General features: G+C 69.6%; 110 protein-coding genes and 1 pseudogene (1 of these 111 cut by a window edge). 45 read left to right on the forward strand and 66 right to left on the reverse strand.

Annotated elements, in window-relative coordinates; genetic code table 11:
* From hemL to hemE, 8 genes are all read right to left on the reverse strand, one after another.
* Window positions 1–566, reverse strand: partial view of a glutamate-1-semialdehyde 2,1-aminomutase gene (gene hemL, locus MWM45_RS11970; RefSeq protein WP_247826638.1) — the beginning only. Its footprint begins 781 nt before the window's first position; the window shows 566 of its 1,347 coding nt (coding positions 1–566); the start codon lies at window positions 564–566; its stop codon lies off the left edge, out of view.
* A gap of 26 nt (window positions 567–592) precedes the next feature.
* Complete coding sequence (hemB, locus tag MWM45_RS11975; RefSeq protein ID WP_247826639.1) at window positions 593–1,579, reverse strand: porphobilinogen synthase; 987 nt, start codon at window positions 1,577–1,579, stop codon at window positions 593–595.
* Window positions 1,576–2,445: a uroporphyrinogen-III synthase gene (locus tag MWM45_RS11980; RefSeq protein WP_247826640.1), complete on the reverse strand. Its 870-nt coding sequence runs from the start codon at window positions 2,443–2,445 to the stop codon at window positions 1,576–1,578. Before MWM45_RS11980 ends, hemB begins: the two co-directional genes overlap by 4 nt.
* A 6-nt stretch (window positions 2,446–2,451) precedes the next feature.
* Window positions 2,452–3,399, reverse strand: a complete 948-nt coding sequence (gene hemC, locus MWM45_RS11985; RefSeq protein WP_043441050.1) for a hydroxymethylbilane synthase — start codon at window positions 3,397–3,399, stop codon at window positions 2,452–2,454.
* Window positions 3,396–4,553: a ferrochelatase gene (locus MWM45_RS11990; RefSeq protein ID WP_247829220.1), complete on the reverse strand. Its 1,158-nt coding sequence runs from the start codon at window positions 4,551–4,553 to the stop codon at window positions 3,396–3,398. Before MWM45_RS11990 ends, hemC begins: the two co-directional genes overlap by 4 nt.
* 47 nt (window positions 4,554–4,600) lie before the next feature.
* Window positions 4,601–5,320 (reverse strand): hydrogen peroxide-dependent heme synthase, encoded by a 720-nt coding sequence (gene hemQ, locus MWM45_RS11995; protein ID WP_247826641.1) that lies wholly within the window; start codon window positions 5,318–5,320, stop codon window positions 4,601–4,603.
* Between the two features lie 71 nt (window positions 5,321–5,391).
* The gene (gene hemG, locus MWM45_RS12000; RefSeq protein ID WP_269076548.1) at window positions 5,392–6,918 is read right to left on the reverse strand and encodes a protoporphyrinogen oxidase; all 1,527 of its coding nucleotides are present in this window, start codon (window positions 6,916–6,918) and stop codon (window positions 5,392–5,394) included.
* A gap of 2 nt (window positions 6,919–6,920) precedes the next feature.
* Entirely contained in the window at window positions 6,921–7,982 is a 1,062-nt protein-coding gene (gene hemE, locus MWM45_RS12005; protein WP_247826642.1) for a uroporphyrinogen decarboxylase, read from the reverse strand.
* Window positions 7,983–8,164: 182 nt separating this feature from the next.
* Here hemE and MWM45_RS12010 point away from each other — a divergent pair, with 182 nt between their 5' ends.
* Entirely contained in the window at window positions 8,165–9,535 is a 1,371-nt protein-coding gene (locus tag MWM45_RS12010; RefSeq protein ID WP_247826643.1) for a glutamyl-tRNA reductase, read from the forward strand.
* 49 nt (window positions 9,536–9,584) lie between these two features.
* Here the strand turns inward: MWM45_RS12010 and moeB are convergent, their stop codons facing one another.
* Window positions 9,585–10,814, reverse strand: a complete 1,230-nt coding sequence (gene moeB, locus MWM45_RS12015; protein WP_247826644.1) for a molybdopterin-synthase adenylyltransferase MoeB — start codon at window positions 10,812–10,814, stop codon at window positions 9,585–9,587.
* A gap of 97 nt (window positions 10,815–10,911) precedes the next feature.
* Between moeB and MWM45_RS12020 the strand changes: the two genes are divergently transcribed.
* Both MWM45_RS12020 and MWM45_RS12025 read left to right on the forward strand, forming a co-directional pair.
* Window positions 10,912–11,532, forward strand: a complete 621-nt coding sequence (locus tag MWM45_RS12020; protein WP_247826645.1) for a TetR/AcrR family transcriptional regulator — start codon at window positions 10,912–10,914, stop codon at window positions 11,530–11,532.
* Window positions 11,533–11,580: 48 nt separating this feature from the next.
* A complete protein-coding gene (locus MWM45_RS12025) occupies window positions 11,581–11,802 on the forward strand; it encodes a DUF3107 domain-containing protein (RefSeq protein ID WP_043441038.1) in 222 nt (73 codons plus the stop codon).
* A 99-nt stretch (window positions 11,803–11,901) separates the two neighbouring features.
* On the opposite strand, the gene MWM45_RS12030 is transcribed toward MWM45_RS12025, so the two are convergent.
* Window positions 11,902–12,768: a ferritin-like fold-containing protein gene (locus MWM45_RS12030; protein ID WP_247826646.1), complete on the reverse strand. Its 867-nt coding sequence runs from the start codon at window positions 12,766–12,768 to the stop codon at window positions 11,902–11,904.
* Between the two features lie 240 nt (window positions 12,769–13,008).
* Between MWM45_RS12030 and MWM45_RS12035 the strand changes: the two genes are divergently transcribed.
* The 4 genes from MWM45_RS12035 to MWM45_RS12050 all read left to right on the forward strand — a co-directional run bounded on the left by MWM45_RS12035 (window position 13,009) and on the right by MWM45_RS12050 (window position 18,341).
* Window positions 13,009–14,508: an RNB domain-containing ribonuclease gene (locus MWM45_RS12035; protein WP_336296664.1), complete on the forward strand. Its 1,500-nt coding sequence runs from the start codon at window positions 13,009–13,011 to the stop codon at window positions 14,506–14,508.
* A 258-nt stretch (window positions 14,509–14,766) separates the two neighbouring features.
* Window positions 14,767–16,539, forward strand: a complete 1,773-nt coding sequence (locus tag MWM45_RS12040) for a DEAD/DEAH box helicase (RefSeq protein WP_247826647.1) — start codon at window positions 14,767–14,769, stop codon at window positions 16,537–16,539.
* A gap of 6 nt (window positions 16,540–16,545) precedes the next feature.
* On the forward strand, window positions 16,546–17,415 hold the full coding sequence (locus MWM45_RS12045; protein ID WP_247826648.1) for a DNA-methyltransferase: 870 nt from the start codon (window positions 16,546–16,548) through the stop codon (window positions 17,413–17,415).
* 182 nt (window positions 17,416–17,597) lie between these two features.
* A complete protein-coding gene (locus MWM45_RS12050; protein ID WP_247826649.1) occupies window positions 17,598–18,341 on the forward strand; it encodes a polysaccharide deacetylase family protein in 744 nt (247 codons plus the stop codon).
* Between the two features lie 40 nt (window positions 18,342–18,381).
* Here MWM45_RS12050 and MWM45_RS12055 read toward each other — a convergent pair whose 3' ends face one another.
* The 4 genes from MWM45_RS12055 to MWM45_RS12070 form a co-directional block, all read right to left on the reverse strand.
* On the reverse strand, window positions 18,382–19,224 hold the full coding sequence (locus tag MWM45_RS12055; protein WP_247826650.1) for a PHP domain-containing protein: 843 nt from the start codon (window positions 19,222–19,224) through the stop codon (window positions 18,382–18,384).
* A 71-nt stretch (window positions 19,225–19,295) separates the two neighbouring features.
* On the reverse strand, window positions 19,296–20,249 hold the full coding sequence (locus MWM45_RS12060; protein WP_247826651.1) for an NAD(P)-dependent alcohol dehydrogenase: 954 nt from the start codon (window positions 20,247–20,249) through the stop codon (window positions 19,296–19,298).
* Window positions 20,246–20,701, reverse strand: a complete 456-nt coding sequence (locus tag MWM45_RS12065) for a MarR family winged helix-turn-helix transcriptional regulator (protein ID WP_247826652.1) — start codon at window positions 20,699–20,701, stop codon at window positions 20,246–20,248. Before MWM45_RS12065 ends, MWM45_RS12060 begins: the two co-directional genes overlap by 4 nt.
* Window positions 20,701–21,336 carry an NAD(P)-dependent oxidoreductase gene (locus MWM45_RS12070; RefSeq protein WP_247826653.1) on the reverse strand — a complete coding sequence of 212 codons (636 nt, stop codon included), beginning with the start codon at window positions 21,334–21,336 and terminating at the stop codon, window positions 20,701–20,703. Before MWM45_RS12070 ends, MWM45_RS12065 begins: the two co-directional genes overlap by 1 nt.
* A gap of 130 nt (window positions 21,337–21,466) precedes the next feature.
* Here MWM45_RS12070 and MWM45_RS12075 point away from each other — a divergent pair, with 130 nt between their 5' ends.
* Window positions 21,467–23,017 (forward strand): aminopeptidase P family protein, encoded by a 1,551-nt coding sequence (locus MWM45_RS12075; RefSeq protein ID WP_418909767.1) that lies wholly within the window; start codon window positions 21,467–21,469, stop codon window positions 23,015–23,017.
* A 117-nt stretch (window positions 23,018–23,134) separates the two neighbouring features.
* On the opposite strand, the gene MWM45_RS12080 is transcribed toward MWM45_RS12075, so the two are convergent.
* The gene (locus tag MWM45_RS12080; RefSeq protein ID WP_247826654.1) at window positions 23,135–24,013 is read right to left on the reverse strand and encodes a general stress protein; all 879 of its coding nucleotides are present in this window, start codon (window positions 24,011–24,013) and stop codon (window positions 23,135–23,137) included.
* Between the two features lie 156 nt (window positions 24,014–24,169).
* Between MWM45_RS12080 and MWM45_RS12085 the strand changes: the two genes are divergently transcribed.
* From MWM45_RS12085 to MWM45_RS12095, 3 genes are read left to right on the forward strand one after another with little or no spacing between them, the layout of a single operon-like run.
* Window positions 24,170–25,450, forward strand: a complete 1,281-nt coding sequence (locus tag MWM45_RS12085) for a magnesium transporter MgtE N-terminal domain-containing protein (protein WP_043441023.1) — start codon at window positions 24,170–24,172, stop codon at window positions 25,448–25,450.
* The gene (locus MWM45_RS12090) at window positions 25,443–26,042 is read left to right on the forward strand and encodes a DUF1003 domain-containing protein (protein ID WP_247826655.1); all 600 of its coding nucleotides are present in this window, start codon (window positions 25,443–25,445) and stop codon (window positions 26,040–26,042) included. Before MWM45_RS12085 ends, MWM45_RS12090 begins: the two co-directional genes overlap by 8 nt.
* On the forward strand, window positions 26,039–27,169 hold the full coding sequence (locus MWM45_RS12095) for an Mrp/NBP35 family ATP-binding protein (RefSeq protein WP_247826656.1): 1,131 nt from the start codon (window positions 26,039–26,041) through the stop codon (window positions 27,167–27,169). The genes MWM45_RS12090 and MWM45_RS12095 overlap by 4 nt, the downstream gene beginning before the upstream one ends.
* Window positions 27,170–27,195: 26 nt before the next feature.
* On the opposite strand, the gene MWM45_RS12100 is transcribed toward MWM45_RS12095, so the two are convergent.
* Genes MWM45_RS12100 through sigE form a run of 3 tightly spaced genes read right to left on the reverse strand, consistent with a single transcriptional unit; the run spans window position 27,196 to window position 29,264 of the window.
* On the reverse strand, window positions 27,196–27,597 hold the full coding sequence (locus MWM45_RS12100; protein WP_247826657.1) for a twin-arginine translocase TatA/TatE family subunit: 402 nt from the start codon (window positions 27,595–27,597) through the stop codon (window positions 27,196–27,198).
* Between the two features lie 33 nt (window positions 27,598–27,630).
* The gene (locus tag MWM45_RS12105) at window positions 27,631–28,611 is read right to left on the reverse strand and encodes a zf-HC2 domain-containing protein (RefSeq protein WP_247826658.1); all 981 of its coding nucleotides are present in this window, start codon (window positions 28,609–28,611) and stop codon (window positions 27,631–27,633) included.
* A 5-nt stretch (window positions 28,612–28,616) separates the two neighbouring features.
* Window positions 28,617–29,264: an RNA polymerase sigma factor SigE gene (gene sigE / locus MWM45_RS12110; protein WP_418909768.1), complete on the reverse strand. Its 648-nt coding sequence runs from the start codon at window positions 29,262–29,264 to the stop codon at window positions 28,617–28,619.
* A gap of 275 nt (window positions 29,265–29,539) precedes the next feature.
* On the opposite strand from sigE, the gene MWM45_RS12115 reads away from it, so the two are divergent.
* Entirely contained in the window at window positions 29,540–30,178 is a 639-nt protein-coding gene (locus MWM45_RS12115; protein WP_043441015.1) for an O-methyltransferase, read from the forward strand.
* Window positions 30,179–30,192: 14 nt separating this feature from the next.
* Here the strand turns inward: MWM45_RS12115 and MWM45_RS12120 are convergent, their stop codons facing one another.
* From MWM45_RS12120 to MWM45_RS12140, 5 genes are all read right to left on the reverse strand, one after another.
* Window positions 30,193–30,372, reverse strand: coding sequence for a DUF3117 domain-containing protein (locus MWM45_RS12120; protein WP_043441012.1), 180 nt, complete (start codon window positions 30,370–30,372; stop codon window positions 30,193–30,195).
* A gap of 163 nt (window positions 30,373–30,535) precedes the next feature.
* Window positions 30,536–31,759 (reverse strand): hypothetical protein, encoded by a 1,224-nt coding sequence (locus MWM45_RS12125; protein WP_247826660.1) that lies wholly within the window; start codon window positions 31,757–31,759, stop codon window positions 30,536–30,538.
* A complete protein-coding gene (locus MWM45_RS12130) occupies window positions 31,756–32,418 on the reverse strand; it encodes a DNA-3-methyladenine glycosylase I (RefSeq protein WP_247826661.1) in 663 nt (220 codons plus the stop codon). Before MWM45_RS12130 ends, MWM45_RS12125 begins: the two co-directional genes overlap by 4 nt.
* Window positions 32,415–32,792, reverse strand: a complete 378-nt coding sequence (locus MWM45_RS12135; protein WP_247826662.1) for a DivIVA domain-containing protein — start codon at window positions 32,790–32,792, stop codon at window positions 32,415–32,417. Before MWM45_RS12135 ends, MWM45_RS12130 begins: the two co-directional genes overlap by 4 nt.
* Window positions 32,793–32,817: 25 nt before the next feature.
* A complete protein-coding gene (locus tag MWM45_RS12140) occupies window positions 32,818–33,720 on the reverse strand; it encodes an LOG family protein (protein ID WP_247826663.1) in 903 nt (300 codons plus the stop codon).
* Between the two features lie 139 nt (window positions 33,721–33,859).
* On the opposite strand from MWM45_RS12140, the gene MWM45_RS12145 reads away from it, so the two are divergent.
* The 4 genes from MWM45_RS12145 to MWM45_RS12160 all read left to right on the forward strand — a co-directional run bounded on the left by MWM45_RS12145 (window position 33,860) and on the right by MWM45_RS12160 (window position 37,159).
* On the forward strand, window positions 33,860–34,636 hold the full coding sequence (locus tag MWM45_RS12145; RefSeq protein ID WP_247826664.1) for an amino acid ABC transporter ATP-binding protein: 777 nt from the start codon (window positions 33,860–33,862) through the stop codon (window positions 34,634–34,636).
* Window positions 34,637–34,694: 58 nt separating this feature from the next.
* Complete coding sequence (locus MWM45_RS12150) at window positions 34,695–35,540, forward strand: glutamate ABC transporter substrate-binding protein (protein WP_247826665.1); 846 nt, start codon at window positions 34,695–34,697, stop codon at window positions 35,538–35,540.
* Between the two features lie 75 nt (window positions 35,541–35,615).
* Window positions 35,616–36,293, forward strand: coding sequence for an amino acid ABC transporter permease (locus MWM45_RS12155; RefSeq protein WP_247826666.1), 678 nt, complete (start codon window positions 35,616–35,618; stop codon window positions 36,291–36,293).
* Window positions 36,290–37,159 carry an amino acid ABC transporter permease gene (locus MWM45_RS12160; protein ID WP_247826667.1) on the forward strand — a complete coding sequence of 290 codons (870 nt, stop codon included), beginning with the start codon at window positions 36,290–36,292 and terminating at the stop codon, window positions 37,157–37,159. The genes MWM45_RS12155 and MWM45_RS12160 overlap by 4 nt, the downstream gene beginning before the upstream one ends.
* Window positions 37,160–37,233: 74 nt before the next feature.
* Here the strand turns inward: MWM45_RS12160 and dapE are convergent, their stop codons facing one another.
* On the reverse strand, window positions 37,234–38,325 hold the full coding sequence (gene dapE, locus MWM45_RS12165; protein ID WP_247826668.1) for a succinyl-diaminopimelate desuccinylase: 1,092 nt from the start codon (window positions 38,323–38,325) through the stop codon (window positions 37,234–37,236).
* Window positions 38,326–38,614: 289 nt separating this feature from the next.
* On the opposite strand from dapE, the gene MWM45_RS12170 reads away from it, so the two are divergent.
* The 8 genes from MWM45_RS12170 (at window position 38,615) to MWM45_RS12205 (ending at window position 47,665) form a co-directional block, all read left to right on the forward strand.
* Window positions 38,615–39,868, forward strand: coding sequence for an inositol-3-phosphate synthase (locus MWM45_RS12170; RefSeq protein WP_247826669.1), 1,254 nt, complete (start codon window positions 38,615–38,617; stop codon window positions 39,866–39,868).
* Window positions 39,869–39,871: 3 nt separating this feature from the next.
* Window positions 39,872–40,774, forward strand: coding sequence for an SCO3242 family prenyltransferase (locus MWM45_RS12175; protein ID WP_247826670.1), 903 nt, complete (start codon window positions 39,872–39,874; stop codon window positions 40,772–40,774).
* The gene (locus MWM45_RS12180; RefSeq protein ID WP_247826671.1) at window positions 40,771–42,285 is read left to right on the forward strand and encodes an EboA domain-containing protein; all 1,515 of its coding nucleotides are present in this window, start codon (window positions 40,771–40,773) and stop codon (window positions 42,283–42,285) included. The genes MWM45_RS12175 and MWM45_RS12180 overlap by 4 nt, the downstream gene beginning before the upstream one ends.
* A gap of 3 nt (window positions 42,286–42,288) precedes the next feature.
* Window positions 42,289–43,161: a TatD family hydrolase gene (locus tag MWM45_RS12185; protein ID WP_247826672.1), complete on the forward strand. Its 873-nt coding sequence runs from the start codon at window positions 42,289–42,291 to the stop codon at window positions 43,159–43,161.
* Window positions 43,161–44,297, forward strand: a complete 1,137-nt coding sequence (eboE, locus tag MWM45_RS12190) for a metabolite traffic protein EboE (protein WP_247826673.1) — start codon at window positions 43,161–43,163, stop codon at window positions 44,295–44,297. The genes MWM45_RS12185 and eboE overlap by 1 nt, the downstream gene beginning before the upstream one ends.
* 10 nt (window positions 44,298–44,307) lie before the next feature.
* Window positions 44,308–45,708: an alkaline phosphatase family protein gene (locus MWM45_RS12195; RefSeq protein WP_247826674.1), complete on the forward strand. Its 1,401-nt coding sequence runs from the start codon at window positions 44,308–44,310 to the stop codon at window positions 45,706–45,708.
* A gap of 97 nt (window positions 45,709–45,805) precedes the next feature.
* Entirely contained in the window at window positions 45,806–46,783 is a 978-nt protein-coding gene (dapD, locus tag MWM45_RS12200) for a 2,3,4,5-tetrahydropyridine-2,6-dicarboxylate N-succinyltransferase (RefSeq protein WP_247826675.1), read from the forward strand.
* A 3-nt stretch (window positions 46,784–46,786) separates the two neighbouring features.
* Complete coding sequence (locus MWM45_RS12205; RefSeq protein ID WP_247826676.1) at window positions 46,787–47,665, forward strand: hypothetical protein; 879 nt, start codon at window positions 46,787–46,789, stop codon at window positions 47,663–47,665.
* A gap of 24 nt (window positions 47,666–47,689) precedes the next feature.
* On the opposite strand, the gene MWM45_RS12210 is transcribed toward MWM45_RS12205, so the two are convergent.
* Window positions 47,690–48,304: a hypothetical protein gene (locus tag MWM45_RS12210; protein WP_247826677.1), complete on the reverse strand. Its 615-nt coding sequence runs from the start codon at window positions 48,302–48,304 to the stop codon at window positions 47,690–47,692.
* A gap of 150 nt (window positions 48,305–48,454) precedes the next feature.
* Here MWM45_RS12210 and galE point away from each other — a divergent pair, with 150 nt between their 5' ends.
* Window positions 48,455–49,480, forward strand: a complete 1,026-nt coding sequence (galE, locus tag MWM45_RS12215) for a UDP-glucose 4-epimerase GalE (protein ID WP_247826678.1) — start codon at window positions 48,455–48,457, stop codon at window positions 49,478–49,480.
* Window positions 49,481–49,562: 82 nt separating this feature from the next.
* Here galE and MWM45_RS12220 read toward each other — a convergent pair whose 3' ends face one another.
* The 3 genes from MWM45_RS12220 to fdxA all read right to left on the reverse strand — a co-directional run bounded on the left by MWM45_RS12220 (window position 49,563) and on the right by fdxA (window position 52,496).
* Window positions 49,563–50,843, reverse strand: coding sequence for a citrate synthase (locus MWM45_RS12220; RefSeq protein WP_043440977.1), 1,281 nt, complete (start codon window positions 50,841–50,843; stop codon window positions 49,563–49,565).
* 171 nt (window positions 50,844–51,014) lie between these two features.
* On the reverse strand, window positions 51,015–52,166 hold the full coding sequence (gene dapC / locus MWM45_RS12225) for a succinyldiaminopimelate transaminase (protein WP_418909769.1): 1,152 nt from the start codon (window positions 52,164–52,166) through the stop codon (window positions 51,015–51,017).
* Between the two features lie 3 nt (window positions 52,167–52,169).
* Complete coding sequence (gene fdxA, locus MWM45_RS12230; RefSeq protein WP_043440973.1) at window positions 52,170–52,496, reverse strand: ferredoxin; 327 nt, start codon at window positions 52,494–52,496, stop codon at window positions 52,170–52,172.
* A gap of 145 nt (window positions 52,497–52,641) precedes the next feature.
* Between fdxA and MWM45_RS12235 the strand changes: the two genes are divergently transcribed.
* Window positions 52,642–52,878 carry a putative acetyltransferase gene (locus MWM45_RS12235; protein ID WP_247826680.1) on the forward strand — a complete coding sequence of 79 codons (237 nt, stop codon included), beginning with the start codon at window positions 52,642–52,644 and terminating at the stop codon, window positions 52,876–52,878.
* A 104-nt stretch (window positions 52,879–52,982) separates the two neighbouring features.
* Window positions 52,983–53,477, forward strand: coding sequence for an ArsR/SmtB family transcription factor (locus MWM45_RS12240; protein WP_247826681.1), 495 nt, complete (start codon window positions 52,983–52,985; stop codon window positions 53,475–53,477).
* A gap of 23 nt (window positions 53,478–53,500) precedes the next feature.
* Here MWM45_RS12240 and MWM45_RS12245 read toward each other — a convergent pair whose 3' ends face one another.
* From MWM45_RS12245 to MWM45_RS12280, 8 genes are all read right to left on the reverse strand, one after another.
* Window positions 53,501–53,959 (reverse strand): hypothetical protein, encoded by a 459-nt coding sequence (locus MWM45_RS12245; RefSeq protein WP_247826682.1) that lies wholly within the window; start codon window positions 53,957–53,959, stop codon window positions 53,501–53,503.
* Window positions 53,960–53,980: 21 nt separating this feature from the next.
* Window positions 53,981–55,897 (reverse strand): translational GTPase TypA, encoded by a 1,917-nt coding sequence (gene typA / locus MWM45_RS12250; protein WP_043440968.1) that lies wholly within the window; start codon window positions 55,895–55,897, stop codon window positions 53,981–53,983.
* Window positions 55,898–56,090: 193 nt separating this feature from the next.
* The gene (locus MWM45_RS12255) at window positions 56,091–57,881 is read right to left on the reverse strand and encodes a BCCT family transporter (protein WP_247826683.1); all 1,791 of its coding nucleotides are present in this window, start codon (window positions 57,879–57,881) and stop codon (window positions 56,091–56,093) included.
* A gap of 352 nt (window positions 57,882–58,233) precedes the next feature.
* Window positions 58,234–59,958: an ABC transporter ATP-binding protein gene (locus MWM45_RS12260; RefSeq protein WP_247826684.1), complete on the reverse strand. Its 1,725-nt coding sequence runs from the start codon at window positions 59,956–59,958 to the stop codon at window positions 58,234–58,236.
* Complete coding sequence (locus MWM45_RS12265; protein WP_247826685.1) at window positions 59,955–60,977, reverse strand: ABC transporter permease; 1,023 nt, start codon at window positions 60,975–60,977, stop codon at window positions 59,955–59,957. The genes MWM45_RS12260 and MWM45_RS12265 overlap by 4 nt, the downstream gene beginning before the upstream one ends.
* A complete protein-coding gene (locus MWM45_RS12270) occupies window positions 60,970–61,896 on the reverse strand; it encodes an ABC transporter permease (RefSeq protein ID WP_247826686.1) in 927 nt (308 codons plus the stop codon). The genes MWM45_RS12265 and MWM45_RS12270 overlap by 8 nt, the downstream gene beginning before the upstream one ends.
* A 135-nt stretch (window positions 61,897–62,031) precedes the next feature.
* Window positions 62,032–63,669: a peptide ABC transporter substrate-binding protein gene (locus MWM45_RS12275; RefSeq protein WP_247826687.1), complete on the reverse strand. Its 1,638-nt coding sequence runs from the start codon at window positions 63,667–63,669 to the stop codon at window positions 62,032–62,034.
* Between the two features lie 230 nt (window positions 63,670–63,899).
* A complete protein-coding gene (locus tag MWM45_RS12280; RefSeq protein WP_247826688.1) occupies window positions 63,900–65,741 on the reverse strand; it encodes an ABC transporter ATP-binding protein in 1,842 nt (613 codons plus the stop codon).
* Window positions 65,742–65,830: 89 nt separating this feature from the next.
* Between MWM45_RS12280 and MWM45_RS12285 the strand changes: the two genes are divergently transcribed.
* A complete protein-coding gene (locus tag MWM45_RS12285) occupies window positions 65,831–66,454 on the forward strand; it encodes a PH domain-containing protein (RefSeq protein WP_247826689.1) in 624 nt (207 codons plus the stop codon).
* 8 nt (window positions 66,455–66,462) lie between these two features.
* Here the strand turns inward: MWM45_RS12285 and MWM45_RS12290 are convergent, their stop codons facing one another.
* From MWM45_RS12290 to MWM45_RS12300, 3 genes are all read right to left on the reverse strand, one after another.
* A complete protein-coding gene (locus MWM45_RS12290) occupies window positions 66,463–67,497 on the reverse strand; it encodes an ABC transporter permease (protein WP_247826690.1) in 1,035 nt (344 codons plus the stop codon).
* Window positions 67,494–69,035, reverse strand: coding sequence for an ABC transporter permease (locus MWM45_RS12295; protein WP_247826691.1), 1,542 nt, complete (start codon window positions 69,033–69,035; stop codon window positions 67,494–67,496). Before MWM45_RS12295 ends, MWM45_RS12290 begins: the two co-directional genes overlap by 4 nt.
* 143 nt (window positions 69,036–69,178) lie before the next feature.
* Window positions 69,179–70,942, reverse strand: a complete 1,764-nt coding sequence (locus MWM45_RS12300) for an ABC transporter family substrate-binding protein (RefSeq protein ID WP_336296665.1) — start codon at window positions 70,940–70,942, stop codon at window positions 69,179–69,181.
* Between the two features lie 421 nt (window positions 70,943–71,363).
* Between MWM45_RS12300 and MWM45_RS12305 the strand changes: the two genes are divergently transcribed.
* Together MWM45_RS12305 and MWM45_RS12310 are read left to right on the forward strand one after the other, a co-directional pair.
* On the forward strand, window positions 71,364–71,678 hold the full coding sequence (locus MWM45_RS12305; RefSeq protein ID WP_043440949.1) for a hypothetical protein: 315 nt from the start codon (window positions 71,364–71,366) through the stop codon (window positions 71,676–71,678).
* A gap of 139 nt (window positions 71,679–71,817) precedes the next feature.
* Window positions 71,818–72,366 carry an ATPase gene (locus MWM45_RS12310; RefSeq protein WP_247826693.1) on the forward strand — a complete coding sequence of 183 codons (549 nt, stop codon included), beginning with the start codon at window positions 71,818–71,820 and terminating at the stop codon, window positions 72,364–72,366.
* A gap of 187 nt (window positions 72,367–72,553) precedes the next feature.
* Here MWM45_RS12310 and MWM45_RS12315 read toward each other — a convergent pair whose 3' ends face one another.
* Window positions 72,554–73,057 carry a GNAT family N-acetyltransferase gene (locus tag MWM45_RS12315; protein ID WP_247826694.1) on the reverse strand — a complete coding sequence of 168 codons (504 nt, stop codon included), beginning with the start codon at window positions 73,055–73,057 and terminating at the stop codon, window positions 72,554–72,556.
* A 35-nt stretch (window positions 73,058–73,092) separates the two neighbouring features.
* Entirely contained in the window at window positions 73,093–73,629 is a 537-nt protein-coding gene (locus tag MWM45_RS12320; RefSeq protein ID WP_247829224.1) for a GNAT family N-acetyltransferase, read from the reverse strand.
* Between the two features lie 784 nt (window positions 73,630–74,413).
* Between MWM45_RS12320 and MWM45_RS12325 the strand changes: the two genes are divergently transcribed.
* On the forward strand, window positions 74,414–74,827 hold the full coding sequence (locus tag MWM45_RS12325) for a hypothetical protein (RefSeq protein WP_247826695.1): 414 nt from the start codon (window positions 74,414–74,416) through the stop codon (window positions 74,825–74,827).
* 122 nt (window positions 74,828–74,949) lie between these two features.
* Here the strand turns inward: MWM45_RS12325 and MWM45_RS12330 are convergent, their stop codons facing one another.
* On the reverse strand, window positions 74,950–75,669 hold the full coding sequence (locus MWM45_RS12330; RefSeq protein WP_247826696.1) for a hypothetical protein: 720 nt from the start codon (window positions 75,667–75,669) through the stop codon (window positions 74,950–74,952).
* Between the two features lie 501 nt (window positions 75,670–76,170).
* Here MWM45_RS12330 and MWM45_RS12335 point away from each other — a divergent pair.
* Window positions 76,171–76,680 (forward strand): GNAT family N-acetyltransferase, encoded by a 510-nt coding sequence (locus MWM45_RS12335; RefSeq protein ID WP_247826697.1) that lies wholly within the window; start codon window positions 76,171–76,173, stop codon window positions 76,678–76,680.
* Window positions 76,681–76,979: 299 nt separating this feature from the next.
* Here MWM45_RS12335 and MWM45_RS12340 read toward each other — a convergent pair whose 3' ends face one another.
* From MWM45_RS12340 to MWM45_RS12350, 3 genes are all read right to left on the reverse strand, one after another.
* On the reverse strand, window positions 76,980–77,384 hold the full coding sequence (locus MWM45_RS12340) for a DUF2834 domain-containing protein (RefSeq protein WP_247826698.1): 405 nt from the start codon (window positions 77,382–77,384) through the stop codon (window positions 76,980–76,982).
* A complete protein-coding gene (locus MWM45_RS12345; RefSeq protein ID WP_247826699.1) occupies window positions 77,381–78,265 on the reverse strand; it encodes a hypothetical protein in 885 nt (294 codons plus the stop codon). The genes MWM45_RS12340 and MWM45_RS12345 overlap by 4 nt, the downstream gene beginning before the upstream one ends.
* A gap of 107 nt (window positions 78,266–78,372) precedes the next feature.
* Window positions 78,373–79,038: a MerR family transcriptional regulator gene (locus MWM45_RS12350; protein WP_247826700.1), complete on the reverse strand. Its 666-nt coding sequence runs from the start codon at window positions 79,036–79,038 to the stop codon at window positions 78,373–78,375.
* 186 nt (window positions 79,039–79,224) lie between these two features.
* On the opposite strand from MWM45_RS12350, the gene MWM45_RS12355 reads away from it, so the two are divergent.
* From MWM45_RS12355 to MWM45_RS12370, 4 genes are all read left to right on the forward strand, one after another.
* Window positions 79,225–79,689, forward strand: a complete 465-nt coding sequence (locus MWM45_RS12355) for a hypothetical protein (protein WP_247826701.1) — start codon at window positions 79,225–79,227, stop codon at window positions 79,687–79,689.
* Window positions 79,683–79,919 carry a helix-turn-helix transcriptional regulator gene (locus tag MWM45_RS12360; protein ID WP_247826702.1) on the forward strand — a complete coding sequence of 79 codons (237 nt, stop codon included), beginning with the start codon at window positions 79,683–79,685 and terminating at the stop codon, window positions 79,917–79,919. Before MWM45_RS12355 ends, MWM45_RS12360 begins: the two co-directional genes overlap by 7 nt.
* Entirely contained in the window at window positions 79,916–80,887 is a 972-nt protein-coding gene (locus tag MWM45_RS12365; protein WP_247826703.1) for an NAD(P)-dependent alcohol dehydrogenase, read from the forward strand. Before MWM45_RS12360 ends, MWM45_RS12365 begins: the two co-directional genes overlap by 4 nt.
* A gap of 216 nt (window positions 80,888–81,103) precedes the next feature.
* Complete coding sequence (locus MWM45_RS12370; RefSeq protein WP_247826704.1) at window positions 81,104–81,718, forward strand: DapH/DapD/GlmU-related protein; 615 nt, start codon at window positions 81,104–81,106, stop codon at window positions 81,716–81,718.
* A gap of 240 nt (window positions 81,719–81,958) precedes the next feature.
* Here the strand turns inward: MWM45_RS12370 and MWM45_RS12375 are convergent, their stop codons facing one another.
* Window positions 81,959–82,393 (reverse strand): hypothetical protein, encoded by a 435-nt coding sequence (locus MWM45_RS12375; RefSeq protein WP_247826705.1) that lies wholly within the window; start codon window positions 82,391–82,393, stop codon window positions 81,959–81,961.
* 588 nt (window positions 82,394–82,981) lie between these two features.
* Here MWM45_RS12375 and MWM45_RS12380 point away from each other — a divergent pair.
* On the forward strand, window positions 82,982–83,650 hold the full coding sequence (locus MWM45_RS12380; protein ID WP_247826706.1) for a hypothetical protein: 669 nt from the start codon (window positions 82,982–82,984) through the stop codon (window positions 83,648–83,650).
* Window positions 83,651–83,693: 43 nt separating this feature from the next.
* On the opposite strand, the gene MWM45_RS12385 is transcribed toward MWM45_RS12380, so the two are convergent.
* On the reverse strand, window positions 83,694–86,210 hold the full coding sequence (locus MWM45_RS12385; protein ID WP_247826707.1) for a GcvT family protein: 2,517 nt from the start codon (window positions 86,208–86,210) through the stop codon (window positions 83,694–83,696).
* 287 nt (window positions 86,211–86,497) lie between these two features.
* On the opposite strand from MWM45_RS12385, the gene MWM45_RS12390 reads away from it, so the two are divergent.
* Window positions 86,498–87,277, forward strand: coding sequence for an IclR family transcriptional regulator (locus tag MWM45_RS12390; protein WP_247826708.1), 780 nt, complete (start codon window positions 86,498–86,500; stop codon window positions 87,275–87,277).
* On the opposite strand, the gene MWM45_RS12395 is transcribed toward MWM45_RS12390, so the two are convergent.
* Together MWM45_RS12395 and MWM45_RS12400 are read right to left on the reverse strand one after the other, a co-directional pair.
* A complete protein-coding gene (locus tag MWM45_RS12395) occupies window positions 87,270–87,671 on the reverse strand; it encodes a methylenetetrahydrofolate reductase (protein WP_247826709.1) in 402 nt (133 codons plus the stop codon). The two genes, MWM45_RS12390 and MWM45_RS12395, sit on opposite strands and share 8 nt — an antisense overlap.
* A 16-nt stretch (window positions 87,672–87,687) precedes the next feature.
* Window positions 87,688–88,107: a methylenetetrahydrofolate reductase gene (locus tag MWM45_RS12400; protein ID WP_247826710.1), complete on the reverse strand. Its 420-nt coding sequence runs from the start codon at window positions 88,105–88,107 to the stop codon at window positions 87,688–87,690.
* Between the two features lie 203 nt (window positions 88,108–88,310).
* Here MWM45_RS12400 and MWM45_RS12405 point away from each other — a divergent pair, with 203 nt between their 5' ends.
* Window positions 88,311–89,537: a glycine cleavage T C-terminal barrel domain-containing protein gene (locus MWM45_RS12405; RefSeq protein WP_247829225.1), complete on the forward strand. Its 1,227-nt coding sequence runs from the start codon at window positions 88,311–88,313 to the stop codon at window positions 89,535–89,537.
* Between the two features lie 152 nt (window positions 89,538–89,689).
* Here the strand turns inward: MWM45_RS12405 and MWM45_RS12410 are convergent, their stop codons facing one another.
* Window positions 89,690–90,139, reverse strand: coding sequence for a dihydrofolate reductase family protein (locus MWM45_RS12410; protein ID WP_247826711.1), 450 nt, complete (start codon window positions 90,137–90,139; stop codon window positions 89,690–89,692).
* 82 nt (window positions 90,140–90,221) lie between these two features.
* On the opposite strand from MWM45_RS12410, the pseudogene map reads away from it, so the two are divergent.
* Window positions 90,222–91,036: pseudogene (gene map / locus MWM45_RS12415) on the forward strand (type I methionyl aminopeptidase).
* Between the two features lie 343 nt (window positions 91,037–91,379).
* On the opposite strand, the gene MWM45_RS12425 reads toward map, so the two are convergent.
* Both MWM45_RS12425 and ychF read right to left on the reverse strand, forming a co-directional pair.
* Window positions 91,380–91,733, reverse strand: a complete 354-nt coding sequence (locus MWM45_RS12425) for a DUF1801 domain-containing protein (RefSeq protein ID WP_247826712.1) — start codon at window positions 91,731–91,733, stop codon at window positions 91,380–91,382.
* Window positions 91,734–92,185: 452 nt separating this feature from the next.
* Window positions 92,186–93,271 carry a redox-regulated ATPase YchF gene (gene ychF / locus MWM45_RS12430; RefSeq protein ID WP_247826713.1) on the reverse strand — a complete coding sequence of 362 codons (1,086 nt, stop codon included), beginning with the start codon at window positions 93,269–93,271 and terminating at the stop codon, window positions 92,186–92,188.
* A 93-nt stretch (window positions 93,272–93,364) separates the two neighbouring features.
* Between ychF and MWM45_RS12435 the strand changes: the two genes are divergently transcribed.
* Window positions 93,365–94,702 (forward strand): DNA recombination protein RmuC, encoded by a 1,338-nt coding sequence (locus tag MWM45_RS12435; protein WP_247826714.1) that lies wholly within the window; start codon window positions 93,365–93,367, stop codon window positions 94,700–94,702.
* A 57-nt stretch (window positions 94,703–94,759) separates the two neighbouring features.
* Here MWM45_RS12435 and MWM45_RS12440 read toward each other — a convergent pair whose 3' ends face one another.
* On the reverse strand, window positions 94,760–95,851 hold the full coding sequence (locus MWM45_RS12440) for a 4-hydroxy-3-methylbut-2-enyl diphosphate reductase (protein ID WP_043440930.1): 1,092 nt from the start codon (window positions 95,849–95,851) through the stop codon (window positions 94,760–94,762).
* Window positions 95,852–95,912: 61 nt separating this feature from the next.
* Window positions 95,913–96,755 (reverse strand): hypothetical protein, encoded by an 843-nt coding sequence (locus tag MWM45_RS12445; protein WP_247826715.1) that lies wholly within the window; start codon window positions 96,753–96,755, stop codon window positions 95,913–95,915.
* Window positions 96,756–96,946: 191 nt separating this feature from the next.
* Between MWM45_RS12445 and xseA the strand changes: the two genes are divergently transcribed.
* Both xseA and MWM45_RS12455 read left to right on the forward strand, forming a co-directional pair.
* Window positions 96,947–98,248: an exodeoxyribonuclease VII large subunit gene (gene xseA, locus MWM45_RS12450; protein ID WP_247826716.1), complete on the forward strand. Its 1,302-nt coding sequence runs from the start codon at window positions 96,947–96,949 to the stop codon at window positions 98,246–98,248.
* 103 nt (window positions 98,249–98,351) lie between these two features.
* Window positions 98,352–98,588 carry an exodeoxyribonuclease VII small subunit gene (locus MWM45_RS12455; RefSeq protein WP_043440925.1) on the forward strand — a complete coding sequence of 79 codons (237 nt, stop codon included), beginning with the start codon at window positions 98,352–98,354 and terminating at the stop codon, window positions 98,586–98,588.
* A gap of 31 nt (window positions 98,589–98,619) precedes the next feature.
* Here MWM45_RS12455 and MWM45_RS12460 read toward each other — a convergent pair whose 3' ends face one another.
* The 10 genes from MWM45_RS12460 to MWM45_RS12505 form a co-directional block, all read right to left on the reverse strand.
* Window positions 98,620–98,997 carry a VOC family protein gene (locus tag MWM45_RS12460; RefSeq protein WP_247826717.1) on the reverse strand — a complete coding sequence of 126 codons (378 nt, stop codon included), beginning with the start codon at window positions 98,995–98,997 and terminating at the stop codon, window positions 98,620–98,622.
* Between the two features lie 107 nt (window positions 98,998–99,104).
* Window positions 99,105–99,941: a formate/nitrite transporter family protein gene (locus tag MWM45_RS12465; protein WP_247826718.1), complete on the reverse strand. Its 837-nt coding sequence runs from the start codon at window positions 99,939–99,941 to the stop codon at window positions 99,105–99,107.
* Between the two features lie 49 nt (window positions 99,942–99,990).
* On the reverse strand, window positions 99,991–100,845 hold the full coding sequence (locus MWM45_RS12470) for a PPK2 family polyphosphate kinase (RefSeq protein ID WP_247826719.1): 855 nt from the start codon (window positions 100,843–100,845) through the stop codon (window positions 99,991–99,993).
* A gap of 28 nt (window positions 100,846–100,873) precedes the next feature.
* Complete coding sequence (locus MWM45_RS12475; RefSeq protein WP_247826720.1) at window positions 100,874–102,091, reverse strand: pyridoxal phosphate-dependent aminotransferase; 1,218 nt, start codon at window positions 102,089–102,091, stop codon at window positions 100,874–100,876.
* 90 nt (window positions 102,092–102,181) lie between these two features.
* Complete coding sequence (locus MWM45_RS12480) at window positions 102,182–103,150, reverse strand: ABC transporter substrate-binding protein (protein ID WP_247826721.1); 969 nt, start codon at window positions 103,148–103,150, stop codon at window positions 102,182–102,184.
* Entirely contained in the window at window positions 103,147–103,893 is a 747-nt protein-coding gene (locus tag MWM45_RS12485) for an ABC transporter permease (RefSeq protein ID WP_043440913.1), read from the reverse strand. The genes MWM45_RS12480 and MWM45_RS12485 overlap by 4 nt, the downstream gene beginning before the upstream one ends.
* Window positions 103,893–104,588: an ABC transporter permease gene (locus tag MWM45_RS12490; RefSeq protein ID WP_247826722.1), complete on the reverse strand. Its 696-nt coding sequence runs from the start codon at window positions 104,586–104,588 to the stop codon at window positions 103,893–103,895. The genes MWM45_RS12485 and MWM45_RS12490 overlap by 1 nt, the downstream gene beginning before the upstream one ends.
* Before the next feature lie 2 nt (window positions 104,589–104,590).
* Window positions 104,591–105,742 (reverse strand): ABC transporter ATP-binding protein, encoded by a 1,152-nt coding sequence (locus MWM45_RS12495; RefSeq protein ID WP_247826723.1) that lies wholly within the window; start codon window positions 105,740–105,742, stop codon window positions 104,591–104,593.
* A 186-nt stretch (window positions 105,743–105,928) separates the two neighbouring features.
* On the reverse strand, window positions 105,929–106,882 hold the full coding sequence (locus tag MWM45_RS12500) for an N-acetylglucosamine kinase (RefSeq protein WP_247826724.1): 954 nt from the start codon (window positions 106,880–106,882) through the stop codon (window positions 105,929–105,931).
* A 49-nt stretch (window positions 106,883–106,931) separates the two neighbouring features.
* A complete protein-coding gene (locus tag MWM45_RS12505) occupies window positions 106,932–108,173 on the reverse strand; it encodes an MFS transporter (RefSeq protein WP_247826725.1) in 1,242 nt (413 codons plus the stop codon).
* A 164-nt stretch (window positions 108,174–108,337) separates the two neighbouring features.
* Here MWM45_RS12505 and MWM45_RS12510 point away from each other — a divergent pair, with 164 nt between their 5' ends.
* Complete coding sequence (locus MWM45_RS12510; protein WP_197060574.1) at window positions 108,338–108,820, forward strand: Lrp/AsnC family transcriptional regulator; 483 nt, start codon at window positions 108,338–108,340, stop codon at window positions 108,818–108,820.
* A gap of 38 nt (window positions 108,821–108,858) precedes the next feature.
* On the forward strand, window positions 108,859–109,737 hold the full coding sequence (locus MWM45_RS12515; protein ID WP_247826726.1) for an alanyl-tRNA editing protein: 879 nt from the start codon (window positions 108,859–108,861) through the stop codon (window positions 109,735–109,737).
* A gap of 16 nt (window positions 109,738–109,753) precedes the next feature.
* Here the strand turns inward: MWM45_RS12515 and MWM45_RS12520 are convergent, their stop codons facing one another.
* Complete coding sequence (locus MWM45_RS12520; protein WP_247826727.1) at window positions 109,754–111,064, reverse strand: aminoglycoside phosphotransferase family protein; 1,311 nt, start codon at window positions 111,062–111,064, stop codon at window positions 109,754–109,756.
* Between the two features lie 64 nt (window positions 111,065–111,128).
* Complete coding sequence (locus MWM45_RS12525; protein WP_247826728.1) at window positions 111,129–112,142, reverse strand: hypothetical protein; 1,014 nt, start codon at window positions 112,140–112,142, stop codon at window positions 111,129–111,131.
* Window positions 112,143–112,189: the final 47 nt, after the last annotated feature.

Consider the following 112,189-nt stretch of genomic DNA (forward strand, 5'->3'; position numbering starts at 1 on the left):
ACGTCGTTGTACGGCAGCACGAGCGTCTCCGCCGTCGTCGCCTCCGTGACGCCGGCGGAGCCGGGCAGCGCCAGTGTGGCGACGCCGGATCCGGCGGCCGCGAGGAGGCTGTCCACGTGCCCGTGGTAGCAGCCGGCGAACTTGACGATGAGGTTCCGCGACGTGAAGCCCCGGGCGAGCCGGACGGCGGTCATGGTGGCCTCGGTCCCCGTGGACACCATGCGCAGCAGCTCCACGGCGGGGACGCGATCCCTGACGAGCTGCGCGAGGTCGGCCTCGGCGGGCGTCGAGGCGCCGAAGGTGAGCCCGTGGTCGACGGCGCGATGCACGGCCGCGATGACGTCCGGGTGCGAGTGGCCGAGCAGTGCCGGCCCCCACGAGCAGACGAGGTCCACGTACTGCGTGCCGTCGGCGTCGGTGACGTAGGCACCGTGCGCGTCGACGAGGAAGCGCGGGGTCCCGCCCACGGAGCCGAAGGCACGGACGGGCGAGTTGACGCCGCCGGGCATGAGGGCGCGGGCGCGCTCGTAGAGGTCCTCGGACGTGCTTGCTGCTGGGGTCGTCATCGGTGCGGTTCCTTCGCTGTGGGAGTTCAGTGGGCGGGCTCGTCGAGCCAGAGCGCGAGCTCCGAGGCCCAGTAGGTGAGGATCATCTGCGCGCCGGCGCGCTTGATCCCGAGGACGGATTCCTCGATGGCGCGGCGGCGGTCGATCCAGCCGTTCGCGGCCGCGGCCTCGATCATCGCGTACTCCCCCGAGATCTGGTACGCCGCGACGGGCACGGGCGACATGGCGGCGACGTCCGCGAGGATGTCCAGGTAGCTCATGGCGGGCTTGACCATCACCATGTCGGCGCCCTCCTCGAGGTCGAGTTTCACCTCGAGGAGGGCCTCACGGCGGTTCGACGCGTCCATCTGGTAGGTCCGGCGGTCGCCGACGAGCTGGGAGTCGACGGCCTCGCGGAACGGGCCGTAGAACGCGGAGGCGTACTTGGCGGCATAGGCGAGCACCACGGTGTCCTGGTGTCCGGCCTCGTCCAGCGCCTGGCGGATGACGGCGACCTGCCCGTCCATCATCCCGGAGGGGCCGAGCACGTGTGCGCCGGCCCGGGCCTGCTCCACGGCCATCTGCCCGTACAGCTCCAGCGTCGCGTCGTTGTCCACCGTGCCGTCGGCGGCGAGGACACCGCAGTGCCCGTGGTCGGTGAACTCGTCCAGGCAGACGTCGCTCATGACCACGAGGGAGTCGCCCACCTCGGAGCGGACGTCCGCGATCGCGCGGTTGAGGACGCCGTCGGGGTCGATGCCCGCGCTGCCGGTCGCGTCGCGGTGCTCGGGGATGCCGAACAGCATGATGCCGCCGACGCCGCGCTCGACCGCCTCCGCTGCCGCCCGCTTCAGGGAGTCCGTGGTGTGCTGCACGACGCCGGGCATGGAGAGGATGGGCGAGGGCTCAGCGAGCCCTTCGCGGATGAAGGCCGGCAGGATCAGCTCGGACGGGTGGACGCGGTACTCGGCCACCATGCGCCGCAGGGCCGGGGTCGAGCGCAGCCTCCGGGGCCGGTGCTGGGGGAAACTCATGGCTGATCTCCGTTCGATGGTGCGGCGTGCGAGATGGGTGCGTCGTCCTGTGCGAGGGCGTCCGCCGCCGCCCGGGCGATGCCCTGCGGTGTGGGGTCGGCGGCCGTGGCCGCAGGCGCCCACCCCCCGGACCGGAGCGCACCGGCCGTGGTGCGGCCGATGGCGACGGCCCGGAAGGACAGCGGACCGTCGCCCAGCCTGTCATGGAACTGCCGGACCGCGCTCGGGGCGGTGAAGACGACGGCGGGCTGGACGCCGCCCGAGGCGAGGCCCACGAGGTCGCGGAGGGACAGCACGGGCGGTCTGGGCCCGTCCTCCTCGACGCCGGGGACACGCCGCATGGTCGACGCCGGGTAGGGCACGGTGCGGTACGCCTCGACGCGGTGGACGGCCCGGCCCGAGTCCGCGAGTCCCGCACGGAGGTCGTCCGGGGCGAGATCGGCCTGGGGCAGGAGGACGGCGCCCCGACCGGACGGGAACGCCGCCAGGAGGCCGGCCGAGGACGCCTCCCCGGGCACCAGGTCGACGACGACGCCCGCCGCGGCCAGTGTCCGCGCGGTCGCGGTGCCGACCGCGGCGACCCGCGCTCCCCCGCGGCGGACGAGCGTGGCGAGCGTGTCCGCACCCGCGAGGATCCCGAGGACCTGGACGGCATTGGCGCTGGTCAGCACCAGCCACTCGTACCCGCCCTGCCCGAGGGCCGCCAGCGCGCGGGCGACGGCGTCGGTATCGGCGGGGAGCTCCGTGTCCGTGAGCGGCAGGGCGTAGGCCGCCATACCGCCGGCGCGGAGGGCGTCGGCGATCCGGACCGACCGGGCCGGGTGCCGGAGCACGACCACCGGCCGGCCCCCTGACCAGCTGACCACGCGTGCCTAGCTGTTCAGGGGAGCGATGTCGGCTGCACCGGCGGCGAGCAGCTCCTCGGCGAGTTCGAGGCCGAGCTGCGCGGCGGCGACGGCGTCGGTGGCCGGCGCCGAGCGGGTCAGGCGGATCATCGACCGGCCGTCCAGGCTGCACACCACGGCCTCGAGGGCGAGGTCGTCGCCCTGCAGCCGGGCGAGGGCGCCGATGGGCGCCGCGCAGCCCGCTTCGAGCTGCAGGAGGACGGCGCGCTCCGCCGTCACCGCGAGCCGTGTGGGCAGGTGGTCGTAGGCGGCGAGTGCTTCGCGCACCCCGGGGGTCGCCTCGCTCTCGCGGCACTCGATCGCGAGGGCGCCCTGGCCCGCGGCGGGCAGCATGACGTCCGGGTCGATCAGCTCCGTGATCGCCTCCTCGCGCCCGAGCCGCCGCAGTCCCGCCGCGGCGAGGACGACGGCGTCGAGGTCACCGGGCGCTCCGGGGACGAGCCCTGCGACGCGTCCGAGCCGGGTGTCCACGTTGCCGCGGATGTCCACGACCTCGAGCCCGGGACGCGCGGACCGGAGCTGGGCGGCGCGTCGCGGGGACCCCGTGCCCACGCGTGCACCGTCCGGGAGCGTGGCCAGGGTAAGGCCGTCCCGGGCGCAGAGGGCGTCACGGACGTCCTCCCGCTCGGGCACGGACGCGACCGTCAGCCCCGGGGCGGGCAGCGTGGGGAGGTCCTTGAGCGAGTGCACCGCCACGTCGCACCGCTCCTCGAGGAGGGCGTCGCGGAGGGCTGCCACGAAGACGCCGGTGCCGCCGATCTGCGAGAGCGACCCCTTGAGGACATCCCCCTCGGTCCGGACGCGCACGAGCTCGTACGGCAGGCGGGCGAGCCCGGAGACCCGCTCCGCCACCGTCGTCGTCTGCGTCATCGCGAGGGCGCTGCCCCGCGTGCCCACCCTGATGGCTGCGCTCATACCGTACCGGGGTTGGGCAGCGGGGTGCCCACGGTGGAGTCGACGGCGGCGACGGTCGGCTTCTCCCCGCGGCGGTTCGCGCAGCAGTTCGGACGGCACACGTCGAACCAGGGTCCGAGCGCCGTCGCCGACGGGCGGTCGGCGATGTTGTCGTCGATGGTGCGCTCGAGGATGAGGTCCACGAGTCCCTCCACGAACTTCCGGTGGGTGCCCGGCGTGGGCACGCGGTCGGCGACGATCCCGAGTTCGCCGCAGGTCTCCATGGCCTCGGTGTCGAGGTCCCAGGCGACCTCCATGTGGTCGGAGACGAAGCCGAGGGGGACGATCACGACGCCGCGCGTGCCGGCCTCGTAGCGGTCGCGGAGGGCGTCGCTGATGTCCGGCTCGAGCCACGGGATGTGCGGGGCGCCGGAGCGGGACTGGTAGACCAGGGACCACTCGACGCCGGCGGCCCCGGGGATCCTGTCCAGCACCGCCTGCGCGGTCGCCAGGTGCTGCGCCACGTAGGCGCCCTCCTCGTAGGCCGGCCCGCCGTCACCGGTGCGGGGTCCGGCGGCCTCGGCATCGCCCATGGGGATGGAGTGGGTGGAGAACATGATGTGGACGGGTGCGTCGGGGGTGCCCTGCTCGGCGAGCCCGGCACGGACCTTGGCGAGGCCGTCGGTCACGCCCTCGACGAAGGGTTCCACGAAGCCCGGGTGGTCGAAGTACTGGCGGACCTTGTCCACTTCGAGCCGGCCCTCGAGGCCCGTCTTCACGAGCGCCATCCCGAGGTCCTCGCGGTACTGGCGGCAGCTCGAGTAGCAGGAATAGGCGCTCGTGGTCACGGCGAGCACCTTGCGGTGACCGGCGTCGTACGCCTCCTGCAGGGTGTCGGCGATGAAGGGCTCCCAGTTGCGGTTGCCCCAGAAGACGGGCAGGTCGATGCCGCGACGCCGGAGCTCGGCCTCCATCGCGGCCCGCAGGGCCCGGTTCTGGCTGTTGATGGGGCTCACGCCGCCGAACGCGCGGTAGTGGTGCGAGACCTCCTCGAGGCGCTCGTCGGGGATGCCGCGGCCGCGGGTCACGTTCCGCAGGAAGGGGATGACGTCGTCCTGTCCCTCCGGTCCTCCGAAGGAGGCGAGCACCACGGCGTCGTACGCCTTCGGGGCCATCCGCCCGTTCTCGTCGACTCCGTCGAGGGGGTTGAATGCCTGTGTCGTCACTGGAGCACCTCTGCAATCTCGTCGTGGCTGATCCGCCGGCCGGTGTAGAACGGCACTTCTTCGCGGACGTGGCGCCGCGCTTCGGTCTCCCGGAGGTACCGCATGAGGTCCACGAGGTCCACGAGCTCGGGAGCTTCGAGTGCCAGGATCCATTCGTAGTCGTTGAGGGCGAAGGATGACACCGTGTTGGAGATCACCTGCGGGTACTTCCGCCCCTTCAGGCCGTGGTCCATGAGCATCTCGCGGCGCTCGTCCGACGGGAGGATGTACCACTCGTAGGAACGCACGAAGGGGTACACGCAGACCCACTCGGCCGGCGCGACCCCGCGGGAGAACGCCGGGCTGTGGGACTTGGAGAACTCGGCGTCGCGGTGGACGCCCATGGCCGACCACGCCACGGTGGTCGCGGCGAAGGCGTCGGTGCGGCGCAGCTTCCGCACGGCGGCCTGGAGGTCCTCGGGGCGCGGTCCGTGCAGCCAGACCATCACGTCGGCGTCGGCGCGCAGGCCCGAGACGTCGTAGAACCCGCGGAGGACGACGCCGTCCTGCTCCAGGGTGGCGAGGACGTCCGCCAGGGAGTGCGCGCCCGAATCCGTGGTCGCGGCCTCCCGCTTGAAGACGGTCCAGAGGGTGTAGAAGAGCTCTCCGGGGGCTTCGGCGCCCTCCCCGGTCGGCTGTGGAGCATGGGCGGGTGTGCTACCGGTGAGCTCAGTCATGGTACTAGTCTGCCCCTGCCCGGAGACGAACCGAAATCGTTTTGTTCTACGAAACGTAGAAGAGATGAAGGTCACACGGCGGGCGTGCGGCCGCTCTCCGCCAGGGCGTCCGCGAGGGCGTCGGCGCGGGCCCGGGCGTCGTCGATGACGGCGACCAGCCCGGTCCCGGCGAGCCAGCCGCCGGTCACCGCGAGGGACGCCGACTGCTCCGCGACGAGGGCCCGGATCCGCGTGACACGCTCCCGGTGCCCCACCGAGGCGTGCGGGAGTGCACCGGCCCAGCGCACCACGTCCCAGTCGAGGACGTCGGCCTCCCCGATGGGCACGCCGAGCAGCGTCGAGGCGTCGGCGAGGGCGTGGCGGTAGAGGGCGTCGTCGGGCGTCGCGAGCCCGACGGCGGTGGGCTCGTCCCCGACGCGGCCGAAGGACAGCCGGAGGACGTGGGAGCCGGGCCCGGCCTGGTCCCGCAGCCAGGCCCACTTCGCCGTGGCGTGGGTGAGCGCCTTCGCGGCCACACCCTCGACGCCACGGGCCACGAGCACCCCGGTACCCCGGGGACGGGCGTCGAGCTCCGGGACGTCGACGATCAGGGTGACGAGGGCGACGCCGGGTACCGGATCGGGCCGCTCCTCCGCCAGCGCGGGAAGGGACGGGGCGAGGAGATCGACGGCGCCCCTGCCCTCGGTGGCCACGAGCACGGCGCCGGCCGGGAGGCGTCGCGTCAGGGCCGAGTGCTCCGTCGTCACGATCCAGCCGGCACCCGAGCGGGCGATCCCGCTGACGTGCTCGTTCGACCGCAGGTCCGCGCCGTCCTCCCGGAGCTGCTGCACGAGGGCGTCGCGGAGCTGGGCGATGCCGCCGACGAGACCGCCCACGGCGGCACCCGCCGGAGCGGCCCGGCGCAGGGCGCCTGCCGCGGCACCGAGCGAGCCCAGTCGGCCCATGGTGGCGCGCAGTCCCGGCGCCACGGAGTCGACGTCGAGGTCGTCGGGGTCGGCGGAGAAGACCCCGCCCGCCACCGGTGCCACCAGGCGGGTGAGGACGTCCTCCCCCATCCGCGTCCGGACCAGTTCCCCGAGACTCACCCCGGGGCGGGTGGCGAGGGGACCGACCGGGAGGACCTCGTCGAGGGCGGCCCGGACGGAGCCCGCGCGGCCGAGGATCGCACTGATGGCGGGTTCGGAGGGGTCCGCCGGGATGCCGAGGACCCCGGAGTTCGGCAGCGGCTGCGCGGCCGCCCGGAGGTCGCTGCCGGGCAGCTGCACCCACGCACCCGCGGCGTCGGGGACCACCATCCGGTCGCCCAGCCCGAGCTCGACGGCGAGCGCGGGCACGGTGGCGGACCGCGTGGAGAAGGATTCGGCGCCGCTGTCGAGCTGGAACCCGCCGAGCACACGGCTGTCCACCGTGCCGCCGAACCGGTCCGCTTTCTCGAGGAGGGTGACGCGCAACCCCCGCTTCAGGAGCGTCCGTGCCGCGACGAGGCCCGCCATGCCACCGCCGACCACGACCACCGTCGGGGGGCGGTCGCGTTCCGGCGGCGCGGGAGGGCCCTCCTGCTCCGCTGGGACGCCGTCCGGGCCCGCCGCCCTCGTCATGGCTACGGCTCCACGGAGTGGATGAGGTCGACGACGCGCGTCAGGACGTCCGGGTCCGTCTCCGGCGGCACGCCGTGCCCGAGGTTCACCACGTGCCCCGGCGCCGACGCCCCGGCGGCGAGGACGTCGCGGACGTGCTGTTCGAGGACGGGCCACGGTGCGGGCAGCAGGGCGGGGTCGATGTTGCCCTGCAGGGGCACTGTCCCGCCGAGGCGACGGTTCGCCTCGTCGAGGGGCAGCCGGTAGTCGACGCCGATGACGTCCACCCCGACCTCGTGCATCGCGACGAGCAGCTCCGAGGTGCCGGTGCCGAAGTGGATCAGCGGCGCGCCGAGGCCCCGGACATGGTCGAGGGCCCTGCGGGAGGCCGGCGCCACGTGCCGGCGGTAGTCCGCGAGGCCGAGGGAGCCTGCCCAGGAGTCGAACAGCTGGGCGGCACTGGCGCCGGCCTCCAGCTGGGCTCGCAGGAACATGCCGGAGGCGTCCGCCGCCCACTCGGTCAGGGCGCGCCACGTGTCCGGGTCGGCGTGCATCATGGTGCGCGGACCGAGGTGGTCGCGGGACGGCTTGCCCTCCACCATGTAGGCCGCCAGCGTGAAGGGGGCACCCGCGAAACCGATGAGCGGGGTGGAGCCCAGCTGGGCGACCGTGAGGGCCACGGCCTGCCGGATCGGCTCCAGCGCCTCGTCCGTCAGCGTGGGCAGGGCGGCGACGTCGGCGGCGGACCGGATGGGCGCGCCGAGGACGGGCCCCACGCCGGGCACGATGTCGACGTCGACCCCGGCCAGCTTGAGCGGGATCACGATGTCGGAGAAGAAGATCGCCGCGTCCACATCATGGCGTCGCACGGGCTGGAGGGTGATCTCCGACGCCATCCCCGGATCGAGGCAGGACTCCAGCATGTCGGTGCCCTTGCGCAGGGCGCGGTATTCCGGCAGCGACCGTCCGGCCTGGCGCATGAACCAGACGGGGCGCCGATGCGGAGCCTGGCCCCGGTAGGCGGAGATGAGGGCCGATCCCGACGTACGTCCGTCGACCAGCGGGTGCGATGCTCCAAGGTCCATACCGCCGATTCTGCCGAAGATCCTCCGGGATGGATAACCGGGGCCGCCCGCGCGGGCCCGGCGTGGCCAACATCACCCTGCCCGCGAGGGGCAGTTTCCCGCAGGATTCCGCGGAAGGCAATCCTCGGGTAAGCCTTGCCTATTCGGTGCAGGGAGCCTGTGCTCGATATGATCGGAACGCTGTGGTACTTCTTTCGCTCGTAGCGACCCATTCGAACGTGGACCTGGAAACCGTGGCCCGACTCAGTGTCGGGGCCCCCCAGGTCCCTTCTGCTGCGCTCGCCGGGGACCGGTCCGTCTCGGGCGCCGTGGTCCTCGCGACCTGCAACCGCTTCGAGATCTACGCCGAAGCCCCGTCCGAGGAGGACGTCGAGGCCGCCCGCTCCGCGATCGTGGCGACCATCAGCGAGTATTCGGGCATCCCCGAGCAGTCGGTGTCCTCGTCCTTCGAGACGCATACCGGCCAGGACGTGGCCGAGCACCTCTTCGCCGTCGGCGCCGGGCTCGACTCCGCGGTCATCGGGGAACGGGAGATCGCCGGCCAGGTCCGGCGTGCGCTCATCGAGGCCCAGGGCTCGGGTGCCGCCAGCGGCGGCCTCGTCCGCCTCTTCCAGGCTGCGTCCCGGACCGCGAAGGACGTCGGCGCGCAGACGGCACTCGGCAGCCGGGGCCGGTCCATCGTGTCCGTGGCCCTCGAACTGGCGGGCGACCTCTCCGAGGATCCCGAGTGGTCGGCCAAGACCGTGGTGCTGTTCGGGACGGGAGCCTATGCGGGCGCCACGATGGCGGCCCTCCGGGACAAGGGGTGCACCGACGTCTCGGTCTTCTCCTCGTCCGGGCGGGCCGACGCCTTCGTCGCGACCCGCGGAGGGACCGCCCTCGCCGCCGCGGACCTGCCGGGCGCCATGGGCCGGGCGGACGTCGTCATCGGCTGCAGCGGCAGTGATGCCCGCATCGACGCCGCCGACATCGAGCGGGTGCGCGAGGGCAGCGACCGCCCGCTCGTGATCATCGACCTCGCCCTCAGCCACGACTTCGACCCCGCCGTGGCGAACCTCGACGACGTCGAGCTCATCACCCTCGAATCCGTCCGCGTTGCGGCGCCCGAGGAGCAGGCCGACGCTCTGGCGCAGGCGAGTGACCTCGTGCGCGAGGCTGCGCGCTCCTTCGAGGAACAGCAGGCCACGCGGGCGATGAACGCGGCCATCGTGGCCCTCCGCCGGCACACGCAGACCGTCCTCGACGCGGAGATGGAGCGCGTCCGCGCCCAGCACGGCTGCACCGCCGCCGCGGAGGAGGTCGAGTTCGCCCTGCGGCGCATGGTCCGCCAGCTCCTGCACGTCCCCACGGTCCGTGCCCGCGAGCTCGCCGCCGAGGGACGCCAGGACGAGTACACCGCAGCCCTCGAGGCGCTCTACGGCATCGACGTGATGCCCGCGCCGTCGGCAGCACCCGCCGCCCCGGCAGCGCCTGCCGCTGCCCACGGCGGCCATACGCATCCCGAGGGCGCCGTGTGTCCCGTGGACCACGAGCGGCCGGCGCAGAGCGCCTGACCCCCGGCGCCGGTGACGGTCCCCGCGCCCCGGCAGGGTCCGCCGGTTCCTAGTAGGTCATCTTCTGCGGTTCGATGGCGCGCACCCACTCGATGATGCCTCCGTCCACCGACCAGACGTCCCGGTGGCCCCTGCTGCGGAGGTGGCGCACGACGTCGGCGGAGCGGATCCCGGACTTGCAATGCACGTAGACGGTCCTCGCGCCGTCCACGGCCGCGGCGCCGTCGAGGATCAGGGGCTTCGGGACCAGCACCGCGCCGTCGATGCTCACGATCGCGTACTCCTCCGGATTCCGGACGTCCAGCAGGTCGAAATCCGCCGAACCGGCCGATCGCGCGGCGAGGAGCTCCGCAAGTTCCTCGACGGACACGGTCGGCACCTCCTCGGCATCCTCCGCCGCAGCGGACGCGGACGTGGAGGCGGACGGGAGTCCGCAGAACTGCTCGTAGTCGATCAGCTCGGTGATGCGCGGGGCCGTCGGGTCCGGCCTCACGCGCACCTCCCGCCAGCTCATGTCCAGGGCGTCGAACACCAGCACCCGGCCGAGGAGGGTCCTGCCGACGCCGGTGATGAGCTTGATGGCCTCGTTCACCATCACGGACCCGATCTGCGCGCACAGGACGCCCAGCACGCCGCCCTCCGCGCAGGAGGGGACGGACCCGGGTGGCGGGGCATCCGGGTACAGGTCGCGGTAGGTGGGACCGCGGTCCTGCCAGAAGACGCTGACCTGGCCGTCGAACCGCAGGATGGACCCCCAGACGTAGGGCTTGCCCAGGATGGCTGCCGCGTCGTTGACGAGGTAGCGCGTGGCGAAGTTGTCCGTGCCGTCGACGATGAGGTCGTACCCGGAGAAGAGCGCGAGGGCGTTGGAGTTGTCGAGCCTCTCCCTGTGCAGGACCACCTCGACCAGCGGGTTCAGCGCGAGGATGCTGTCGCGGGCGGATTCGGCCTTCGGCCGGCCGAGGTCCGGGACGCCGTGGATGACCTGGCGCTGCAGGTTGGAGAGCTCGACGTCGTCGTCGTCCACGATGCCCAGCGTGCCCACGCCCGCCGCCGCGAGGTACAAGAGGGCGGGCGAGCCGAGCCCTCCGGCGCCGATCACGAGGACGCGGGCGTTCTTCAGCCGCAACTGAGCCTCGGTGCCGAACCCGGGGATGATGAGGTGCCGCGAGTAGCGCAGCGTCTCCTCCCGGGTCAGGCTCCCCACGGCGTCGACCAGGGGCGGCAGGCCCGCCGGGCTGTTCTCGGGGGCGTGCGCGGACGAAGTGGAAGCGGTCATGCCCAAGGGTATTCCGCGCCGGCGGGGCCGGGCCAGCCGCGGCAGGTGGGTAAACTGGACCGACGCCCCCCGCCCGCTGAACCGAGGAACTCCTGACGTGAGTGTTGAACCGACCGCCGCCGGAAAAGCCGTCCGGCTCCCGCGGGACGAGCGCCGTCGCCAGCTCCTGGCGGCAGCCCAGGAGGTCTTCGTCGCCCACGGCTACCACGGGGCCGCGATGGACGACATCGCGGTGGCCGCCAGGGTGAGCAAGCCCGTGCTCTACCAGCACTTCCCCGGCAAGCGGGACCTCTACCTCGCGCTGCTGGACAGCCACCTGGCCGAGCTGACGCAGCTGCTGGTCGACGCGCTGCGCTCCACCGACGACAACAAGCTGCGCGTGCACGCGACCATGCGCGCCTACTTCCAGTTCATCGCGCAGGACAGCAGGGCACACCGGCTGGTCTTCGAATCGGACATCAGCAACGAGCCCGACGTCAGCAGCCGGCTGGAGGCCTTCAACGCCCACTTCGCGGGCGCGATCGCCGGGGTGATCGCCGGCGACACCCAGCTGTCGATGGTGGAGGCGACCCTGCTGGGCCGCGGCCTGGCCGGCATGGCGCAGATCAGCGCGCGCTACTGGCTGGAGACCGACGGAAGCCTGGACATCGATGCCGCCGCGGAGCTGATCTACCGTTTAGCTTGGCGCGGAATCAGCCGTTTCCCCAAGGAGATCTAGGGTAGGTTTCGAAGCAGTACCAGGCTCATACAACAGGAGGCACGCGCCGTGGAAATCAAGATCGGTATCCAGAACGTCAACCGGGAGATCATCCTCGAGTCCTCCGAGAGCGCGGACGCCATCGCCGAACTGGTGGGGCAGGCCCTGACGGGGACGGAGCTGCGGCTCAAGGATTCCAAGGGCCGCCTCGTGATCGTCCCGACGGGCGTCCTCGGCTATGTCGAGATCGGCGCCGAGGAGACCCGCCGCGTCGGGTTCGGTGCGCTCTAGCAGGACCCGATACCCGCACGACCGCCGGTGAGCAGCAGGACCGGCGACAGGAGGACCCGCAGCCACCGGCTGCGGGTCCTCCTGCGTCGGGGCCGTTTCCTACGCGGTGAGCCCCAGCGCGCTCATGCGCCGCGAGTGGTTGCGGGTGAGCTGGGAGTACAGCGCCGTCGAGTGCTGCGTGTGGGCCGCGTCGGCGAACAGGATCCCTGCCAGGTACTCGCGTTCGATGCCCACGCGCTGCGCCTGGGTCAGCGCCTCGCCCACGAGCCGGCGCCCCCAGAGGGCGAGGCGGGATGCGAGGCGGGGATCGTCGGAGAGTGCCTCCTTCAGGCGGCGCTGCAGGTGGGCGGCCCCCTCCCCGGAGTCGATGGTGCAGAGGAGCTCACGCGTGCGCGGATCGAGGGTGTCCGCCAGTGAGCGGTAGAAGTCCCCGGAGAAGGCGTCGAGGACGTAGGCCTTCATGAGCGACTCGTACCAGTCGCCCGGGCGGGTGCGTTCGTGGAAGGCGTCGATCGAGGCCTGGAAGGGTGCCATCGCCTCCTCGATCGTGACGCCCAGCCCGGCCACGAACCGGCCCACCAGCTCGAAGTGCTCGAACTCCTGGACGGCGAGGCGGCCGAGGCTCGCACGGTCGGCGAGGCTCGGGGAGAACCGTGCGTCCGAGGACAGGCGCTCGAAGCCGGACAGTTCCCCGTAGGCGACGACGCCGAGCAGGTCGGTGACGAAGCGCGCATAGACGGGATTCGCCAGCGCGTCCTCGGCGGTGGCCGGAACGGTGCCCGCCGCGGCCTGGGCCGCGGGGACCGGAGACGCATCGCCCGCCTGCGCAGCGGTGCCACTCGTGGCACCGGCGGGAGCCGGCGCGGCGGGCTGGCTCCCGGGCGCGGCCTCCGGGGGCCGGGCGGACCCGGCCCGGTTCCGTTCGGTTGCCGAGAGGGCGGTGCTGTCGGAGGAGCCGTTGTTCATTCTGCTAACACTACGCACTCCGAAAGGTGCGGCAAGCGGCCCCGCCCCGCCGGGGGATCCCGCCGTCGCCGTCCCGGACGGTCCGGGCCTCGTCCTGCCGGTCGAGCAGGCGGAGGGACCGGACACGCGGCGGCGCCGCGTGCTGAAGGCCGTGGAGTCGCTTCGCCCCCGGGAGTCCTGGAACCCGGCGGCGCCTTGTGCGACTGCCGGATCCCTGTGACGTGCATTACCGTATTGCCTGTGCCCGCACAGCATATGGACCTCAGGGATCGGGAGTCCCACCAGCGCCTCACCGAGTCGCTGCGATCCCTGCGTGAGGAACTCGGCATCCGCGAGCAGTTCCCCGAGGAGGTCCTGCGGGAGGCGGACACCTCGGTCGCCGCGCACACCCTGCCGTCCACCGACCTCCGTGCCCTGCCCTTCCTCACGATCGACCCGCCCGGCTCCACCGACCTCGACCAGGCCGTCCACTTCGCGCGCCGGAGCTCCGGCGCCGCAGGGTACGAGGTCCGGTACGCCATCGCCGACGTCCCGCTCTTCGTCGGTGCCGGTGGGGCGATCGACGCCGAGGCGAGGCTCCGCGGGCAGACCCTGTACGCGCCGGACGGGCGGATCTCGCTCCACCCGGAGGTCATCTCGGAGGACGCGGCGAGCCTGCTCCCGGACCGCGACCGCCCCGCGTTCGTGTGGCACTTCCTGCTGGACGCCGCCGCGGAGGTCGAATCCGCCACGGTCCGCCGCGCCACCGTCCGCAGCCGCCGTCAACTCACGTATGCGCAGGTGCAGGCGGAGATCGACGCCGGCACCGCGGACGGGCAGCTCACGCTCCTGCAGGAGATCGGCCTGCTCCGCATCCGGCAGGAACTCGCCCGCGGGGGCGCGAGCCTCAACCTGCCACGCCAGGAGATCATCTACGCCGGCGGAAGCTACGGCATCGTCACGGAACCGGCCCTGCCGTGCGAGGACTGGAACGCCCAGATCTCACTCATGACGGGCATGGCCGCGGCACGCATGATGATCGACGGCGGCATCGGCATCCTGCGGACCATGCCCGCGCCGGACGACGGCGCCCTCGGCAAGTTCCGGCGCCAGTCCGAGGCGCTCGACCACCCCTGGCCCGCGCACATGCCCTACGGGGCCTTCCTCCGCACCCTCGACGTCACCGTCCCCCGCCAGCTGGCCCTCATGCATGCCGCGGCGTCGCTGTTCCGCGGCGCGGGGTACACGGCGTTCGACGGAGAGGTGCCGGACGCCGTCGTGCAGTCGGCCATCGCCGCGCCGTACGCGCATGCCACCGCTCCCCTGCGGCGGCTCGTGGACCGCTTCGTGCTCGTGACGTGCGAGTCGCTGTGCAGGGGCACCGAGGTGCCGGCCTGGGTGCGGGCGGCCCTGCCCGAGCTCAACGCACTCATGGCGTCCTCGAACCAGACGGCCTCGCGCCTCGATTCGGGGGCCATGGACGCGGTGCAGGCTGCGCTGCTGAGCAACCGCATCGGCGAGGCCTTCTCCGCCGTCGTCCTGCAGGGCTCTCCCCCGGCGATCGAGGAGGCCCCCGGGAAGCAGGCACCCCGCCTGTCCGGGACCGTGCAGATCACCGACCCCGCGCTCGAGGCGACGTGCTACGGCGAACTGGCGGCCGGCGAGCGCGTCACGGTGGTCCTGCTGGAAGCGGACATCGCGCGCCGGCGCATCCGCTTCGAGGTGAAGCCGACGGACGCGCCCGCACGGAGCCCGCGATGACGCCGCGCAGGGGACGGGCAGGGTAGTCTTGGCGTGTAGTAATGGATGCCCGGTCGTTATCCCTCGATAACCCGCAGTACCTACTCGATCCCGAGTTTCCCCGCAGGCGCAGGTCTCACTCCGCCGCCCGCACGCAGTCGCAAGCCCGCGATCGGCTTCCACTGGACGCCCTGCGCCCGCCGATAGGCTCCGCACCGGATGAAACCCATCCGATCCGTCGAGCCTCAGCGGCCGCTCGGCCTGAATGAACGGTAGAACGTGCAGAACACACACCACGATACGAACCCAGGCGCCGGCGACACCGCGGCGGCCGACGGCCACCACCTCGTCGCGGACAACTCCCCCGACGCCATCGACGTCGAGGAGACGCTGGTCAGCACCGCGGAGCCGCACGCGGCCGTGCCGGAGACCTTCGCGGACTTCAACGTCCGCCCCGACATCGTCGAGTCCCTCGCCGACGCCGGCATCATCCACCCGTTCCCGATCCAGGCGATGACCCTGTCGATCGCCCTGGGCGGCCACGACATCATCGGCCAGGCGAAGACCGGCACGGGCAAGACCCTCGGGTTCGGCATCCCTGCGATCCAGCGCGTCGTCGGCCCCGAGGACGAGGGCTACGACCGGCTCCCGGTCCCCGGCGCCCCGCAGGCGCTCGTCGTCGTCCCGACCCGCGAGCTCGCGGTCCAGGTCGCGAGCGACCTGACGACGGCGGCGAAGAAGCGCAACGCGCGCATCGTCACCATCTACGGCGGACGCGCGTACGAGCCCCAGATCGAGGCCATCCAGAAGGGCGTCGAGATCGTCGTCGGAACGCCCGGGCGCCTGATCGACCTGTACAAGCAGAAGCTGCTCGTCCTCAAGAACGTGAAGATCGTGGTGCTGGACGAGGCCGACGAGATGCTGGACCTCGGCTTCCTGCCCGACGTCGAGACGCTCATCGCCGCGACGCCCCCGGTGCGCCAGACACTCCTGTTCTCCGCGACCATGCCCGGCCCCGTCATCGCGATGGCCCGCCGGTACATGACGCAGCCCACGCACATCCGGGCCGCGGACCCCGAGGACGAGGGCATCACCAAGAAGGACATCCGCCAGGTCATCTACCGTGCCCACAACCTGGACAAGGCCGAGGTCGTCGCCCGGATCCTCCAGTCCCGGCACCGCGGACGCACGATCATCTTCTGCAAGACCAAGCGCACCGCCGCGAAGCTCTCCGAGGAGCTCATCGACCGCGGCTTCGCCGCCGGCGCCATCCACGGCGACCTCGGCCAGGGCGCCCGCGAGCAGGCGCTGCGTGCCTTCCGCGGCGACAAGATCGACGTCCTCGTCGCCACCGAGGTGGCCGCCCGCGGCATCGACGTCGAGGACATCACCCACGTCATCAACTACCAGTGCCCCGAGGACGAGAAGGCCTACCTGCACCGCGTGGGCCGTACGGGCCGCGCCGGCAAGAAGGGCACGGCGGTCACCTTCGTGGACTGGGACGACCTCCCGCGCTGGGGGCTCATCAACAAGGCCCTCGGACTCGACGCCCCGGAGCCGGTGGAGACCTACTCGTCGTCACCGCACCTGTACCTGGAGCTCGACATCCCGGAGGGCACCAGGGGACGCCTGCCCCGCAAGGACCGCAGGCTCGCGGGCATCAACGCCGAGGTGCTCGAGGACCTCGGGGAGACCGGCAAGCGCGGCGGCGGACGCCCTGATGCACGGAGCGACGGCAGGAACGAGGGCGGACGCGACAGCGGACGCGGGCGGTCGCAGTCCGGTGGCCGCGGCCAGCGCCGCGACGGCGACGCAGGCGACGGGTCGGGCGGGGGCTCGCGCGGCTCGCGCGGCCGCGGAGGCAACCGGAGCCAGGACACCGACGCGCCGGCAGGCCAGGACGCCCAGGCAGCATCGGACGGCGCCGCCAGCGGTGGCGGACGCCGACGGGCCGAGGGCGACGCGCCGTCGGGTGACCGGCCGCGCCGCAGCCGGACCCGCCGCCGCAACGGCGAGGTCGTCGCGAATCCTGCCGGCGGCGCAGACGACTAGCGCTCGGTGACCGAGCTTCCTGCGCCGTCCGAGGTTCCCGCCTGGAGCCCGGACGGCGCCAACCTCGTCGTGCACGCGGACAACGCGGAGTACCTCGCCCTGCTGCCCGACGCCGCCTTCACCATGATCTACGTCGATCCGCCGTTCAACACCGGGCGGGTCCAGCGCCGCCAGCAGACCACCATGGTGCGGGCGGTCGGAGGATCCGGAGACCGTGTGGGGTTCAAGGGCATGTCCTACTCGACGGTCAAGGGGGTGCTCGCGAGCTACGACGACGCCTTCGAGGACTACTGGGACTTCCTGGCGCCGCGCCTCGCCGAGGCCTGGCGGCTCCTCGCCGACGACGGCACCCTCTACGTGCACCTGGACTACCGCGAGGTGCACTACGCCAAGGTGATGCTGGACGCCCTGTTCGGGCGGGAGTCCTTCCTGAACGAGATCATCTGGGCCTACGACTACGGTGCCCGGGCGAAGCGCAGGTGGCCCGCGAAGCACGACAACATCCTCGTGTACGTGAAGAACCCGTCCGGTTACCACTTCGACAGCGCCGAGGTGGACCGCGAGCCGTACATGGCACCGGGCCTGGTGACGGCCGAGAAGGCGGCCCTCGGCAAACTGCCGACGGACGTCTGGTGGCACACCATCGTGTCTCCCACGGGCCGGGAGAAGACGGGTTACCCCACCCAGAAGCCGGAGGGCCTGCTGCGCCGCGCGGTGGCGGCGAGCAGCCGTGAGGGCGACTGGGTGCTGGACTTCTTCGCAGGGTCGGGGACGCTCGGCGCCGTCGCGGGGAAACTGGGGCGTCGCTTCGTGTGCGTGGACAGCAACCCGCAGGCCATCGACGTCATGCGTACCCGCCTGGCGGCCTGGACCTGACGCCGCCGCGGGCCGGGCCGTCCCCCGGTCTGCCGCCCACGTGGGGGCGTACCGGCCGGAGGAAGACGCGTACCACGCCACGCCGATCCTTCGCGCTCGAGTGTTTACAGTGCCTCCCGGCAGTCGTAGTGTGCTCCTCGAGCACGGCTGGACCCAACTGTCGAGAACGGGAGCTGAGCACCATGAAGAAGAACAAGATCGCCGTCACCGCCCTGGCCGTCGCGAGCCTGGTCCTCGCACTGCTGGTCGGCGGCCCCATGTCACCGGCACAGGCCGCCGACAAGCCCCTCATCGGCCTGACCTTCGACGACGGGCCCACGCCCCAGCGCACCGCGTTCGTCCTCGAGGTCCTCAAGCAGAAGAACGTCAAGGCGACGTTCTTCGTCCAGGGCTCCAACGCGCAGCAGTACCCCGACCTCCTCCGCCGGATCAAGGCCGAGGGGCACGTGATCGGCAACCACTCGTGGGACCACCCCGATTTCACCGGGATCAGCGCGTCGAGGCAGAAGCAGCAGATCGACCGCACCAACGCTGCCATCGAGGCCATCACCGGTGAGACCCCCGCACTCATGCGCTTCCCGTACGGCAACAGCACCTCCTACGCGACGAACTACCTCACCAGCATCGGCATGAGCGGTGGCGTCCTCTGGCGGTGGGACGTCGGCAATCCCGGCGACTTCGAATGCCCCGGTGCGGCGGGCGTCCAGGAGTTCGTGATGGCGGAGGCGGCGCCCGGCGCGATCATCCTGCTCCACGACGCGGAGGACGTCCTGTCCTGCCCCGCGTCGCAGTGGACCTACCTGGCGTCCACCATCGACGCACTGCGGGCCGAGGGCTACGAGTTCGGGGTGGTCGCACCCTCGTCCACGCCCAACCCGGTCAATCAGGGCTCGCCGGCCGTCGTGGTCGCACCTGCCGCGCGGTGATCCCGCCGGTGACGGAGGCCCTCCGTCACCGCCCCGGGTCCTAACCGACTGCCGCTCCCGTGGCGAGGGACAGGATGGCATCGAGCGTCTCGGCCGTCGTCGTGTTCTCGCCGAGCAGGTTCGGCTTCCCGCGCCCGTGGTAGTCGCTCGAGCCGGTCATCAGGAGACCGCGGTCCCGCGCGATCTGCCGCAGCTTCACGCGCGCGCTCTCCGGGTTGTCCCGGTGCTCCACCTCGAGGCCCAGCAGTCCGGCGTCGATCATCTCGTCGAGGACGGCCCCGCCCGCCACCGCCCCGCGGGTGAAGGCCGACGGGTGGGCGAAGACGGGGACGCCGCCGGCGTCGCGGATGAGGGCGACGGCGTCCGCGGGATGGGGTGCGTAGTGGCTGACCCAGTAGGGTGAGCGCGCGGTCAGGATGCGGTCGAAGGCCTCGGATCGCGTGGAGACGATGCCGAGCGTGATCAGCGCGTCGGCGATGTGCGGCCGCCCCACGGTGGCACCCTCCGTCACGTGCTGCTCCACGAGCTCCCAGGTGATCGGGAAGTCCTCCGCCATGAGTTCGACCATGCGGTGTGCGCGGGTCAGGCGGGCGGTCCTCGACTTCTCGATCTCGGTGAGCAGCCCGGGATGCAGCGGGTCGTGCAGGTAGGACAGCACATGCACGCTGATGCCCGTGTCCGTCTGGCAGGACACCTCCATCCCGGGGATGAAGGTGATGCCGAGGGCGGTGGCTGCGGCCCGTGCGCGGTCCCACCCGGCGGTCGAGTCGTGGTCGGTGAGGGCGACGGCGTCGAGGCCGGCCGCTGCCGCGGACCCGATGAGGACGTCGGGGTCCTCGGTGCCGTCCGAGACGTTGGAATGCGTGTGCAGATCGATTCTCACCGGGTCCAATCTACGCGCACCGCGGCGCGGGCCCGGTCAGGGCGCGTGCGACCCTCCGGACCGCCGCGCCGTCAGTCTCCCGAGGAACCGGTCACCAGGATCACCTTTCCCGCCACGTGCCCGTCCTCGCTCCGGCGGTGCGCCTCCGCGGCCTCCGCGAGCGGATAGACCGCGTCGACGACGACGCGCAGCTTTCCGGCGTCGACGAGGCGGACGAGCTCGTCGAGGTCCCGGCGCCGGGGCCGGGCCATGACGGTGACGGCACGGCGCCCGCTGCAGGGCAGCAGCCACGAGGGGTGACGCAGGATCGCCGGCGGCCTCATGGTCACGAGGACGCCCCGCGGCGCGGTGAAACGGTCGGCGAGCGCTGCCTCGAGCCTGCCCACCGCGTCGAGGACGACGTCGTAGGTGCCCTCATGGCCGGGGAACGCAGGGTCCGTGTAGTCGAGGACCACGCGCGCGCCGAGACCCCGGAGCATCGGGAGATTGGGCCCGCTCGCCACCGCCGTCACCTCGCACCCGAGCGCGGCCGCGATCTGCACGGCCATGGTGCCCACGCCACCCGAGGCTCCGTACACGAGGACGGTCTGCCCCCGGGAGACGCGGGCCCTGTCCCGCAGTGCCTGCAGCGCGGTGGTCCCGGCCACGGGCAGGCCCGCTGCGGTGTCCAGGGTCCCCCCGGCCGGGGCGAGCGCGCACTGGTCCGCGGGCAGGGCGGCGAACTCGCCGTACATGCCGCCCTGCCGGGGAGACGCCATCGCGATGACCGCATCGCCGACCGCCAGGCCCTTCACGCCGTCGCCGAGCGCGACCACCGTGCCGGCGCCGTCGCACCCGGGGACGAACGGGAGCCGGAGTCGCAGGAAGCGCCGCAGGTGACCGGCGCGGAGGTGGGTGTCCGCCGGGTTGACGCCCGCGGCGGACACACGGATGAGCACCTCGCCGGCGGCGGGCGCGGGACGCCGGCGCTCCAGGACCACCAGTTCATCGGGCCCACCGTACCGGTAGAACCCTGCGGCCCTCACGGCGTGGTCCCGTCCGAGGGCCGGACGAGGGACAGCAGCCGGCGCAGGTCGCGCACATCGTCGGTGCTCAGGGCATCGAAGCGCGGCGCGATGGCGTCGATCCAGCCGCGCTGGAACTCGTGGACCTCCGCGCGTGCCTTGCCCGTCAGCGTGACGATCCGGGCCCGCGCATCGAGTGGATCCACCTCGACCGTCACGAGGCCCGCCTGACGGAGGTGGTCCACATGCTGGCTCACGGCACCAGGGGTGATGCCGAGCACGGCGGCGAGCGCGCCGGCACCGAGGCCGTCGGTGCGGGACAGGCGGTACAGGAGGGTCATCTGCGCCCGGCCGAGCCGCCGTTCGCGGAACGGGTAGGAACCCGCCGCGGCGAGTTCCCGGGTCAGTGCCGCCATGGCGTCGATCGCCTCCGCCAGGACCTCCTCACGCCCGGCGTCCCGCACCCCCTCCATCAGTAGCTCACCATCGGCAGCTGGTGCACGAAGGTGCGGTCCTCCACCTGCCGCAGGAGGAACTCGGCGAGGTCGGCCCGCCCCACGGAGGTACTGGCGTCCACGCCCACCCAGCCCACGCGGTACACGCCGGTGTACGGCGTGCCCTGCAGACGCGGCCCCCGCACCACCGTCCAGTCCAGGCCGCTCGCCCGGAGCACGCGCAGGTGCCCTTTGGCGTCCTCGAGCACCGTGGGCGACAGCAGCTTCAGGAGGACCCGGATGATCCGGTCGGCGGCCTTCGGCCTGTCGTGGGCGGGATCCGGCAGCCCTCCACCCGAGAGGGAGACGATGCGCTGCACGCCGTGGCGCGCCATCGCGTCGGTGATGATGCGGATGCCGTCGGTCTGCAGCGTCGCGGGCGACCCCTTGACCTGCCCGAGGACACTGATGACGGCGCCGCTCCCCGCGACCACACGGTCCACGGCGTCGGCGTCCAGGACATCGCCCTCGACGACGGTCAGGCGGGGATCCCGAGCCCGGACGGACGACGCCGAGCGCGCCAGCGCCCGGACCTCGTGCCCCGCAGCGAGGGCCTGCTCGAGGACGTGGCGGCCGGTTCTCCCGGTACCGCCGAAGACTGCGATCGTTGCCATGGTTCCGCCGTTCCGTCGATGGACTGGTACCCATTTACTTTAGCTCCTAAAGCATCTTAGGGGGTCGGACTTTCCCGCGGTCCGGTCGCGGTGGGAGGATGTCGGGGTGAGCCCTGACGACACCGCATCCCTGAACCCCACCGACTCCCCCGAGGGCCAGCCCCTCTCGGACCGGAACGACAACCGCTCGCAGCGGCCCGACTCCGAGGCCTTCAAGGCCTTCATGGCGAGTAACTGGACGCCGGCGTCCGACGATCTCCCCGCCGCGTCGCCCGTCGCCCCGCACGCGGCGCGCCGCCGTCGGGCCATCTCCGACCGCTTTCCCGGCGAGCGCATCGTCATCCCCGCGGGCCCCTTCAAGGTGCGCTCGAACGACACGGACTACCGCTACCGCCCGCATTCCGGCTTCGCGCACCTGACCGGCCTCGGCCTGGACCACGAGCCCGACGCCGTGCTCGTGCTCGAGCCCGTGGAGCAGGGAGCGGGCGACGACGGCGGCAACCACACCGCCACGCTGTACTTCCGCGAACCCGCAGGCCGCGACAGCGACGAGTTCTACGCGAACGCCCGCTACGGCGAGTTCTGGATCGGCCAGCGCCTGTCCATGGCGCAGATCGAGGCCCAGCTCGCGCTGAGGACCGCCGATCTCGCCGAACTCGAGGTCGCCATCACGAAGGATGCCGGCGTGGTCGCGATCGGCGGCGTCGGCATCCGGCTGCTCCGCGAGGTCGACTTCAACGCCGACGCCCTCGTGGACACCTCGCGCATCAACACCGGGGTGGACCTCGAGCAGGCCGACGCCCTCGACGCCGTGCTCGCCGAGGCGCTGTCCGAGCTGCGGCTCGTCAAGGACGCCTGGGAGATCGAGCAGATGGAGGCGGCGGTGGCCGCAACGGTCGAGGGCTTCCACGAGGTGGTCAGGACCCTCCCCCGCGCCATGACGCACCCGCGGGGCGAGCGCGTCGTGGAAGGCGCGTTCTTCACCCGTGCCCGCGAGGAGGGCAACGACCTCGGGTACGACACCATCGCTGCCGCCGGCAACAATGCCACCACGCTGCACTGGATCCGCAACACGGGCCACGTCAGGGCCGGCGACCTCATCCTGCTGGATGCCGGGGTCGAGGCGGAGAGCCTCTACACCGCCGACATCACGCGTACCCTGCCGATCAACGGCCGGTACACCGAGGTGCAGCGGAGGATCTACCAGGCGGTGCTCGACGCCGCCGACGCGGGGTTCGCGGCCGCCCGGCCCGGCCGGAAGTTCCGGGAGATCCACCACGCCGCGGTCACCGTGCTCGCCGAGAACCTGGACAGCTGGGGACTGCTGCCCGTCACGCTCGAGGAGGCGCTGTCGCCCGAGGGCCAGCACCACCGGCGGTGGATGCCGCACGGCACGAGCCACCACCTCGGCATGGACGTCCACGACTGCGCCCAGGCCAAGCGCGAGCTCTATCTCGACGGGGTCCTCACCGAGGGCATGGTGTTCACCATCGAACCGGGCCTCTACTTCAAGGCCGAGGATCTCGCGGTCCCCGAGGAGTACCGCGGGATCGGCGTGCGCATCGAGGACGACATCCTCATGACGGCCGATGGTCCGGTCAACCTCAGCGCGGCCCTGCCCCGCACCCCCGAGGACGTCGAGGCCTGGATGGGCGGCATCTGGGGCAGCACCGGCGAGTAGCCCGACCCTCCGGCGGCGGACGGCACGAAGGCGCCGACAGCATGAAGGCAGGGACCCGGGCCGGGTCCCTGCCTTCGTCGCTCGTGCGTCAGGCGCCGTCGACGGCGCCGGTGGCTTCTAGCGCTGTCCGCCCGCCGCGGTCGAGCCGTGCCCGCCGTCGTCGTCGGCGCGCGGCGCGGGCTCTCCGGTGGACGTGCCGTCCGCCGGGGCCGCCGCGGGGGGTTCGTCGCCGGCCCCCTGGCCGTCCACGCGTACGCCGTACTGGGGCCGTCCGTCCGGGAGATCGGGGAACTGTCCCCGCCGGGGGCCGGTGGTCCCGAGACCGGCGGTCTGGCTCTCCTCCACCCCGGGCTGCTGCTGCTGGGGCTGGGGCTGCTGCTGGGGCTGGGGCTGGCCCGCGTAGGGGTCGTTCCACGAGGCGGGGCGCTCCGGCGGCTGGTGCGGCTGCTGGCCCGGGGCCTGCCCCCAGGCCGAGGGGTTGGCGCCGGGGTGCTGCGCCTGACCGTTCATGGGCAGCTGCTGCAGGATCCTGCGCGCCTCCGCGGCGAGCTCCGGTTCCACGATCACGTCGTAGTTCGCGGCGATGACCTGGCTGGTCGAGGTGAAGTCGCGCTTGCCCCGCTGGAACGCATAGGTGATGACGCCGAAGAGCAGCCAGAAGATGGCGCCGAGGATGATCGAGGACGTGATCGTGATCCCCGACTCGCTGCCCGCGAACAGGCTGAGGATCAGTCCCACGAACAGGCCGAACCAGGCGCCGGTCGCCGCGCTGCCGAGCGCCACGCGGGGGTAGCTGAGGCGTCCCGTGACCCGCTCCACGGTCTTCAGGTCGTTGCCGACGATCGCCACCCGCTGCACGGCGAACTTGTTGTCGGCGAGATAGTCGACGGCCTTCTGGGCATCCAGGTAGCTGGTGTACCGACCGATCGTCTCACCCGTGGGCAGGACCCGGCCGAGATCGCGGGAGGCGGTGGTTCCAAGTGGTGGTGTGGACATACCCCCCATTCTTACCCACCGTCCCCGCCGATGGGTGGCACTTCGCCGGGAGAGAACTGCCGGTCCGCTGACGATCCGCTGACCGGCGGCTGGACAACCCCTGCCCCGGCCGACTCCGATGCCGCCCAGTGGTGCCGCGCCCGATAGCCTAGGGAGGTGACTAGCAACTCAACCCGCGTCTTCGTCGCCCGACTCCTGGGCCTCGATGTCTTCGACCCTCTCGGTGACCGCCTGGGTCGCCTGCGGGACGCCGTCGTGCTGGACCGTGGTCCCGCCAAACCGCCGCAGGTCATCGGCCTCGTCGTCGAGGTCCCCGGCAAGAAGCGCGTCTTCGTGCCGATGACCCGCATCACCTCCATGGACCCGTCCCAGATCATCTGCACCGGCCTCGTCAACCTGCGCCGCTTCGAGCAGCGCGGCGCCGAGATGCTCATGGTCGCCGAGCTCTTCGACCGCCGCCTCACCCTGCGTGACGGCAGCGGGAACGCCGTCGTCGAGGACGTCGCGATGGAGCGCAACCGCACGGGCGACTGGCACGTGTCGCAGCTCTTCGTGCGACGCGGCGGCTCGTCGGCCCTGCGCGGGCTGCGCCGCGGCGGGGAACGCCTCATCATCGACTGGCTCGACGCCCTCCACGGCACCACGGACGAACCGCAGGGAGCCACCCAGTTCGTCGCGCAGCATGACGATCTCAAGGCCGCCGACTTCGCGGACGCGCTGCACGAGATGAACGACAAGCGGCGCATCGAGGTGGCCGGCGAGCTGCAGGACGACCGCCTCGCCGACGTGCTGCAGGAACTGCCCGACGACGACCAGGTCCAGATCCTCACCTCCCTGACGCGCGAGCGGGCGGCCGACGTCCTCGAGGAGATGGACCCCGACGACGCCGCGGACCTCCTCAACGAGCTCCCCGAGGCGCAGAAGGAGGAGCTGCTCCAGCTCATGGAGCCCGACGACGCCGAGGACGTGCGCCGCCTGCTCGAGTACGAGGAGGACACCGCCGGGTCCCTCATGACCACCGTGCCGGTGATCCTTTCTCCTGAGGCGACCGTCGCGGAAGCGCTCGCCCACGTGCGGCGCGAGGAACTGACCCCCGCGCTGGCGTCATCGATCTTCGTCTGCCGGCCGCCCCTGGAGACACCGACCGGCCGCTACCTGGGCGTGGTGCACATCCAGCAGCTGCTGCGCTACCCGCCACCGGAGCCCCTCGGCAACATCATCGACACCGACCTCGAGGCGATCGGCGACCAGTCGAACGTCAGCGAGGTGTCGCGCATCCTCGCGACCTACAATCTGAATTCACTGCCCGTCGTCAACACGGAGGGCCGGCTCGTGGGCGCCGTGACCGTCGACGACGTGCTGGACCACCTGCTGCCCGACGACTGGCGGGCACAGGACGATGCACCGGGACAGAAGCGAGGCGACCGCCGTGGTTGAGAAGATCAGGTCGACGTCGCGTGGGCTGGACACGCCCCGGGTGGTCCGGAAGCGCTTCCTCCTGAGGCCGCGGCCCAACCCCGACCGTTTCGGCAGTGCGACCGAGAACTTCGCCCGCTTCATGGGCACGCCGCAGTTCCTGCTGTACATGACGGTGTTCTGCATCCTCTGGCTGTGCTGGAACTCCTTCGCGCCGGAGGACGTCCGCTTCGACAACGCGGCGCTCGGGTTCACCGCCCTCACGCTGATGCTGTCCCTGCAGGCCTCCTACGCGGCGCCCCTGCTGCTGCTCGCCCAGAACCGGCAGGACGACCGCGACCGCGTCTCGCTGCGGCAGGACCGCCAGCGCGCCGAACGGAACCTCTCGGACACCGAGTACCTGACGCGGGAGATCGCCGAACTCCGGATCGCGCTGCGGGAGGTCGCCACGCGCGACTACGTGCGCTCCGAGCTCCGCTCCATCCTCGAGGAACTGCTCGAGACCACGGACGGGCAGGAACTCACGCTGCAGAAGCGGAAGCCGCGGAAACCGTCCGAGAACACCGTCACCCTGCCGAAGGTCCAGGCCGCCGGGAGGAAGCAGTCCCGGTGAGCGGCGACCTGCCCACCCAGGAGGCCGTGCGCTCGGCCCTGGACACGGTCATCGACCCCGAGCTGCGCCGCCCCATCACCGAGCTCGGCATGCTCGAGTCCGTGGAGATCGTCGGACGGAGGGTGCGGATCCGCGTCCTGCTGACCATCGCCGGCTGCCCGCTGCGCGGGACCATCACGCGCGACGCCGAGGCGGCGCTCACCGCCGTCGACGGCGTGGACGGCGTCGACGTGGACCTCGGGGTCATGAACCAGGAGCAGCGCGACGCGCTGAAGGAGCAGCTGAAGGGCGCAGGCGGCCGGCGCGGCATCCCCTTCAACGATCCGGAGTCGCTGACGCGGGTCTACGCCGTGGCGAGCGGCAAGGGCGGGGTCGGCAAATCGAGCGTCACGGTCAACCTCGCCGTCGCCATGGCCGCCCAGGGGCTCCGCGTGGGCATCGTGGACGCCGACGTCTACGGTTTCTCCGTCCCCGCCCTCATGGGCATCACGCAGCAGCCCACGCGGGTGGACGAGCTCATCCTGCCTCCGGTCGCCCACGGCGTGAAGGTGATCTCGATCGGCATGTTCGTCGAGGGCAACCAGCCCATCTCCTGGCGCGGCCCCATGCTGCACCGCGCCCTCGAGCAGTTCCTCACCGACGTCTACTTCGGCGACCTCGACGCGCTGTTCCTCGATCTCCCCCCGGGTACCGGCGACATCGCGATCTCCGTCGCCCAGCTGCTCCCGCGCTCCGAACTCCTGGTCGTCACCACGCCGCAGAGCGCGGCCGCGGACGTCGCCGAGCGGGCGGGCGCCATGGCGGCACAGACCGGGCAGGGCGTCGCAGGCGTCATCGAGAACATGTCCTGGCTGGAACTCCCCGACGGCACGCGGCTGGAGCTGTTCGGCTCGGGCGGAGGCGATGCGGTCGCCGCGCGGCTGTCGACGACGCTGGACTCACGGATCCCGCTGCTCGGCAGCATCCCGCTCGACGTGGCCCTCCGCGAAGGAGGCGACGCCGGCATGCCGCTCGTCCTGCAGGGGGGCGGTTCGGCCGCCGGCGCCGAGCTGGAGTCCATCGCCTCGGCCCTCGCACGGCGGCCCCGCGGCCTGGCAGGACTGAACCTCCCCGTCAGCATCCGCTGACACCGGAAGGGCGGGTCCCGGGAGTCCTAGGTGGCCTCGAGATCGTAGGGTGCGGCCTGCCCCACGGGGAGCCGGGGGCTCACCGGCACGGAGAGGGCGGGGCGTGCGACGCCGGATGCGGCCGGCGGGACGGCCCTGGGTGCACCGTCGCTGACGGGCTTGAAGGCGTCCTCGACGTCGTCGAGCAGCGCTTCCTTGATGATGCGCCGGGGATCGTACTGGCGCGGATCGAGCTTCCGCCAGTCCACCTCGTCGAGTTCGGGGCCCACCTCCTCGCGGAGCTGCTCCCGCGCCCCGGTCGCCATGCGCCGGAGCCCCTTCACGAGCCGGGCGAGCTGGGCAGCGTACTCCGGAAGCCGCTCCGGGCCGAGCACCATGACGGCGATCAGCACCAGGACCACGAGTTCGAGACCGTTGATTCCCAACACGAGAAAAGACTACCTTCCCGTCCCGTCCCGGACCTATCCGGCGTCGTCCTGCGGGTGGGTGATCATCGACAGGCCCCGGATGATGCGATCGACCATCGAGTCCTCCTGCCCCTGCGGGGCGAGCGAGAGCTGCGCGTGCTCCGTGGTGACGAGCTGTCTGAGGGTCTGCGGCATGGAGGCGGGAGGCAGGTCCGAGACCACGGTGTACGTGACCGACGGCGAGTCGAGGACCGCCTGCCAGGGCTCCCCGGCACGGACCCAGACGTCCTGGGCCGTACCGCCGACGTGCTCGAAACCGTCGGAGGCCACGGTGTTGCCGGTCGCGGCGTTGAGGGGCACCGGGGCGATCCGCCGCTCCGCGCCACCGCCGACCTTCCTCTGCTCGTAGACGGTCACGGTGTCGCCGTCGTTCTCGAGGACGAGTTCCAGAGTGGGCCTGCCGCCCACGGTGATGCCCTCCGCGCTCCGCAGCGTGAACCCGAGCGCCTCGAGTTCCGGGCAGTACCAGCCGCCCGCCCGCAGCGTCTCGAGCTGGTCCGTGTCGAGGAAGGTGGGCGTCTGCGGGGCCACCGACTCCCAGCCCGACCGCAGCGCCGTCGTCCCCGCAGCCGAGCCCGCCGCCACCGGCCGGGCCTCCGAGCCCACGACGTAGGCCGAGGCGAGGATGGCGGCCGCGACGACGACGGAGCCGCCGGCAGCGGCGAGGACCGGACGACGGCGACGACGGGTTCCGACCTGCTCGTCGTGGTCGCGCACGAAGGCCGCGCTCGAGCCCATCGTCACTCCGCGGGGCTCCGGGGAACCACCGGACCCCGACGAGAGCAGCCGGCGCTGGAAGTCGGGGTGCGGCTGCGGCCGGCTGAGACCCAGCAGGGCGCTCTTCAGCCCGCGGATCCGCTCGAGGGCGGCCGCGCAGGAGGAACAGCGGGAGACATGACGTTCCACGGCGATCCGCCGTCGATCCGACAACTCACCGTCCACGAGGTCCTGGAGGGAGCGCTGGGGATGGAGCATGGTCCTCAGCCCAGGCCCGCGATCCGCGGGACGCCCAGGGCGGAGCCGCTCTTGCCGGCCGCGCGGGGGTCCCGGTGTGCGAGCTTCTCCCGCAGCATCGTCCGGCCCCGGTGGATGCGCGAGCGTACGGTGCCGAGCTTGACCCCGAGCACCCGGGCCACCTCGTCGTACGCGAGGCCCTCGAGATCGCAGAGCACCACGGCAGCGCGGAAGTCCGGCGGCAGTTCCTCCAGGGCGGCCTGCACGTCGATGTCGAGGTTGTTGAATTCGAAGCTGCGCTCGGGGCCGGGATGCTTGCTGGGCAGGCGGCTCTCCGCTTCCTCCGTCAGCCCGTCGAAGCGGATGCGGGTCTTGCGGCGCGCCTGGTCGAGGAAGAGGTTCGTGGTGATGCGGTGCAGCCAGCCGTCGAGGGTGCCCGGCTTGAAGTTCGCGAGTGACCGGAAGACCCTGACGAACACCTCCTGCGTGAGGTCCTCGGCGTCGAACCTGTTGCCGGTGAGCCGGTAGGCGAGCCGGTAGACCTTGGGCGAGTAGTTGGTGACGACTTCCTCCCACGACGGCGCCACCCAGGGGTTCCCGTGCTCGTCGAGGATCGGCGCATCCGCGGCGGGAATCGCCTCCCCGGCTGCCTGGGCCGCCTTCACACTGGACATCATGTTCCCCTCTTCGCCTCGACTTCCGGACCTGCTCCGCCCGTCGCCGTGAGGCTGGACGGTGGTGCCAGGGATTCGAGACCGTGCTCGCGCCGGATGTCCCGAAAGAAAAGTCTTTCCCACCAAGCTGGGAACTCGCTGGCAGGGCGGCGGCCGGCGCGGGCCCGCCGCGGGCCCCGCATGGAAGTGCGCCCGCGCCGCACAGTAGTGTTGGGGCGGGGCTCCGGCCTGCCGACGGCCCCCCGGAATCTCCCGCGCTCACAGAATGGATGTCCATGGCCGCCGACAAACACAGCAGCTGGTCCTACACCGAAGGGCTCCCCGAGGAGGACGACACCCTGCTCAGGGCGCGTGACCGGTCCCACGAACTCGGCGTGACCCCGGTGACGCCGGCCGTCGGGGCGGCACTGACCGTGCTCGCGGCCGCGTCCAAGGCCACGACGGCGGTCGAGGTCGGCGCGGGCGCGGGCGTCTCCGGCGTCTGCCTGCTGCGTGGCCTCGGCCGGAACGCGGTCCTGACGACCATCGACTCGGACGTGGACCACCTCCGTGCCGCGCGGGAGGCGTACGCGGAAGCGGGCATCCCCTCGAACCGCACGCGGACCATCTCCGGGCGCGCCGCGGACGTGCTGCCACGGCTCACCGATGCGGCCTACGACCTGGTGTTCATCGACGCCGACAAGCCGGGGCTCCCCGCGTACGTCGAGCAGGCTACCCGCCTCCTGAAGGACGGCGGGATCATGATCGTCAACGACGCGCTGGACCAGGACCGGGTGGCGGAGCCGGCCGTCCGCGAGCAGTCGACCAACACCCTGCGTCAGGTGGGCCGGATGGTCCGCGAGAACGACGCCCTCGTGTCGGCGCTCCTGCCCACCGGCAGCGGACTCCTCCTGGCGGTCAAGCAGCGCGCCTGACGGTCCGGCGGGACCTAGCGCGCGAGCTGGTTCGTGACGTCGAGCAGGCAATCCTTGAGACGGCCTGCCTCCTCGGCGTTGAGTTCGACGACGAGGCGTCCGCCGCCGTCGATCGGCACCCGCATGATGAGGCTGCGCCCCTCCTTGGTGACTTCCATCGGTCCATCGCCGGTACGCGGTTTCATGGCAGCCATGGGGGTGTCCCTTTCAACAGGGCGCGACCGCGATCAGCGGTAGCGCAACAGTAAACGGTGCTCCACCGCAGCGACCTGTACAGGGCCCCGATGTGCACGTCATCACCTTTATTATTCAGCACAAGTCCTGCACCTGCTAATTCAGGTGCGGCGTGGATCACAATCATGGTGGATAATCCCCGTCCGGGCCGGTCGGGGTCCACGCCCAGAGCCAGTCCACCCACAGGAACTGGGCCACCACGCACACGGGCAGGAGCACCCAGAGCAGCCGCCCCCCGCGCGGGGCGGCGACGGCGAGGGCCAGGGGGAACAGCGGCAGCAGGATGCGCCAGGTGCTCGACTGCGGGTCCCAGAACGCGGCGAGGTAGAGCAGGTACGCGGCGCACCAGGCGCCGGGCACGAGGCCGATCGAGCGCACGGACGGCGCGAGGAACATCCCGGCCGCCCCGATCAGGAGGCCGACGACCACCAGCACACCCGCCGCGGGCCCGACGAGGGCGGCCGGCGCCTCGAACCAGGGCAGGAACGGGACGAGGGCTTCCCCCCGCCAGGCCGTCTCCGTCGCCACGTAGGCCGTGGGCCGACCTGTCGCGGCCCAGGCGATGAGCGGCCACGCGACCGCCGCGGCCGACGAGACCACGCCGAGCAGGAACAGCGGGAGCACGCGTCCCGCCGCCGTGCGGCGGGCCCCCGGATCGTCTCCGCGGCGCGCCGCCCACAGTGCGTGGAGGAACAGGATCCCCATGGCGATCGCGAAAGGCACCCCGGCCGGGCGCGCCAGGCCCATGAGCACCACGACGGGCAGGGCCGCGCCGTAGCGGCCCACCGAGACGAGGTACAGCGCCGAGGCCAGCAGCAGCAGGTGCAGCGACTCCGCGTACGGCACCTGCAGGATCGCCGCGACGGGGGCGAAGGACACGACGGCGACCCCCGCGAGCGCCGTCCGATGCTCGGCGCGCAGCCTGAACAGGCGGTAGATGACGAGCGAGGCACCGGCCGCCGCGGCCACCGACACGACCGGCGCGAGGACCCCCCACCCCAGGCCGGTGACCGCGGCCAGGCCGCGCACGAGGCCCGGGTACAGGGGATAGAACGCCCACTGGTTGTGGCTGACCATGCCCAGAGCATCCAGCGGCAACTCGGACGGATAGCCCTCCGTGAAGATCCGTTCGTACCAGCCGCTGTCCCAGAAGTTGATGAAGGCGCCGTAGCCGGGGGCGGGGCCTGACCACGGGCTGGGACCCTGGCGCGCCGCAGCGAGCAGGAAGATCGCGGTGGACACGAGGCGGCCGGCGACGAAGACCGCCAGCACCTGCACGGCCCAGTGGGCCCGCCACCGGACCGGCCGCACCGTCGCGGCAGTCGCGGCGGTGTCCGGACCGTTCATGCCGCGCCGTCATCGGGCGCGGCATCATGGGGCCCGGTGGGCGCACCGGCACCCGCGGGCGGCCCCGTGTCGGCGGTGCGCCCCGCGCTCGCCCGGACCCAGCAGTCCCGGAGGTGGTCGTCGACGTATCCCGTGGCCTGCAGCATGGCGTACGCCGTCGTCGGGCCCACGAAGCGGAAACCGAGGCCACGGAGGTCGCGGGCCAGCGCCGTGCTCTCGTCCGTGACCGCCGGGACGTCGGCCAGGGTGGCGGGCGCGGGGCCGGCCTCGGGGCGGTGACGGGCGAGGACCGAGCCGAGCGTGGTGCCCTCCGGCAGTGCGAGGAGGGCCCGGGCGTTGGCGATCGTCGCGTCGATCTTCCGCCGGTTCCGGACGATGCCGGCGTCGGCCATGAGCCGCGCGACGTCGCGCTCGTCGAAGGACGCCACCGCCTCCGGGACGAACCCCGCGAACGCGCTCCGGAACGCGTCCCGCTTCCGCAGGATGGTGATCCAGCTCAGGCCGGACTGGAAGGCCTCCAGGCTCAGCCGTTCGAAGAGTCCGGCCTCGTCCCGGACGGGGCGGCCCCATTCGAGGTCGTGGTACAGCTCGTAGTCGGCACTGGAGACCGCCCACCCGCACCGCGGCCTGCCGTCGGAGCCCGGGACCGCGCCGCTCATCGCCGGGCGTCCTGCGCGGAGAGCCGCGAGCGCAGCTCACCGATGACGGCGTCCCGCTCGGCGAGGGCAGCCGCGAGCCGGTCGAGGACCTCGTCCACCTGGTCCATGCGGTAGCCGCGGAGGCCGAGGCCGAACCGCACGGCGTCGACGTCGGGCGCGGAGGGCTTCTCGGGCAGCAGGACCGGGGGCAGGCCGGCGACCGGCTCGACGAGGCCGAGCCCGCCACCCGCCCCTCCACCCGCCGGACGGGCAGCCGGGTCCGCCCGCACGGCGGCACCGGGACGCCGGAGCAGCACCGGAAGCGGGCGTCCCGAGGCGAGCAGGGCGGTCCCTCCCACGAGCAGGACGGCGAGGATCACCAGGAAGATAGTCACACCGCAATGGTGCCAGAATCGCCTGTCAGTGGTGCCCGGACGCAGCGCTCGGCGCCTGCCGGTGCCCCGACGAGGCCGCGACGATCCGCACGGCCTCCTCCGCCGTGTCGACGAGCTGCAGCAGCGAGAGGTCCTTCTCCGAGATGGTGCCCTCGGTGAGCAGCGTGCCCTCGATCCAGTCGATGAGCGGGCGCCAGTAGTCGACGCCGATGAGCACGATCGGGAAGGAGGTGACCTTGCGGGTCTGGACGAGGGTCATCGCCTCGAACAGCTCGTCGAGGGTCCCGAAGCCGCCCGGCAGCACGATGAACCCGTTGGCGTACTTGACGAACATCGTCTTCCGCGCGAAGAAGTACCGGAAGTTGATCCCCAGGTCCACCCACTCGTTCATGCCCTGCTCGAAGGGCAGTTCGATACCGAGGCCCACGGAGACGCCGCCCGCCTCGCAGGCGCCCTTGTTCGCGGCCTCCATGGCGCCCGGGCCTCCCCCGGTGATGACGGCGTACCCCGACGCCACGAGGCGCCGGCCCACCTCCTCGCCGATGGCGTAGAAGGAGGAGTCCCGCGGCGTGCGGGCGGACCCGAACACGCTGATGGCCGGGCCGAGGTCGGCCAGCGTACCGAACCCCTCGACGAATTCGCTCTGGATACGCAGCACGCGCCACGGGTCGGTGCGCGTGAATCCCGCGCTGGTATCGGTATCCAGCAGCATGCTGTCGGACTGCGGAGCCGCCGCCTGGCCGCGCCTCAGTTCCACCGGGCCCTTGTGCCGCGACGCCCTGACCGCAGGCGCACCGTTCGCACGGGCGCGGGACGTGCCGTTCGAGGCCTGCCCCGCGGGCCCGTCGGGCACGGCCTGCGGGGCGCCCTCGTCTGCGCTGGAAGGTCCGATGCGATCACCGGCCGGGGACTGCTGGGAGTGAGACATTGTCCTAGGCTAACCAATGGTGCGAGCCGTGAGGGGATGGCCGGCGTACTGGACACGCCACTGGTTGCACTTTAATCACAATCGTCCCCATTCCTTCCCGGTGTATTGCTGGAGAGGAATAGTTCGCTAGATTTCTCCCATGACAAGTGAACCGCAACCGGCTACGCCCGCGTCCCCGGGAAGCCCCCTCGTCTCGCTCAAGAACGTGAACAAGCACTTCGGCGATCTCCACGTCCTGCGCGACATCAACCTCGAGGTCGGGCGCGGTGAGGTGGTGGTGGTCATCGGGCCCTCCGGGTCCGGGAAGTCGACCCTGTGCCGTGCCATCAACCGCCTCGAGACCATCGACGACGGCGAGATCGCCATCGACGGCAAGGTCCTCCCCGCGGAGGGCAAGGCCCTCGCGAAGCTGCGCGCCGACGTCGGCATGGTGTTCCAGTCGTTCAACCTCTTCGCGCACAAGTCGATCCTCGAGAACGTCACGCTGGGCCCGATCAAGGTCCGGGGCATGAAGGGCGCCGAGGCCAAGGAACTCGCCATGTCGCTGCTGACGCGCGTCGGCGTCGACAACCAGGCCCAGAAGCTCCCCGCCCAGCTGTCCGGTGGCCAGCAGCAGCGCGTGGCCATCGCCCGGGCCCTCGCCATGAAGCCCAAGGTGATGCTGTTCGACGAACCGACCTCGGCCCTCGACCCCGAGATGATCAACGAGGTCCTCGACGCGATGGTCTCGCTCGCCAAGGAGGGGATGACCATGATCGTCGTGACCCACGAGATGGGCTTCGCCCGCCGCGCCGCCGACCGCGTGATCTTCATGGCCGACGGCCAGATCATGGAGGAGGCCACGCCCGAGGAGTTCTTCAACAATCCGCAGAGCGACCGCGCCAAGGACTTCCTCGGCAAGATCCTCTCGCACTGATCCCCCGCATCACCAGAACCCACGAGGGCCTTCCGAGGCCGCGACGCAAGGAGAACCAATGCGAAAGACCCGATATGCAGCAGCCGCGGTGGCTGCCGTAGCAGCACTCACGCTGTCCGCCTGTGGCGGCGGCGACAGCGCCGAGAGCGAAGGCGGCGGCGGCGGCGAGGGCGGCGGCGAGAGCCTCCGCATCGGCATCAAGTTCGACCAGCCGGGCCTCGGCTACGACGAGGGCGGCTCCTACTCCGGCTTCGACGTCGACGTCGCGAAGTACGTGGCAGCCGAGCTCGGGGTGTCCGAGGAGAACATCGAATGGGTCGAGGCGCCGTCCGCGAACCGCGAGAACCTGCTGGCCAACGAGCAGGTCGACATGATCTTCGCGACCTACTCGATCACGGACACCCGCAAGGAGACCGTGGACTTCGCGGGACCGTACTTCGTCGCGGGCCAGGACCTCCTCGTCCCCACGGACAGCGACATCACCGGCCCCGAGGACCTAGAGGGCAAGAACCTCTGCTCGGTCACGGGCTCCACGTCCGCCCAGAAGATCAAGGACCAGTACCCGGGCGTACAGCTCGTCGAGCAGCCCGGCTACGCGGAGTGCGTCACGGCGATGGGCGGCGGCCAGATCGACGCCGTCACCACCGATGACATCATCCTCGCCGGCCTCGCCGCGCAGGAAGCCAATGCGGGCAAGTTCAAGGTCGTCGGCAACACCTTCTCCGAGGAGAGGTACGGGGTCGGCCTGCCCAAGGGCAGCGACAGGTGCGGGGACATCAACTCGGCGATCACCAAGATGATCGGTGACGGCGCCTGGGAAGAGGCGATCACCAGCAACACCGAGGGTGCCGACTACACCTTCAATGCGGAGCTGAACCCGCCCGAGCCGGAGCCCTGCGCATAGCATCGCTCCCCATTGGCGGGGTGGTCCCCGGACCGCCCCGCCAATGCCATGTCCCCACCAGGAAAGAGGTGAACCGTGGAGGACTACCTGTCGCTGTTCGAGACCTATGACGTGCTCGCCGCGTTCTGGGTCAATATCCAACTGTCGTTCTGGGCCGCCATCTGGGCGCTCGCCATCGGCACGGTGCTGGCCCTGTTCCGCATCTCCCCCATCCCGAGCCTGCAGTGGTTCGGCGCGGCGTACGTGAACATCTTCCGCAACACGCCGCTGACCATCATCCTGGCCTTCGGCTTCCTCGGGTTGTTCTCCGTCATGCAGATCAGCCTGGCGGCCGATCTGAACGCGAGCCTGTTCCGCATCGCCATCGTGGGCCTGGCCGTGTACCACGCGGCCTTCGTGTGCGAGGCCATCCGTAGCGGCGTCAACACCGTCCCGCTCGGGCAGGCCGAGGCCGCACGGGCGATCGGCCTGAGCTTCCTGCCGGCGGCGCGCCTCATCATCCTCCCGCAGGCCTTCCGCGGCGCCATCGCGCCTCTCGGGAACGTGCTGATCGCGCTCATCAAGAACTCGACGGTCGCCGCAGCGGGGTCGGTGGCCACCGAGGCCTCGGGCCTCATGAAGACCATGATCGAGTTCCGCTCCGACCTCGTGATCCCGATCTTCTTCACCTTCGCCCTCGGTTTCGTGGTCCTCGTGATCCCCATCGGGCTGCTGACCACCTGGGCCTCACGGAAACTGGCGGTGGCACGATGAGCGCGCAGCAGGTCCTCTTCGACGCGCCGGGCCCCCGCGCGCGCCGGAACATCCTGATCGGCAACATCGTCGGGGTGCTGGTGGGCCTCGGTATCCTCGCCTGGATCATCTCGACGCTGGCCGAGAAGGGGCAGCTCGAGGCGAGCATGTGGACGCCCTTCCTCGAGTCGAGGACCTGGGAGTTCTTCATCCTCCCGGGGCTCGTCAACACGCTGAAGGCGGCGGCGATCGCGATCGTCACCTCGGTCCTGTTCGGCCTGATCTTCGGCGTCGGCCGGCTCTCGCACCTGGCGCCCGTCCGGTGGGTCGCCGGCATCGTCGTCGAGTTCCTGCGGGCCGTCCCCGTGCTGCTCATGATGATCTTCTTCTGGCTGGCGCTCGGCAGCTCCGGTGCCGTGCAACCCCAGGACGCGCCGCTGATCGCCGTGGTCATCGCCCTCACGCTCTACAACGGCTCCGTGATCGCGGAGCTGGTCCGGTCCGGGGTCCAGGGGCTGCCCAGGGGCCAGCGCGAGGCCGGCATGGCCATCGGCCTGACGGCCAACCAGTCGCTGCGCAGCATCGAGGTGCCACAGGCCCTCATCGCCATGCTGCCCGCCCTGATCAGCCAGTTCGTGGTGATCCTCAAGGACTCGGCGCTGGGCTTCATCATCACCTACCCAGAGCTCCTGCAGTACATGCGCCGGCTCGGCGTCGGCGAGGGCAACATCATCCCGTCCCTGATGGTCGCCGCCGCGATCTTCATCATCATCAACTTCGCGCTGTCCACCCTCGCCACACGGCTGTCCGTCCTCCTGAGCTTCAGGACCAAGGGACGGAAGCCCGCCGTAGTGGGCGCGATCGCCATGGACGCGGCCTCCACCTGACCGGGGAGCCGTCTCCCGGGCAGGAACGACGAAGGACCCGGCGGATTGCCGGGTCCTTCGTCGTGGGAGGGCTGTCAGGACAGCCAGGTCACGAGGGCTCCCAGGCACGCCCGGATGGCGTCGGCATGCACGTGTTCGTCGTCCGTGTGTGCGAGGAGCGCGTCGCCGGGACCGAAGTTGACCGCCGGCACCCCGAGGGCGCTGAACCGCGCCACGTCGGTCCAGCCGTACTTGGGCTTCGGGTCGGCGCCGACTGCCGCGACGAACGCCGCCGCCGCCGGGTGCTGCAGGCCCGGTCGCGCCCCCGCGGCCGCATCGGTCCGCTCGACGTCGAACCCGTCGAGCAGCGCCCTGACGTACTCCTCGGCCTGCTCGGGCGTCTTGTCCGGGGCGAAGCGGTAGTTGACCTCGATCACCGTGCTGTCCGGGATGACGTTCCCGGCGGTGCCCCCGGTGATCGTCACCGCGTTGAGGCTCTCCCGGTAGTCCAGGCCGTCCACGTGGACGGTGGCCGGCTCGTGGTCCCGCAGGCGGACGAGGATCTCGGCGGCACCATGGATCGCGTTGACGCCCCGCCAGGCACGCGCCGAGTGTGCCGCCCTGCCGGTGACCCGGACGTCGAAGCGCGCCGTGCCGTTGCAGCCGCCCTCCACGGTGCCGTCCGTCGGTTCCAGGAGCACCGCGAAGTCCGCCGTCAGCCACTCGGGGTAGGACGCCGCCACCCGGCCGAGTCCGCTGAGGGAGGCCTCGACCTCCTCGTGGTCGTAGAAGATGAACGTGATGTCCCGCGTGGGCTCGGTGAGGGCCGCCGCGAGCGCGAGCTGGACGGCGACACCGCCCTTCATGTCGGTGGCTCCCCGTCCGTACAGGACGTCGCCGTCCCACGCGGACGGCACGGTGCCGCGCGCACCGGGGACCGTCGGGAGGGGCACGGTGTCGATGTGCCCGGCGAGGATGACCCGCTCGGGGCGCCCGAGGGCGGTCCTCGCCATGACGCAGTCGCCGTCGCGCACCACTTCCAGGTGGTCCACGCGCCGCAGGGCCTGCTCGATGGCGTCCGCGATGCCCGCCTCGTTGCCGGAGACACTCTCGATGTCGAGCAGGCGCGCTGTCAGGTGGGCTACGTCGGACGTCAGGTCGAGTGTCACGTGCTGAATGTCTGTCATGCGGCAACTCTAACGAGCACGGTGCCGACCCTCAGCCGGACCGCCGCTGGTACCCGCACCCTGACGGTACTCGGCGCTCCAAGTACCGCGTCGGCGAGAACAGGTAGTACGTACTGGTGCGGCTACTCGATGCCCCCTCGTACCGTCGAGTAGCGATCACCTGAACAGGACATCCGGAACCGGCGGCGCGCCGTCGGTCCGACCGGCCCGGTCCCTGACAGGCGGCGAGGTCTCACCCTCTTGACCCACGCTCGGCGATCGCTTCATCGGTGTCGGCAAAGGAGCCAGAGTGGACGCGCAGGACAGGGTACCGGGATCTCTTCCAACAGGCGGGGCCACCGGGTCCGCCACCTTCGGGGCCACCGGCCTCTGGCTCATCGGCGCGCGGGGCTCTGTTGCGACCACCGCCGCCCTCGGGCTGGCGGCTCTCGCCGCGGGGCTGACCGACACGACCGGCACGGTGACGGGACAGAAGGACTTCGACGACGTCCCGCTCCCCCGGTACACGGATCTCGTCATTGCCGGGCACGACGTCTCCGCGGTCGGAATGGTCAAGCGCGCGGAACTGCTGGTCGAGTCGGGAATGATCCCGGCGCGGCTCCTCGGTCCCCTGCAGGCGGCACTCGAGCAGGCCGACTCCCGAGTACGGCGGGGCTATCTGGGCACGGAGGGGACCGAGTCCCAGTCCCAGGCGGCGGCACGGATGGCACGCGACATCACCGACTTCCAGCGCGACGCCGGCCTCGAGCGGGTGATCGTCATCGACGTGGCATCCTCCGAACCGATGCCCGGGCCGGCGCCGGAGTTCGAGGACCTCGACCTGCTCGAGGCCGCCCTCCGAGAGCCCGGGCGACGTCTGCTCCCCCCCAGTTCCGTGGGCGCATACGCGGCGATCCTCGCGGGTTCTCCGTACATCTGCTTCACCCCCTCGACCGCCCTGCGGATCCCGGCCCTGCATCAGCTGGCCCTGAAGCGGGGGATCCCGACCGCGGGACAGGACGGCAAGACGGGCCAGACCTGGCTGCGCTCGGTGCTCGCGCCTGCCTTCTCAGCCCGCGGCCTCCGCATCAGCAGCTGGGCCGGCACGAACCTCCTGGGCGGCGGCGACGGCGCGACGCTCGCCGATCCCGATGCGGTGAAGGGCAAGCTGAAGTCGAAGAACCGCGGCCTCAGGGAACTCACCGGCGGTGCGGTGACGCCCCTGCACATCGACAACGTCCCCGACCTCGGGGAGACGAAGGTCGCCTGGGACCATGTGAGCGCGCGCGGGTTCCTCGACACGCGGATCACCCTGCAGACGACGTGGAGTGCCTACGACTCACTTCTCGCGGCACCCATGATCCTCGACCTCGCACGCCTGATGGCGCTCGCCGATGCGGCGGGCTGGACCGGCGACGTCCCGGCGCTCGGACTGTTCTTCAAGGACCCCTGGGGCAGCGACGAGCATTCCTTCGCGGCGCAGCACCGGCACCTCGTGGACTGGGCCCACGACGCCGGGGAAACCCTGCGGCTCCTCGCCAACCCCTCCTCGACGGGCGCCTGACCCATGACCGATCTCGGAACGTACCTCGAACTCGTGCGCGCTCCCGCCGTGCTCACCGTCCTCGGTGACAGCCTCGTGGGGCACGCGGCCGCCGGCAGCCGGACCGCACGTCGCCGTCGGTCTGTCCTCCTGCTCCCGGCCGCCAGCGCATGCCTGTATGCGGCGGGGATGGCGCTCAACGATTTCGCCGACCGCGCACTCGACGCCGAGGAACGGCCCGAGCGGCCGATACCCTCGGGGCGGGTCTCCGCCCGGCGGGCCTTCGGCCTGGGTGCGTCGCTCTCCGCCGTCGGGCTCGCCCTCGCCGCAGCGGCCGGAGGGCGACGCGCGCTCGGTATCGCCCTGCCGCTCACGCTGTGCATCTGGACCTACGATCTCGTGGCGAAGCCGCATCCGGTGGCGGGCCCGCTCCTCATGGGCGGCTGCCGGGGGCTCGATGTGCTGCTCGGCGCGGGGACCGACGGGGCCGCCCGCGCCGCCGGGCCGGCCCTCGTCATGGCCGCCCACACCATCGGCGTCACCGCGCTGTCGCGCGGAGAGGTCCACGGTACGAGCAGACCGCTGGCCGCCGGCGTCTCCGCGGCCACCACGCTCACGACGGTAGTCATCGCCTCCCGGCGTCGCGCTCCTTCCCTGGGAGCCGATCCCCTCGCGATAGCGGGTGCGCTCGCCTACGCCCTCCGGTGCCTCCCGGCGCAGTGGAGCGCGGTGGCGGAGCCGAGCGGCCCCCGCGCGAGGGAAGCGACCAAGCAGGGCATCCGTGCGATGGTTCCGCTCCAGACCGCTCTCGTCCTTCCCGGCGTGCGGGGCGGGCGCGCCGGCGCCGCCGCGTTCCTCGCCGCCGTCGATCTCGCCGGTGCGCTCCTGCGGACACGGCGTCGTGGAGGAGAGGTGAGCGAGACATGAGCAACGATCAAACAGCGCGGACTGCAGGGACCCGGCGGTTCCACCTCGGGTACGGCACCAACGGACTCGCCGACCATCCGCTGGACACGGCACTGCAACTCGTCGCCGAGCAGGGCTACTCGGCTGTCGCCCTGACGATCGGCCATCCGCACCTCGATCCGTGGAACGCCGACCTGCCGACCGAACTCGAGCGACTCCGCGACCACCTCGACCGGCTGGGCCTGGCGGTCGTGATCGAGACCGGGGTCCGCTTCCTTCTCGACCCGAGGTGCAAGCATCACCCGGCCCTCGTGCACGCGGACGCGGATCGTCGGATGGACTTCATGCACCGGTCGATCGAGATCGCGTCCGCCCTGGGCGCCCGCTGCGTCTCCTTCTTCTCCGGGGTCCTCGGGGAGGGAGATTCCGAGGAGGACGCCTGGCAGCGCCTCGAGGAGCGGGTGCGCGTACTGGTGCAGGCCGCTGCCCGTTCGGGCGTGGTCCTGGCCATCGAACCGGAACCCGGGATGGTCGTGGAGACGGTCCGTGACGCGCTCCGCCTCCGCGAGCGCATCGGGGGTGGTGACCTGCGGATCACGGTGGACATCGGCCACTGCGTCGTCGTGGAGCCCGACGGCATCCGCGGGGCGCTGCTCGAGGCCGGGGATCTCCTCGCGAACGTGCAGCTCGACGACATGCCGCACACGCATCACGAACACCTTCCCTTCGGCGAGGGCGACGCCGACCTCACGCTGGCCCTCGCAACCCTCGACGAGATGGGCTTCGACGGGATCGCCGCCGTGGAACTGCCGCGCCATTCGCACGACGGGCCGGCGCTGGTGGCCGCCAGCATGCTCGCACTGCAGGACGCCTGGCAGCAGGTCCCCGCCCGACGCCGCCGCCTCCGATGGATGGCCGACGCGATCGGGGAAGTGTCCCAGGATCCCGAATCGGTGCATCGGATCTTCCCCGGAGCCGGACGCTTCGCGGGTCGCTGTCCACTCGATCCGTCAGGCGATCCGACCGGCATCCTCCGCGGCACCGAGGACGACGCGGCGCGCGTCCACCTCCTCGATCACCTCGCCTCCGTCCTCGACCCGATCCGACACGCGGAGACCCTCCGGACCCTCTACCTCCGGGGCGACTCCTCCGAGCGGAGGGGGGTGCTTCGCTGGTTCAACGCCTCGACCGAGCGAGGGGACGGCGGGCTGACCGCAGACCTCGTGCCGACGGGCCTCGAGCTCGCCACCGATGCGCTGCGGACCAATGACCGCGGCCTGGTCGCCGCAGCGGCCGGCGCCTTCGCCCGCGACCACCTGGACCAGCACGACTGGCGGCATGCCGTCCTCAAGCTCGTCTTCATGGACATCGACCTCACGGCGGTGGCCGGGCTCGAGCTCCGTACGGATGCCGAGCTCGCGCGGATGGCGCGCGATTTCGCCCGGGAACGCACCGCCGCAGGGCGGCCGGTGCCGCCCGACATCCACCGCCTGATCCGTGTGCCCGCGGACGCATCCTCCGGAAGGACCTGACCCATGCGCATCTTCGATCCGCACATCCATATGACGAGCCGCACGACCGACGATTACGAGTCCATGTATGCGGCCGGCGTGCGCGCGCTCGTCGAGCCCGCCTTCTGGCTCGGCCAGCCGCGCTCCAACGTCGGGTCGTTCCTCGACTACTTCGACGGCCTGATCGGCTGGGAGCGTCACAGGGCCGCACAGTTCGGCATCCGCCACCACGCGACCATCGCCCTCAATCCCAAGGAGGCGAACGACCCCCGGTGTACGCCGGTGCTCGATGAGCTCGAGCGCTACCTCGTGAAGGACGGCGTCGTCGCCGTCGGTGAGATCGGGTACGACTCGATGACACCGGCGGAGGACGTCGCTTTCGGTCGGCAGCTCGAGCTCGCCGTTCGGCACGCCCTCCCGGTGCTCGTCCATACCCCGCACCGCGACAAGCTCGCGGGCACCGCCCGCACTCTCGATGTGGTCCGCGAGTCGGGCATCACGCCCCGGATGGTCGTCGTGGACCACCTGAACGAGACCAACGCGGAGATGGTGAAGGAGGCCGGGGCGTGGCTGGGTTTCTCCATCTACCCTGACACCAAGATGGATGAGGCGCGCATGGTGGAGATCCTCCGCCGCTACGGTACGGAGCGTGTCCTGGTCAACTCCGCGGCGGACTGGGGCAGGTCGGACCCGCTCAAGACCGCCGCCACGGGGCACGCCATGCTTGCGGGGGGCTTCACGCCGCACGACGTCGAGAAGGTCCTCTGGGAGAACCCGGTGGAGTTCTACGGCCAGAGCGGCCGCCTGATCCTCGATCCGATCCCCGGCTTCGAGGTCGAGGCTCCGCGGGGCGAGGAGTTCGAGGGCAACTCGATCCTGCGGGGAGCCCGCGCCTGATGCTGCTCTCGTACTGCACCAACGTGCATCCCGCCGAGGACCTGGACGGAGTGCTCGAGCAGCTCCGACGGTACGCAGGCCCGATCCGCCGGCAGTCCGGGCTCCAGACCCTCGGCATCGGATTATGGTTGCCGGCAGGGCTCGCATTCCGGCTCGCCCGGTCAGGGGAGGATCGCGAGAGGCTGCGTGCGGCGCTGTCCGACGAAGGTCTCCACCTCCACACGATCAATGCCTTCCCCTTCGGCGGCTTCCACGACGACGTCGTGAAGCTGGCCGTGTACGAGCCCTCGTGGGCGCGACCCGACCGGCTCGACTACACGAAGGCCTGTGCGGAGGTCCTCGCGGATCTGCTTCCCGTCGGGATGGAGGGTTCCATCTCGACCCTGCCGCTCGCCTGGCGCGAGGGGTGGACGGACGAGTCGGACACCGCCGCGACAGCCGCGTTCGTGGAACTCTCCGCCTTCCTGCGGGACCTCCGGACGACCACGGGGCGTACCATCCGCGTGGCGGTGGAACCGGAACCCGGCTGCGTGCTCGACTCGGTCGCCGACGTCGTCGACTGGCTGTCCGCGCGCGTCGGGGTAGGCCTGGACCCCGAGCTCGTCGGTATCTGCCTCGATACCTGCCATCTCGCCGTCTCCTTCGCCGACCCCGCCGCGGAGGTCCGGCGCATCGTCGACGCGGGCCTGAGGGTCGTGAAGATCCAGGCATCCGTGGCGCTCGAGGTCGAGGACCCCGCCCTGCCGCACGCGCGGGAGGCCCTGGCGCGTTTCGTCGAGCCGCGGTACATCCACCAGGTGAGGGAAGCAGCCCCTGCGGGTGTGCTCCGCAGCGACGACCTCCCGGAGGCGCTCGACGTCCTTCCCGCCCGGGGACCGTGGCGTGTCCATTTCCACCTGCCCCTGCACTACCAACCGGAGCCTCCCCTGACCACCACGACGTCGGTCCTGCGCATCGCGGTCGAGGCCGTCGCCGCGATGCCGCACGGCTCCGACGCCCACCTCGACATCGAGACCTACACCTGGAGCGTCCTCCCGGGCGGTCCGGTCCCGCTCGTCGAGGGGATCGCCGCCGAGATCGCCTGGTCCATCGCGCACCTGCGGCCCCACATCCACCCGTCCGCCCCGAGCGAATGAGACCCCGCCCGTGAAACCTGTCCTGCTGCTCGACATCGTAGGGCTGACGCCCACTGCCCTCACCCACATGCCGCGCCTCTCGCGGCTGGCGGACGGCGGCTGGAGCGCCGAGTTGTCGACCGTCCTCCCCGCGGTGACCTGCTCGGTGCAGAGCACCATGCTGACGGGCCTCGATCCCGCGCAGCACGGCATCGTGGGCAACGGCTGGTACTTCCGCGACCTGGGCGAGATCCACCTCTGGCGCCAGCACAACAAACTCGTCCAGGGCGAGAAGCTCTGGGAGACGGCACGGCGCACCATGCCCGGTTATCGGGCCGGCAATGTCTGCTGGTGGTACGCGATGGGCATGTCCACGGATCTGGTGGTCACCCCGCGTCCGATCTACCACGCCGACGGCCGCAAGTCGCCCGACGCCTATGTCCGACCGCCCTCGCTGCACGACGAACTGACCGGCCCCTTCGGCGACTTCCCCCTCTTCCAGTACTGGGGACCCACCGCCTCGATCCGCTCGACCGAGTGGATCGCCCGCTCCACCGAGCACCTCCTGCGCACGGCATCCCTCGACCTGCTCATGGCGTACCTGCCGCACCTCGACTACGACCTCCAACGCTTCGGACCGACCAGCCCGCAGGCAGTCGAGGCCGCCTCCGCACTGGATGCGGTGCTGGCACCGCTGCTCGACTCCGCCCTCGCGCACGGCGTGGACGTCGTCGCCGTCTCCGAGTACGGCATCGAGGATGCGCACCGGCCCGTCCATGTGAACCGCATCCTCCGCCGCGAGAAGCTGCTGGAGGTCTACGAACAGGACGGCAGGGAGCAGCTCGACCCGTGGACCTCCCGGGCCTTCGCGGTCGCGGACCATCAGGTCTGCCACGTCTACGTCGCGGACCCGGCGGACGTCCCCCGCGTCGCCGCGCTGCTCCGCGGGGTGCCGGGCGTCGATGAGGTCCTCGACCGCGAGGCGCAGGCCCGCTACGGCCTCGACCACGAGCGCTCCGGCGAGCTGGTGGTGGTGGCCGAACCCGGCGCGTGGTTCACCTACTACTTCTGGCTGGACGACGACCGGGCACCCGACTATGCCCGGGGCGTCGACATCCACCGCAAACCGGGTTACGACCCGGCCGAGCTGTTCTTCGATCCCGCGGACCCGTGGGCGAAGGCGAAGGGGGGCCTCAACCTGCTGAAGAAGAAGGCAGGTCTCCGGTATGCGATGAACCTGGTTCCGCTCGATCCCGGCCACGTCAGGGGCACCCATGGCAGGCTCCCGTCGAAGCCCGGGGAGGCACCCCTGGTGATCTCGTCGAATCCCGACGTACCCGCTGCCGCGGCCCGCTTCCTGGAGCGCGGACGCCCTGTCCCCGCAGCGTCGGTGAAGGACCTGGTCCTCGGCATGCAGGGGATCCGGTCCTGACCGCGGGAGGCAGCGGAGCGCCGTAGCGCGGGTCCGACGCCTGGGGCGGGAGAGGCACCGCGTGGGGGTCGACGGCGCACCTCGGTAGGATTGCTGTATGACTCCTCCCACGCCCAGCTCATCCATGTCCGCTCCCGGGCGCCCGGCCGGCGGCCTCGGCCTCGCCACCGTCACCGCCGACGGGACCGTCCTGGACACCTGGTACCCCTCCCCCTGGACCGGCGAGCCCACCATGGACGACGCCGCGGCGACCGGCCTGCGGGACACGCTCGAGGCCCTCGCGGAGTCCGGCGTGGACAACGCCCGGCACGTGACGCAGCGGGTCGTCGACCTGGTCGTGGACCTCGACGACGCCCCGGCCGGGACCGAGGACGCCTACCTGAGGCTCCACCTCCTGTCCCACCGGCTCGTCCAGCCCAACACCATCTCCCTCGACGGCATCTTCGGCCTGCTGGCCACCGTGGTGTGGACCAACTACGGGCCGGTCCCCGTGGACGGTTTCGAGACGGTCCGTGCCGCGCTGCGGGCCCGCGGGCCCGTGTCCGTCCACGGCATCGACAAGTTCCCGCGCATGGTCGACTACGTGGTCCCGGCGGGCGTCCGGATTGCCGACGCCGACCGCGTACGGCTCGGCGCCCACCTGGCCGACGGCACCACCGTGATGCACGAGGGCTTCGTGAACTTCAATGCCGGGACCCTCGGCCGATCGATGGTCGAGGGTCGTATCTCGGCGGGCGTCGTCGTCGGGGACGGCTCGGACATCGGCGGAGGGGCCTCGATCATGGGGACACTCTCCGGCGGCGGGAAGGAACGCATCACCATCGGCGAGCGGTGCCTGCTCGGTGCCGAGTCCGGCGTGGGGATCTCCCTCGGTGACGACTGCGTCGTCGAAGCCGGGCTCTACCTCACGGCAGGCACGAAGGTGACGCTGCAGGACGGGTCGCTGGTCAAGGCCACGACGCTCTCCGGGGAGGCAGGCATCCTCTTCCTGCGCAACTCCGCCACGGGCGCCGTCGAGGCCCGTCCCCGCAGCGGCGAGGGCATCGCCCTCAACCCGGCCCTGCACGCGAACTAGCGCATGTCCCCGCGGCCACCGTCGGCTGCCGTCCGGCGACGACGGCGACAGCTCCGGACCGGCGCCATGCTCGCCGGGCTCGCCGCCGTCGCCGTCGGCGGGACCGCCGCCGCCCTCCACCAGCTGGACGGGAGCGAGGTCCTGGTCCGGGAGCGGTGCAGCGCGACGGTGGGAGCGGACACCTTCGAGCTCACCCCGGAGCAGACCGGCAATGCCGCGCTCATCGCCGGCGTCGCCGTGAACCGTGGGCTCCCTGCCCGTGCGGCGTCGATCGCCATCGCGACGGCGGTCCAGGAGTCCCGGCTGGAGAACATCGACTACGGGGACGACGCCGGACCGGACTCCCGGGGGCTGTTCCAGCAGCGCCCCTCGCAGGGCTGGGGGACCCAGGAGCAGGTCATGACGCCCCTCTATGCGGCGGGCGCCTTCTACGACGCCCTCGTGAAGGTCCCGGGGTACGAGACGCTGCCGATCACCGAGGCCGCCCAGACGGTCCAGCGCTCCGCCTACCCCACGGCGTACGCCGACCACGAGCCGGAGGGCCGGGCCTTCGCGTCCGCGCTGACCGGCCAGTCCCCCGCGGCCCTGGACTGTACCCTCCGCGAACCCTCCGCCGCCGGTGATCCTTTCGCCGTCTCGACCGCGGCCGGGGAGGTCTTCGGTCCGTTCGGCACGACGGTGGACGGGACGCGCCTCACGCTGGAGGCAGCGGATGCCAGGGGCTGGGCGGTCGCGCAGTGGGCGGTGGCGAACGCGTCCGCCCTGCAGATCACCTCGGTGGCGTTCTCCGGCCTCGAATGGGTCCGGGCGGACGGCGGCTGGTCGTCGACGACGACCGAGACCGGGACGGTGACCATCACCGTCGCGGGGGCGACACCCTGATGACCGGCGCGAGGCGGCCCGGGCTCAGGCGAGCACCCTGATGACCGGCTCCACGAAGCTGCGGAAGGAGCGCTCGTCGTCGAACAGGTCCTGGCAGATCAGGATCTTGTCCGGTTCCACCCACCAGGCCCGTCGACCGGCCAGCGGCAGTTCGACGACCTCCAGCGTGAAGGGGCGGGCCGGGCGCCCCAGCTCGAGTTCGGACTCCTGGATGATCCGGGCGAGCAGCCGATCCATGCTGTCCGCACCCCTGGCCCCCACCCGGAGAACGTACTCGGCGCACCGCTCCGCCGCCCACGCCATCGCTGCCCCGAAGTGTGCCCGCAGGAGGGCCTTCAGCGCCGCCATGCCGTCCAGCGCCTCGAACTGCGGCGGGAGCGGCAGGACCGCGTCCCCGATGCGGTGCATGAGCAGGGTGTGCCACCACGCCTCCCACTCGACGCGCAGGGCCGCCCGTCCACCCATCGGCGCGGTCAGGCGCCGGGTCTCGACCCTCCGCACCGCCGGGGTCAGGGGCGGGAGCGCCGGCAGTCCCGTGCCCTGCAGCCCCGCGCAGTCCCTGAGGTACAGCGCCACGAGCAGCACCTCCGAGGTGTCCACCGTGAAGTACGCGCTGTAACCGGGGTCGGCGTACGACATGGGCCTCCTTCGGAGCCTTTCGGGTTTCCCTTCTACAGTAATCCCAGGACCCCGCCGGCTCCAGAGGCTCCGGCCACGGCGGGCCGTCGCCACTCGGGCCGTGCCCGTGGCATCCCCTCCCTCCCGCGGGGATGCACCTAGGATGGGAGCGTGAAAATACTCGTTACCGGTGGCAGCGGCTACATCGGCTCGCACACCGTCCTGACCCTGCTCGAGCACGGCCACGACGTCGTGGTCGTCGACAACCTGCTGAACTCCACCGAGACCTCGCTGGAACGGGTCGCAGCCCTCACCGGCCGCACCCCGACCTTCCACCGGGCCGATCTCCTCGACGAACCCCGGCTGCGTGCCATCTTCGCCGAGGAGAAGGTGGACGCCGTCATCCACTTCGCGGGACTCAAGGCCGTCGGCGAATCGGTGGAGAAGCCGCTGTACTACTACCACAACAACGTGGGCGGCACCCTGAACCTGCTGCGGGTCATGGACGACGCCGATGTGCGCACCCTGGTCTTCAGCTCGTCGGCCACCGTCTACGGCGCCTCCGAGGAGGTGCCCCTGACCGAGAAGCTCCCCCTCGACGCGGTGAACCCCTACGGGCGCACGAAGGAGCAGATCGAGGACATCCTGACGGATCTCGGTGCCGCGGATCCCCGCTGGAACATCGCACTGCTGCGGTACTTCAACCCCGTGGGGGCCCACTCCTCGGGCACCATCGGCGAGGACCCCACGGGCATCCCCAACAACCTCCTGCCGTTCGTGGCGCAGGTGGCAGTGGGCCGTCGAGAGAAGGTGCTGGTCTTCGGCAACGACTACCCCACGCCGGACGGCACCGGGGTGCGCGACTACATCCACGTGGTGGACCTGGCCGAGGGGCACCTCGCCGCCCTGGACTATCTGGTGGCCCGCGGCGGGGTGCACATCTGGAATCTCGGGACGGGCACCGGCTCCTCCGTCCTCGAGGTCCTCGGGGCGTTCTCCGCGGCGGTCGGCCGCGACATCCCCTACGAGTTCGCGCCCCGCCGACCGGGCGACGCCGCCGTCAGCTACGCCGACCCGTCCTCGGCCCTCGCCGACCTCGGCTGGTCCGCCACCCGGACCCTCGCGGAGATGTGCGAGGACCACTGGCGCTGGCAGAAGAACAACCCGCAGGGCTACGCGACCGCCGACGGGACCTGACCCGGCCCAGGCACGGAACGACGACGGCCGCCCACCTCCAGGAGGTGGGCGGCCGTCGTTCGTCCGGACGGGCCGGCGCGGGTCAGTGCGCGGGGTAGTGGCGCTCGCCCTCACCCGTGTACAGCTGGCGCGGACGGCCGATCTTCGTCTGCGGGTCCTGCATCATCTCGCGCCACTGGGCGATCCAGCCCGGGAGGCGGCCGATCGCGAAGAGGACGGTGAACATCTTCTCCGGGAACCCCATGGCCTTGTAGATCAGGCCCGTGTAGAAGTCCACGTTCGGGTACAGCTTCCGCTCGATGAAGTAGTCGTCCGCGAGGGCCTTCTCCTCGAGCCGCATGGCGATGTCGAGCAGTTCGTCGTTGCCGCCCAGCTTGGTGAGGATGTCGTGGGCCGTGGCCTTGACGATCTTCGCGCGGGGGTCGTAGTTCTTGTAGACGCGGTGCCCGAAGCCCATGAGCTTCACGCCGTCTTCCTTGTTCTTGACCTTCTCCATGAAGTCCTCGGGCTGCATGCCCTGGCCCTTGATGTCCCGGAGCATGTTCAGCACGGCTTCGTTGGCGCCACCGTGCAGGGGGCCGAAGAGCGCGTTGATCCCCGCGGAGACGGAGGCGAACATGTTCGCGTTGGAGCTGCCCACGAGGCGGACGGTCGACGTCGAGCAGTTCTGCTCGTGGTCGGCGTGCAGGATGAGCAGGAGGTCCAGCGCCTTGACCATCAGGGGGTCGAGGTCGTACGGCTCGGCGGGCAGGCCGAAGGAGAGCCGCAGGAAGTTCTCCACGAGGTTCATGGAGTTGTCGGGGTACAGCATGGGCTGGCCGATGGACTTCTTGTGCGCGTAGGCCGCGATGACGGGCAGCTTCGCCATGAGGCGGAAGGTGGAGAGCTCCACCTGCTCGTCGTCGAAGGGATCGAGCGAGTCCTGGTAGAACGTGGACAGCGCCGAGACGGCCGAGGAGAGCACGGGCATCGGGTGGGCGTCCCGCGGGAAGCCGCCGAAGAAGCCCTTCAGCTCCTCGTGCAGGAGCGTGTGCCGGCGGATGCGGCCGTCGAAGCCGGTCAGCTCCTCGGGCGTCGGCAGGTTCCCGTAGATCAGGAGGTAGGAGACCTCCAGGAAGCTGGAGTTCTTCGCGAGCTCCTCGATCGGGTACCCGCGGTAGCGCAGGATCCCGGCATCGCCGTCGATGTAGGTGATCGCCGAGGTGGTGGCCGCGGTGTTCATGAAGCCGGGGTCGAAGGTGACCTGGCCCGTCTGCTTCAGCAGCTTCGACACGTCGTAGCCGTGGTTGCCCTCGGCTGCGCGTACCAGCGGCAGGCTGAGTTCGCCGTCGCCGTAGTGCAGTGAGGCATTCTGCTCGGTCATTGATTCTCCTTCAGGAGCTGGAGCGCGGTCATCGCCACAAATCATCGCTTCACACGAGGGCAGAGGTCACCCCGGGATCAGCACATTCACGCCAAACGCTACCGTCAGCGAGCCCCCGATCACTAATCCTGCTGCCCTGCGGTGCCCGGGAGCAAGGACGAGTACGGCGGGTCAGCGCGGAGCGTCCGCGAGACGCGTCACGGCGGCCCGGATCCGCTCGTCGCTCCCCGTGAGCGCCATCCTGATGAAGCCGTGCCCGGCATCGCCGTAGAACGTTCCCGGGCCCGCGAGGATCCCGAGCCCGGCGAGCCGGTCGATGGTGTCCCACGTGGGCCTCCCCTCGGACGCCCAGAGGTACAGTCCGGCCACCGAGCCGCTGATCGTGAAGCCCGCGGCCTCGAGGGCCGGGACGAGCAGGGCCCGACGGCGACGGTACAGGTCCTTCTGTGCGGCCACGTGGGCGTCGTCCCCGAGCGCCACCCGCATGGCCTCCTGCACCGGGTACGGCACGATCATGCCGGCGTGCTTGCGGGAGTTGACGAGGTTGGCGATGATCGCCGGGTCCCCGGCCGTGAACGCGGCCCGGTAGCCGGCGAGGTTGGACTGCTTGCTCAGCGAGTAGACGGCCAGCAGGTTCTCCTGGGATCCGCCGCACACCCGCGGGTCGAGGACGCTGGGCACGGGCTCGCCGCCCTCCGCGGGGTCCCAGCGGCCCCAGCCCAGCTCGCCGTAGCATTCGTCGGATGCGACCACCGCGCCGAGCGAGCGGGCGTCGTCGACGACCGTCCGCAGGCCCTCGACGTCGAGCACCTCGCCCGTCGGATTGCCGGGCGAATTGATCCAGACGAGGCGGACGCGGGCCCGCACGTCCGCGGGCAGGTCCGCGAGGGAGTCCGCGGCGACCGGCGTGGCCCCCGCGAGGTGGGCGCCGACGTCGTACGTGGGGTAGGCGACGGAGGGCCGAACGACGACGTCACCCTCGCCCAGTCCCAGCAGCAGGGGGAGCCACGCGACGAGCTCCTTGGAGCCGACGGTGGGCAGGATGTCCGCGGGGTCGAGCCCCGGCACTCCCCTGCGCCGCGCGAACCAGGCGCTGATCGCCTCGCGGAGCGCGGCCGTGCCGTGGGTGGTCGGGTAGCCGTGCGCGTCGGCGGCGGCGGCGAGCGCCGCCTGGATGAGGTCCGGCGTCGGATCCACGGGCGTGCCGATGGACAGGTCCACCAGGCCTCCGGGGTGGCCGGACGCGGTCCTCCGGTAGGGCACCAGCGCGTCCCACGGGTAGTCGGGCAGGTGCAGGCCGAACGGCGTCGGCTCCCCGGCCACCACCTACGCGGGCTGGTTCTGGGGTGGCAGGACCGCGATGATGGGGTGGTCGAAGCCCGTGTTGCCGACCTTCGCCGCGCCGCCGGGCGAGCCGAGGTCGTCGAAGAACTCGACGTTGGCCTTGTAGTACTCGGCCCACTGCTCGGGGGTGTCGTCCTCGTAGTAGATCGCCTCGACCGGGCACACGGGTTCGCACGCGCCGCAGTCCACGCACTCGTCGGGGTGGATGTAGAGCGACCGCTCGCCCTCATAGATGCAGTCGACAGGGCACTCCTCGATACAGGCCTTGTCCTTGACATCCACGCATGGCTGCGCGATTACGTAGGTCACTTCCCACGCCTTTCCTGGTGACTGGGGTCGGGCTGACGCACCCGTGGTGCGGGTTCCAGCTTAACGCAACGGCCCGCCCCGGCAGGACCAGGGCGTCCCCGGCACCGCAGCCCCGCGGTTCACCGCCAGGGCCTACCCTTGAGGCGTGCAGACACCCGCCGCCCTCCTCGCCTCGCTCCCCCTCGGCACGCGGGTCGTCGTCCGGCGTCGCATCGACGCCGGGGTCACGGACTCGCTCGGCGACCTCGTGGCGGTCGACGGGACCGCCTGCACGGTGCGGACCCGCAGGGGGGACGACGTCGTGCTCCTCGCCGACGTCACCGCGGCGCGGCCGGTGCCACCACCTCCGCCACGCCGCGCGCCGCGCAGGACGACGCCGTAGCGGCACACCGCCCCCGCCGGCCGGGTCGGCGGGCGGACCGTCCCACCCGGAATCAGTGATTGGGACCTGCCAATCCCGCGGGCGATCTCCCGTACAATCGGCGCATGGACTCAGACGAGGATCTCCAGGCCCGGGGCCGGGCGCTCAGCTCACCCGTCAGGCTCAGGATCCTGCGGCTGTGCCTGCACCGGGCGCGGACCAACAAGGAGATTGCGGAGGCCCTGGGCCTCAACCCGGCGACGACGCTCCACCACGTCAGGACCCTGCTCACCACCGGGTTCCTCGCCGCCGAGGACACCCGCGTGGGCAACCGCGGGGCGAAGGAGATCCCGTACCGCGCCACCGGACTGTCGCGGAACGGCCGCCTGCCGGACTCCGCGCCCGTCCTCGTGGAGACGTTCCTGCAGGAGATCGAGGGCCTGGAGGCGTCCGAGATCGACATCTGGCGCGTCGGCGTCCGGCTGAACGACGAGCACCGCGCCGAGATGATGGGGCGCATCCGGGACGTCTTCGAGGACTACGCGCGCCGCGGGCCGGACGTGGACGGCACCGCGACCTCCGTCATGCTGGCCCACCACCTCGACCGTACGGCCGACTGAGGGCGGGCCCCTCCCCCGGGTCCCTAGCGCTGCCGGAGCACGACGACGCCCCGCACCACCGCGGCGAGCGTGGCGATGAGCACGCCGAAGAGCCAGAGGTTCCCCGCGAGTGCCGTGCCCGGGGCCGCCGTCGAGGACCCGGTGAGGATGAGCGTCTTCGATGATCGCGAGAGCAGCGCCACGATCCCGTACGCGATGGCCCCCGCCAGCGCCGTCATCATGACGTTCCGTGCCCACAGGCCGCACAGCAGGAACAGGCTGCCCGCCAGGAGCAGGGCGGCCAGCGCTCCGACGGGAACGGCGACCCCGCCCACGAAGAGCAGGTGGCCGTGCAGCGCAGTCCCGAGGACTCCCGCCGCCACCCCGGCCGCCACCGCGCCCGCGATCGCCGCGGGGCGCCGCGGCGCTTCGGGAGGGGGCGCCGGGAACGACGAACGCCGGTCCTTCCCGGCAGGGAAGGGACCGGCGTCGTCGTAGGCCATGGTGCTGACGTGCCGTCGGGACTAGGCCCGGGCGCGCGAACGCGAGGCGCGCATGCGCTCGTTGGCGTCGAGGATGACCTTGCGGATGCGGATGGTCTCCGGGGTGACCTCCACGCACTCGTCCTCGCGGGCGAACTCGAGGGACTCCTCGAGGGTGAGGTTGCGCGGAGGGGTCAGGTTCTCGAAGGTGTCGGAGGAAGCGGCACGCATGTTGGTGAGCTTCTTCTCCTTCGTGATGTTGACGTCCATGTCGTCGGCGCGGGAGTTCTCGCCGACGATCATGCCCTCGTACACCTCGGAGGTGGGCTGCACGAAGAAGGAGCCGCGTTCCTGCAGGTTGATCATCGCGAACGGGGTGACGACACCGGAGCGGTCGGCGATCATCGAGCCGTTGGTGCGGTATTCGATGTCACCGCACCAGGGCTCGTAGCCCTCGGAGATCGACGCCGCGATACCGGCACCGCGCGTGTCGGTCAGGAAGCGGGTACGGAACCCGATGAGGCCGCGTGCGGGGACGATGAACTCCATGCGGACCCAGCCGGTGCCGTGGTTGGCCATGTTGGTCATGCGGCCCTTGCGGGCGGCCATGAGCTGGGTGACGCCGCCGAGGTACTCCTCGGGGACGTCGATGGTCATGTGCTCCATGGGCTCGTGGATCTTGCCGTCGACGGTCTTGGTGACCACCTGGGGCTTGCCGACCGTGAGCTCGAAGCCCTCACGGCGCATCTGCTCCACGAGGATGGCGAGCGCCAGCTCGCCACGGCCCTGGACTTCCCAGGCGTCGGGGCGGGCCGTGGGCAGGACGCGGAGCGAGACGTTGCCGATGAGCTCCTTGTCGAGGCGGTCCTTGACCTGGCGTGCGGTGACCTTGGCGCCCTTGACCTTGCCGGCGAGCGGCGAGGTGTTGATACCGATGGTGACCGAGATCGCGGGGTCGTCGACGGTGATGAGCGGCAGCGGCTGCGGGTTGTCGACGTCGGTGAGCGTCTCACCGATGGTGATGCCCTCGATACCGGCGACGGCGACGATCTCGCCGGGTCCGGCGGAATCGGTGGGCACGCGGTCCAGCGCCTTCGTGGCGAGGAGCTCGGTGATCTTGACGGTCTTGAGCTCACCGTTCTGGCGGGCCCAGGCGACCTGCTGGCCCTTGCGCAGCGTGCCGTTGAAGATGCGCAGCAGCGCGAGGCGGCCGAGGAACGGCGACGCGTCGAGGTTGGTGACGTGTGCCTGCAGGACGCCGTCGGGGTTGTAGCGGGGCGCCGGGATGTGATCGATGATCGTCTTGAACAGCGGTTCCAGGTTGTCGTTGGTCGGCGCATGCCCGTCGGCCGGCTGCTCGATCGACGCTGCGCCGACGCGGGCCGCGGCGTAGACCACGGGCACGTTCAGGATCAGGTCGAGGTCCAGGTCGGGGACCTCGTCGGCGAGGTCGGACGCGAGGCCGAGGAGGAGGTCCATCGACTCGCTGACGACCTCCTCGATGCGGGAGTCGGGGCGGTCGGTCTTGTTGACCAGCAGGATCACGGGGAGCTTGGCCGCGAGGGCCTTGCGGAGCACGAAGCGCGTCTGGGGCAGCGGGCCCTCGGACGCGTCGACGAGGAGCACCACGCCGTCCACCATGGACAGGCCGCGCTCCACCTCGCCGCCGAAGTCGGCGTGGCCGGGGGTGTCGATGACGTTGATCGTGATGGTCTCGCCGTTGGCCGAGGGGCCGTCGTAGAACACGGTGGTGTTCTTCGCGAGGATGGTGATGCCCTTCTCGCGCTCGAGGTCGCCCGAGTCCATGACGCGGTCGGCGACGTCTCCGTGCGCAGCGAACGAGTTGGTCTGCTTCAGCATGGCGTCGACCAGGGTGGTTTTTCCGTGGTCAACGTGGGCCACGATGGCTACGTTGCGGAGGTCGCTGCGAACAGCGGTGTTGCCTGTGGTTTCAGACATGCGTTATTACTCAATTCGGTATCTACTGCGGGAAAATTGACGGCGGCTACAGTGCACGCCCTCTTACCAGTCTAGGGGACACGGCAAAAACAGACCTAATGCACCCTGTCAAGCGGCGTCCGGAGACGCTGGGCGGACGACGGCGGCGGCCCTCCCCGGGGGAAGGACCGCCGCCGTCGTGCGTGGGATCCGGTTACGGCCGGCGGGCCCACTTGAAGCGCGGAGTACCGTTCCGACCCGCATCCTGGCCGGCGCCGGCGGCGCCCTCGGCCAGCGTGTCCGCGTGATCGTCGAGGTGGTCCTGCACCTGCCGCTCCACCCGATCGGACATCGACTCGTGGACCTGATCGGTCACGCGGTCCGCCATGGCCGTCGCGGCGAGCTTCCGCTGCGTGGCCTGCCAGGCGCGGTGCTCCCCGTGGAACGCCTTCGCCGTGGACACGCACATGGCGAGCATGACGACGCTGAAGGGGAGGGCGGTGAGGATCGCCGCCGTCTGGATGGAGCTCAGGCCGGTATCACCGACGAGGAGCAGGGAGATGGCGACGAGCGCTGCGAGTACCGCCCAGAACACCCGGATCCAGTGCCTCGGATTCGGGTCACCGCCCGTGGAGATCATGCTCATCACGAGGGCACCGGAATCGGCGGACGTGATGAAGAAGATGGCGATCAGGATGATGGCCCCGATGAGCAGCGCGGGCCCGCCCGGGAGTCCACCCAGCAGGCCGAAGAGGGCGTTCTCGGTGTCCACCGAGCCGTCCTCCGCGATCAGGCCGCCCTGGCCGAAGATCTCGCGGTAGATGGCCGAGCCGCCCAGCACGGAGAACCACAGGAAGCCCAGCGTGGTGGGGACGAGGAGGACACCGGCCACGAATTCGCGGACCGTGCGTCCCTTGGAGATCCGGGCGATGAAGATGCCGACGAAGGGTGCCCAGGACATCCACCAGCCCCAGTAGAACGTGGTCCAGGCCGCCTGCCAGGCCTCACCCTCCGCACCGGAGAACGCCAGCGTGTTGAAGGTCAGGCCCACGACGTTCTGGAAGTAGTTGCCGATGGACTGGACGAATTCGCGGAGGAGGAAGAGCGTGGGACCCGCGAAGAGCACCACGAGCAGGAGCACCCCGGCCAGGACGAGGTTGATGTTCGAGAGCCACTTCATGCCCTTGCCCACACCGGAGATCACCGACACGATCGTCAGCGCGGTGATGCAGAGGATCAGGCCCACCTGCGTGGCTTTGGTGGCGGCGAGGATGCCGGCACTGTCCAGTCCCGAGGAGATTTGGAGCACGCCGAGTCCCAGCGAGGTGGCGACACCGAACAGCGTGCCCACGAGCGCGACGACGTCGATGGCGTGGCCCCAGGCGCCCTTGACGCGGTCGCCCAGCAGGGGTTCGAGGGTCCAGCGGATGGAGATCGGGCGGCCGCGCCGGTGCACGGCGTAGGCGATCGAGAGGCCCACGACGACGTAGATGCTCCAGGCGTGCAGCCCCCAGTGGAGGAAGGTCTGGGTGATGGCCTGCTGGCCGAGCTGCACGTCGGTGCCGGTGACGCCGGGGCGGGGGCTGGCGAAGTGGTTGAGCGGTTCGGCCACACCCCAGAACACCAGGCCGATACCCATGCCCGCGGCGAAGAGCAGTGCGAACCAGGACATGGCGGAGAACTCGGGCTTGTCGTCGTCCTTGCCGAGGCGGATGTCGCCGTAGCGGCTGAACCCGACCCACAGCGAGAAGGCGACGAAGAAGGCCACGATGGCCACGTAGTACCAGCCGAAGGCGCCGATCACGTTCTCCTGGATGCCCGCGAACAGGGTGGACGCGGTATCCGGCGAAACGAGGACGAACGCGACGAAAACCACGATCAGGGCCGCGGCCGGGATGAACACCGGCAGGGCCAATCGCGCTCTTTGTCCCGTGCTCGTTTCGTTGCTCTGCTCGTTCGGCGTGGGTGGCCCGGCCACAGCCTCGTCCGGGGGTTTGATACTCATGAATCGTCTCCTTCGGTGATGCGTCGTGACGCGTGGCGCTGGCGCCGCGTCACAGGGCAACTCCCAAGCCTACAGAGGATCACCGCGTCAAGAGGCGGAAGTCAGGACACCGCACCCGGTTCCGACGTCGTACACTTCCTCCCCCTCGCACGGCGGGATCGGCACCAGCACGGGGATGCGGGGCGGCGGACGCCCCCGGAGTGCGCAGCCGGAGATCGTGCGCGCATCGTTATGGTCGTGACTCGTCTCACCTCCCCGGACGCAGCAGGCGGCCCCCGCACCGGGGACCGCCTGCTGTCCTTCACACCGATCCACGCGACGACGCGCGCTCCCGGGTCGGGCCCGCCGGGCCTCAGGCGACCTCGGGAGGTAGGACCAGACCCGCGCCGGGGATCGCCGCGAGCAGGGCCTGCGTGTAGGCCGTGCGGGGGGTGTCGAACACCTCGTCCGTGGTGCCCTGTTCCACGAGCCGGCCCTTCTCCATGACGGCCACGTGGTCGGCGATCTGCCGGACCACCGCGAGGTCGTGGGTGATGAACAGGTAGCTGAGGCCGAGCTCCGACTGCAGGTCGGCGAGCAGGGCCAGGATCTGGGCCTGCACCAGCACGTCGAGCGCCGAGACGGCCTCGTCGCAGATGACCACCTCGGGGTCGAGTGCCAGCGCACGCGCGATCGCCACGCGCTGCCGCTGCCCGCCCGAGAGCTCGTTGGGGAAGCGCTGCATCATCGCGGACGGCAGCGCCACCTGGTCGAGCAGCTCACGGACCTTCTTCTCCCGGCTCCTGGCGTTCCCCACGCCGTGGACGCGGAGCGGCTCCTCGATGGTCCGGTAGATGTTGTACATCGGGTCGAGCGAGCCGTAGGGGTCCTGGAAGATCGGCTGCACGCGGCGGCGGAAGTCGAACATCTCCTTCCGTCCGAGCGTGGTGATGTCCACGCCGTCGAACCGGATACTGCCCGACGTCGCGCCCTCCAGACCGAGGACCATCTTCGCCACGGTCGACTTGCCCGACCCCGACTCCCCCACGACGGCGGTGGTGGTGCCGCGGGCGATGGAGAAGGACACCTTGTCCACGGCGGTGAAATCGGTAGACCTGCCCCAGTTCCCGCGGATCCTGAAGACCTTCGTCAGGTCCTCGACCTCGATCACCGTGTCCGGCACGGCTCCGGTCGGTGCCGCCGGGGCGAGGAGATCGTCGGTCGCGACGCCGGCCTTCTTGGCGGACTCGATGCGGCGCGACGCGATGGACGGCGCGGACGCCACGAGCTTCTGCGTGTAGGGGTGGCGGGGGTTGGTGAGCAGCTCGAGGGCCGGACCGGCCTCGACGACCTGCCCCTTGTACATGACGATCACCTTGTGCGCCCGCTCGGCGGCCAGGCCGAGGTCGTGGGTGATGAGCAGCACGGCGGTGCCGAGCTCCTCCGTCATGGTGTCCAGGTGATCCAGGATCTGCCGCTGCACGGTGACGTCCAGGGCCGACGTCGGCTCGTCGGCGATGAGCAGCCGCGGTCGGCAGGACAGCCCGATCGCGATCAGCGCACGCTGGCGCATGCCGCCGGAGAACTCGTGCGGGTACTGGTTGGCGCGGGACGCCGCGTCGGGCAGGCCCGCCTCCGAGAGCACCGTGGCGACGTCCTGGGGTCCGCTGGGCAGCCCGTTGGCCTTCAGCGTCTCCCGGACCTGGAACCCGATCTTCCAGACGGGGTTCAGGTTGGACATCGGGTCCTGGGGCACCATGCCGATCGAGGAGCCGCGGAGTGCGACGATGCGCTTCTCGGAGGCGTGCGTGATGTCCTCGCCGTCGAAGATGATGCTGCCGTGGGACACCCGGCCGTTGGCGGGCAGGAGGCCGATGGCGGCGAGCGCCGTCGTCGACTTGCCGGAGCCCGACTCCCCCACGATCGCGACGGTCTCCCCGGGCATCACGGTGAGGTGCGCGTTGCGCACCGCCGGGACCTCCCCGTTCGACGTCGAGAAGGTGATGGCGAGGTCCCGGAGCTCGAGCAGCGGCCGGGGTGCGCCTGTGCCGTCCGAGGCGGCGGGGTTGCGCGTCCCGGTATGGGTGGTGTGGCTCATCGTTTGCGTGCCTTCGGGTCGAGAGCGTCACGCAGGGCGTCGCCCAGCATGATGAAGCTCAGAACGGTGATCGACAGGGCGAGGCCCGGCCAGAAGATCGCCATGGGGTTGCTGCGCAGGGACGGCTTCGCCGAGAAGATGTCATTGCCCCAGGACATGACGTCCGGCGGCAGCCCGATGCCGAGGAAGGACAGCGTCGACTCCGCCACGATGAAGGTGCCGAGCGAGATGGTCGCGATGACGATGACCGGCGCGAGCGCGTTCGGGATGACGTGCTTCACGAGTGCCCCCAGCGGCGAGACGCCGAGCGAGCGGGCCGCGGTCACGAAGTCCGCGTTGCGCACCTCGATCACCGCCGCCCGGGTGATCCGGGCGATCTGCGGCCAGCCGAACGCCACGAGGATGACGACGAGCGTCCACACGTTCCGGTTCTGCTGGAACACGGGAAGCTGCACGACGACGATGGCGCCGAGGATCAGCGGGAGGGCGAAGAAGATGTCCCCCACGCGGGCGAGGATCGCGTCGACCCAGCCGCCGAAGAAGCCCGCCAGCGCGCCGATGAGGCCACCGATCAGGACGACGCCGAGGGTGGCGAACAGTCCGACGGTCAGCGAGGACTGCGTGCCGTGGACCACGCGGGAGAGGATGTCGCAGCCCTGCACGGTGAAGCCGAGCGGGTGGCCGGGAGCCGGCCCGCCGTCCGAGTTCTCGAGCAGGCAGTTCTCGTTGGGCGGCTCGCTGGTGAAGAGGCCGGGGAACAGCGCCACGAAGATGACCGCGAGGATCAGCAGGGCGCTGATGATGAACAGCGGCTGCTTCCGCAGGCTGCCCCACGCCTCGCCCCACAGGCCGCGGGGAGCGGCGTCGGACACGACGCTGTCCGTGGCCCGGACCGGGGTCTCGTCGGGATCGGCGACGAAGTGCTCGATCGGGTAGGCGGACGTCTTGGTGCGGACCACGCGCGCGGGGGCCTCGGTGAGGGTCCCGCTGGTGGCGGAGGGAGATGTTGGTTCAGGCATATCGAATCCTTGGGTCCAGCCACGCGTACAGGAGATCCACCAGCAGGTTCGCGAGGCAGAAGATGAGGATGAGGAACGTGACGATCGAGACGACCATCGGTCCGTCACCGTTCAGCACGGCGCGGTACAGGGTGTTGCCGACGCCGTTGACGTTGAAGATGCCCTCGGTCACGATCGCGCCGCCCATCAGGGCGCCGAGGTCGGCGCCGAGGAAGGTCACGACGGGGATCAGGGAGTTGCGGAGGACGTGCACCACGACGACGCGGCGGCGGCTGAGGCCCTTGGCCGTCGCGGTCCGCACGTAGTCCGCGTTGACGTTCTCGATGATGCTGGTCCGGGTCAGGCGCAGCACATAGGCGAAGGACACCAGTCCCAGGACCACGGCCGGGAGCAGGAGCTCCGTGAAGGTGGCGTCACCGCTCACGGTCGGGTTGGTCCACTGGAGCTTGACGCCGATCAGGAACTGCATCAGGAAGCCGAGCACGAAGATGGGCACGGCGATGACGATCAGGGACACGACGAGGACCGACGAGTCGAAGATCCGGCCCTTGCGGAGCCCGGCGATGAGGCCGAAGAGGATGCCGAAGACGGCCTCGATGACCAGGGCCATGACGGCGAGCTTCGCGGTGGTCGGGAAGACCTCGGCGATGATCGTCGCGATCGGGCGGCCGGAGAAGTTTGTGCCGAGATCGAAGGTCAGCACGCCCTTGAGGTACAGCAGGTACTGGACCCAGAAGGGCTGGTCGAGGTTGTACTGCTCGCGCAGTCCGGCGACGACGGCGGGCGTGCAGCCGCGCTCGCCGCAGATGGCGGCGGTGGCGTCACCGGGGAGGCTGAAGACGAGGAAATACACCAGCAGGGTGGCGCCGAGGAAGACGGGGATCAGCTGCAGGACGCGTCGGACGATGTACCAGACCATCAGCGCGCACCTCCCGGTGCGGCGTGCATCCGGACGGGATGCGGGTGGGGGTTGCTCATGGGGTGTCGAACCTTTTCGTTGGAGCACGGAAAAGGGGCCTGCCCTGTGCCGGGCAGGCCCCGAGACCGTGACGGGTTACTTGCCGGTGATGGCGTAGTAGAGCGGGACGCCGTTCCAGCCGAACTCGACGTTGTCCACGTTGTTGCTCCAGCCGCCCTGGGCGACCTGGTACCACAGCGGGATGGCCGGGAGATCCTCCAGGAGCTGTTCCTGGGCCTTGTTCATGGCCTCGTTGCCCTCCTCGACGGAGCCGGCGGCGAGTCCTTCGGTCAGCTGCTGGTCGAACTCGGGGTTGCTGTAGCGGGCGTCGTTGGACCCGGCGCCGGTGGCGTAGATGGGTCCGAGGAAGTTGTACAGCGACGGGTAGTCGGCCTGCCAGCCGGAGCGGAGCGCACCGGTGAGGGTCTCGTCCGTCGCCTCGGTGCGGGCTTCCTTGAAGGTCGCGTAGGGCTTGCCCGCGACCTCGATGCCGAGGTTGTTCTTGATGTTGTTCACCACGGCCTCGACCCACGTCTTGTGGTCTCCCTTGTCAGCGTTGTAGCCGAGGGTCAGGGGCTCCGACTCGTCGTAGGGCGAGATCTTCTCGGCGTCGGCCCAGAGCTTCTTGGCTTCCTCCGGGTTGTACTCGAGGTGCTCGCTGCCCGGCAGATCCTCGCTGAAGCCCTCCAGGACGGGGGCTGTGAAGTCCTTCGCCGGTTCGCGGCCACCGTTGAAGATGACGTCGGTGATCTCGTCACGGTTGATCGCCATCGACAGCGCCTGGCGGCGCAGCTTGCCGGCCTCGCCCTCCCAGTTCGGGAGGTAGTACGGCACGGCGATGGTCTGGTTGCCCGCGTACGGCGACTCGATGGCACGCTCCCCGAGATCGCTCTCGAAGTTCTTGATGTCGCTCGTCGGGATGGTCTTCAGGACGTCCAGGTTGTCCGAGATCAGGTCCTGGTAGGCCGTCGTGTCGTTCTGGTAGATCTTGAACGTCACGCCGCCGTTCTGGGCGGCCTGCGGGCCCTCGTACTCGTCGTTCGGCACGAGTTCGATCTGCTGGTTGTGCTGCCAGGCACCCTCGGAGGCGAACTTGTAGGGTCCGTTGCCGATCGGGTTCTCACCGAACGCAGCCGGATCCTCGAGGGCGGCGGCCGGCACCGGGTAGAAGGCGCTGTAGCCCAGGCGCAGCGGCCAGTCGGATTCCGGCTGGGACAGCGCGACGGTGAACGTGCGGTCGTCCACGACCTTCAGTCCGCTCATGGTCTCCACGGTGGAGCCCTCGGCGCTGGCCTCGTCGTAGCCCTCGATGCTCTCGAAGAAGTAGCTCGAGAGCTGGGCGTTCTTCGCGGCGGCACCGTAGTTCCAGGCGTCGACGAAGGAGCTCGCGGTGACCGGATCGCCGTTGGTGAACGTCTTGCCTTCCTTGAGCGTGATCGTGTAGTTCTGGGCGTCCTCGGTCTCGATGGACTCGGCCATCTCGTTCTGGGGCTTGCCGTCGGCGTCGTAGCTGACGAGGCCCGCGAAGACGAGATCGAGGATCGCTCCGCCACCCACCTCGTTGGTGCTGGTGGGGATCAGCGGGTTCTGGGGCTCGGAGCCGTCCACCACGATCACGGCTTCGGTGTTGCCACCCTCGGCGCCGGATTCGGTGTCTCCGCCGCCGCATGCGCTGAGCGACAGGGCAGCCAGGGCCGCGACGCTGAGCATCTTGGAAGTGCGCGTGAAACGCATTCCGCCTCCTAATGATTGGGTCGTACCGGCCCGGATTCGGCCGGTTCAGTGGCCCCCGCAGAGCGCGAGAGCCAACTCACACCGAGAAATCATATGCCCGTTCTGTTGCTTCTCTGAACATCAGGAGGGGTGGACGCCCGCCGACACCCCTCCGCATGCACGGAGAAGCCCGCCCTGCGGAGGCAGGACGGGCTTCGGGCCGCAGGCGGAGCGGCGGGTCGATCCGTCGGTCAGTCGGTGACCGCCAGCAGCTTGGCGCGGAGCTCCCGGCGTTCCCGCTGCTTCTCGGGATCGGGCAGCGGGACCGCCGCCAGCAGCCGCTGCGTGTACGGGTCCTGGGGGTTGCGCAGGATCTGGTCCCGGGAGCCCTGTTCCACGATCCGGCCGCGCTGCATCACGCAGATGTAGTCCGCGAGCACATCGACGACCGCCAGGTCGTGGGTGACGAACAGGCAGGCGAAGCCGAGCTCGCGCTGCAGGCTCTGGAACAGTTCCAGGACCTTGGCCTGCACGGAGACGTCGAGGGCCGACGTCGGCTCGTCCGCGACCATGAGCTTCGGCTTGAGCGAGAGCGCCCGGGCGATGCCCACCCGCTGCTTCTGGCCCCCCGAGAGTTCGTGCGGATACCGGTTCCGGTAGGAGCGCGGCAGCTCCACCTGGTCGAGGAGCGCCTCGATGCGTTTCTGCAGCTCGCCGCCCTTCGCCTCGCCCGCCAGGTACATCGGCTCGCCGATGCTCTCCCCGATGGGCAGCCGGGGGTTCAGCGACGACGACGGGTCCTGGAACACCATGCCCACGTGGCGGCGGACCTTGGCGAGCTCTTTGGAGGTGGGTCGGAACCCCGAGACGTCCGTGCCGACGACCTTCAGGGATCCCGCAGCGACGGGCAGCAGCCCGACGGCGGCCCGCCCGATCGTCGTCTTCCCCGAGCCCGACTCCCCGACGAGGCCGATGACCTGCCCGGGGTACACCGTCAGGTTGGCACCCTCGACGGCGCGGAACGCGGGGACGCGCCCCTGCTTCGGGTACTCGATGGCGACGTCGATCAGCTCGAGGACCGGCGCCACGCCGGGCGTCCCGTGCGCGGCCACCTCGTGCTCGGCGTCGGCGAGCTGGGCGAGCACGTCCCGCTCGCGCCGCTCGAGCTCGTCGTGGTCCACCGTCTGCAGTTCCGTGCGGGTCGCCGCCGCGAGCGCCGCGGTGACGTCGACGTCGTCGTGCCCGTCCCCTTGCCCGAGGTGGGGCACGGCGGCGAGGAGCGCCCTGGTGTACTCGTGCTGCGGGTTCCTGAAGATCTGCTCCGCCGTGCCGGTCTCCACGATGCGGCCCTGGCGCATCACCGCGATGCGGTCGGCGAGGTCCGCGACCACGCCCATGTCGTGGGTGATCAGGACGATCGCGCTGTTGAGCTGGGTCCTCAGGTTGCGCATGAGGTCGAGGATCTCGGCCTGCACCGTCACGTCGAGGGCCGTGGTGGGTTCGTCGGCGATGAGGAGCTTGGGGTCGCAGGACAGCGACTGGGCGATCATGGCGCGCTGGCGCTGGCCGCCGGAGAGCTGGTGGGGGTAGGACCGGAACGCCTTGTCCGGATCCGGCAGTTCGACCATCTGCAGGAGGCGCAGTGCGCGCTGCTTCGCCTCGTCGGGCGAGATCTCGTTGTGCAGGCGCAGCGTCTCGACGATCTGGAATCCGACGGTGTAGACGGGGTTCAGGGCCGTCATGGGTTCCTGGAAGATGACGGCGACGTCGTTGCCGCGGATCTGCCGCAGTTTGGCCGGTGACATGGTCAGCACGGACTTGCCGTTGAGGAGCACCTCGCCCGTGACGCGGCTGTTCGAGGGCAGCAGCCCGAGCAGCGACATGGAGCTCGCACTCTTGCCGGAACCGGACTCACCCACGATGGCGAGCACCTCGCCGGCCCTCACCTCGTAGTTGAGGTCGATGGCCGCGGGGACCCACTTCTTGTCGACGCCGAAGTCCACGCTGAGGTTCCTGACCTCGAGCACGGGACCCTGGGCTGCCGGCAGGTCCGCTCCGGTGTCTCCCGTGCCGCCGATGACCTGGGTACTCATGAGGGGTCCTCCTTCGTGATGGAGGCGCCGCGGGATCGCGGCCCCTCCTGGATTGCCGCGAGCGGCGGCCGTGCTGGGATCATTGAGCCATGAAGAGCTCGAGGGTGGCCGGGGCCACCGTGTTCAGGCCGCGCACCAGTGTCTGGTTCACGGGTGTGGCCGTGGTGGTCGCTCTTGGTGGGCTGGCGACCGTGATCGTCGAGCAGGGTGCCGCCGGTCTGCTCACCGGCTGGCCGCTGGTCGGCGTCGCCTACGCCGGCTGGTGGCTGTTCTGGTACCCGACGGTGGCGTTCGCCGAGGACGCCGTCACCCTGCGCAACCCCCTGGCGACCATCAGGGTCCCCTGGTCCGCGCTGATCGACGTCGACACCAAGTACGCACTGAAGCTCGTCACGCCGTCGGGCGCGTACACCGCCTGGGCGGCGCCGGCTCCCGGGGTGTGGGGTACCCACGCGGGCAAACCCGAGCACATCAGGAACCTGCCCTCCACGAGCTATGGTCCCGGCGGCTCCGTCCGCCCGGGCGACATGACGAACACCGACTCGGGGTACGCCGCGTACGAGGTGCGCACACGCTGGCAGGACCTCGTGGAGAGCGGCCGGATCGACGTCGACGACCCGGCGGGTGTCCGCCGCCGCTGGAACTGGCCCTGCATCGCCGGCGCGCTCCTGCTGGTGGCGGCCGGCGCGGTTGCGCCGGCCCTGGGCTCCTAGGCTCCTGTTCACGCGGCTGCGGGCTTCTTTGATTCCTTGGCCCGGCTCGCGCTGAACTTCTTCTGCCGCGGATCGAAGGCGTCGCGGAGGCCGTCGCCGATGAAGTTGATGCACAGGCAGATCAGCACGATGAACAGGCCGGGGAACCAGAACAGCCACGGCCGCGTCTGGAACGCCTCCTGGTTCTGGCTGATGATGAGGCCCAGGGAGACGTCCGGCGCCTTCACGCCGAAGCCGATGTAGCTGAGCGCGGTCTCGAGCAGGATGGCCGAGGACATCAGCAGGGTGGTGTTCACGATGATGACGCCCACGGCGTTCGGCAGGATGTGCTTGAAGATGATCCGGGTGTTCGAGGCGCCGGCGATCTTCGCGGCGTCGACGAACTCGCGCTCGCGCAGGGTCAGGAACTCACCGCGGACCAGCCGTGCCAGGCCGGTCCAGAGCACCAGTCCGAGGAACAGCCCCAGGAGCCAGATCTGTGCGCCAGGTCCGACAAGTCGGGTGACCCCCTCGCCGAGGGTCGCGGCGGCGAGGACTACGGGGATGATGATGATGACATCCGTGAAGCGCATCAGCACGGCTTCGGGCCAGCCTCGGAAGTACCCGGAGCAGGCGCCGATGATGACTCCGACGAGGCTGGCCAGGGTGCCGATGATAATCATGATGATGATCGAGTTCTGGGTGCCGCGCATCGTCATGGCGAAGTAGTCGCGGCCGATCGAGTCCTGGCCGAACGGGTGATCCCCCCAGCTGAAGGGGCCCGTGACGGTCGGGGCGCCTCCGTTGAGCAGGGGGAGGAACTCGGTGTGGTTGTACTTCCACCACCCGGGGATGCCCGCGAACCCGACGGACGTGAACGCGAGGAGGAAGACGGCGGCGAACACGACGAGGCTGATGATCGCCGCGGTGTTGTCGAAGAACTTCTTCCGGACGATCTGGCCCTGCGACAGGCCCTTCGCCTCGGGGTCGACCGCCGGGCGCTCCGGCCCGGTGACGGTGGCCGCCTCGGCGCTGGGGAGGTCGGAGGGAGTCTGGATGCTCATGCTTTTACCCTTACGCGAGGATCGAGGACCGAGTACGCGATGTCGGCGACGAGGTTGAAGACCAGCGCCAGGATGCCGGCCACCAGGAAGAAGCCCATGATGGGATCGGGGTCCGTGCGGTCGAGCGCCTGCACGAAGAGCTGGCCCATGCCGGAGAAGGCGAACACCTGTTCGGTGATGATGGCGCCGCCGATCAGTGCGCCGATGTCGAAGGCAACGAGGGTCGCGAGCGGGATCAGCGCGTTGCGGAACGCGTGCCGCATGACGACGGTCCGCTCGCTGAGGCCCTTGGCCCGGGCCGTGCGGATGTAGTCCATGTTCATGATCTCCAGCATCGACGCGCGAGAGTAGCGGCTGTAGCTGGCGAGGGATGCGAGCAGAAGTGCGAGGGTGGGCAGCAGGAGGTGCGTGAAGGTGTCCAGGCCGTTGACCCAGAACGTCCCGTCCAGCCCGGGCGTCTCCGCGCCGACCGTGGCGATCGGCCTGCCGCGGACCCGCGGATTGCTCACGTAGGACGGCCAGGTGACCATGAAGCGGTCCACCACGATGAGGAAGCCCATGAGCAGGCCGGTGAGCGCTGCCGCACGCATGCTCTGGCTGCGGTCGTACCCGCCCATGGCATAGCCGACGCCCAAACCGACGAGGACGGTGATGATCGCGAGGATGATGATCATCCAGACGGTCGCGGCGTTGAGGACCGGGTTGACGGCGTAGTAGGCGACGAGGCCCAGGACCACCATGATCAGCGAGGAGTACAGGGCCTTGCGGTTCCGGAGGCCCGCGGTGAGCACGACGATCCCGAAGGCGATGCCGACACCGGTGAGGAGGATGATGATCGGTCCGAGCCCGGGCTCGGCGAACCAGCCCACGAGGTCGAGGAGGAAGAGCAGGGCCGCGGCAACAACGGCGCCGAGGACGAAGGCGATCGCCTTCCGCTTCCACGACGTGCTGGCGAACAGCGCCCAGATCAACCCGCTCGCGATGGCGACGACGGCGACGGTGGTGGGCGGTATGTCGGGATCGGCGAGGAAGTTGTTGAAGCCGATGGCACCGAATTCCTTGAGCAGGACGGCGAGCCAGAAGATCGGGAGGGAGAAGAACAGGAAGGACATGAAGGTCACGCCGTAGTCGAGGCCGCTGTACTGGCGCAGCGCCGTAATGATCCCGAGGGAAATCCCGATGATGATCGCGAGGATCGTGGCGGTCGTGACGAGCGTGATGGTGTTGCCCATCGCTCGGCTGAGCGAGGTGGTGACGGCCTCACCCTGGATGCTGGTCCCGAGGTCGCAGGTGGCGGCGAAGGGGATGATGCACTTCGCGGCCCCGGCGAGCCACCCGAAATAGCGCAGAGGTGCCGGGGTATTCAGGTCGAGGAGCTCGGTGCGCGCCTGGATGAGCTGATCCCTGTTCGGGGCGTTGCTCGCCCGCAGATCCTCGAGCGGATCGCCGGACAGGGCGGTGAGCTGATACACGACGAACGATGCACCGAACAGGATGAGGACGGCAGTCACCAGACGCCGAACGATGTAGGTCACCATGGGTTTCAGGCCTCAAGATTGGATCGGGTAGGGGGTTCCCGGGTTAACGCAGAGTGTAGTTCAGCGACACGGAAGAAGGCGCCGGGGCGGGTGGGTCCCCCGTCCCGGCGCCTTCTACGATCGAGCGTGTTCCGTCACCGGAACTACTGGACGACCTGCCAGTCCCAGAAGTTCCACCAGACACCGGTCTGGTTGGGCATGTACTCGATGCCGGTGACGTTGTCGCTGTAGGCGTCGACGCCGGGCACCTGGAAGAGCGGCAGTCCGTACTTCGAGTCCCAGATCAGCTTGTCGATCTCGATCTGGATCCTGTCCTGCTCGTCCGGATCCGTGGTCACGATGAGCTCGTCCATCAGCGCGTCGGCCTCGGGGCTCGAGAACCCGTTGAAGTTGGAGCCGTTGGCGGTCTTGAAGATCTGCGGAACGCCGGAGACGCCGACGCCCGAGTTGATCCAGCCGAAGATGGTGGCGTCATAGGTCCCGTTGCCGAGCGCGGCTCCCCAGTCCGAGGATCCGAGGCCGCCGTCGACGATCTTGAAGCCGGCCTGGGCGGCGGACTCGGCGATCAGCGTGTACGAGTTGAGGCGGTTCGGGTTGTCGCGGTTGTACATGATGCGGACCTCGGGCGTCGCTCCGGCAAGGAGTTCCTTCGCGCCCTCGATGTCGACCTCCGCGTAGGCTTCCGACCCGTTGTTCGCGGCGGTCTCCTCGTAGGGCTCCTGGTCCGTGAGGAACAGCTGCGAATCGAGCGGCTCGGCGTCGGGGTTGATCTTCTTGACGATCGTGTCCACGAGCTGCTGGCGCGGGACGGTCTTCATGAACGCCTCGCGGACGTTCTCGTCCTCGAACACGCCACTGAAGTTGAGGTCCAGGTGGTCGTAGGAGAGCTGGTTGCCCTGCTCCACCGTGACACCCTCGAGGCCCTCGAGCTGCTCGACCGTGTCGGCCGACGCCTGCGGGGCGATGATGTCCACCTCGCCGTTCTGCAGTGCCTGCACCTGGGCGGGGGGTTCACCGATGTAGCGGACGGTGATCTCGTCGACCTTCGGGATGGGACCCCAGTCGTAGTCCTCGTTGCGGGTCAGCGTCATCGACTGGTCCGGTGTGATGGCCGAGGCGATGAACGGGCCGTTGGAGAGGAAGAGCGAGGGGTCGGTGGGCAGCGACTTGGTGTCGAAGCCCGTGTTCCAGAAGTCCGCCACCGCCTGGATCTCGGGACGCTCCACGGGAGACTCCGGATCGCCGGCGGGCGTCGTGTTGATGAGCTCGATCAGCGCATCCTCGTCGGCCAGGCCGGCCTTCTCGGCGAGGACGTGGGCGGGTGTGTCGATGCCGCCCTCGCTCATCAGGCCGAAGGCCACCTCGTAGTCGGCGAAGGGCTCGGAGTAGTTGAGGGTGATGGACCGGCCGTCCTCGCCGATCTCCGGGAGCTCGGTGAGCCCGAGGCCGCCGGTGTCGCCCGCGTAGTCGAAGTACGTGGTGCCGGAGACGACCTCACCGGCGTCGTCGGTCTTGGCGTCGTTGAAGTAGCCGGACTCGATCGCCCACGCTGCCAGGAGGTCTCCGCCGTCGACCGGTTCGCCATCGGACCAGTTGACGCCTTCGTTGACGGTGTACTTGACGCTCAGGGGATCCTCGGAGAGGACCTCCATGGTGCCGAAGTCCTCGTTCATCACAACCTCGAGGTCGTTGTTGATGTAGACGAAACCGGAGTGGGTCGCGTAGGCGATCTTTCCGTTGATGTCCACATTGCCTTCGGAGGTGCTCGAGTTGAACGAGCTGAAGGCATTGACTTCGACGACGCGGATATTCCCGCCGGTTGCTTCGCCCTCGGTGCCCTCTTCGGTGGTTTCAGTTCCCGTGTTGGCAGCGCAGGCGCTCAATGCGAGCGCTGCGACTGCAGCCACTCCCACAGCTTTGGAAGTACGTCCGAAACGCATTCCGCCTCCTCTTTCGTAGTGTGGTTGCGGCTTCAGGCGGTGTTGCATGACAGCCGGCACGTCACCCCCAGGGGGTGACGCTTCTCACGTGAGCAAAAGCCTAAGTGGACATTGTTACTAACAGGTATCCCGTCGAGGGGCCAGTTAGGTGTTGTTACCGAGCTGCAACCAAAGGTTCACAGGTAGTCCCCAGCGGTTCCCCAGCGACCTGTGGATCCGGGCGTCCCCGGCCCGGTGGCGCCGTCGACCCGCAGGGCGCCCACCGGTCGGTGCTTGATAACGCGTCGGACCCGGTGCTTTGCTTGGACGAGGACCGCAGGACCGACGCCCGGCGGGCGCGGACCGGACGGTACCCGGGATCTGGCACGCGGTACGGACGAGGAGCACCATGGCTTGGCTGTTCGTGGACAAGCACGCGGCGGTCTGGGACGACGACGCGAATGTCCAGGCGGCGATCGGAGCCCTCAAGGCGCGCCTCGACGAGCACGTCGAGGTACACCTGTCCATCCAGAGCAAGGGCCTGAAGGGGCCGGTGTTCGTCATCACGCGCGACACCGTGCTCAGCTCCCCCGAGCTCAACAACCGTTTCAACGCCGACCTGTTCGCCGAGCTCACGACGCCGACGGCGCGCAACAGCCCCACGATCCACTGGTTTTCGGACGGGCGTGGCTTCGTAGCGGAGACCACCAGCCGGATGTGGTGACGGCGTTCCCATTCCGCCCGGGGAAGCCGCGGACCTCGGGGCTCCCGAGTCAGCTGGGCGTGGAGGACAGCGCCCTGTGGAGGACCCTCCGCCAAATACCTCTTGCGCGTCCCTGGTTCCAGCCAGAAGAGTGGAGCAGATGCGCTCCCACGTCCTCTTCATCAGCGGCCGCTCAGGTGTCGGCAAGTCCACCGCCGCGCTGGCCCTCCACGAACGACTCATCGGTGAGGAGCTCCATCACGCGGTCATCGAGGGTGATTACCTCGACCTCGCTCATCCGGCACCGCATCTGGCCTTCCCCGAAGCCGAGCTCGCCGAGCGGAACCTGGCCGCCATGTGGTCCGCCTATCGGTCGCTCGGCTACCGTCGGCTGATCTACACGAACACGGCGGCTGTCCTCTCCCTGCCCGGCCTGGTCACCGCGATGGGAGACAGCCCGCTCGTGACGGCTGTCCTGCTGCGTAGCAGTGACAGTCACACCGGCTCGCGATTGGCGCGGCGGAATCACGGCGCAGTCGACCCCGCCACTCTCGCGCGCAGTGGAGCCATGGCCGATCGGCTCGATGGGGAAGCCCCGACCTGCGTCCGAAGGATCGATACGGACGGACTCACGCCCGCAGGGGTCGCCGCGACGTTGTTCGCCCTCACCGGTTGGGCAGAGGACTCACCCGCCACCGGTGCCCGGTGAGTAATGCGTCAGGGGCCCTACGTCCGGTCGGGCATGACCCACTCGTCATGGTCGGTGTCGATTGCTTGGTCGCCCGCCGGGACAGCTCGTGCAGCAGGCTCGCCCTCCCCGCGGCATGCCGCGGGGCCTGCGCATCCGCCACGCCAGGTGCGGCCAGGAGATTCTCCGGGAAGATGAAGCGGAGAATTCACAGAGCCATGGTGAAAATTGTTCGGATGGCATTGCTTCCGCCACGATCTTCGTCGCTACGATGCATCCCGATCTTCTCCGCCACCCGCTGAGAAGCCTTGTTGTCAGGATGAGTGATGGCAATGAGTTCGGCACTTCGTACGTATTCTCGTGCGAAATCGCGGCATGCCGCGGCTGCTTCGGTCGCCCATCCGTTGCCCTGCATCGTGGAACGCACGTGGTACCCGATCTCGAGCTTCTGAGACCCGTCGACCTCCTGGAAGGTCAGACCGCAATCTCCCACGAATTCGTTGTCGTGAGTCTCCATGACCCATAACCCGAACCCGTGCACGGCGTAGTTCCGCTGGTTCCACTCGATCCACCGCAGGGCTTCTTCTCGCGATTTGGGGGCGGCATAGAAACGCATCACATCAGGGTCACCGAGAAGCGCGGCCATGTCGTCGAGGTCGGACCCCGTCATTTCACGGAATCGTAGGTGGTCCGTCGCCTGCGGAAGGGGCATGCATGCAATGTATGCCGATCGCGGGCCCTATCGACTTACGTGGGTCGCCCTTTGCGAGTGCGCAGCGTCGCCGGTTCCTCATCTCTCGGGGCTCGGATGGACCAGTAGCTCACTGCGGCATCGGACGTGGATTCTTCAGTCATTCCGAGTTTGGTTGCCACGTGTCTGGACGGCTCGTTATCGGCGTCGATGGTTGCCGAGATGGAGTCGAGGTCGGAGATGCTGAAGACATAGGCGAGCATCGCTCGGCCGATCTCGGTGGCGTACCCGACTCCCCATGATTCTCGTCGGAGTACATACACCAGTTCATCGAAGGATCGCCCGGGAGCCCTCACGACCCCGCAGTAACCGATGAAGTTGCCACTCACTTTCTCGAAGATCGCCGACGTGCCATAACCACGGCTCGCGTACTTCTCCTGGCACACATCGATCCACTGGGCAACTTCTGCCCGTGTCAGCGTCGAGCCGTCGCCGACATACCGCATGACATCAGGATCCGCGCAGAGTGCTGCAAACTCTTCGAGGTCGTCGTCCCCGAAATGGCGCGCATACAACCTGCCTGTTTCCAGCATCACGGTGAAAGGTGAGCCCGGCCGATTGTGCCGGTGAGTGAGCCCACCACGATCACCGATGAACCCACCCCATCTACCTTTCTGATACAGGTCACGAACGCCATGACGCCCGGGATTCCACTGGATGCCCGGTGGTACCGGTCCGGCGCCACTCTTTCACGCAATGCATGGCTCTACTCATGCAGAGATAGGCGTCCTGACGACCGTGCCTCGAGCCGAGAGCATCGAGTACTCACCCACGTCTCGAGAAGTTTGCCGATCCTGACTGTAATGCGAGGAGTCCGACAGCCGCTCCGACTCCGTAGGGTGCACAGACCTGATGGGGCCGGGCAGATCGTGATCCGCTGGCAGAATCGATCCATGGGGTTCTTCACGAAGATTCAGCAGTACCTGGGACTTGAGCCGGCGCCGGTGTTCGATCAGTACCGGAAGGCCGAGCGTGGCGCCCAGCTGACCTGCACCAGATGCGGGGCATTCGTCGCCCACGAAAGCCGGACAGTGCATACGGATTGGCATCTCGCTCTGGGCTCACGGGCATGACACCGGGGACGAACGGACAGGCACGACCACGAACGCGCGCCTCGGAACGCGACGCAGTGACTCAGGGCATCGGCAGTATCGTTCTCGCCCTGGTCACGGTGATCTCATTCCCTACCGCTGACATCCGGTATCTGATCCTGGGTTCGTGCATCTCGGCCATCGCGGCAGTCGTCCTCGGTGCGCAGGCGATCATGTCGCTGCGCAGGAACGAGTACGCGCCCCGACCTCGTAAGTCACCGGTATCGTGACCGCTTACCACCGCCTCGCCCCCGGCCTGGCAGCACTGATGCTGTCGTTCCTCGCGGCGCACCTCTGGCACTACTCGGGACCCGGCTACCCGTCACTGTTCGCCGCTGCTCATACCGCTTCCGCGGTCCTGTGCATCACGATCCCCGGTGCGTTCGTGCTGGTCGGACGGCTGACGCGCTGCCGCCCGGACCTCCGGACGCTCGGCGCCGTCCTTCTCGCTATCGCGGCACTACCCCTGCTCGTCGCCAACGGGATATACCTGATCTACTTCGGCTCCGTGGAAGCCTCGTATGGCGACATCGGCGCCTTCGGATTGATGATGCTCGGCTTCGCTGCGTTACTGGTGACGTCGGTGGCCTGCATCATCGGCCTGCTTGTCGCCCGACCCACCATCACCTCCTCCAGGTAACCGATCGGCTGAATTACTGCGAAGCGAAGATACCGTGATGCTGAACCGAACCGAACGATTCAGCATTCGGTTCTCGGCCCGGACGGCCCGGCGGAGAATTCGCTGACGGGGGTCGATTCAGATCAACTGACAGCTTGTTGGGTGAGACGCATAATTCTGTCGGTCGTCCCCTCGCCTGCAGGCTCAACGGTGGAGAGAATGACCGATGCCGCGAGGAGGCCGTCGACTGCCGTCACCCTCAGGTGGTGGGTGGTCGAGCCGTCCTGCGCGACGCTGTACTGGGTCACCTGGGAATGCGGGGCGATAGGCGGTGCATCGACGCGGGTGTAGGAAAATCCCTGCCTGACGTCGCCGACCGTCACATCGAAATCCGTGCACCTCACCAAAGGCTTCGGGTCGGCGCCGATGAAGTAGTCGACCAGTTCTGCTTCATCCGGCGCGGTGTAGATCTCCACCCCCAGTCTGGAGTGGTCGTCGCTGAGGTTGCTGCGCCCCAGCACACCCTCGAGCCCAGCGGGTGGCGGAGTGAATGCCTCGTCCGGTGCGCAGTCTGCGGGCGTGTACACCCGCTCGAAGAGTGGCTGCTTCGTCAGCGCCTCCAGATGGCTGCGCGTCGGAGCCTCCGGCACGATGTACAGCGGTCGTCCTTGCAGGTCCGTGAGGCCGACCAGACGGTTGGTCAAGCGGTCCAGAGGCTCCGCGGCTGCGGGTGTCGATTCGCTGACGACAGCCGACGGCTTGTCGCGTTCCGCCTCTCCGGTGTCACCGGTACACGCTGCCAGCAACAGGACTGCGGACACGGTGACGCTCGTGCGTATGAGCGCTTTTCCTCTGTTCCCCATGATTCATCCAACCACGGCCACGACAGCGAGTATCGGAGCACTGTCGTCCTGCCACAGCCCCTGCCTCCGGGTGAAGGCTCACGCGGACGGAGGGCGGTACGGAGCCCAGAGTCGCTCTTTCCGCACACGCCCGTCGGGTTTCACCGAGTACACAGACGCGTAGGGTTTCTGCGCCTCAGGAGCCTCCAGCGCCCCGCGTAGACCCAGGACGCCCCCTACGAGAGTGACCGCTTGCGACAGGATGCCTGGGCCTACCGCGCCGTGGACTACCAGCTCGGTGGCAGTGACTTCCTCGAAAGGTACGCGTCGTGCGACCGCTTGTGCGCGGATCCGCTCGAGTTCCGGATGCAGCTTCCCTACCGTCAGTGCGTCATCGCTCATGCCAGCAACGACAACCGGACGGGAGACCGGTACCTCCGGCCGCGAGCCGAGAAGTGTCGGAAGTAATCCCTGAGTGGGAAGACGAAGGGTCCACTACGGTGGGGTTGCTCTAATGGGGGCATGGTTCGTTTGGCGCAGGACGACGACATCGAGTCGATGATCATCATCGAGCGTGCCGCAGGGGCAGCCTTCCGTGACATGGACATGGCAGCCGTCGCGGACGATGAGCCGATGCCGGCTGACGATCTTCGTAGCTATCTGCGCAGTAGCAGGGCATGGGTCGACACGAATGATCTCGGCCATGTCGTGGCATATCTCCTCCTCGATGTCCTGGACGGGGTTCCACACATCGAACAGGTCTCGGTACACCCGGGCCATGCGGGCCAGGGTAGAGGGCGTCAGCTCATGGAAGCCGTGGCCGAGTGGGCAAGGCTGGAAGGATTCTCCTCACTGACCCTGACGACCTTCACCGAGGTGCCATGGAATGCTCCCTACTATGCACGCCTCGGCTTCGAAGCCGTTCCGGTGAGCCAACTGTCGCCGGGGCTGAAGCAGGTCCGGGAGCATGAAGCCGCCATAGGGCTGGATGAGTGGCCGCGAACAGCCATGCGGCGCGCTCTCACCGGCTGATGGTCACTGGTGGGCTCTCCTACGTCGCGCGATCGAGGATCACCTGCTGCGCCTTGTGGAGAACGATCATCATGTCCAGCTCGCGCCGATCTCGGTGACGACTCTCCCGGCCGGAGGAGCGGCGTGCAGCAACAGCCGGGCATGACCGCCGCTGGGCAGGATGATCAGGGCGCCGGTGCGCTGAGCCGAGCACACTGGATCAGACTTTCGCGGACCATGTATTCCTGCGTGAACAACGCCAGGTACCGCTGCGATTCATCCCTGAGGGATACGCGGGCGACAGCTTCCGGAAGTGTCCGTCATGGTCGTCCCTTTCGAGACCGACGGTCAAGAAGAACGACCTCGCGAAGCCCCAGGAAGAGGGGGAAGGTGAAAGCGATTGCTACGGCGAACGAGAGCGGTATCAAAATGACGGCAGTCACGACCAGCCAGGTCCTTCCCAGCCGCAGGGCCTCGACAACGAAGAAGATGCAGGCCACGACCGCCACAACGATGACATCGACGGCGATCGAAGAGGAGGCGGCGTTGACCCACCAGCCTTCGAAGTAGGACGGCGCTTCGGGCGTTGGGACGAAGGCGAGGTTGAACGACCAGGTTCCGATCAGACCGACGATCGCGGCAGTGCAGTAGAGCACGACGAGGAGACGGCGGGCCGGTCGCTGCGCTGCCGATGAGCTTGAGGCGGCCGTCCGCTCGACGCTCATCGGCGTACCTGTGCGACGATACGGGCGCGCCCGACGACTACGACAGCAACGCCCGCGAGGAGCGCAGCGATCGTCAGCGCGATACTCGCGGTGAGGGTCTCCACGCCCGGCGAGACGATTGATTCGCCGCGCAGCGCCTGCCACGTAACCAAAGCCATGAAGCCCGCGTACGACGCGGCAGCGACCCACACCAGGCCCGTACGCACCGTGACATCGCGCAGCACCAACACTCGGCGCGATAGGAGCTCCATCGCGATGAGCGCGAGTGGAATCGCCTGCAAGGCGTGCATACCGACGAAGTGCGGAATGCGCAGGTCCCCCCCGCTTGTGCTCCAGCCCAGGATGGGCAGCCCCGGCCCGCCGTCGGCGAGGCCCACTGTGTGGGCGCCGACAATTCCTTGCGGATCGGCCAACTGCGCCGAGGTCGGACCCGTCATGAGGTAGCCGAGGCCCAAGCCGACGAGCGAGAGCACCGCGCCCGATCGGATCGCCACCGCGCGGGCAGGGTCGCCCAGGTGGTTGAAGAACAGCAGCAGAGCGGCGACGAAGGTCGCAATCCACAGCACGCTGATCGCCGCGCCCATGACCCCCCACGCGGCAGCGTGGGCTGGTGTCGAGACGTTGAAATGACTGGTGGTGCCGAGGGCCGCGGCACCGATGAGGACGACCATTTCAGCGATCAGGGTGACCACAATGACTGTGCCGGCAACCCAGGCCACGCGGCGGAAGCGCTCCAGTTGACCGATGAGCCACGACCACGTCACAGCGTAGATCGCCATCGAGAGTGAAAACTTCAGCGGCTTGTCCCATTGGTTGAGCCCAGTGACCTCGACCGGATCGATGAAACGAACGACCAGGGCAAAGACTGAGAACAGCAGCATGAGAGCAGCAAAACCGAGGAGCGGGCGGTGCCAACGAACGGGTCGAGGTGGGGAGAGGAGTGTACGAGGTAGTGGATCGAGCGTCGCGGTCATGAGCCGATACCTTTCTACAGTGGAACCTGATGGCGATGTCCCGTTGCATCCGGCAACGGATAACGCACGTTTGAGACGTGCTCTTGAGCCGCACGGCGGAGCCCTGCAAGCAGGGTGTCGCCGAGAAGCGTTCCGAGTACAACGGCTTCGGCTTTCTCGGCCCGACCCTCCCGGGCTTCGATCAGATCGAGGTCGGCCTCGGCGAGAAGAAGCGCCGCCGCGGCGTAACGCTCGTACCACTGCGCCGAGTTGCGTTGACCGGCAGCCTCGAAGGCAGTAATCGAGGTAGCGGCAAGGGCCCGTCCAGGACCACACGGGTCATTGGCCCAGTCAGCGGTGAGGTCGTCGACGACCTCATAGGCGTGTTCGGAAGCGGAAGCGGGGTCGACAACCGCGGTGGCTGCCCGTTGGGCGACACCAAAGGTCTCTACGAGAGCGACGTCGGATTCGATCGCCGCGACCACCTCCCGAGTCGATGCGATGCTGAGGCCCCCGACGCGCAGGAGCCCGTGCACGAGCTTGAGCCGACGCACATGGGCATCGCCGTAGTCGGCCTGATTCGGACGCGACTTCTCTCCCGGCGCGAGCAATCCCTCACGCAGATACATCTTGATGGTCGGCGCGGCGATGCCGGTCACCTCGCTGAGTCGGGAGATCTTCATCCTGCGCTCGGCGCCCACGAGTAGAGAGTTGTCATACCTCAAGAATACAGATATCGACGCTATCCGATAGAGGAAATATCCGTTATTTTCCATCGATTGGCACCCGCGCAGTCGACCACCCCTGGAGGCCGACTGAACTCAGACAGGTACACCCGACGATGTAAAAAATTATTGACACGTTCCCGCGGCAGGCATAGCTTGTGCATGTCAATAATCTTTTACAGGGGAGCGGCCGTGTCAGCGCAGGAGAAGAACGCGTGGATTCTCGGAGTGGTTGCGGTGCTCGGCTACGCGGTCTACCTCGTCCTGCTGCTCGGCAGCGGCGTCGGCGCACTGACGGAGCGCCCCTACGCGCAGATCATGCTCTGGACCATCGGTGGCGGGATCATTGCCGGCATCGTGATCAACATCCTCGTCGGCATCGTCTCCGGCATGTTCCGGCGGGATGCCGGGCGCGTCGACCAGCGGGACCGGCAGATCGCGCGATTCGGCGACCAGGTCGGCCAGTCGTTCGTCATCCTCGGCGCTGTCTCGGCGCTGTTGCTCGCGATGCTCGAGGCGGACTCCTTCTGGATCGCGAACGTCATCTACCTGGGGTTCGTGCTGTCCGCGGTCCTCGCATCGATTACCAAGGTCATAGGCTACCGACGGGGGCTGCCGGAATGGTGAAGCCCACCCGCGTACGCAACAAGATCCGCGCCCTGCGCGCCACGCACGGTGAGATGACCCAGGCCGAGCTCGCAGACCGGATCGGCGTCACCCGCCAGACCGTGATCGCCATCGAGCAGGGCCGCTACTCCCCCACACTCGAGCTCGCGTTCCAGATCGCGCGAGTCTTCGGCGTCGGACTCGACGCCGTCTTCCAATATCCGGACACCGACGAAGGAGCATCCAGATGAGGGCGATCGTGCAGGACACATACGGAGACGCGGATGTGCTGCGCCTCGAGGAGGTCGAGCGGCCGGAGCCCGGACGCAATCAGGTCCTCATCCGCGTCCGGGCGGCGGGCGTCGACCCCAGCGTGTGGCACATCATGGCGGGCCAGCCCATCGGTCTGCGGGCGGCTTTCGGCGTCCGCAGACCGCGGCAGCGCACCCGCGGGGCGGATGTCGCGGGCATCGTCGAAGCGGTCGGCCCCGAGGTCACTCGGTTCGCCCCGGGCGACGAGGTCTTCGGCGTCGCGTCCGGCAGCTTCGCCGACTTCGCGCTTGCCTCGTCGGAGAAGGGGCTGGCGCACAAGCCTGCAGGACTGAGCTTCGCCGAGGCGGCAGTCGTCCCGATCTCCGGCTGTACCGCACTCCAGGGTCTGCGCAAGGGTGGCGTGACCGCAGGCACGCGCGTGCTCGTGCTCGGCGCTTCGGGCGGCGTCGGATCGTTCGCGGCACAGTTGGCGAAGGCCTTCGGCGCCCACGTCACCGGAGTTGCAAGCACAGGCAAGCTCGACCTCGTCCGCGACCTCGGTGCCGACGAGGTACTGGATTACACCCAACAGGACCCGGTAATCGGCACACGCCGCTTCGACCTCATCCTTGACACCGGCGGCAACCGTCCGCTGCGGAACCTGCGGCGCGCCCTCGCCCCGAAAGGGACGCTCGTCATCGTCGGCGGCGAGGGCGGCCGTGGACCGCTTGGCGGCTTCGAGCGGGCGATGCTCGGCGCACCGGCCCTGTCACTCGTCACCCGTCAGAAACTCCGAGGCCTCACGGCCGTCACAAGCCGCGACGATCTCGTCGCACTCACCGGGTTGATCGAGGCGGGCCAGCTGCGTGCGCCGCTCGATCGCACCTTCCCACTCGAGGAGGCCCCGGACGCCATCCGCTACCTGCACGCCGGGAAGGTACGCGGCAAGGTCGCCATCACAATCTGACCGCGTGTGCGCATGCCTTCGTACCCTTTCCTGGTTCCGCTGCCGAAGAATCTCACATACCGATGAGCGCCGGGGGCACCGGGGCACAGGCCCTGCGGTACGGTCTGGCGGTCGGGCCGTACCGGCACGACGACTCGCGACATCCCGATGGCATAAGGCTTCAGCGATCCGGCAATCAACGAGCGTCCGTTGTGTTCCCCTGGTTGCGCCCCGAGGATGCTGCAAGGGCACGATACCGTTGGGTACATGGCCGACATTCCAGGTCTCGACAAGCTCCTGACCGCACTGAACGCCGGGGAGACGATTCCCGGAGGTTCACCGCACCACGAGGCGATGCACGCCGCCAGCCAGGAGTCGCTGCGCATCACCGCCGAGCTCAACGGGCGGTACCACTCCCCGGGGAAGGTGCGGGCCCTGATGAGCGAGCTGACCGGGCGCGAGGTCCCCGGATCCTTCCAACTCTTCCCGCCGTTCAGCGCCGACTTCGGCAAGAACATCCGCTTCGGCGCGGATGTGTTCGTCAACAGCGGCTGCCGGTTTCAGGACCAGGGCGGTATCGACATCGGCGATGGGTCGCTCATCGGCCACAACGCCGTCATCACGACCTTGAACCACGACATGGTGCCAAGCCGACGAGCAGATATGCACCCGGCCCGCGTGGTGATCGGCGCGGGCGTGTGGTTCGGGGCCAACGTGACGGTGTTGCCGGGCGTGACGATCGGCGATGGGGCCGTGGTGGGCGCCGGCGCAGTCGTCACAAAGGATGTTCCCGCGGGGGCAGTGGTCGTTGGTGTGCCGGCGAAGCAGGTGGGCACGGTCCCGGATGGGTGACTTCTCGGCCGAGAAGTAGCTGTTCTGCAGATTCGACCAAACCGGCGGTGAACCCCGAACCAGCGCTCAAGGAAGAGCGTGGTGAGCGGTCATGCGCCTCATCGCTGACCAACCTCACCGGAATCAGAACACCAGACATTGAACCTGAACTCCACCACCACGTTCCGTAGCCGAGAAACGTCACGGACTGGCCGCATCCGCGACAACGACCTCAGGCCCGGCGACCCTCGCCCGGCGGCGTCACTGGCCGGGGCGCCTGAATGGGTCGGGCCACCACCAACGATGCCGCGATCGGCGCTCACGCTCAGCCCGGCGTCGGGCCGCGTCGTAGTAGTCCTCGCGCGCCGGGGCAAAGACCGACTGAGGCAGAGTCAGCGGTGCACGGCTCACCTGGCATCCTGCCAGCGATTCGCTGATCGCGCCCGGGATCAACCGCATCCCCTGACCACCTTTGACCGACCGCTTGAGCCGTCTGCCCTCCTCCGTGAGCCGCATCCCCCAGGATGAGTCCACCTCAGCAAGGCCGGATCCGACCAGGATCGAGAGTGCCGTCTCCATCTGTTCCCGTGAAGGGACGTCGGCCTGCAGCATGTCCCATCCCGACAGCAACCCACGTATCGACGAGGGGTGCTTTCCACGACGCAGCAGGGTCATGAGCGTCGCGGCGTCATCCATGTCTCTACGGTGCATGACGTTCAGGCTAACGCGCTTCGAGCCCGCACCGATTCGGGAGCATTCGCCGTCACGGAAGTGCGTTACGTTCCCATCCGCCGATGCAGCGAAGACAGGAAGGCCCGGGATGCAATCAGCACCCCGGGCCTTCCTCAAGCTATGGGTCGAAACCTAGACGTTGAACCTGAACTCCACCACGTTCCGTAGCCAAACAACCTTAGGTTGCGACTTCCCCTTTGCCCGCTCGTCAGCGCAGCCCAGCCCAGCCCACGCAGGCAACACAGCCCCGCCCATCGAGACGGTCATCGGAAGACCCGCACCAGCACCGGCCTGAATGGCGCTCAGGCGCTCCGCGGTCGTCTCCTGAAATTGCTCCACGCCCGGGTGAGGTAGGACAGCAGAGCAAGTCACAATGTGGGCGCCTCAGTGCACGGGGCACCTTTCGATATAGCGGCGCCCAGATACTCCTAGTTTCGGTTCAGGCCCCGACGTGTCAGTAGTGCCTTCTTGTGGTGGGCCCCGCCGCGTCAACCTGTGCCACCGGCGCGTTCGGCGAGAAACCTGCAGGATGCTGAATTGAAAATCGTTCCTATGCGTGAGGTCGACGTCGTCCAGATCACGGAGGGCGAGGTTGCCGCCGTGGCCCGTCGTGGCGTATTCACCCCAACACCCAAAGAAACCAGCGGCCCGATCTGCCTTGCCGACATACAGTTGACCGGTCCGAGTGTCCGAGATGAGATAGATGCCCTTGACCGAGCTGAGCGCAGCGCGCCACTCGCTGTAGCGGGGGTCCGCCGCGACTTCCCGAAGCGTTGCGAAGTCGACGATGATGGAGTCGAATCCTGGAAACGGAACCTGCTCTCGGTCTGCGATCTCAATGACCGGAACGTTCTCGGCTTGCTCCCCTCTTTTTGCCCAGTTCACGGGGTCGGCCGTCCATTTGATGACCAGGCGATCCTTATGGGCGGAGAAAACCTCCGATTGCTCCAAATCAAGGAACCGCTGATCGTCGGTGCGCTCAGACAGAACCTCTCCGTGGTTTTCATACGCCGTAACGAACCTTCCGAGGAACCCTGTGATCCCAAGGAAGACCAACCAGATTCGAGGTGGGACTTCGGGAAGTTTGCTGCGCCTGGTGCCCTGGGTGCGCGTATAGTCGCGGAGCGATTCTCCCCATGCCACCGCGTTGTCGGCGGCGAGTCCTTTAGGCGTGTGGCGGATGATGACGACGTACTCGCGGACTGGTGTTGTGGGTCATGACACCTGGGCCGTGCCCCCCCAGCGCTCAGGCCGCGTAGGGCCGCTACCCCCTGATCCGCTCGTTCTCCGGATCGAACAGTGGGGTGGCATCGTTCGCCGCCACCGTGACGGGATACAGCCGCTCCATGTAGTCGACGGCCAGCTCCGTGCCGACCACTGCGAGCGCGGGAGGAAGATAGCTCATCAGCACATGCTTCCCCAGTGACGGGGCGGACCCCGCCGAGGTGACGTACGAGCGCCGCCCATGTCCGTCGATCAGCGGCGCTCCGTCCCGCTCGACGATCGGTTCGCCTCCGAGCATGTACCGGCGTCGTCCGTCCGCGGACACGTGATCGTCCACGATCAGGGAACAGAGCACGGCTGCCGGATCCGCCGCGCGTTGCGCAAGGTACGCCTCCCGGCCTGTGAAATCGGCGTCCTTGACTCGGGGCCGCGTCAGTCCGGCCTCGACCAGCGTGCGTTCAGTGTCCAGTTCGGCGCCGTGCGCCCGGTAGCTCTTTTCGATGCGGCCGGTGCCTCCATAGACACCGATTCCTACAGGAACGAGCCCGTGCGGTTCCCCCGCCGCGCGTATCAGGTCCCACAGTCGGGCGCCCTGCTCCATCGGTAGATGGAGTTCCCAGCCCAGCTCGCCGACGTAGGAGATCCGGGACGCGAGCACGGAGAGCGGGCCGACCCGGATGTCGCGGCAGGAACTGAACCGAAAGCCCTCGTGGCTGATGTCGTGGTCCGTGAGTGCCCCGAGGATGTCGCGTGCACGCGGCCCCCAGAGTCCTACGGTCGTATAGGCGGACGTCTGGTCGACAATCTGCGCGCTGCCATCGGCAGGGAGATGATCCTGGAACCGCCGGCGATCGATGTTGCCCGTCAGCCCACCGGTGACCACCCGGAAGTGCCCATCGCCGAGTCGCATCACCGTGAGGTCGGCACGGATACCGCCGCGGGAATCCAGTACGGGCGTGTAGATGACGCGGCCGATCCCGACGTCGGCCTGCGCCACTAGCGTGCGCTGCACTGCAGCGAGCGCACCCGGACCGACGACGTCGAAGATCGCGAACGCCGACAGGTCGACGACGCCCGCGCGCTCGCGCATCGCGAGATGCTCGGCGTTGATGATGGGCGACCACCACCGGCTGTCCCACTCCACCTCCCGCGGCATCACGGCGTCGCCGTAGTCACCCAGCAGGGCCTCGTTGGAGTTGTACCACATGGGCCGTTCCCAGCCGGCGGCCTCGAAGAATTCCGCCCCGAGTTCCCGCTGGCTGGAGTACATCGGAGCCAGGCGTATGTTGCGGTTGCTGCTCCACTGCTCCCCGGGATGCACGATCCCATAGGTCTTGTTGAACCCTTCCGATGCGCGTGCCTTGACGTGCTCGCTGGTCCGTTGGTGTGGATAGAACCGCGCGACGTCGGCGTGGTGAAGATCGATTCCGGGGTTACCGTGAGTCATCCACTCGGCCAGCAGGCGCCCCACAGCCGGACCTTCCCTGATCCACACCGCGGCCGCTGACCAGAGGCCCGCCACCTCCGGTGCCTCTCCCAGGACCTGCCCACCATCCGCGGTGAGTGAGAGCAGTCCGTTGATCGCATAGTTGACCTTCACGTCCGGATCGCCCAGAACCTCGGGCATCAACTCCCTGGCCTGCTTCAACTGCGGCTCGAAGTCATCCGCCGTGAACGGCATCTCGGTGGGTGAGAGCTCCGCCTGGTCGATCGACGGGATCCCGTCGGGGTCGAGCAGGATGGGCCGGTGGGCATAGGAGCCGATCTCCAGGTCGGAGCCGTGCTGGCGTTCGTAGCAGAACGTATCCATGTCCCGGATGATGGGGAAGGAGATTTCCCCTGATGTGTCCGCGAACCGGGGTACCGGACCCACCTTGATGAGCTGGTGTACGGCAGGCGTCAGCGGGATGGTTGCCCCCGCCATCGCTGCGATGCGCGGACTCCACACCCCACACGCGACGACGACGGCGGCGGCCTCGATATCTCCCCCGGTTGTCCTGACGCGGTGAATTCGGCCACCCTCGACGTCGAGACCGATCACCTCCATGTCGGAGAGAACCTGCAGCGCTCCGCGTTCCAGCGCCTGTTCACGCAGAATCTCGCCGGCACGCACGGAATCGACAACACCGGCCGATGGGGTCCAAAACCCGCCGACTAGAACCGACGGGTCGATGAAGGGCACCTTCTCGTGAACCTGCGCCGGTGCGACAAGGCTGGATTCGATCCCCCAGGCCTTCGCCGAGGACATGCGCCGGCGCAACTCCTCCATCCGTTCCTGCGTGCGTGCCACCTCGAACCCGCCGGACGCGGTGAAGACACCCATGTCCCTGTACTGGCGCACGCTGTCCAGGATGAGGTCGGTAACGCCCCGGGGGTGGTTCACCGGGAAGATGAAGTTCGATGCATGACCGGTGGAACCGCCGGGGTTGGGGAGAGGGCCCTTGTCGAGCTGGACGATGTCCCGCCAACCCAGCCGTGCAAGGTGGTGCACCAGAGAGTTGCCGACGATGCCGGCGCCGATGACCACTGCCTGCGCCCGGGTTGGCACGGTGCTCATGTTCCGCTCCTCCGTCGCCGGGCAGTACGCGTGCCCTGCAGCCCGCGGTTCGCCATCGTCCCGCGCCTGCTTCCGCACGAAGCCCTCCCAGAATCCTTGCCAGGATTCCGGGTGTCAAGAGCTCACTTCGATATTGCGGACCGTGCATCGCCCTGCGGGCGAACGGGGAGCGGGCACGGCCGCTGCACGCCGCCCGGGGGCTCGCCGCTGGTAGAGTCTGGACCGGCCGTCCGGGCCCGTTCCCGGGCTGACCGGAGTACTGCAGCAAGCAGGTGAAGGGGCGGCATGTGACGAACGGTTCCCAGTCCATCGACCGCGCGGGGCTGCTGCTCTCCCTGGTGGTTCGCTCCGCCGGGCCGATCTCCTTCACCGAGCTGGTGGACCGGACCGGGCTGGCGCGGTCCACGGTTTCGCGGCTGCTTCAGGCACTTGAACGCAACGGAATGCTGGAACGCAACCAAGATGGGCACTTCCTGGGCGGCGCGCTGTTCACCCACTATGCCAACCGGTTCGACCGCGTGGAGTCCCTTGCCACTGCCGCGCAGCCGATGCTGGAGCGGATCGCCGAGGAGACCGGCGAATCCGTGACCCTTGGTGTTCCCCGCGGCGACGCGGTGGTCCACGTTGCCCAGACCGACTCCAGTTACATCCTCGGTACGACCAATTGGGTGGGAGTGGATCTGCCACCGCACTGCTCGGCACTCGGCAAGGTGCTGTATGCCTTCGGGGCGCTCCCCCTACCCACGGACCCACTCGAGCAGAGGACGCCCAACACCGTGCCGGACGTTGCGGCCCTCGAGGGTGAGCTCACCCAGGTGCGGGAACGGGGCTATTCGCTGACCCGGAGTGAGCTCGAGGAGGGGCTGGACGCGCTTGCCGCACCCGTCAGCGACAGCCATGGCAGGGTTCTTGCGGCGATCGGGGTATCGGGTCCCGCCTTCAGACTCGAGCATTCCCACGAGGAGATCGGGGCTCTGCTGGTGGCGGAAGCCGGCTTGCTGTCACGGATACTGGCGCGGCGTGCGCAGAAGGAAGCCGTTGCTCCTGACCCCGACTCGCTCAGCTGACGGGACCGCCAAGTCGCTCGATGGTGTCCCGGCGCCATTGTTCGGTCCGGCGCACCTGGTTGAAGGTGTAGATGTGGAGCCCCTCGACTCTGGACTCCGGCTTCGCCACTACGGGCGCCAGGCGGTCGAGGAATCGCTCCGGACTGTAGCCGCCGGGCGCCGCGATGCGCGCGAAGAGTGACCTGTTCTTGGCAAGGAACCGAGTGGACTCCCCCACCCCGATCCTGGTGGCCATGGCCAGGAGTTTCGATCGCTCAACCGGCCCCGGCATTCCGATCCACAGCGGCATGACGACGCCGCGCTGCCGTATGCGTCCGATCCAGGCAGCGATAACGGCAGGGTCCAGGCACAGGTTGCTCACGATATTCGTGGCGTGTTTGCGCTTGTCCCACATCGCCTGGATGATGACGTCATCCGCAATGATGGGATTCGGGATAGCCCGCGACTCCCACCGCGCGGAAAGGCTGCCCGAGTGCCGTAAGGTCCTCTAGCAATTCAAGCGAACCGGCATAACCGTCCTGATCCGGCCGCGCGTCCCCTGCGGGAACGAAAACGCTGTCGACGCCGGCACCCACCAACTGCTCGACGATCTCCTTCAGATGCTCCCGCCCCTGAACCATTCGCGCGGCAACGTGCGGAACGGTCCGATACCCGGCGCGGCTGAGAGTCTCGGTCACCGTCAGGGTCGCCGCCAGCCCTTTCCCGGCGGACGCCGTGACGGTCAGCGGACGGCTCACCGGCAGGGTCGCCGTCACCTCGTCCGCAATGGACGCGGTGGGCAGGACTTCATACCGGGCGGTCTCGAGCAGCCGACGGTACGGGAGCTTCACGGAATACCTTGCACGCCACACCCGCGTGATTCTACACTCAGGATATGGGACGAGAGTTCCACTTTATGAGACAAGCCGACTGCTTCGGGCCGTCCTCCCCTGAACCGGTCGATAGGGAGGTCATCGTGAGCTTAAACGTCCCATCAGTCGACCAACGTGACCGAGCAGTTCCGATCAACCTCCGCCAATCGGGCCCCACGCCGGTGGAGTTGCAGATCGACACCCGGGTCCGCAAATCACCGTACTGGCACCTCTCCCACGAAGCAGGCTGCTGGCGTGCGCAGGTCTACAACCGGATGTACCACCCGAGGGGCTACATCCGCCCCGAAGACGGCGGGATGATGGCCGAGTACGAGGCCCTGGTCAATCACGTCACCCTGTGGAATGTCGCCGTGGAGCGGCAGATCCAGGTCAAGGGACCGGATGCGGAGGCCTTCGTGGACTTTGTCATCACCCGCGATGCGACGCGGATCCCCCCGATGAGGGCGCGGTACGTGATCCTGTGCAACGAAGCCGGAGGGATCCTCAACGACCCGGTGTTGCTTCGGATCGCCGAGGACGAGTTCTGGTTCAGCCTTTCCGACTCTGACCTGTGGCTATGGCTCCAGGGGGTCAACGTGGGCAAGCGCTTCGATGTGAGCATCAGGGAGATCGACGTGTCGCCCGTGCAGATCCAGGGACCGAAATCCGTCGACCTCATGGTGGACCTGATCGGCCAGGCAGCCGCCGAGATCCCCTCCTACGGCTTGCTCTTCTCATCGGTCGGCGGTTGCGACGTCATCGTTTCGCAGACCGGCTTCACCGGCGAGAAGGGCTACGAGATCTATCTGCGCGATGCAAGCCTGCACGCTGAACAACTGTGGAACGCCGTTCTGGCGGCAGGCAGGCGCCACAGCCTCATGGTGGTTGCTCCCGCACACCACCGGCGGATCGCAGCGGGAATCCTGTCCTGGGGCCAGGACATGGATGCCGAGACGTTGCCGTTCCAGGTGAATCTGGGGTATCAGATTCCCAGGCAGAAGACCGCTGACTACATCGGGAAAGAAGCATTGGAGGCTGCGCGTGCGGCAGTCGAAGCCGGGTCGCCCCCGTACACGCACACACTCGTGGGCATGAAGCTCGGTGGCCGGCCGATCGACGACTACGCGCCCGACTTCTGGCTGATCAGCGCGGCGCAGGACGGCGACCCGATCGGCTACGTCACTTCACCCTGGTACTCGCCGGAGCTGGGCACCAACATTGCGATGGGATTCGTTCCCACCGGTCTCGCTGCGCTCGGCACGGAGCTGTGGGTACACCTGCCCGAGTCCTACGCGTCGGAGCCGGGCAGGCCGGTCAGCGCCGAGGTGGTCGAGATGCCGTTCCGCCAATCGGTGAATCCCAACCAGCGCGAGCTGCTGAAGACCCGCGGGATGGACGCCGCCGTCTAGGCTGCAGACGGTTTCGGCCTGCTTTCTACCCCCGGTGGGACGGAAATGGCATCGGCGCGCAGGGGCTCGCCATCCCCTCCCGATCCCCTCTCGCGCCGACATCCACTCCACCACCGACACGCCGATCATGATCGGGAAGGCCCTTATGGGCGTTATCCGTTGCTTGCTCGGATCTCGTACACCAGCTCGACCAGCCCTTGGTCGTACACTGTTGCGCTGTGAAGGGTCAGCATGTTCGGGTCCTGCCCCGGAGGAAAGACACCCCGGCCCGCGCCGATGGCGATCGGCATCACCACGAGCCGCACCGAGTCGACGACGCCCGCGGCCAGAAACGTCTCCGCCAGGGTAAGGCTTCCCCAGACAACGATGTCCCCGCCGGTCTCGGCCTTGATCCGCCGGATCGCTTCGATAGGGTCACCTGATTCGACGGCCGCCTCCGCCATGTCTCCCCATGGGGCTTTTGTCAGGTGGCGGGAGAACACGACGCGGTGGAGCGAGTTCAGGGATGGCGCGATGATCTCGTCCTCGGAAGCCGGTGTTGGCCAATACTCGGCAAACATGCGGTAGGTGCTTGCTCCGAGGACCATCGTGTCAACGGTCACTCCTTCGATGCCCACACGGCATCGAGGGACAGACCGAGAACCTCTGCACTATGGTTCTTGCCGCAACGAGGAAGGAGCACACATGATCGAGATCTTGAGTCCAGCCGAATTGTCGCGAGCCAGGGAGACCGGTGGGCTGCTCGCCGGGGTCCTGCAGGAATTGAAGAACCGCAGCAGGGTCGGCACGAATCTCCTCGATCTTGACCGGTGGGCCAAGACCATGATCGCCGAGGCGGGAGCGAAGTCCTGCTACGTCGACTACGCACCTTCGTTCGGGCGAGGCCCGTTCGGTCATTACCTCTGCACGTCGGTCAACGACGCCGTCCTCCATGGACTGCCGCATAACTACGCGCTGCTGACGGCGACCTGCTGACCCTGGACCTTGCCATCACCAAAGGCGGAATCGCAGCAGACTCGGCCATCAGCTTCATCGTGGGTGAGACGAAGCCCCCGGAAAGCGTCGCCATGATCAGCGCGACCGAACGGGCACTCACCGCAGGAATAGCCGCAGCAGGACCAGGGGCCCGCATCGGTGATATCCCGTACGCCATCGGTTCGGTCCTCAGCGAGGCGGGATACCCGATCAACACCGAATTCGGTGGCCACGGCGTCGGATCAACCATGCACCAGGACCCCCACGTTCCGAACATCGGCCGGCCGGGCCGCGGCTACGCGCTGCGCCCCGGGCTGCTGCTCGCACTGGAGCCGTGGGTGATGGCCGACACCGCCACGCTCATCACCGACGCTGACGGGTGGACATTACGCAGTGCGACAGGCAGCCGGACAGCACACAGCGAGCACACCGTCGCGATTACCGACGACGGCGCAGAAATCCTCACCCTGCCTCAGCCGGCCGAGCGTGGTCGTGCTGAGACGTCTCCTCCACTTTCAGGATAAGGCGGGCAGGGGGACTTGCGGCAAGGCCTTGCTGAGGTGGCATACTCGCGGCTCCGAGTATGCCGACAGGAGGAATTCAGATGTTCAGACCGCTCGAGGAGGGCCCGTTTTCCATGGCACGATAGCTGATCTGTTGGCGGGAGATCTGCTCACAGTGGGCCACCGATCGAACTACCGCCCCGAGATCATCAACTAAGGGCTCACCAGGACCAGGCGCGCTCATCCGCAGTGAAACAGCCCCGACCACCAAGGTGACCGGGGCTGCATTCGTCACCGGTCTGGGCCAGGATCGGGACTCGTTCCATGCGGTCTCGGGCGCCTCTTGCGAGAAGGCACTCAATGCTCAGTCGATCACCGAACGGACGATCTCCGCGATACGCTTCTCCGTGTCCTCGTCCACGATCTCGAAATACCATGCGGCCGGCATCAACTCACCGTCTCCGCCGCCTGCGGCTCGGAAAGCCGCCTTCTCGGTGATCGCGAGATTAAGCCGTTCGTCGTTGCGCAGCGTAACGAGAGCGGGCGTGCTCGCCGACTCCGCGTAGGCGGGCATTCCGTACCAGATTCGCGGCTTCAGGGTGGGTGCCGCGGCCACGATGATGTCATGCACGCGTCGCATGACCGAACGCCGCGGCTCGTCCATCTTCGAGATCTTGTCGATCACCTGCGTCAGGTTCTTCTCGTCCTTCGACGACATGTCACGTCCTTTCGTCAGCCGATGTCGGGCACCGGCGGAATGAAGTTGGCGCATTTGTGCGCCGCACCCCATCCGGACATGTCCTGAACTGCTCAGGCCTCTCCTCGATGATTCACGTGTCGCCACGTGGAAGCGCAGTCGGTGGCGTGTACCACCGCGATCAGGGTACCTGACATGCAGACGGACTTCACCGCCGATTCTGCAGATTTCGTCGCACGTGGAAGCGCAATTCAGCAGACCTTGGGCAACCTGGTTGCCTACGTCGCAGGGTTCGACGAGTTCCACGTGGCGCTCTCAACCGTGGTGTTCGGCACCGGCGTCCGCCTGTTCGCGGGAGTGGACGCCAGCCGCGTGCCCCTGCAGCCGATCCGCGCGGAGCCCACGCAGCGGGCGACCCACCTGACCGACGCCGTTCGCGAGCGATTGCTTTCAGAGGTTGAACCTGAAATCACTTACACATTGAATCGAAATTCGACCACGTCACCGTCGGACATGATGTATTCCTTGCCTTCGATGCGGACCTTGCCGCGGGACTTGGCCTCGCTCATCGAGCCGGCGTCGATGAGGTCCACGAAATGGACCACCTCGGCCTTGATGAAGCCCCGCTGGAAGTCGGAGTGGATGACGCCGGCGGCCTCGGGGGCCGTCGCGCCCTTCTTGATGGTCCAGGCCCGGCTCTCCTTGGGCCCCGCGGTGAGGTAGGTCTGCAGACCGAGGGTGTGGAAGCCCACGCGGGCCAGCTGGTCGAGGCCCGACTCGTCCTGGCCGTTCATCTCGAGCATCTCGCGGGCCTCGGCCTCGTCGAGTTCCACGAGGTCGGCCTCGAGCTTGGCGTCGAGGAAGATGGCGTCGGCGGGTGCGACGAGCTGCCGCAGCTCCGTCTGCCGCTCCTCGCTGCCGAGCACGGCGTCGTCGACGTTGAACACGTAGATGAAGGGCTTGGCCGTGAGGAGGCTGAGCTCGCGGAGGTGCTCCATCTCCAGCTTGTCGCTGGTGACCGACGCGAAGATCGTGTCGCCGCGCTCGAGGACGGACTGCGCGGCCTGCATGGCGGTGAGCTGCGCGGCCTCGCGCTTCTTGATCTTCACTTCCTTCTCGACGCGCGGGATGGCCTTCTCGAGCGTCTGCAGGTCGGCGAGGATGAGTTCGGTGTTGATGGTCTCCATGTCGGAGCGCGGGTCCACCTTGCCGTCGACGTGGATGACGTCGGGGTCGTCGAACACGCGGATGACCTGGGCGATAGCCTCCGCCTCGCGGATGTTCGCGAGGAACTGGTTGCCGAGGCCCTCGCCCTCGGACGCGCCCTTCACGATGCCGGCGATGTCCACGAACGACACGGTCGCCGGCAGGATCTGCTTGGAGCCGAAGACCTCGGCGAGCTGCGCGAGACGCGGGTCGGGCAGGCTGACCACTCCGACGTTCGGCTCGATCGTCGCGAACGGATAGTTCGCCGCCAGGACGTTGTTGCGCGTCAGCGCGTTGAAGAGGGTTGATTTGCCGACGTTGGGCAGTCCGACGATGCCGATAGTAAGAGCCACGGGAGACAAGTCTACCGGGCATCGGGCAACCCCTCGGCGGTGGTGCCCATGCGCAATAGGAGGAATGTCGTAGGTTCCTGCGACAGTGTGGGCATGAGCACAACCGCCGTCCTCCTGGTCATCCTCGCCTTCGTCCTCGGGTGCGCCGTCGGCGCCTTCCTCGTGGCGCGCTCCCTCCGCCCGCGCGCCGAGGAGCTCCGGGCGGAGCTCGACGACGCGACCGCCCGTCTCGGGCGCACGACGACGGACCTCGCGGCGGCCGCCGCGCAGCGGGACCTCCTGCAGCAGCACAATCGCGAGCTGACCGGCAAGACGTCGACGGACAACGACGTCCTGCGGGCCCTCGCCCCCGTCGCCGAGAAGCTCACGCAGGTCCAGCGGCAGGTGGGCCTGCTGGAGCGCGACCGCGTGGAGCAGTACGGGCAGCTCGCCCGGCAGCTCGAGGAGTCACGCGAAGCGGACGCCCTGCTGCTGTCGACGACGCATTCCCTCGCGGGGGCGCTCCGCAGCAACAGCGCACGCGGCCAGTGGGGCGAGATCCAGCTGCGGCGCGTCGTCGAGGCGGCGGGCATGCTGTCGCGGGTCGATTTCCTGGAGCAGGTCTCGGTCTCCGCGGGCAGCGACGGCGAGACGGCGCGGCCCGACATGGTGGTGCAGCTCCCGGGCGACAAGCAGATCGTCATCGACGCCAAGGTCCCGCTGAGCGCCTTCCTCGCCGCGCAGGAGCTGGCGGGCGCGGTCGACGGCACGGCGGACGCCGGCGCCGTGGCCGGATTCGAGGCACGGCGTACTGAATTGCTGAAACAGCACGGGAAGGCACTCCGGGCACACATCGACGCCCTGGCCCGCAAGAAGTACTGGGAAGGGGCGACCAACTCCCCCGAGCTGGTCATCTGCTTCATCCCGGTCGAGTCCGTCCTGTCCGAGGCCCTGCGCGCGGATCCCGAGCTGCTGGACTACGCCTTCGGCCGCAGCGTGGCCCTCGCCTCGCCGGTGTCCCTGCTCGGCATCCTCAAGGGTGCCGCCTTCAGCTGGCGCCAGGCCGTCCTCACCGACAACGCGCGGGAACTGTTCGACCTGTCCAAGCAGCTGTACGAGCGCCTCGGCACCATGGGCGGGCACGTCACCCGCCTCGGGTCCTCCCTGAAGACGTCGGTGGAGCGGTACAACTCCTTCGTCGGCGCCCTCGAGTCGAGGGTCCTGCCCACCGCCCGGCGCATCGGCGCGTTCGATTCGGCATCACTCGACGTCGTCGACGCGGCAGCCGAAGGATCCGATGCCGGCGGACCCGGCGCCGATGTGAGTCTGCTCGGCACCGCCCGGGTGCAGCGGATCGGTAGCCCGGCCGCCTCCGGCGAACCGGCCGCCTCGATCGACGCGACGCCGCGTTCCCTCACCGCCCACGAACTCCTCGACGGGACGGCGGGCTAGGGCCAGGGCGATCGGCCGGTCGCGCCTTGGGATCGGGCGGCCCGTCCCGCGGGACCGTCAGTTCAGCGAGGTGCGATCCTGCCCGCGTCCGCCCCGGCCCTGCGACGGGTCCCCCATCGCCTTGAGGGCTGCGCGGATCTCCTTCGGGAGGGAGAAGATGATGTCCTCCTGCGCGGTGACGACTTCCTCGACCTTCCCGTAGCCGTACTCGGCGAGCAGCCGCAGCACGTCCTGCACGAGGTTCTCCGGAACGGAGGCCCCGGAGGAGATGCCGACGGTCGCCACGCCCTCGAACCAGGACTCGTCGACCTCGTTCGCGAAGTCCACGCGGTGCGCCGCCTTCGCGCCGTACTCGAGCGCGACCTCCACCAGGCGGACCGAGTTCGAGGAGTTGGCCGATCCCACCACGATGACGAGGTCCGTCTCCGGCGCGATCTTCTTGATGGCCGCCTGCCGGTTGGAGGTGGCGTAGCAGATGTCGTCGCTCGGGGGGTCCTGCAGCGTGGGGAAGCGCTCCTTGAGGAGGTTCACGGTCAGCATCGTCTCGTCGACGCTCAGCGTGGTCTGCGAGAGCCAGATGAGCCGCTCGGGGTCGCGCACCTGCACCTTGTCGACGTCCTCGGGGCCGTTGACGATCTGGATGTGGTCGGGGGCCTCACCGGCCGTCCCCTCCACTTCCTCGTGACCCTCGTGGCCGATGAGGAGGATGTCGAAGTCGTCCCGGGCGAAGCGCTGGGCCTCCTTGTGGACCTTCGTCACGAGGGGGCAGGTGGCGTCGATGGTGCGCAGCCCGCGGTCCTCCGCGGACTGCACGACGGCGGGCGAGACGCCGTGGGCCGAGAAGACGACGAGCGCGCCCTCGGGGACCTCGTCCGTCTCGTCGACGAAGATGGCGCCCTTCGCCTCGAGGGTCGAGACGACGTGGAGGTTGTGCACGATCTGCTTCCGCACGTACACCGGGGGCCCGTAGTGCTCGAGGGCCTTCTCGACGGCGATGACCGCCCGGTCCACGCCTGCACAGTACCCGCGGGGGGCCGCGAGCAGCACCGACTTCTCCCCCGCCACCGGCGCAGCGGCGAGCACGTCAGCAGGCGTGCGGCGCCTGCGCGGGATGGTGGGCATGGGGACCTGAACGGCGGTGCTGGTCATGCGCCGATTCTACCGGCTCGGGGACCCGCGCCCGCGTGATCCGGAGCCGCTCCGCTGTGAGCTAAGCCCTGCGCCCGCGACCGACGGCGAACTGCCCCACCATGCCGAGGGCCACCGCGACGAGTCCGGCGACGATCACCGGCACGCTGTCGACGGCGACGGCGGTGCCGACCCGGTGGGCCAGACCGCCGAGGAACACGTCGGCGGCGGCACCCGTCCCCGGCAGTCGGGCCGCTGCGGCGGGGACCCAGCTCACGGCGAGGGCACCGAGGACGCCGATGGCCACCACGCCGAGTCCCAGCAGGGCGAGGGTGGTGCCGCGTCGTCGGGCGATGATCAGGGCGAGCAGTGCCAGCGCGCCCGCACCGGCGAGGTACAGCGGCCAGGACTGCACCGCATCCACGACGCCGCCGAAGACCCCGTTGCGCTCGATCGAGCCGATGGCGAGGGTGGTGTCCTCGGGCACGGGGACCTCGAGGCCCAGGCTTCCACCCACGCTGTCGGCCACGAGATCCGCGACAGGCGCCAGGTCGAGCACCAGCAGAGCCGGTGCCGGTCCCGAGGGATCGGCGGCGTGCGCCAGGGTGACGGCGTGTGATCGGCGGAGCACCTCGGCCCAGGCTCCTCGATACCCGGAGGACGCCGTGACGGCTGCCGTGGCGTCCCTGATGAGCGGTTCCACGAGGGCGTCGATCGGATCCGGGAGACCGCTCTGCGCGGAGAAGTCCTCGGCGACGGACGCCGTGAGCGCCGCCTGGAAGTCCGTGTCCTGACCGAGCGGCGCTGCGAGCGCGACGAACCCCGACTCCTCCACGAGGTTCCGGTCCACCCACGCGCACGCCAGACCGCCGGCGAGGACGACGAGCGCGAGCAGGGCCAGCAGGGCAGAGATGACGGTTCGCATGGAATCCTCAGGGTGGGGTGGGACTCACGATAATGCCTGCTCGGGCCGTCCCGGGATCCCGCCCTCCTCCCCCCGTCGGTGGGCGCACATACCCCGGCGGTCCCCGTCGCCGGGGGTGAGGGATGGTAGAGATGGACAGTGCGGGTGCCACGAGCCGACAGGGCAGCACCCACCCTGAGGACAGGACACCCATGACGAGCGAGGGCATCAGGGCGCGGCCCGCCGGTGACGCCGGTGACGCGCGGGCGGCGTCGACGATCCCGGCCACGGCGGCGGAGACGTCGCCGGACTCCCCATGGCCGCTCCACCTGCTGTCGGAGAAGCTGAAGGCGCACATCGAGCGGGCCCCGGCGGCGTGGGTGGAGGGGCAGGTCATCGAACTCAACCGCCGTTCCAGCATGTGCTACATCACGCTGCGGGACATCGACACCGAGGTCTCGCTCTCCCTGTCGGTGTACGGCAGCGTCATGGACCGTGTGTCCTCCCCCCTGGACAGGGGCTCCCGTGTGGTGGCGCGCCTCAAGCCGGATTTCTGGGTCAAGACCGGGCGGCTGTCCATGCAGACCATCGACATCCGGCCCGTCGGGATCGGCGACCTCCTCGCGCGGATCGAACGGCTGCGGCAGTCGCTGGCGGCGGAGGGCCTGTTCGCGTCCGCACGCAAGAAACGCCTGCCGCTGCTCCCCCACCGCATCGGGCTCATCACCGGCCGCGACTCGGACGCCATGAAGGACGTCATGCGGAACGCGGCGCTCCGGTGGCCGGCCGTCGAGTTCGACGTGCGGGAGGTCGCCGTCCAGGGCGTGAACAGCGTGGCGCAGGTGACCGCGGCGCTGGCGGCACTCGACGCCGATCCCCACGTGGACGTCATCATCATCGCCCGGGGCGGCGGAGCCCTCGAGGACCTCCTGCCGTTCAGCGACGAGTCCCTGGTGCGGGCCGTCGCCCGAGCCGCCACGCCCGTGGTCAGCGCGATCGGGCACGAAGCGGACCGCCCCCTGCTCGACGAGGTGGCGGACCTGCGCGCCTCCACGCCCACGGACGCCGCGAAGCGCGTGGTCCCCGACGTCACGGAGGAGCTCGGCAGGATCGGCCAGGCGCGCGCGGCACTCGAGCGGTCCATCCGCGTCCTCGTGCACCGCGAGGGCGAGAGCCTCGCGAACCTGCGCTCCCGCCCGTCCCTGGCGCGGCCGGAAGGCATGATCGACGTGCGGCAGGCCGACGTCGAGCGTCTGCGGTCGCGGGCCCTGCGGTCCACCACGTCCGCGGTGGACCGCGACGCCGACGCCGTCCACCACCTCCGCGAGCGCGTCCGCTCCCTCTCTCCCCAGAACACGCTCGACCGCGGGTACGCCGTGGTGCAGCGCGCCGACGGGCAGGTGGTGCGGACCCCCGACGACGTGGAGCGTGGGGATGCCGTGCGGATCCGTGTTGCCGGCGGGCAGCTCGGCGCGGTCATCGGCGACCCGCCGGCACCGCGGGAGGCGTCGTGACCAGGGCGCAGGAGAGCACGGGCGTCCCGGGCCTTACCGGTCACGATCCCCTGACAGATACCCGGGCCCGGGCACGGGCCACCCAGCAGATGAGGACCATGCCATGACGGACACCCAGCAACCCGACCCCGGCCCCACAGCGGTGGACACGCTGTCCTACGAACAGGCACGGGAGGAACTCGTCGCCGTCGTCTCGCGGCTCGAGGCCGGAGGCGTGAGCCTCGAGGAGTCCCTCGCGCTCTGGGAGCGCGGCGAGGCCCTCGCCGACCGCTGCGAGGCGTGGCTCGAGGGTGCCAAGGTGAGGCTGGCGGCAGCACGCGACAAGGCCGAGGGCAAGTAGCGCCAGGGATTATCCCTCCGGGCGCACCGCCCTAGGAGTAGGGCCTCGCGGGCAGTTCCTGCAGCGCCCAGGTGTTGCCGTCAGGGTCGGCGAAGTACACGAACCTCCCCCACGGCTGGTCGTCGACGTCACTCGCGTCCACGCCGCGGCCGAGCAGCTCGCTCCGGGCGCGTTCGGCGTCGGCCACGACGATCTGGAGGCCGCGCTGCGATCCGGGTGGCATCTCGCTGATCCCCTCGCCGAAGGCGATGGAGCAGGCGGAGCCGGGCGGGGTGAACTGCACGAAGCGCACGCCCTGCCCCACCCGGTGGTCGTGGTCGAGCGTGAAACCGGCCTGGTCGCGGTAGAACGCGATGGCGCGGTCGACGTCGCTGACCGGCACGGCCACGAGTTCGATCTTCCAGTCCATGGGTCTCCCCCTCCTCGGTGGTGGAGCTCCAAGCCTAGGAGGAGATGCGGTCAGGAGCGGTCCGCATCAGCCCGCGCCGGGGTCCCTGATCGGCCGACGGGAGGAGTTCACCGGCCGCGCGGTGCATCGGGGTCGTCGGGTGCTTCCTCGCGCCGCTGCTGGATCAGTTCCTTCGTGCGTACCAGCCGCAGCAGGGTCACGAGGACGAGTCCGCCCAGCATGTTGAACAGCAGGGTGTAGCCGAAGAAGCCGAGCCACTGGTCGTAGCCGATGTCCGCACCGGAGTGGATCGCGGCGAAGATCAGCAGCGAATCGAGGATCGAGTGGAACAGCTGCAGGCCCGCGAGCAGGAAGCCGCCGATCATCGTCGCCACGATCTTCGCGACATCGTTGGACGTGCCCTGCTGCATGCGGCTCATCACGGTGATCGTGCTCCCACCCAGGACGGCCAGGGCCACGGTCTGCAGGGAGAACGGCGCGTCGACGAAGTGGTGCGCGCTCTCGCTCACGGTCGGTGACCACTGGGGGAAGGCCTGCATGACGATCCAGACGAAGATCCAGCCGCCCACGAGGTTCGCGACGAGCGTCCCACCCCACAGTTTCGCGAGCTGCGCGAGGGTGCCCTCCTTCGCGACCACCGCGGCGACCGGCATCAGGAAGTTCTCGGTGAACAGCTCGCTGTGGGCCAGGAGCAGCGCCACGAGCCCGACGCCGAAGGCGATCCCCGCCAGCAGCGCGTCCCCGGTCTCGTGCAGCACGGCGAGGTACGCCATGATGCCGAGCCCGATCTCGAAACCGCCGAACAGTCCGGTGACGATGATGGTCCTCATGGTCCGCTGGAGCCGGTCGGCGCCCTCGTCCACCGTCGCGTCGAACGACTCCTTGAGTTCGTCCTCGACCGGCGCGTCCGATGCACCGAGTTCCCGCCTGCGTTCCTCGCTCATGTGTCCTCCCGGGATCCGTCGTCGTCTCCCGGGCTGCCGGACCGGCGGCTCAGGACGAGTGCAGGCGCTCCTGCTCGGCGGCGACATCGAACGATGCCCGCGGCCAGCTCAGCTGCATGTCCTCCAGCGTCGCGGTGAGCAGGTGCTGCACGGCGAGCCTGGCATACCACTTGCGGTCGGCGGGGACGACGTACCAGGGGGTATCCGGGGTGCTTGTCCTCTCGACGGCCACCTGGTAGGCGTCCTGGTACTGCTGCCAGTTGGCGCGGTCCTCGATGTCGTCGGGGCTGTACTTCCAGAACTTGTCCTTGCGCTCGAGGCGGTCGGCGAGCCGTGCCTTCTGCTCGTCCTGGCTGATGTGCAGCATCACCTTGAGCACGCGGGTGCCCGCACCGACCACCTGGTCCTCGAACTTCGAGATGGCCCCGTACCGCTTCTCCACCTCGGCCGCCGGCGACAGGGCGCGTACGCGGTGGATCAGGACGTCCTCGTAGTGCGACCGGTCGAAGACCCCGATCATGCCCGGCGCCGGCAGTTGGCGACGCACGCGCCAAAGGAAGCTGTGCCGCTGTTCCTGCTCCGTCGGGGCCTTGAATGCGTAGTGCTGCACCCCCTGCGGGTGCACCTGCCCCACCACGTGACGGACGACCCCGCCCTTGCCGGAGGTGTCCATCCCCTGCAGGATCAGCAGCACGGCGATCTCGCTGCCGGCCCGACTCTCGGCGAAGAGCTTCTCCTGCAGCGACGCGAGCGTGTCCGCTCCGGCGGCGAGGGCCTCGGCGCCCTGCTTCTTCCCGCCGTCGAAACCGGGTGTGGACCGGGGGTCGACGGCGCCGAGCGAGAAGTCCGGCCCTGCGAGCAGGAGCCTCCGCGTCTCGGCAGCGGTGGTGGTTCCGTTCGGCATGGCTCTCCTGCGGGTGGGTCGGGGATGCTCAGGGCTTGTAGGTGGACAGGAAGTCCGCGAGGCGCCCGATCGCGTCCTCGATCACCTCGACGCTCGGCAGCGTCACCATGCGGAAGTGGTCGGTGGCGACCCAGTTGAAGGCGCTGCCGTGCGAGATCAGGATCTTCTGCTGCTTGAGGAGGTCCAGGGCGAACTGCTCGTCGTTCTTGATCGGGTAGATCTCGGGGTCGAGCCGGGGGAACAGGTACAGGGCCCCCTGCGCCAGTTCGCAGCTCACGCCGTCGATCGCGTTGAGCATCTGCGCGGCCTTGTCGCGCTGCTGGCGCAGGCGGCCGCCGGGCAGGATGAGGTCGTTGATGCTCTGGTGCCCCCCGAGCGCGGTCTGGATGGCGTGCTGCGCCGGGACGTTCGCGCACAGGCGCATGTTGGCGAGGAGGTTGATGCCCTCGATGTAGTCGGCGGCGTCGCGCTTGGGGCCGGAGATGGCCATCCAGCCGCTGCGGAAGCCGGCGATCCGGTACGCCTTCGACAGGCCGCTGAAGGTCAGGCACAGGACGTCGTCGCCCGTGACGGACGCGGCGTTGATGTGCACGGCGTCGTCGTAGAGGATCTTCTCGTAGATCTCGTCCGCGAACACGATGAGCTCGTGCTCGCGTGCCAGCCGCACGATCCCCTCGAGGATGCTCCGGGGGTACACCGCCCCGGTGGGGTTGTTCGGGTTGATGAGCACGATGCCCTTGGTATTGGGCGTGATCTTGGCCGCGATGTCCTCGAGGTCCGGCCACCAGTGGTTGTCCTCGTCGCAGAGGTAGTGGACGGGCGTCCCGCTGGCGAGGGCCACGGACGCCGTCCAGAGGGGGTAGTCAGGGGTGGGGATCAGCACCTCGTCGCCCGCGTTCAGCAGGGCCTGCATGGACAGCGTGATGAGTTCGCTGACGCCGTTGCCGAGGTACACGTCGTCGACGTCGATGGAGTTGATGCCGCGGCTCTGGTAGTACTGCACGACGGCGGTGCGCGCCGAGAAGATGCCGCGGGAGTCGCTGTAGCCCTGCGCCTCGGGGAGGTTGCGGATCATGTCCACGAGGATGGCGTCGGGTGCCTCGAAGCCGAACGGCGCGGGGTTGCCGATGTTGAGCTTGAGGATGCGGTGGCCCTGGGCCTCCATGGTCATGGCGTGTTCGAGCAGCGGCCCCCTGATGTCGTAGAGGACGTTCTGGAGTTTGCCGGACTGCTTGTAGGTGGCCATTTCTTCAGGATGCCACAGCAGGGGCCCACTGCGCGGCATAGCAATGCCGTGCAGCGGGCCCCTGCCGTGCCGGAGCCACCTGCCGGAGGCCTAGCCGACGAGGCCCTTCTCGGCGAGCCAGTCGGCTGCCGCGTCCGCGGGATTCCGCTTCTCGTCGCCGCTGACCTCGCGGTTCAGGGCGAGCAGATCGTCCGTGGTCAGCTGGGCCGATACCTCGTTGAGGACGGTCTGCGCCTCCTCGTTCACCGTGTCGGTGTTGACGAGCGGGAGGACCTGCTGCGCGATGAAGTTGTTCTCCGGGTCCTCGAGGACCACGAGGTCGTTGTCGTCGATCGACGGCGTGGTCGTGTAGATGTCCGCGGCCTGCACGGTGTCGTCCAGGAGGGCGTTCAGCGTGATGTCCCCGCCGCCGTCGTTGATGGCCTCGAACCCGCCGGGCTCGCAGTCGTATTTCGCCTTGAGGCCGGGCAGGCCGTAGGCGCGTTCCTGGAACGTGCTGGGCGCGCCGATGGTGATCTCGCCGCAGACCTCCGCGAGGTCCTCGATCGAGGTGAGGCCGTACTTCTCGGCGGTCGCCGCGGTCACCACGAGGGCGTCCTTGCTCTCCGCCTCGGAGGGTTCGAGCACCCCGAGGTTCACGTCCGGCGACTTCGCGGACAGGGCCTCCGGGAGCGCAGCGAAGATGTCCTCGGCGGACTCGGCGGTGGCCTCCGGGTCGGCGAAGAGCAGCAGGTTGCCGCTGTAGTCGGGGATGATGTCCACCGAACCGTCCTCGAGGGCGGTGTAGTAGATCTCCCGCGACCCGATGTTGAGCCTGGTGGTGGCCTCGACACCGGCCGCGTTGAGCGCTCCGGCGTAGATCTCGGCGACGATCTGGCTCTCGGGGAAATCGGCGGAGCCGACGACGACGGAGCCGCCGTCCGCAGCAGCCGATTCCTGTGGTTCCCCCTGGGGGTCGCTGTTGGCACCGCAGGCAGTCAACGCCAGCGCGGCCGTCAGGCCGCCAGCCAGTCCCATCAAAGCGCGCCGTCCGGCGCGTTGTGCTGACAGGTTCTTCATGTTGTTCCTCCTTGTGCACTGGCGACGGCCTTCTGCCGGCCAGATCCTTGAGCCCTCACCCGGTCCGAGGTCCGGAGTCCGGGTGAGATGACGATTCTCTGCAGCAGTCCCATGAGCAGATCGACGGCGATCGCGAGGACCGTGATGACCACGGCGCCGCCGAAGAGGCGCCCGTAGTCGGCGAGCTGCGTCCCCTCCACGAGGTAGACCCCGAGCCCGCCGAGGTTGATGAAGGCGACGACGGCGACGGTCGCGATGACCTGCAGCAGGGCGGCGCGCACTCCCCCGAGGATCACCGGGAGCCCGTTGGGCACCTCGACCCGCAGCAGGATCTGCCGTTCCCCCATGCCCATGCTCCGCGCGGCGTCCACCACCGAGCGGTCCACCGAGGAGATCCCGGCGTAGATGCCGGTGAGCAGGGGTGGCACGGCGAGCAGCACGAGCGCCCAGATGGGCGGCATGAGGCCGAGGCCGGCGAGCAGGACGAACAGGAACGCCAGGCCGAGCGTGGGCAGGGCGCGGAGGATGCCGACGCCAGAGACGATCACGACGCGGCCGCGGCCGGTGTGGCCCACGTAGAGGCCGATCGGGACGGCGATCACCAGGGCGATGAGCATGGTCAGGCCCGTGTAGCCGAGGTGCTCGGCGACGCGCACCGGGATGCCGCGCTCGCCCTCCCAGTTGGCGGGGGCGGTCAGCCACTCCCACATCTGCACGAAGAGGTTGTCACTCGTGTAGTCCATCAGGCACCCGCCGCTTTCGCCTCGAGGGCCACGATCTCCGCGTCCGGTGCGCCGCCGGCCGCGACCTTCCGCGTCCACGGCGTCAGGAGCCGCTCCGCGAGCACGAGCAGGAGGTCCATGACCAGCGCGAGCAGCAGGATGATGATGATCCCGACAGCGATCTCGGTGGGGAAGGACCGGAACAGTCCGTCCGTGAACAGCGTCCCGAGGCTCGGGACGCCGATCAGCGCACCGACGCTGACGAGCGAGATGTTGGTGACGGAGACGACGCGCAGCCCGGCGAACAGCACGGGCAGCGAGAGCGGGAGGTCCACGGTCAGGAACCGGCGGACGGGCGTGTAGCCCATGGCGACGGCGGCCTGCCGGACGCCGTCGTCGATCGAGTTCAGGGCGTCGAGCGTGGCCCGCACGAGCAGCGAGAAGGCGTAGATCGCGAGGGCCACGATGACGTTGACGGGGTCGATCACGCGGGTGCCCAGCACCACGGGCAGGAACACGAACATGGCCAGGGACGGGATCGTGTAGAGGATCGAGGAACCGGTCAGCAGGACCGATCCCACGACGGCGTTGAGCCGGGCGAGCTGCGCGACGGGCACCGCGACGAGCAGCCCGAGGAGCAGTGGCACGACGGCCTGGAAGAGGTGCAGGCGCGTGTGCAGCCAGACGAAGTCGAGGTTTGCGAGGAACCAGTCCATGGCTAGACCGCCGTGTTGTGGTCGGCGCGGCCCCGGTCGAGCCGCGCGGCCTCGATGAGCTCGAAGACCTCGGCCGCGTGCACCACGCCCACCGCGCGGCCGTCGTCGTCGACGGTCACACCCAGGCCCGACGGCGAGGAGAGGGCGGCGTCGAGCGCCCGCCGCAGGGTGTCGCCGCGCGTGTAGAGGGAGCCACCGGGGACGGCGTCGGCCTGCCGCGCGATGCTGCCGCGGGTGGCCTGCGGCACCCAGCCGTGCGGGCGGCCGGCGGCGTCGATCAGCAGCGTCCACGGCGAGCGCACCGACACGGTGGGGTCCGCGAGCTGGTCGACCCCGATGGTCTCGACGGGGTGGATGGTGACGCCGGCGCCCGGCTGGAAGGAGAGGTGGCGGAAGCCGCGGTCGCGTCCCACGAAGCCCGCCACGAAGTCGTCGACGGGGGCGCGGAGGATCTCCTCCGGGGCGGCGTACTGCGCGAGGCGGCCGCCGACGGCGAAGACGGCCACCTTGTCGCCGAGGACGGTCGCCTCGTCGATGTCGTGGGTGACGAACACGATGGTCTTGGCGAGGTCGCGCTGCAGGCGCAGCAGCTCCTCCTGCAGCTCGGCGCGGACCACGGGGTCGACGGCGCTGAAGGGCTCGTCCATGAGGAGGATGGGCGGATCGGCCGCGAGGGCCCGCGCGACACCGACGCGCTGCTGCTGCCCGCCGGAGAGCTGCCCCGGGTACCGTCCGCCCAGTTCGGGGGCGAGGCCGACGACGGCGAGGAGTTCCTTCGCGCGCGTGCGTGCCTCGGCCTTCCGGACGCCGTTGAGGCGCGGGACGGTCGCGATGTTGTCGAGGACGGACCGGTGCGGCAGGAGGCCCGAGGACTGCATGACGTAGCCCATCGAACGCCGGAGGTCGGAGGCCTTCTGCGTCGAGACGTCCTGCCCGTCCACCAGGATCTGGCCGGAGGTCGGTTCCACCATCCGGTTGATCATGCGCAGGGAGGTCGTCTTGCCGCAGCCCGACGGGCCCACGAAGACGGTGATCTTCCCGCGCTCGATGTCCATGGTGAGGTCGTCCACCGCGGGGCGGCCGCCGTCGTAGGTCTTGGTGACGCCGCGGAATTCGATCTGGTGCCGGGTGGCGGCCTGCTCGGGGGATGTCATGGCAGCTGTGCCTTTCGTGGCAGGAGCTTCTCGGCCGGGCTGCGCCCACGGACCGCCCATGCGGTTCCGGCTTGCCGTCTGGTATGTCGCTGCACGGGACGCGCAGCGGTCAGTTCAAGCGTTCGGAGGTTCCGAGTCTAACCATGCGTTCGGAGCAGAGGACACCGCGGGTTGGTGGCGCTTGCGTCACAGGAGGAACCGGACGCCCATCACGGGGTCCTCGTGGAGGACCACGACGTCGTCGATGCCCTCCGCCGCGAGCCGCGCCCGCAGGCGTTCCTGCAGTGCCGGCTGGTGCATCGCGAGCCCGCCGCCCAGCACCACGGGCCCGGGCATCCCGATCACGGAGGCCACGTCGAGCACGAGGCGCGTGAGGTCGGTGGCTGCGCGGTCGAGGATGGCGGCGGCGTCGGGATCGCCGGCCCGTGCGGCGTCGAACACGGCCCGGGACTGCGCCGCCCAGTAGGTGCGCCCGGCGCCCGAATGGAAGAGGCCGATGAGTTCGGTGGGCGTGGCGACGCCGTTGAGGGCGAGGACCGCGGCGTCGAGGGCATCGGGGGCCAGCCCGACGTCGTGGCGGTGCAGGGCCCGGCGGACGGCTTCGCGGGCCACCCAGTACCCGCTGCCCTCGTCGCCGAGGAGGTACCCCCAGCCGCCGGAGCGGGCCTCGCGGCCGTCGCGGGTGGTACCCCACGCGACGGAGCCGGTGCCGGCGATGACGGCGATCCCCGCGTGGGCACCTCCCGCGGCGAGGATGAGGCGGGTGTCGTGCACCACGTCGATGGCCGCGTGCGGCGCGTGGAGGGCGATCAGGGCGCGGAGGCGATCGGCGTCGGCCGCGGTGTCCACTCCCCCGGAGCCGGCGATGACGCGCGCGACCGGGCCCGCGTCCGCGTGCGCCAGGAGGTCGTGGAACAGCTCGCCCAGGCTGCGGGCGGCGGCGTCCGGGGTGACGTTCTGGACGTTGGCGCTTCCCGCCTTCGCCTCTGCGACGAGCCGTCCGCCGCGCCAGAGCGCGCCGTGGGTCTTGGAGCCGCCGATGTCGAGTCCGACGACGAGCGTCGCGGACCCGCCGCCCGCTCCGGGACCCCCGTCGGGGGCGGAGGGGTGCGGGGCGGGCGGCGCGGGAGTCTCGGACATGCCTACAGCCTACAAACTGGCCGGCGGGCGGCCGTCGGGTCCGGCAGGGTCAGCGCGGGGCCCTGGCCCGGAGGACCAGGGAGCCCGCGGCGAGGACGCCGCAGACCGCGCAGATGGCCAGCGCGAAGACGGTGACCGAGGCGTTGAGGCCCCAGACGCCCGCCGCGGCGCCGAGGCCGAGGACCGGGACGGCGCTGCCGAGGTAGGTGATGACGTACACGGCGCTGACGGTCTGTGCGTGCAGGGCCGGGTCCACCCTCATGGACACCTCGTTGAAGACCACACGGAAGGCCATGCCCTGGCCGAAGCCGGTGACGACGCACGCCCCGATGAGCAGGGGCAGGCTGCCGGACGCCTGCGCGACGGGCAGCAGGCCCACGCCCAGCGCCATGCCGGCGAGTCCGGCCGGGACCACGAACCGTCCGCGCGGCGAGACGAGCTGGCTGATGGCGGACGAGCCGAGCACGAGCGCGGCGAGGAGACCGATCAGCGGGCGGGAGGTGGTCCCGGCGATGCCCGCGAACCAGGTGGGGGCGAGGCTCAGGGTGAACCCGAACACCGCGAAGCTGAGGAACCCGACGGACGACGCCGTCCAGAAGGACCGGCGCGCTTCCCTCGACACGGCCGGCTTGCGGGGCCGCAGGACGGCCAGGGGCTTGCCCGCCGCGGCGGGCTTGATCGCCGGGCGCGCACGGAGCAGCACGAGGGGGACCAGGAGGCTCGCCAGCACGACGAGGTACACCACGAAGGGGGTCCTCGTCGGCGAGGGCAGGAGCGAGAGCAGACCGCCGATCACGGGCCCTGCGGCGACCCCTCCGGCGGAGGCCATGAGGGTGAACCGGGACGCCCAGTCCGGGCGGGTGGGGAGCAGGTCGCGGAGCGCGGCGGCGCTGGCACCGGTCGCCAGGGCGACGGCGCCGCCCTGGAGCATGCGCCCGGCGGCGAGCATGGGCAGCGAGGTGGCGACGGCGAAGAGTGCGGCGCCGAGGAGCCCGAGGACGACGGCGAGGACGAGGGCAGCCCGCCGTCCGATGTGGTCCGACCAGTGGCCGGCGTGGACGAGCCCGCCGATCAGGGCCACGACGTAGGACGCGAACGCCACCGTGACGGCGAAGGAGGAGAGCCCCAGCTCGGCCTGGATGAGCGGGTAGAGCGGGGTCGCGAGGTTCGCGCCGATCAGGAGGGTGGAGATCACGGTCACGGCCAGCACGAGCCGGACGGCGAGCGATGCATCCCACCGCCGTGCCCCGACCGCCGCCGGCCTCATCCGCAGCTCGTCGATGACGCTCATCCCACCACTTTTCCTCGCTCGCGCGCCTTGCAGGCACTTCCCGGGTACGCTCATGCACGGCCCCCTCTAGGATGGGGCGGATTGACCGCAGTGCTATTTTGCGGTGCTGATATTTGAGCGTTGTGCGCAACACAGCGACGACCGACTGATGGGAAGTGAGCGTCGTGAGCAAGCTGGACAATCTCGACCTGCGGCTGCTGCTCGCACTGGTGAGGGACCCCCGCGCGCAGGTGAGCGAACTGAGCGAGCTGCTCGGCGTGGCCCGCAACACGGCGCAGGCCCGCATCCGCCGGCTCCTGCGGACCGGGGCGCTGCGCCGCAGCGGCCGTGAACTGGACCTGGAGGCGCTCGGCTACGACGTCGTCGCGTTCATCACCATCGAGGTGTCCCACCGCGAGCTCGACGGCGTCATCGCCGGGCTCCGCACCCTGAACCAGGTCCTCGAGGTCCATGAGATCTCCGGCCGGGGCGACGTATGGTGCAGGGTCGCGGCCACCGACACCCACAACCTGCAGGCCGCGCTGCGCTCCGTCCTGAGGATCAAGGGCGTCATCCGCACCGAGACCGTCCTCGCCCTGCACGAGCACATCCCCTACCGCACCGAGCCCCTGCTCGAGCGTCTCGCCCAGCGTCCCGCGGACACCTGAGCCGCGCGCCCCACCACGAACCACGTCGAGGAGATCCCATGACCCTGCCCACCACCGACACCCGCGTCACCTACCCTGCGGGGGCCACCGAGGCGCTCTCCCGGGTCCTGCACGTCGAAGCCCGCGGCGGCGGACACGCCGTCCTGCTCGACACCACCGCCTTCCACCCGGTGGACCACGCCTGGCCCGACCAGGGCGCGGACCGGGGTGTCCTCGAGATCGGCGCGCGCCGCTGGACCGTGACCGGCTGCGTGCTCGGCGCGACCGACGGCACCACGCTGCACCTCGGGGCGGACTCCCCCGTCCGCAAGGGCACCGAGGGGTGGGCGTTCGTCGTCGTGCATCTGATCGAGGGCGCGGCCGGTGACGGTCCGGCGGAGGGCGACGACGCCGTCGTGCGGGTCGACGCCGCCCATCGTGCCGCCGTGTCCGCGGGGCACACCGGGTGCCACCTCGCCTCGCTCGCGCTGAACCGGGCGCTGGCCGGCCGCTGGAAGAAGGACGTGGCGCCCGACGCCCTCGGTGCACCGAACTTCGACGCGCTCGCGATCGACACGACGGACATCGGCGAGTTCGGATCCCTCGACCGGTACCGCCTCGGCAAGTCCCTCCGGCGGAAGGGCTTCTCCGTCGAGGACCTCGACCTGACGGCGACGGCCGCGGCGGTGAACGCGACGCTCGCGGCCTGGACGGCCACGGGAGCCCCCATCAGCATCGTGGCGGACGGCGGCGGGCTCACCGACCGGCGCCGCTGGGTCTGCGACCTGCCCGGGGAGCGGGCGGAGATCCCCTGCGGCGGCACCCACCTGGCCTCCCTCGCCGGTGTGGACGTGACCGTCCGGCTCGGGCTCGGCGACGCGGACGGGACGCCGGTCCTGCAGATGGACACCCGGGTGGGCGTTCCCGCGCTGCTCTGAGGGTCCCTCCGGGCCGCTAGGCACTCCGGCCGCGGTGGGGCGCGGTCCGGAGCCGCTGCGCCTCGGTGAGGAACCGCTCGGCGACCTCCAGGCGGGACACGGCCTCGGGCATGCCGTCCCTGCCGGCGGCACCGTCCGCGCCCTCCCGGACGTCCGCGCGGCGTCGTGCTCCCGCGACGAGTGTGAGGCTGACGGCGGCCGCACGGCTCCTGAGGGCCACCGGGTCGACGCGGCGGTCGAAGGCCTGCGCGAAGCGCAGCAGGGCCTGCGGCACCTGCGCGTAGCCGGTGTGCAGCGCGGGAAGGACGGCGAGGTGCCCGAGGAAGCAGGCGAGGTCGTCCACGAGATGCCCGGGCCCGAGCGCGTCGACGTCCAGGAGCCCGGACACCGATCCGTCCGCGACCAGGAGGTTCCCCTCGTAGAAGTCCCCGTGTGTCGGCACGAGGGGGCCGCCGTCGCTGGAGCGGACCTCGGCGTCGATGCCAGCGGCGAGGCGGCGGATACGATCGGCCTCCCCCGGCAGGGCCGCCACCGCCCCCTCGGCGTAGTCCCGGACCCTGGCCGACCACGGCGGGCGCGTCGGCAGCGCCATGACCTCGGCCGGCAGCGAGGCGAGGACCCGCAGCAGCGCGTCGGGCTCGACGCCCTCCGCGCCGTCGCGCATGAGGAGTTCGGCGAGCGGCGTGCCGGGAGCCGCCTGCATGGCGACGACGTCCTGCACCGGCCCGGCGGCGAGGGCGGGGGCGGGGACACCGGCGGCCCGGAGCATCCGGTGCCGTTCGGCGAGCGGCCCCGCGGCGTCGCGCCGGAGCACCTTCAGGTAGCGGCGCTCGTCCCCGTTCCGCGCCAGCACCACGGCGCGGCGCAGCGGCCGGTAGCTCCGGAGCTCCAGCAGTGTCGCCCCGGCGTCGTGCCCGGGCCCGAAGGCGAACCGCGTGGCCGCTGCGGGGTCGAGGGCGGAGGGAAGTCCCGGCAGGAGCGGGTCGTGGGGGTGCACCCATGCCGCGAGGGTGTCGGCGCCGCGCCGGTGGACCACGGTGACCCGGGCCGGGGCCTGCGGGAGCGGACAGGAGGTGATGCAGGCATGGGTGGGTGCGGGCCCGGAAAGCGCTGCCCGGCCGCGTGCTGCGCGGTGCGGGACGGCGTCGACGGAGAACACACCCGTGGCTCCGACGCCGGGGCGGTGGTGCAGGGACGCGAGCTGCCAGGCGCCGAGCTCCCAGCCCGCCGTGGCGAGGACACGCCGCAGGAGATCCTCCGGCGCGTCCGAGCCGAGGAGCGCGATGGCGTCCTGCTCCCGGATGATGTGTGCGTCCCGTGCCCTCATACGATGCCCGGCGGGGCCCTACGGGCGCGGGTGCGCGGACGCAGCCGGTGTCATGCCGGATCCGTCAGGCGCGCCGACGCTGCAGCACGTCGTCGAGGTTGATGCGACCCGTCGCGGGAGCGGCGTCATCCGTCGGTGCAGCGGTGTCGGTGACGTCGAGGGGGTCGGCAGCGGTCGCCGCGACCCGCGCGGCGGCCTCCGCTGCCTTGATGGGCATCCTCGACGCAGCCTTCGGGGCTTCCGGCAGGTCGAGCGGTGCAGGGGCCTGCCGTTCGGCCTTGGCGGCACCGACGTACGTGGGACGCGGCACGTCGACCGGCGCCCAGGCCGTGGACCCCGGCGCCGCGACGCTCGGCGCGGCGGACCCGGCCGGCTCGATGGGCAGTGTGGCCGGCCCGCCCTCGGCCGGTCCTGCGTCACGGACGTCCACGGCGGATGAGCCGTGGAGGCCGGCGAGCGCGGCAGTCCGCTGCTCCATCGCGGTGAGGGCGCGTCCGGGGGTCTCTTCGGCGTCGAACAGGACGGTGGGGCGCGTGGGTGCGGCGGGTGCCGGGTCCACCGGAGCCGCCCGGGGGGCTTCCTCGGGGCCGAGGTCCCGGACCGGTGCCATGGCGTCGGCGAACGCGCGGTTCACGCGGTCCCGGCGGGCACGCACGGCGAGCAGCCTCAGGACCGCGACGGACGCGGCCGTCCCGCCGAGGCATGCCAGCGGGACGAGGAGGGACACGACGCCGATCGCGCCGAGCACGAGGGTCACCAGGGTGCCGATGAGGCACAGGAGGCCGGTCAGGGCGACGGCGATCCGCCCCCACCGGGGGGTGAAGGGCTGCTGACCGGACGTCGTCGTGCGGGACCGGACCACGGCCGTGCCCGGCGTCGTCCCGGGCGCGTCCCAGGTGGTCTCCGGGTGGCGTGGATCGTCCTGTGGCGCGGTCATTGTCATCATGCTCCCCCCGGGACGGCGGGTCCCGGTTGTCGGCGTCTGGCGTCTGGTCCCGGCGAACGCCGGGGTGGTCCTGCCGAGGACGAACGGTGCCACCCACAGCAGCCACAGGCCGACGATTGCTGCGAGTACCAACGAGCTATCCAGGGAGAAGACCACACTCTGAACCGTAGAAGCAATCC

The sequence above is a fragment of the Arthrobacter antioxidans genome (assembly GCF_023100725.1).
Lineage (GTDB): Bacteria > Actinomycetota > Actinomycetes > Actinomycetales > Micrococcaceae > Arthrobacter_D > Arthrobacter_D antioxidans.

Bases quoted from the DNA above. Each gene is read 5' to 3' on its own strand.
- hemB (WP_247826639.1), bottom strand. From the start codon at position 1,579: ATGAGTTTCCCCCAGCACCGGCCCCGGAGGCTGCGCTCGACCCCGGCC.
- hemC (WP_043441050.1), bottom strand. From the start codon at position 3,399: ATGAGCGCAGCCATCAGGGTGGGCACGCGGGGCAGCGCCCTCGCGATG.
- MWM45_RS11990 (WP_247829220.1), bottom strand. From the start codon at position 4,553: ATGGCCCCGAAGGCGTACGACGCCGTGGTGCTCGCCTCCTTCGGAGGA.
- hemQ (WP_247826641.1), bottom strand. From the start codon at position 5,320: ATGACTGAGCTCACCGGTAGCACACCCGCCCATGCTCCACAGCCGACC.
- hemG (WP_269076548.1), bottom strand. From the start codon at position 6,918: ATGACGAGGGCGGCGGGCCCGGACGGCGTCCCAGCGGAGCAGGAGGGC.
- hemE (WP_247826642.1), bottom strand. From the start codon at position 7,982: ATGGACCTTGGAGCATCGCACCCGCTGGTCGACGGACGTACGTCGGGA.
- moeB (WP_247826644.1), bottom strand. From the start codon at position 10,814: ATGACCGCTTCCACTTCGTCCGCGCACGCCCCCGAGAACAGCCCGGCG.
- MWM45_RS12030 (WP_247826646.1), bottom strand. From the start codon at position 12,768: ATGAACAACGGCTCCTCCGACAGCACCGCCCTCTCGGCAACCGAACGG.
- MWM45_RS12050 (WP_247826649.1), top strand. From the start codon at position 17,598: ATGAAGAAGAACAAGATCGCCGTCACCGCCCTGGCCGTCGCGAGCCTG.
- MWM45_RS12065 (WP_247826652.1), bottom strand. From the start codon at position 20,701: ATGGAGGGGGTGCGGGACGCCGGGCGTGAGGAGGTCCTGGCGGAGGCG.
- MWM45_RS12070 (WP_247826653.1), bottom strand. From the start codon at position 21,336: ATGGCAACGATCGCAGTCTTCGGCGGTACCGGGAGAACCGGCCGCCAC.
- MWM45_RS12080 (WP_247826654.1), bottom strand. From the start codon at position 24,013: ATGTCCACACCACCACTTGGAACCACCGCCTCCCGCGATCTCGGCCGG.
- MWM45_RS12105 (WP_247826658.1), bottom strand. From the start codon at position 28,611: ATGCTCCATCCCCAGCGCTCCCTCCAGGACCTCGTGGACGGTGAGTTG.
- sigE (WP_418909768.1), bottom strand. From the start codon at position 29,264: ATGTCCAGTGTGAAGGCGGCCCAGGCAGCCGGGGAGGCGATTCCCGCC.
- MWM45_RS12115 (WP_043441015.1), top strand. From the start codon at position 29,540: ATGGCCGCCGACAAACACAGCAGCTGGTCCTACACCGAAGGGCTCCCC.
- MWM45_RS12120 (WP_043441012.1), bottom strand. From the start codon at position 30,372: ATGGCTGCCATGAAACCGCGTACCGGCGATGGACCGATGGAAGTCACC.
- MWM45_RS12125 (WP_247826660.1), bottom strand. From the start codon at position 31,759: ATGAACGGTCCGGACACCGCCGCGACTGCCGCGACGGTGCGGCCGGTC.
- MWM45_RS12130 (WP_247826661.1), bottom strand. From the start codon at position 32,418: ATGAGCGGCGCGGTCCCGGGCTCCGACGGCAGGCCGCGGTGCGGGTGG.
- MWM45_RS12140 (WP_247826663.1), bottom strand. From the start codon at position 33,720: ATGTCTCACTCCCAGCAGTCCCCGGCCGGTGATCGCATCGGACCTTCC.
- MWM45_RS12145 (WP_247826664.1), top strand. From the start codon at position 33,860: ATGACAAGTGAACCGCAACCGGCTACGCCCGCGTCCCCGGGAAGCCCC.
- MWM45_RS12150 (WP_247826665.1), top strand. From the start codon at position 34,695: ATGCGAAAGACCCGATATGCAGCAGCCGCGGTGGCTGCCGTAGCAGCA.
- MWM45_RS12160 (WP_247826667.1), top strand. From the start codon at position 36,290: ATGAGCGCGCAGCAGGTCCTCTTCGACGCGCCGGGCCCCCGCGCGCGC.
- dapE (WP_247826668.1), bottom strand. From the start codon at position 38,325: ATGACAGACATTCAGCACGTGACACTCGACCTGACGTCCGACGTAGCC.
- MWM45_RS12175 (WP_247826670.1), top strand. From the start codon at position 39,872: ATGACCGATCTCGGAACGTACCTCGAACTCGTGCGCGCTCCCGCCGTG.
- MWM45_RS12180 (WP_247826671.1), top strand. From the start codon at position 40,771: ATGAGCAACGATCAAACAGCGCGGACTGCAGGGACCCGGCGGTTCCAC.
- MWM45_RS12185 (WP_247826672.1), top strand. From the start codon at position 42,289: ATGCGCATCTTCGATCCGCACATCCATATGACGAGCCGCACGACCGAC.
- eboE (WP_247826673.1), top strand. From the start codon at position 43,161: ATGCTGCTCTCGTACTGCACCAACGTGCATCCCGCCGAGGACCTGGAC.
- dapD (WP_247826675.1), top strand. From the start codon at position 45,806: ATGACTCCTCCCACGCCCAGCTCATCCATGTCCGCTCCCGGGCGCCCG.
- MWM45_RS12205 (WP_247826676.1), top strand. From the start codon at position 46,787: ATGTCCCCGCGGCCACCGTCGGCTGCCGTCCGGCGACGACGGCGACAG.
- MWM45_RS12210 (WP_247826677.1), bottom strand. From the start codon at position 48,304: ATGTCGTACGCCGACCCCGGTTACAGCGCGTACTTCACGGTGGACACC.
- MWM45_RS12220 (WP_043440977.1), bottom strand. From the start codon at position 50,843: ATGACCGAGCAGAATGCCTCACTGCACTACGGCGACGGCGAACTCAGC.
- MWM45_RS12240 (WP_247826681.1), top strand. From the start codon at position 52,983: ATGGACTCAGACGAGGATCTCCAGGCCCGGGGCCGGGCGCTCAGCTCA.
- MWM45_RS12245 (WP_247826682.1), bottom strand. From the start codon at position 53,959: ATGGCCTACGACGACGCCGGTCCCTTCCCTGCCGGGAAGGACCGGCGT.
- typA (WP_043440968.1), bottom strand. From the start codon at position 55,897: ATGTCTGAAACCACAGGCAACACCGCTGTTCGCAGCGACCTCCGCAAC.
- MWM45_RS12255 (WP_247826683.1), bottom strand. From the start codon at position 57,881: ATGAGTATCAAACCCCCGGACGAGGCTGTGGCCGGGCCACCCACGCCG.
- MWM45_RS12260 (WP_247826684.1), bottom strand. From the start codon at position 59,958: ATGAGCCACACCACCCATACCGGGACGCGCAACCCCGCCGCCTCGGAC.
- MWM45_RS12265 (WP_247826685.1), bottom strand. From the start codon at position 60,977: ATGCCTGAACCAACATCTCCCTCCGCCACCAGCGGGACCCTCACCGAG.
- MWM45_RS12270 (WP_247826686.1), bottom strand. From the start codon at position 61,896: ATGGTCTGGTACATCGTCCGACGCGTCCTGCAGCTGATCCCCGTCTTC.
- MWM45_RS12275 (WP_247826687.1), bottom strand. From the start codon at position 63,669: ATGCGTTTCACGCGCACTTCCAAGATGCTCAGCGTCGCGGCCCTGGCT.
- MWM45_RS12280 (WP_247826688.1), bottom strand. From the start codon at position 65,741: ATGAGTACCCAGGTCATCGGCGGCACGGGAGACACCGGAGCGGACCTG.
- MWM45_RS12285 (WP_247826689.1), top strand. From the start codon at position 65,831: ATGAAGAGCTCGAGGGTGGCCGGGGCCACCGTGTTCAGGCCGCGCACC.
- MWM45_RS12290 (WP_247826690.1), bottom strand. From the start codon at position 67,497: ATGAGCATCCAGACTCCCTCCGACCTCCCCAGCGCCGAGGCGGCCACC.
- MWM45_RS12295 (WP_247826691.1), bottom strand. From the start codon at position 69,035: ATGGTGACCTACATCGTTCGGCGTCTGGTGACTGCCGTCCTCATCCTG.
- MWM45_RS12305 (WP_043440949.1), top strand. From the start codon at position 71,364: ATGGCTTGGCTGTTCGTGGACAAGCACGCGGCGGTCTGGGACGACGAC.
- MWM45_RS12310 (WP_247826693.1), top strand. From the start codon at position 71,818: ATGCGCTCCCACGTCCTCTTCATCAGCGGCCGCTCAGGTGTCGGCAAG.
- MWM45_RS12315 (WP_247826694.1), bottom strand. From the start codon at position 73,057: ATGCCCCTTCCGCAGGCGACGGACCACCTACGATTCCGTGAAATGACG.
- MWM45_RS12320 (WP_247829224.1), bottom strand. From the start codon at position 73,629: ATGCTGGAAACAGGCAGGTTGTATGCGCGCCATTTCGGGGACGACGAC.
- MWM45_RS12330 (WP_247826696.1), bottom strand. From the start codon at position 75,669: ATGGGGAACAGAGGAAAAGCGCTCATACGCACGAGCGTCACCGTGTCC.
- MWM45_RS12335 (WP_247826697.1), top strand. From the start codon at position 76,171: ATGGTTCGTTTGGCGCAGGACGACGACATCGAGTCGATGATCATCATC.
- MWM45_RS12340 (WP_247826698.1), bottom strand. From the start codon at position 77,384: ATGAGCGTCGAGCGGACGGCCGCCTCAAGCTCATCGGCAGCGCAGCGA.
- MWM45_RS12345 (WP_247826699.1), bottom strand. From the start codon at position 78,265: ATGCTGCTGTTCTCAGTCTTTGCCCTGGTCGTTCGTTTCATCGATCCG.
- MWM45_RS12355 (WP_247826701.1), top strand. From the start codon at position 79,225: ATGTCAATAATCTTTTACAGGGGAGCGGCCGTGTCAGCGCAGGAGAAG.
- MWM45_RS12360 (WP_247826702.1), top strand. From the start codon at position 79,683: ATGGTGAAGCCCACCCGCGTACGCAACAAGATCCGCGCCCTGCGCGCC.
- MWM45_RS12365 (WP_247826703.1), top strand. From the start codon at position 79,916: ATGAGGGCGATCGTGCAGGACACATACGGAGACGCGGATGTGCTGCGC.
- MWM45_RS12370 (WP_247826704.1), top strand. From the start codon at position 81,104: ATGCTGCAAGGGCACGATACCGTTGGGTACATGGCCGACATTCCAGGT.
- MWM45_RS12375 (WP_247826705.1), bottom strand. From the start codon at position 82,393: ATGGATGACGCCGCGACGCTCATGACCCTGCTGCGTCGTGGAAAGCAC.
- MWM45_RS12380 (WP_247826706.1), top strand. From the start codon at position 82,982: ATGCGTGAGGTCGACGTCGTCCAGATCACGGAGGGCGAGGTTGCCGCC.
- MWM45_RS12385 (WP_247826707.1), bottom strand. From the start codon at position 86,210: ATGAGCACCGTGCCAACCCGGGCGCAGGCAGTGGTCATCGGCGCCGGC.
- MWM45_RS12395 (WP_247826709.1), bottom strand. From the start codon at position 87,671: ATGTGGGACAAGCGCAAACACGCCACGAATATCGTGAGCAACCTGTGC.
- MWM45_RS12425 (WP_247826712.1), bottom strand. From the start codon at position 91,733: ATGTCGTCGAAGGACGAGAAGAACCTGACGCAGGTGATCGACAAGATC.
- MWM45_RS12435 (WP_247826714.1), top strand. From the start codon at position 93,365: ATGAGCACAACCGCCGTCCTCCTGGTCATCCTCGCCTTCGTCCTCGGG.
- MWM45_RS12440 (WP_043440930.1), bottom strand. From the start codon at position 95,851: ATGACCAGCACCGCCGTTCAGGTCCCCATGCCCACCATCCCGCGCAGG.
- MWM45_RS12445 (WP_247826715.1), bottom strand. From the start codon at position 96,755: ATGCGAACCGTCATCTCTGCCCTGCTGGCCCTGCTCGCGCTCGTCGTC.
- xseA (WP_247826716.1), top strand. From the start codon at position 96,947: ATGACGAGCGAGGGCATCAGGGCGCGGCCCGCCGGTGACGCCGGTGAC.
- MWM45_RS12455 (WP_043440925.1), top strand. From the start codon at position 98,352: ATGACGGACACCCAGCAACCCGACCCCGGCCCCACAGCGGTGGACACG.
- MWM45_RS12460 (WP_247826717.1), bottom strand. From the start codon at position 98,997: ATGGACTGGAAGATCGAACTCGTGGCCGTGCCGGTCAGCGACGTCGAC.
- MWM45_RS12465 (WP_247826718.1), bottom strand. From the start codon at position 99,941: ATGAGCGAGGAACGCAGGCGGGAACTCGGTGCATCGGACGCGCCGGTC.
- MWM45_RS12470 (WP_247826719.1), bottom strand. From the start codon at position 100,845: ATGCCGAACGGAACCACCACCGCTGCCGAGACGCGGAGGCTCCTGCTC.
- MWM45_RS12475 (WP_247826720.1), bottom strand. From the start codon at position 102,091: ATGGCCACCTACAAGCAGTCCGGCAAACTCCAGAACGTCCTCTACGAC.
- MWM45_RS12480 (WP_247826721.1), bottom strand. From the start codon at position 103,150: ATGAAGAACCTGTCAGCACAACGCGCCGGACGGCGCGCTTTGATGGGA.
- MWM45_RS12485 (WP_043440913.1), bottom strand. From the start codon at position 103,893: ATGGACTACACGAGTGACAACCTCTTCGTGCAGATGTGGGAGTGGCTG.
- MWM45_RS12490 (WP_247826722.1), bottom strand. From the start codon at position 104,588: ATGGACTGGTTCCTCGCAAACCTCGACTTCGTCTGGCTGCACACGCGC.
- MWM45_RS12495 (WP_247826723.1), bottom strand. From the start codon at position 105,742: ATGACATCCCCCGAGCAGGCCGCCACCCGGCACCAGATCGAATTCCGC.
- MWM45_RS12500 (WP_247826724.1), bottom strand. From the start codon at position 106,882: ATGTCCGAGACTCCCGCGCCGCCCGCCCCGCACCCCTCCGCCCCCGAC.
- MWM45_RS12505 (WP_247826725.1), bottom strand. From the start codon at position 108,173: ATGAGCGTCATCGACGAGCTGCGGATGAGGCCGGCGGCGGTCGGGGCA.
- MWM45_RS12515 (WP_247826726.1), top strand. From the start codon at position 108,859: ATGACCCTGCCCACCACCGACACCCGCGTCACCTACCCTGCGGGGGCC.
- MWM45_RS12520 (WP_247826727.1), bottom strand. From the start codon at position 111,064: ATGAGGGCACGGGACGCACACATCATCCGGGAGCAGGACGCCATCGCG.